We start from the raw sequence: 113062 nt of genomic DNA, 5'->3' as shown, positions 1-113062 counted from the left end.
TCCGCCCCGCCCGCTCCTTCTGGCGGCGGAACTCGGGCAGGCTGTGGATATCTCCCACCTTATAAGCCTTGCGCAGCAGCTTGCTGAGTGCAGCCATCTTGCGATTGATGGTTGCGTTGCTGTTCCCGCGCTGGCGCAAGGCACCGATAAGATTGTCCAGGGTGTTCTGGTCAAAGGTGCTGAAACGCTCTCCCAGAAGGATCTCGTCTATTTCACCGATGAAAGAGCTGACATTGTATTTATGCCGCCCATCATCCCAGAGTATGTCCCGGTACGCCGCAAAGAGTTCCCCGATCCTGTACGATTTTACTTCTCTGATCTTGTTGTAGGTGTACCTAAACTTCGAATTCTGAGAAGAAAATACCGCAAAGTGACCAGAGGCCCCCCCCTCTTGAATCGCTTCGTTCGTCATTTTTTACCCACACCCCCGAGCGGATAGGCGACACCTACCCGCTTGGACGTGTCCTTTCAAGAGTTTTTGTCCGACAAATCGATCTCATCCCGCCAGTGCGGATCCTACGAAACCGTTCGCAGACTTCAGCTACCAGTACCCCCTTCTCTTTCTTCGTTTGCCCACGCCCAATCGCGAAAAAAACGGCCCAGGCTTTTAACGCCCGGGCCGGATTTCACTTGTTGCAGTCCAGCCCTTAGAACGAGCGCTGGAAGCGGAGGAGACCGCCGACGCTGTCCTTCTTATTGGCGTTGGTCCAGTTAACGAACGCGGGGCCATCGCCGAAGTGACCGAAGTGATCCCAGTCGACTTCGGCCGTGACCGTCAGACCCGGAACGATGTCGTAAGCGATGTTCGCTGCGACGCCATAGTTCTTGTCATCGTCAACGGAGGCCTGCAGGTTGAACGAGGTCTTCTCGTTGAACTTGTAGGTGCCACCGCCCCAGACAGCCCAGTTGCCGCCCCACTGCTTGTAGAAGTTACGCGGGACATTGTCGTCCGAACCGTAGCCGGCCATGATGAACAACGAGATCGCGTCGGTAGCGTTCACATCCAAGCGAACCTTGCCGCTCCACTCTTCCCAAGTGCTGTCGTAAGCGACGACGCCGGTGATCGCGCCCCAGCCCTGCGTGTACTTCACGCCACCGACCACGAACGGCACGTAGCTGTCGATCGAATCGTTGCCAAGTCCGTTCGTGTAAGTATTGCCCGAGCCTTCTTCCAGCGAGGCCACTGCCGAGAAGCCGTTGCCGGCGTCGAAGTAGTACTGGACGACGTTGGTATCGAAACCGCCATAGGGCACGATGGTGTCCTGGATGACGTTGCCGGCGTAGCCGATGAAGGTGTTGAAGGCAGATTCGTCCTTACCGACGCGGAGGCCACCGAGCTGGATCCAGGCGAAGTTCAGGGAGGTGCCCTTGTTGAAAGCGTCGTTACCGAAATCGGCAGCGGTGCTGACGCCGTAACCGTTCCTGTTGCCGAAGTTCCAGCGAGTCTCGGTGTAGGTCTTCAACGTGCCGAGCTCGGTTTCCTGGTTGGTCCAGGTCTTCAGCGTGAAGCGGGCGTTCTTGTAGAAGGTACCCTGAGCTTTGCCAGTCTGCTGATCGAAGGTGCGCGCGCCATCGAACGAGCCGACGTCGCCGACGCCGATGTCGTAGCGAACATAGCCGCCGATGCGCAGGCAGGTCTCGGTGCCGGGGATATAGAAGTAGCCCGAGCCGTACACGTCGCAGATCTTGACGTATTCAGCCGGTTCCGGCTCGGCGACGGTCACCGCGTCGGCGGCGCGGGCGCCCGAAACTGCGATCAGGGCCGCAGCTGAGCCGAGAAGAAGGCTCTTGATGTTCATTTTCTGACCTCCAGTCAGAATCGAGAGTGGAGGTCGCTGAAAAATTAGCTCACGCCGCTGTTTTTCTTTTCATTTCAATTGGATAGGTCTTAGAATTGTCATTCAGGCCGTGCCGGCCAAAAAACGCTTGTTCGCGAAAGCCTTGCCCGATCCGCTCTTGAAATATCGCTCGAGTTGCCGTGCGTTGGCCTCGGTTTCACCCGCGATGTAGGCCTTTAAGGTTACGGGCAGATGCGCCTTGGTCGAAGTCACATAACCTGATCGATGCGATTCGAAACGTCGTCGGAGGTCATTGGTCGATCCGACATAGACGTCGCCGTTATGCAGCTGCAGGAAATAGACGTACCACATGGTCCTCCTACGCTACTTCGTAGCTTCGGGCGACACCCTACGCCCTGATGGCCTCGGGTGGCCTGCCACCCGAAGCCCGCAGGGCGTAGGGTGGCGGAGAGGATGGGATTCGAACCCACGAGAAGCTTTTGACCTCTACTCCCTTAGCAGGGGAGCGCCTTCGACCACTCGGCCACCTCTCCGTCGCGCCGCTGGATAAAGAAAAGCGCCGGCACAATCAACAAGCCGGCGTCAGAATCGCTGAAAAAACAGCAGACCAGCCCCACCTGGCTCCGCATGAGGCGATTCTGCGGCGACAACTGGGGGGACGACTCGCCTCTGCGCCGCATTTGAGTCCAGCCATCGCCGGATTCGGCCGGATTTCACGGCCACGCTGCCCCTAATGGTTAACAAGAGCTTTCGGAGTGAGGCCAAATCGTGTCATTTGTGCAACAACGTCCGGCGATAGCGTCCGGACAGGGCTTCTGCCGATACGATCGTGGTTGAACGCTGCCGCCGCCTGGGTAAAGGTCACGTTCGAAGGAGCGGCGCGGTGCGCATCTTTTTCGGTAAGTGGGGATGGGGCAGGGAACGCTGTCCTTCAGCAAAAAATACCCAGACCCGTTTTTTAACTTTTGACTGGAGGTCAGAAAATGAACATCAAGAGCCTTCTTCTCGGCTCAGCTGCGGCCCTGATCGCAGTTTCCGGCGCCCGCGCCGCCGACGCGGTGACCGTCGCCGAGCCGGAACCGGCTGAATACGTCAAGATCTGCGACGTGTACGGCTCGGGCTACTTCTATATCCCCGGCACCGAAACCTGCCTGCGCATCGGCGGCTATGTCCGCTACGACATCGGCGTTGGCGACGTCGGCTCGTTCGACGGCGCACGGTCCTTCGACCATCAGGACGGCGACGACCAGGCCACCTGGTACAAGAACGCCCGCTTCACGCTGAAGACCTGGACCGGCCAGGAAACCGAGCTCGGCACGTTGAAGACCTATACCGAGACCCGCTTCAACTTCGGCAACCGCAACAACTACGGCCAGGTCAGCACCACCACGGATACTGCCGGCGTTGCGACCACGCACCTGCTCGGCAACCCCGCCGGCAACAAGGGCGTCTCGCTGAACTTCGCCTGGATCCAGCTCGGTGGCCTGCGCGTCGGTAAGGATGAATCGGCCTTCGATACGTTCATCGGCTACGCCGGCAACGTCATCCAGGATACGATCGTTCCCTACGGTGATTTCGACACCAACGTCGTCCAGTACTACTTCGACGCCGGCAACGGCTTCTCCGCGGTCGTCTCGCTCGAAGAAGGTTCGGGCGTTGTCGGCACGATCGACAGCTACGTTCCGCATGTCGTCGGCGGCGTGAAGTGGACGCAGGGCTGGGGCGCCATCACCGGCGTCGTTGCTTACGACAGCAACTACGAGCAAGTCACTGGCAAGGTCCGGTTGGACGTCACCGTCAATGACGCGATCTCGCTGTTCGGCATGTTCGGCTACGGCAACGATGGCGATCTGAACGACGACGCCGCCAATGCTATCGACGCTCATGGTCGCGGCTTCTACAAGCAGTGGGGCGGCAACTGGGCCTGGTGGGCCGGCGGCACCTACAAGTTCAACGAGAAGACCTCGTTCAACCTCCAGGTGTCGGGTGACGACGACAAGAACTATGGCCTTGCGGCGAACGTTGCCTATGACATCGTCCCCGGCTTCACGGTCACGGCCGAAGTTGACTGGGATCACTACGGCAACTTCGACACCCCGACCCTCTACGGCAACTGGACCAACGCCAACAAGAAGAACAGCGTCGGCGGTCTCCTCCGCTTCCAGCGCTCGTTCTAACAGGCGCAGCCTGATTGAAATCGAACCCGGCGGGCAACCGCCGGGTTTTTTGCTGGCCTCACAGCTCCTTGCTCCGCCCCCCAAGCATGACGAACTGACAGGCGCTTCGTCCAATCTTCACGCGAGCGATTTTGCCGACGGAAGCAGCCGGCAGCCGGTGTCTCAGCGAAAGGCGCGAGTATGGAAATTGGCTAGATAGGCCCGGGGAAGCCGGCTAGCCAGGAAAACTACTGGTCAAACGTCAGCGAGATCGCCCAATGACTCGATCAGTGGTTGGATTTCGCTTTCGTAATTCTTCCAACGCTTGACAGACGACTTGTAAATCGGCTGGCGAACCTGCCAACGGCTGAAAGTATTTACCGACCCATCCCGGTCAAAAAAGCGCAGGCAGGCGTCGTCCCAAGGCAGCCCGAGATAATCTATCAAGCGGCGCGATTGCTCTTCTTGATTTTCAATCAATGTCTCATACCGGTTTTCGAAAATGCGGCCCGGGAGGACCTTGCTCCAGTGCCGCATCAGGCGATCGTATTCCCTGTAGTAGAGCCCAAGAGTCTGAAGATCGCCGCTGTAGCTGTGCGCTTCACTGAATTGCAGGACGAAACAGGAGATGCAATTGTCTATGGCATCGCGGCGACAATGAATGATGCGCGCGTTGGGAAAGAGAATGCCGACAAGGCCGACCAGCTCGAAATTATGGGGCATCTTGTCGACGATTCGGAGCGCGCGCGGAGCACGCTCGCGCAGATAGGCAAGATGCTCCGCTGCCAGCGTCTTGGTCAGTTCGGGAGTAATCGTCGCGACCGATTTGCCGAGGTTTGCGTCGAGGCTGTCCTTGAGGCCTATCGCATTTGCCATTCGTCTAAGCTTGCTGAGTTCGCCGGCGCCATGAACATCAGGATGGCTGGCGCAGATCTGCTCTGTCAGCGTCGTGCCTGAGCGAGGCATGCCGACGACGAACACAGGCACCTCAGACGGATCGCCATAAGCGGCCATCGACGCCACCAGTTCGGGCGTGAAGGTCTCGATCATGGCATCGACCCAGCGACGGTAGCTTCCCAGATCGAATTTTTGGTCCCTGGCTTGATTGCCTTTCTTGAAGTGGTCCATCGCCTCCTTGTAGCGACGGAGGTCGTTGAGTACCTTGCCGGCGGCGGAATGGAGCTCTGCCGCCCCCTCCGATCCATGGTCCGTTTCTCGAAGCTCGGTTAGGATTGCCGCAAGTTCCGGCGGCTCTTCCGTGAATTTGCGCGTGTGCACAAGCGCATTGTAGGCAGCCGGCAGCGCGATGCGCCGATCTATCGCCTCTTTCAGATGAACCGCGGCTGCATCCATACGACCGAGGCTTGCAAGCGCGCGAGGCAACCCCAACCGGGCCACAGGATGATCTCGGTCGATCTTGAGCGCCTTCTCAAAGAGCGGCAGCGCCATTTCTCCCTTGTCAAATGCTCTGTAGGCATTGCCCAAGGCGCAAAGCGCCTCCACCAGATCCGGCTTCAAGGCCAAGGCCTGCTGAAAGTGCCTGATTGCCGGCGTAAACTCGCTGAGCTTCAGGTAGGTCTCACCGAGGCTAAGGTGGTAGTAAGGATTTTGCGGCTCCTCTGCGACCGCACGGGCAAAGTACCGCAAGGCCTTCTCGTTATCGTATCCGATGCCGAGGGTTCCCAGGATGTAAAAAGCCAGCGGATGGTTTGGCGTTCTTGCCAGAACCTTGAGACAAAGTTCCTCGGCCTCCGGCAATTGCTCGGCTTTCTGAAGCTCGAGCGCCTGCCTCAGCAGTAGGTCGTCGGCCTGATTACGGGGCGGGCTCGCCTTCGGCTGGGCTTTGGGTGCTACAACTTTCGGCGATACCGCCCTCGCCGAGGGCTGCGTCTTGAGGTGCTTTGCCCAGGCGGGCGGCAATCGGTTGCTCATCCTGCCTCGCTAGCAAAAGCGGCAGGCAGAATCCAGCGATACCTCGTCCGCATCGAACTCCGACGTCGACAACAGGCGTCCGCCGCTGCGTTCACCAGACCCATGCAAGCAGCAAACCGCCAGAACCCAAAGGCTGGGGTGCCGATCAAGCTAGGCCATCTCACCCTGTCAACCAACTTGCACCCACACCTCGCCCACGCTAGCAAGAAGACCCTTTCTCAACCGAGCCCTTTGCCATGCGCCAGCGCCCTCCCCTTATGCCGATCGTCGGCGCGCTTCCCACCACGGTGCCGTTCGTCGGGCCGGAGGCGCAGGAGCGCGAGCGCGGGCGGCCGTTCCGCGCCCGCATCGGCGCCAATGAAAGCAGCTTCGGGCCCTCGCCGCGCGTCATCGCCCGCATGGAGAGCGTCGCCCGCGACCAGTGGATGTATTGCGACCCCGACAATTTCGACCTGAAGGCCGCGGCGGCCGCTCACCATGGAGTGAGCATCGAGAACGTAGTGGTGGGCGAAGGCATTGACGGGCTGCTCGGTCTCGTTGCGCGCATGTATGTCGCGCCGGGCGATGCGGTGGTGACCTCGCTCGGCGCCTATCCCACCTTCAACTTCCATATCGCAGGCGTCGGCGGCCGCCTGGTGACGGTTCCCTACGCCAACGACAAGGAAGACCTCGAGGGGCTTCTCGCAGCAGTGGTCAGGGAAAAGGCGCCGCTCGTCTATCTCTCCAATCCGGACAATCCGATGGGAAGCTGGTGGGAGGCATCCGAGGTCATTCGCTTTATCGAAGCGCTGCCGGAAACCACAATGCTGGTGCTGGACGAGGCCTATGGCGAGTTAGGGCCGGCCTCGGCGCTGCCGCCGATCGATATCGCGCGGCCGAACGTCGTGCGCATGCGCACCTTTTCCAAGGCTTATGGACTGGCCGGCATTCGCTGCGGCTATGCGGTGGCGGAACAGGAAGTGATCCGCGATTTCGAGAAGATCCGCAACCACTACGGCGTCAGCCGCATGGCGCAGATCGCCGGCCTCGAAGCGCTCGCCGACCAGGACTATCTGAAATCGGTGGTGGCGCGCGTGGCGGCCGGGCGCCGCCGCATTGCGGCCATCGCCGAGGAAAACGGCCTGAAGCCACTGCTCTCTGCCACGAATTTCGTCACCATCGATTGCGGCCGCGACGGCGCCTTCGCGCTGAAGGTGATGCAGGCGCTGCTCTCGCGCGATGTCTTCATCCGCAAGCCGATGGCGCCACGGCTCGACCGCTGCATTCGGGTCAGCGTCGGCCTCGACCATGAGCTCGACATCTTCGCCGAGGAATTGCCGGGCGCGCTGGCGGCGGCGCGTAATTAGAGGCGCGTCGAAGCCGCCAATCTCCCCCCTTGGGGCAAGGCAATCGCCTATGGCAGTGCCAGCCCCCCACTCCGGCCGCTGCGCGGCCACCTCTCCCCCATGTTCATGGGGGAGAGGAAACCCAAGCTTTTCAAGGCCGCGACCTTGGCGGTTGGCGTTTCCTCTCCCCCCACGAATGTGGGGAGAGAGGTGGCTCGGCGAAGCCGAGACGCAGTGGGGGAGCGCCATATGCGATTGCCTTGCCCCTTGGGGGGAGTTTGGCTGTCACCTTTGCTTTCGCCAATATGCAACGTTGCATTTGCCAGGTCCTGCACCAGATTCGCTTGAGGGACGGAGAACGCCATGGCCGAGCGGAAAAGAGTCGTGCGGGCGCGCATAAGCGGCATGGTGCAAGGCGTCAGCTACCGGGTGTGGACGCACCGCGAAGCCATGCGTCTTGGCGTGACGGGCTGGGTGCGCAACGAGGCCGACGGCTCGGTCACGGCGCTCATCGCCGGCGCCGATGCCGCGGTCGACGCCATGATCGACCGCCTTTGGCAGGGCCCGCGGGGCGCGCTGGTCTCAGCCGTGGAGGTCGAGGAGGCAGCTGACGACGCGCCTGCAGATTTCAGGATTGTCGACTAGGCCAGCGTAAGCCGCTTCCGAGATATCGCGGCGCTCTTGAATTAATTGAACGTTCGTTTTATTAATGCCTTCCTAGAGGCGAACATGGCACGCACCACAGGTTCCGACGGCGAAAAAACCGAGGCGGCAGTCCGCGAGGCGGCGGTCAGCCTGATCGCGCGTCTCGGCTACGAGGCGATGTCGATGCGCCAGCTGGCGGCCAAAGTCGGTGTCCAGGCCGCGGCGCTCTACCGTTATTTCCCGACCAAGGAAGACCTGCTGTTCACGCTGATGCGCGAGCATATGGAAGGCCTGCTCAAGGCCTGGGACAGGACGCGGCCGGCGAGTGACGATCCGGCCGCCCGGCTCGCCGCCTATGTCGAGAACCACATCGCCTTTCATATCGCGCGGCGCCACGCCACCCATGTCTCCAACATGGAATTGCGCAGCCTGTCGCCTGAGCGGCTGACGCGGATCCTCAAGCTGCGCACGGCCTATGAGAAGGAACTGCGCGCGATCCTGCGCGACGGCGCGGAGGCAGGCATCTTCGAGATCGACGATGTCGGGCTCACCGCCATGGCGCTGATCCAGATGATGACCGGCGTCATCGTCTGGTTCCGGCCGGGCGAGCGGCTCTCGATCGCCGAAGTCACCACCACATATCTTTCCATGACAATGCGGCTCGTCGGCGCGAAGATCGACACCTTCAGCGTCGCGCGTCCAGTCCGGCGCGCAAGGGACGCTGTGGCACTTTGATTTCGCGCATGATCCTTTCCGAAATCGAAGTCGATTTTCGGGGTCATGCGCAGGGAGGAAGGCATGTACACCAATACGCTGAACTTCGGGCTTGACGCCGATATCGAGGCGCTGCGCGATACGGTGAGGCGCTTCGCCCAGGACAGGATCGCGCCGATCGCGGCCGACATCGACCGTTCCAACGAGTTCCCGGCGCATCTATGGGCCGAGCTCGGCGCGCTCGGCCTGCTCGGCATCACCGCCGATCCGGATTTCGGCGGCAGCGGCATGGGCTATCTCGCGCATGTCGTGGCGATGGAAGAGATTTCGCGCGCTTCCGCCTCGGTCGGCCTTTCCTACGGCGCGCATTCCAATCTCTGCGTCAACCAGATCAACCGCTGGGCGACCCCGGCGCAGAAGGAAAAGTACCTGCCCCCGCTCTGCAGCGGCGAAAGCGTTGGCGCGCTGGCGATGTCGGAACCAGGCGCCGGCTCCGACGTGGTGTCGTTGCGCCTGCGCGCCGAAAAGCGCAACGACCGCTACGTGCTCAACGGCTCGAAAATGTGGATCACCAACGGGCCGGACGCCGAGACGCTGGTGGTCTATGCCAAGACCGATCCGGAGCGCCAGTCGCGCGGCATCACCGCCTTCATCATCGAAAAATCCTTTGCCGGTTTTTCGGTGGCGCAGAAACTCGACAAGCTCGGCATGCGCGGGTCCAATACCGGCGAGCTCGTGTTCGAGAATGTCGAGGTGCCGTTCGAGAACGTGTTGCACGAGGAAGGACGCGGCGTCGAGGTGCTGATGTCGGGCCTCGATTATGAACGCGCGGTGCTTTCCGGCGGGCCGATCGGGCTGATGGCGGCTTGTCTCGACGTTGCAGTGCCTTACGTGCACGAGCGCAAGCAGTTCGGCCAACCGATCGGCAGTTTTCAGCTGGTGCAGGGCAAGCTTGCCGACATGTATGCCACGATGAACGCCGCGCGCGCCTATGTCTATGCGGTGGCCGCGGCCTGCGATCGCGGCGAGACGACGCGCAAGGACGCCGCCGGCTGCGTGCTGTTCGCTGCAGAGAAGGCAACGCAGATGGCGCTCGACGCCATCCAGCTGCTTGGCGGCAATGGCTATATCAACGACTATCCGACGGGGCGGCTTTTGCGCGACGCCAAGCTCTACGAGATCGGCGCCGGCACCAGCGAGATCCGCCGCTGGCTGATCGGCCGCGAGATCATGGCGGAGGGGGTTAGCTCCTTGGCGCAGAAGCTTTGACAGGTGCATCATGGTGATGCTGCCAGATCGAATATCGATGAGATTTGCCGAGGCCTTCGGAAGGCCTCGGCAAATCTCAGACCCTGTAAAGGCTCGTTCAAACGGTGGTGCGCAGCGCAAGCTTGTCCAAGTAGGGTTTCTGCGGATCAACACCACGTTCCTTGCAAACGGCAAGATAGTCGTCGACGCTGTCGTGGAACGCCTTCACCAGTTCCTCGGCAGTCTCGGCCTCGAACGTAATAATGTCTCGAATGCCAAGGATGCGGCCATGGAACACCATGTCTTCTTCGTCGAACTCGATCGAGCCGGGGTATCCCTTGTAAAGCTTCATTCCCGTATCGCCCGATGAAGATTTGATAGCAGAATACGATATCGTTCCGGATTTATCGATGGCTACGCTAACCTCCCAAATCTCCCCCGCCTCCGACACCTTCCGCGCCAATGCCGAGCGCATGCGCTCGCTGGTCGCCGATATCGCCGAGAAGGCGGCAAGCGTCGAGCGCGGCGGCTCGGATGAGGCGCGCGAGCGCCACCAGAGCCGCGGCAAGCTGTTGCCGCGCGAGCGGCTGGCGCAACTGCTGGACACCGGCTCGCCCTTCCTCGAGGTCGGCCAGTTCGCGGCATGGTCGATGTATGGCGAGGACATTCCGTCGGCGGGCATCATCACCGGCATCGGCCGCGTCGAAGGCAGGGAGGTGATGGTCGTCGTCAACGACGCCACGGTGAAGGGCGGCACCTATTATCCCGTGACGGTCAAGAAGCATCTGCGCGCGCAGGAGATCGCGCTGCAGAACAATCTTCCTTGCGTCTACCTCGTCGACAGCGGCGGTGCCAACCTGCCCAACCAGGACGAGGTCTTTCCGGACCGCGAGCATTTCGGCCGCATCTTCTACAACCAGGCCAACATGTCGGCGGCAGGCATCCCGCAGATCGCCTGCGTCATGGGTTCCTGCACGGCGGGCGGCGCCTATGTGCCTGCAATGTCGGACGAGACGATCATGGTGCGCAGCCAGGCGACCATCTTCCTCGGCGGCCCGCCGCTGGTGAAGGCCGCCACCGGCGAGGATGTCAGCGCCGAGGAGCTCGGCGGCGCCGATGTCCACACCAGGCTTTCCGGCGTCGCCGACCATTACGCCATGGACGACGAACATGCTTTAGCCATTTGCCGGCGCATCATCAGGAACCTCAATCGGAAAAAGGCTGTAAGCCTGAACCTGCAGAAACCTGTAGCGCCGCTTCACGACCCGCATGAACTCTACGGCATCGTGCCGACGGACCTGCGCCAGCCCTATGATGTGCGCGAGGTGATCGCCCGTCTCGTCGACGGTTCCGAGTTCGACGAGTTCAAGCAGAATTACGGCACCACTTTGGTCACCGGCTTTGCCCACCTGCACGGCATGCCGGTCGGCATCCTCGGCAACAATGGCGTGCTCTTCTCGGAAAGCGCGTTGAAGGGTGCGCATTTCATCGAGCTCTGCTGCCAGCGCGGCATTCCACTGATTTTCCTGCAGAACATCACCGGCTTCATGGTCGGGCGGAAGTACGAGGCCGGCGGTATCGCCAAGGACGGCGCCAAGCTGGTCACGGCGGTCGCCACGGCACGCGTGCCCAAGCTTACCGTCATCATCGGCGGCTCGTTCGGCGCCGGCAACTACGGCATGTGCGGCCGCGCCTATTCACCCCGCTTCCTGTGGATGTGGCCGAACGCGCGCATCTCGGTGATGGGCGGCGAGCAGGCGGCGACCGTGCTCGCCATGGTCAAGCGCGAGGGCATCGAGCGCAAGGGCGGGCAATGGAGCGCCGAGGAGGAAGCGAAGTTCCGCAAGCCGATCCTGATGAAATACGAGCATGAGGGCCACCCGCTCTATTCCTCGGCAAGGCTCTGGGACGACGGCATCATCGATCCGGCAAAGACGCGCGAGGTGCTGGCGCTGAGCCTCTCGGCGGCGCTCAATGCGGGGATCGAAGAGACGAAGTTCGGCGTGTTCAGGATGTGACGATGGGCGATCTCGGCGACAGGATCCGCATTCACACCGGCGACATTACCAAGCTCGCGGTCGATGCCATCGTCAATGCCGCCAACTCCTCGCTGCTCGGCGGCGGTGGTGTCGACGGCGCCATCCACCGCGCCGCCGGGCCAGAACTGGTCGCCGAATGCCGGACGCTGAACGGCTGCAGCACCGGCGACGCCAAGCTGACCAAGGGCTATCGCCTGCCGGCGCGCTACGTCATCCACACCGTCGGGCCGGTCTGGCAAGGGGGCGACAAGGGCGAGGCCAAGCTGCTCGCCTCCTGCTACCGGCGGTCGCTCGAAATCGCCCGCGACCATGACTGCAAGACAGTTGCTTTTCCGGCGATCTCGACCGGCGTCTATCGCTTTCCGAAGGACGAGGCGACGGAGATCGCTGTTGCAAACGTAAGCGACTTCCTGCGGCAGAATACAGTGCCTGATGCGGTTACTTTCTGCTGCTTCGACGAGCCGACGGCGGAGCTATATCGTGAGGTCGTTGCTGCCATTGGCGGAGCCTAAGCTGTATGAGCGATTCGAATAATTTGTCTGCCCTGACAGGCTGGCGAGACAGCGCCCCCCTCTGTCCTGCCGGACATCTCCCCCACTTGGGGGGAGATTGGCAGCTTCGCCGCTGCCGCTCATTTTCCAACGTTCGCGATTGGTGGAATCGACCGCGGCGCTCGATCTCCCCCCTGGTGGGGGAGATGTCCGGCAGGACAGAGGGGGGCGCGAAGGAACGCCGACCTCGCTCAAAGCATACTCTGGCTGCGGAGGCCCCATGTTCGCCAAGATCCTGATCGCCAATCGCGGCGAGATCGCCTGTCGCGTCATCCGCACCGCGCGCAAGCTCGGCGTGCGCACCGTCGCCGTCTATTCGGACGCCGATGCCCGCGCCCTGCATGTCGAGATGGCCGACGAGGCAGTGCATATCGGCCCCTCGCCCGTCGGCGAGAGCTATCTGCGCGGCGACAGGATCATAGCCGCGGCGCTCGCTACCGGCGCCGAAGCGGTTCATCCCGGCTATGGCTTCCTGTCGGAAAACCCTGATTTCGTCGATCAGGTGACAGCGGCCGGGCTGGTCTTCATCGGGCCGTCCGCCACCTCGATCCGCGCCATGGGGCTGAAGGACGCCGCCAAGCGGCTGATGGAAAAGGCCGGCGTTCCGGTGGTGCCTGGCTATCACGGCGAAGCGCAGGAGATCGTGCTGCTCGCGTCCAAGGCGCGCGAGATCGGCTACCCCGTGCTGATCAAGGCGCGCGCCGGCGGCGGCGGCAAGGGCATGCGGCGCGTCGACCACCCGGACGATTTCTCCGAGGCGCTATCGGGCGCGCGGCGCGAGGCCAAGGCCGCCTTCGGCGACGACCGCGTGCTGGTGGAAAAATATGTCGACAAGCCGCGCCATATCGAAGTCCAGGTGTTCGGCGACAATTTCGGCAATGCCGTGCATCTTTTCGAGCGCGACTGCTCGGCGCAGCGCCGCCACCAGAAGGTGATAGAGGAGGCGCCTGCGCCCGGCATGACACCGGCGCTGCGTAAGGCGATGACAGAGGCCGCGGTCAAGGCCGCCAAGGCGATCAGCTACTCCGGCGCCGGCACGATCGAGTTCATCGTCGACGCCTCCGAGGGGCTCAAGGCCGACCGCTTCTGGTTCATGGAGATGAACACCCGGCTGCAGGTCGAGCATCCCGTCACCGAGATGGTCACCGGCGTCGATCTGGTCGAGTGGCAGCTCCGTGTCGCCTCCGGCGAAAAACTGCCGAAGACGCAGGGCGAGATCGCGCTTGCCGGACACGCCTTCGAGGCACGCATCTACGCCGAGGACGCGGCCAAGGGTTTCCTGCCGGCGACAGGCACGCTGCATCATCTGAAGTTCCCCGACGCATCGCCCGAGGATGCCGCCATACGGATCGAAACCGGCGTGCGGGCCGGCGATGCCATCTCGCCGTTCTACGATCCGATGATCGCCAAGCTGGTGGTGCACGCCAAGGATAGAACCACTGGGCTCGGCGCGCTGCGCAAGGCGCTGGCCCGGACGGAAGTTGCGGGCTCGACCGTCAACACCGCCTTCCTCGCGGCGCTTGCGACCGATGCCGATTTCGCGGCGGGCGATGTCGACACCGGCCTGATCGGCCGGCATCAGGAGGCGCTGATCGCCCTGCCCGCGCCGAGCGATGAAGCCACCGCCGCGGCGGCGCTGGCGGCAACCGACGCGGGCGCGCCGGGCCCGGCCGCCGATCCATGGTCCTCGCTCGCGGGCTATGCGCATTTCCATACGCTCGCGCGCCGCACCCGGCTGCGTTTCGGCGAGGAGAACATACTCGCGCGGGTCTCGGCGCGGCCGGACGGCCGCTACCAGGTGGCGCTGGAGGCGCCGCATGATGCGATCAATTCGCATGATCTCAGGAATTTGCCGCGCACCGCGCGCTGGCCGGGCCATGTCACAGTGTTCGAAGGCGCGGTCGGCCATACTTTCGCGGTTCCCGACCCGCTCGCCAAGGCGGACGAAGCCGCTGCCGCCTCGGGGAGCCTGCGGGCGCCGATGCCGGGGCTGGTCAAGCTGGTGCGCGCGGCGGCGGGCGATGCCGTGATCAAGGGCCAGCCGCTCCTGATCCTCGAGGCGATGAAGATGGAGCACACCATCGCAGCACCTCATGACGGGGTGATCGCCGAGATCGCGGCTGAGGGCGCGCAGGTGAGCGACGGCACGGTATTGGTGCGCTTTGTCGAGGACGGCCAGGCATAAGTGCGTCGCGCTGAAACCGGTTCAGGCGACGCGCTTTTGGGCGACATGCATTAAAGAGAAAAATGGCCGGGACGAGCCCGGCCATTTCCGCTTGTCTGACAGAACCGATTACGGCTTGATCGGCGCGTATTTGCCGTCGTGCCACTGGTTGATGTCGTAGCTGGCGTTCTTCAGGTCGCCCTTCTCGTCGAAGATGACATCGCCGACGACGGTGCTGATCGGCTTGCCGTCTTTCAGCGCCTCGGCAACCTTGCCCGGATCGTCGGTGCCGGCGCGCTTGACGCCCTCGGCGACGGCCTGGATCACGGCATAGGAGAACAGCGTGAAGCCTTCCGGCGTGAAGCCGCCGGCCTTGATCTTGGCGACCGCGTCCTTCGCTTCCGGCTTCGCCTGCGGATCCGACGGGAAGACGAACATGGTGCCTTCACCGGCCGGGCCGGCGACCTGCCAGAATTCCGGCGTGGCGATCGAGTCCGGCATGATCAGCTGGAACTTGACGTTCTGCTCGGCAGCCTGGCGCAGGATGAGGCCGGCCTCGGGGTGATAGCCGCCGAAATAGACGACATCGGCCTTGAGCGACTTGAGCTTGGTGACCAGAGCCGAATAATCCTTCTCGCCGGCGTTGATGCCTTCATAGTCGACCTCCTTGAGGCCCCCGGCGTTCATCGTCGCCTTGACCACATCGGCAACGCCCTGACCGTAGGCGCTCTTGTCGTGCAGGACGACGACGTTCTTGCCGGCATATTTCTTGGCGATCCACGGGCCGATGAAGGCGCCCTGGGCGTCGTCACGCGTGTAGAGGCGCATGATCGTCGGCCAGCCGGACTTCGCCGCGGCGTCGGTCAGCACCGGGTTGGACGAGGCCGGGCTCATCATCAGCGTGCCGGATTCGGCATAGACGGCGGAAGCCGGAATGCTCGAACCCGAGCAGGCATGGCCATCGACGAATTTGACGCCGTTGGCGACGACGCGATTGGCGACCGACACCGCCTGCTTCGGATCGCACTGGTCATCCTCGATGTCGAGCTTGATCTTTGCGCCATTGACGCCACCGGACGCGTTGATGGCGTCGGCGGCGGCCTGCGCGCCCTGCTTAAACTGATCGCCGATCGTGGCGAGTTGACCGGTCATCGGGCCGACCACCGAAATGGTGATGTCGTCGGCGAAGGCAACCGATGCGCTCATCATCAGGCCCAATGCGGCCGCGCTCAAAATACCCAATCTTTTCATGACAATAGAACTCCTCCACTTGCGCGCGACCGCGCCGGCCACGCTTGTTCCTGAGAGCCGGGACAATTCCACCCTTCGCCGGAACTGTCGAGAGGACAATACATACCGCTTTGGTTCATTTCGGCGAGCATTTCTTGGGCCAAGCACGCAGTACCTCGGGGGAGATAAGCAAATGCAAAAGCCGCGCCGGCCTTGTCCCGGCCGGTCGCGGCTTTTGCAGTCGAGCTTCCCCAGCGCCCCGCGCGCCTGAACTCGCTCGCTTCCCTGTTTCTTGATGGACCATGATCTTATCCGAAAACCGGATTCCACTTTTCACTGCGTGGACCTTCGGTTCGGGATCATGGTCTGGCGCACGGCTTGGGTTCGTTGACCTGCCGCGTTCTTGGTCTTGTTGACCGGCCGTCTTGTCGCGACCTTGTCCCCTGAAGACTCTTACCCTTAGGCTCGCAAAATCAGTGCATCGTCATCCATTCGCGCGCTTCGCGCAGCGCCCTGGCGATATCGGCCTTCGACATCGTCGCCGACAGTTCCGAGCGCAGTTCGGCGGCGCGGGCCGAGCCCTTGATCGCGGCGATGTTGAACCATTTGTGGGCAGCGACGACGTCCGTCTCGCAATCGCGGCCGGTCGCATACATCATGCCCAGTTCGAAGAGAATGTCGGCCTGGGCAGTTGCCCCCATGGCGCCGAAGCCGGCTTCAAGCATTTCAAAACGTGCCATTTCAATCCCCTGTCTGCTCCCGAGAGCTGCCTCCTTCTGCCCCTTGAAGTCCCTTGGGCGGGCCGCTCTTTCGATGCTTTCGAGGATGACGGCTGGCTTTGAATCCGTCGTTAAATGGCTTGCTTAATTTGAAGAAAACAAAGCTAAAACAAGAGGTAAACGCGAAAAACTGTTAAGCATAGGAGCCCAGCAATTCAGCCGATTTGCGCAAAATTCGACGAAAATTTCAAACGACGGAATCAAGACTTCGCTAACCACGGAAACCGAAGTCTTTTTCGCCACCTGTTCATTTTCAGCGATCCGCGCGGCCAAAATCCTTGCAACCTTCCGTGGCGGCACCGCTTTCGTTTTGGCGGCGGCTGGATTAGCTTTACGTTTGCGTAAGGGACAGACAGGCGGAACGAGGCCCGCCGGAACCCTAAAGGGAGGACAAGCATGTTTCGAAAAGCGAGCCTGGCCCTGGCGGCCACCTTGGTCATGGCGGGCGCCGCATGGGCCGACCCGATCGAGGGCAATTGGAAGACGCAGGCCGGATCGACGGCGGCGATCGCGGGCAGCGACGCGTTTTCCATCACGCTCAAGTCCGGCAAATATGCCGGCAAGACGATCGGCTCCTTCAAGGCGGCCGGCGACAACAAGTACACCGGCACAATAACGGACCCGGAAACCGACAAGACCTATTCCGGCAAGGCGACGCTTTCCGGCACCTCGCTCAAGATGAGCGGCTGCGTGCTGGGCGGACTGATCTGCAAGAGCCAGACCTGGCACAAGCTCTGATCGCTGCGCAGATGACGACGTGAAACGGGGCCCGGCGGCCCCGTTTTCTTTGAGCGCTGCTTCGAAGCGCATTGCCGAGCACGGCAGTCCCCGGCACCCGGCCGGATCAAAAACCACATCAACCAATTTGAACGGTAGATGAATAGCGGTCTCAGAACCGGTTCAGAGGCATTCGGGCATTCTCCTCGCCATTGAAGGAGAGACCAATGCTTGTCCGCCGCTTCACCATCGTCTGCCTGCTGATGAGCCTGTTCGGCATGTTCTTCGCCATCCTGGTGGCCGAAGCCGGCCGTCCGGCCCGCTCATCGGGAATGGCCGACACCTGCCGGCTGGACTGCATGAACCATTTCGACCGCTGAAACGACCAATACTCGAAACCGGAACGACCACCATGAATCGCATCGCCACCTCCACCCTCAAGGCTCTTCGCCTCCTGCCGCGGGCGATGCTTATCCTGATGCTGCTTGCCGCCCCTGTGCTGGCGGTGCCGATGATGCGCGCCGACGCCGGTTCGGTCATCGAGGCGCCGACGCCGAAGAAGGCAGGCATCGGCTTTGTGCTGCTGGTCAGTCTGCAGCGCGGGTAAGGTGTGCTGATATTCAGGTGAGGCCGGTCTGCAAATGGCGGCTCCCTGCGCTTCCGGTGCTCACGTACTTCAAGTACGCTCCGCTCCGGCCTACGCCGGCCGAAGCCCTCATCAGGGTCTCCGCTCTATGAAGGCGCCGGCCGGCGTAGGCCGGTTCTCGGAAACCACCATTCTCGACTCGGCCTAACCTGAATCTCAGCACACCTTGAGAACACGGTCGAAGAAAAATACGCCGCAGGGCAAGCTTCGCGCTCGCTTCCCCCTCCCAAGCGCGCTTCCAAATCCCTATATTGGGCCATGGAAAAGCGAATCTACCCTCAAGCCATCGAATCGGTCGTCATGCCGGAGCCTTTCGGCAGGCAGAGGTTCGACGACGCCAAGAAGGCGGTCGCGGCGTTGGAGGCGCTCTACGACCGCAACACCAAATTCCTGCGCGATTCCTTCGCCAAGCTCGCCGCCGGCGGCGACGAGAGCAAGCGCTACCGGGCCTTCTATCCACAGATCGGCGTCACCACCACCTCGTTCACCCAGATCGACTCGCGCCAGGCCTACGGCCATATGCCGACGCCCGGGCATTTCGCCACCACCATCACCCAGCCGAAGCTGTTCGAGAACTATCTCGTCGAGCAGCTTCGGCTCATCATGCGCAATCACGGCGTGCAGGTGACGGTGTCGGAATCGACCACGCCGATCCCGCTGCATTTCGCCTTCCTGGAAGGCACCTATGTCGACGGCACGGCGGCCGAGCGCATCAAGCGGCCGATCCGCGACCTGTTCGACGTGCCTGACCTCGACGGCACCGACGACCAGATCGCCAACGGCACCTTCGAGGTGGCGTTCGGCGAGCCGCGGCCGCTGGCGCCGTTCACGGCGCAGCGCATCGACTATTCGCTGCACCGCATGACGCACTACACGGCGACCAGCCCGCAGCATTTCCAGAACTTCGTGCTGTTCACCAACTACCAGTTCTACATCGACGAGTTCGTGGCGCGGGCCCGCGACCTGATGGAGAGCGGCGGAGGCGGTTACAGCGAATTCGTCGAGCCGGGCAATGTGGTGACGAAGGCCGGAGCCGGCGCGCCGAGCGAAGGCACGCCGCCTCAACGCCTGCCCCAGATGCCGGCCTATCATCTGAAGAAGCCTGGCCATGGCGGCATCAGCATGGTCAATATCGGCGTCGGCCCGTCCAACGCCAAGACCATCACCGACCACATCGCGGTGCTTCGGCCGCATGCCTGGGTGATGCTCGGCCATTGCGCCGGCCTGCGCAACACGCAGGCGCTGGGCGACTATGTGCTGGCGCATGCCTATGTGCGCGAGGACCATGTGCTCGACGACGACCTGCCGGTCTGGGTGCCGATCCCGCCGCTGGCCGAGATCCAGGTGGCGCTGCAGGAAGCGGTGGCGGAAGTGACCGGCCTTTCCGGCTATGACCTAAAGCGCATCATGCGCACCGGCACCGTCGCCACCATCGACAACCGCAACTGGGAGCTGCGCGACCAGCGCGGGCCCGTGCAGCGCCTGTCGCAGTCCCGGGCGATCGCGCTCGACATGGAATCGGCGACGATCGCGGCCAACGGCTTCCGCTTCCGCGTGCCATACGGGACGCTGCTTTGCGTCTCCGACAAGCCGCTGCATGGCGAGCTGAAGCTGCCCGGCATGGCGACCGAGTTCTACAAGCGGCAGGTGGCGCAGCATCTCACCATCGGCATCAGGGCGATGGAGAAGCTGGCCGAAATGCCGATGGAGCGGCTGCATTCGCGCAAGCTGAGAAGCTTCTCCGAGACTGCTTTCCAGTAGCCGAGGCAACTCGTCGTCTTGCCCAGGCCGCAATTTGGCCGATAAGCAGGCCGATCTGATTGCCAGCGGCATCCGGCAGACCACGACTGACATGACAACAGGCGGCGCGCGCTCGAACATGACGGCTGGGGTGGCATTCCTGGCGATGATGGCACTCTCGGCCGCGCTGCTGGCCGGGTTCTTCGGCGCGCTGCATCCGGCTTTCGATTCCTTCGCGCATTTTCGCATTCATCTGAGCGTCTTGACGGCGCTGCTGGCGCTGCCGCTGCTGGCCAGTTCCTACCGGCTGCAGGCCGTCGCGGTGCTGCTCTTTGCCATTGCCAGCCTCGCCACGACGGCGAGCGCGTTGCCCCGGCTGTGGCCGCAGCAGGCAGTCGCCAAGCCTGCTGACCGGATCGTCTACACGCTGCTGCAGATGAATTTGCGCTTCGACAATCCGACGCCCAAGAAGGTGCTGTCGCTGATCGGCCGGACCAATCCCGATGTGATCACTCTCGACGAGGTGTCGGGGATGTGGACAAGAGAGCTTGGCTACATCACCAGCGCCTATCCCTACCGCATCCTTTGCCCCTATCCCAACGGCATATTCGGCGTTGCGCTGCTTTCACGGCGGCCGTTTGCCGCCGGCACCGCGCCGCATTGCGAGCAGCGCGGCGCGATGGCGACCGCAACGATCGATTTCGGCGGCACAGGCGTCGACGTCGCCGCGATCCATCTGAGCTGGCCCTGGCCGCGCGAGCAGTATTGGCAGATCGGCGAGCTGTCGGAGCCGCTTGCCGCGCTCGGCGAAACCGCCATCATGGCCGGCGACTGCAACGCCGTGCCGTGGAGCGCGGCGGTGCGGCGCGTCGCCTCGCTCGGCGGACTGACCGTCATGCCGTCGGCCGGGCCGACCTGGATCCACCGCAAGCTGCCGGATTTCATCCGGCGCTTCGCCGGCCTGCCGATCGACCAGGTGTTCAGCAAGGGCGGGGTGACGATCCTGTCCTCAACGCGGCTGGAAGGCGACGGCTCGGACCATCTGCCGGTACTGGTCGAGTTCTCGTTGCGGCCCGACGGCAGAGCACCCGGGGACGAGCATGAATCGGCGCTGGCGGCGAATGCGTTGCCCAGCGGCCCACGCGGCTGACACAATCGCTTCGTCATCCTAGGGCGCAGCGACGCGAAGCGGAGCGCAGACCCTAGGATCCATGCCGTGAATTCAACGCGCCTCGACGGTCTAGAATCGTCGATACCGCGACAAGGCTGGCAGCAACGTTCTGAATCGCTGCATTCTTGGGCCCAGGTCACGGCATGGATCCTAGGGTCTACGCGCGTCGCTTCGCTCCTTGCTACGCCCTAGGATGACGAACGGATCGGGCCTCTAAGGCTTGATCAAAGCCGCGACCAGGTGCTCGACGTGGCCGCCATCGCGGTGCTCGCGGGCATCGAAGGCATTCTGCCTGGCCTCGTATTCGGCATAGGCGGCCTGGATGCGCTGACGCGCCTCACGGCGCGTCTTGTAGCAATAGGGATCGTCCGCGACCTTGAGACCGGTGATCGACCGCTCGGTGGCGCGCATCATTTGCCTGGCGATACGGCCATGGGTCTCCTCATGGGCGCGCACGCCGACGAAGAACCGGTCCCAGCGGTTCTTCAGTGCCGGTGTCGCCGGCGAAGCGACGCGCGGAAAGGTGTAGAAGAGATTGAGCGTGCCGTTTGCCTGCTTGAGCCGGCACGAGCCCTTGTCCTGGATCACGCCGAGTTCCCAATCTACCGTGTAGGCGGTCTGGGCGATGGCATGTGTCATGAAGCCGTGCTTGGGGCCTTTGCTATCCATGGCCTCGACCAGTGCCGCGCCGGAATTGCCGGCAATGTCATAGGTGCGCGTCTGGACCAGCACCCTGGTGCCGGCCGAAGCCTGGGGCGCGCATAGCGCGCCGAGGGCGACAAGGCATGTCAGAACCGCCAAGCGCATGGTCGTTGCTCCCTATCCTTAGGAAAAGGAAACACAAGCAGGCGGCGGTTTCAACGGCCTTGAGGTTGCGCTGTCGCAACCTGTACCGGACGCAGGCGCCGGCCCTCATCTGGCTGCCGCCATCTTCTCCCCGTGGAAGCAGAAGAGACAAGCTCTGGCGCTGGCGACCCACCTCTCCCGTTCTTCCCGGGAGAGAGGTTGAGGGGCAGCGCAAAGCCCTCGGCAATTGCCCTCACATCCCTTGGTAGACCGGGCCTTCGCCGGCATTTTCCTTTGGCGGCGGTCGAGACGGCCCGGTCGGGCGTAGGCTCACATCCCTTGGTAGACCGGGCCTTCGCCGCCTTGCGGCGGCACCCAGTTGATGTTCTGGTTCGGGTCCTTGATGTCGCAGGTTTTGCAGTGGACGCAGTTCTGCGCGTTGATGACGAAGCGTACATCTTTGGCGGACGGATCGGCGGCGGCATTGCCGTCCTTGTCCACCCATTCATAGACGCCTGCCGGGCAGTAGCGGGTCGAAGGACCGGCAAAGACATCGTGCTCGGAGCGCTGCTGCAGCGCGGCGTCGCCGACGATGAGATGCACCGGCTCGTTCTCCTCGTGATTGGTGTTGGACAAGAACACCGAGGAGAGCCGGTCGAAGGTCAAGACGCCATCCGGCTTCGGATAGGCGATCTTCTGATGCTTGGAGGCAGGCTCCAACGTCGCATAGTCGGCCTTGCGGTGCTTCAGCGTGCCGAAGGGCGAGAAGCCGAACAGCGTGTTCAGCCACATGTCGAGACCGCCGATGCCGACGCCCACGATGGTGCCGAAGCGCGACCACAACGGCTTGACGTTGCGAACCTTCTTCAGGTCCTTGCCGATGTCGCTGCCGCGCCAGGCAGCTTCATAGGAGGCGAGCTCGTCATTGGCGCGGCCGGCGGCAATGGCGTCCGCGACATGTTCGGCCGCCAGCATGCCGGACAGCACCGCATTGTGCGAGCCCTTGATGCGCGGCACGTTGACGAAGCCGGCCGCGCAGCCCATCAGCACGCCGCCCGGGAAGGAAAGCTTCGGCACCGACTGCCAGCCGCCTTCGGTGATGGCGCGCGCGCCGTAGCCGATCCGCTTGGCACCTTCGAAGGTGCCTTTGATCGCCGGATGCGTCTTGAAGCGCTGGAACTCCTCGAAGGGCGAGAGCCAGGGGTTCTTGTAGTTCAGGTGAACGACGAAGCCGACCGCCACCTGGTTGTCTTCCAGATGATAGAGGAAGGAGCCGCCGCCGGTCTTCATGTCGAGCGGCCAGCCGAAGGAATGCTGCACCAGCCCCGGCTTGTGGTTCTCCGGCTTGACCTGCCAGAGTTCCTTGAGGCCGATGCCGTATTTGCCGGGTTCGCGGCCTTCGGAAAGTTTGTACTTGGCGATCAGCTGCTTGGCCAAAGAGCCGCGCGCGCCTTCGCCGATCAGCACATATTTTCCCATCAGCGCCATACCAGGCGCATAAGCCGGGCCATGCGTGCCGTCCTTCTCGACGCCCATGTCGCCGGTGATGACCCCGGTGACGGCGCCGGCATCGTTGTAGACGAGGCTCGCCGCGGCAAAGCCCGGATAGATCTCGACGCCGAGCGCCTCGGCCTTGGTCGCCAGCCAGCGGCAGACATTGCCGAGCGAGACGATGAAGTTGCCGTGGTTGTTCATCAGCGGCGGCATCAGGAAATTGGGCAGGCGGAAGGAACCGGCGGGGCCGAGGACCAGGAAATGATCGTCGGTGACAGGCGTCTTGAACGGGTGGCCCTCTTCTTCGCGCCAGCCGGGCAAAAGGCGATCGATGCCGATCGGGTCGACGACGGCGCCGGACAGGATGTGGGCGCCGACCTCGCCGCCCTTTTCCAAGACGACGACGGAAAGGTCGGGGTTGAGCTGCTTCAGACGGATCGCCGCGGCAAGGCCGGCCGGACCGGCGCCGACGATCACCACGTCGAATTCCATGCTCTCGCGTTCGATTTCGCTCATCGGCCCCTCACTGGCTCGCCATATTCTAGCATTCTGCTGGCTCACGCGCTGCATAGCGCATCAATTCGCGACGCGAAACGGGTGCTGTCGTGACAAAGCCGATTTCGACAAAAAGTCGCGGTTTTCTGGCGATGCAAGCCCATTCGATCAGGCCAGGCAAAGCATCCGACAGAGCCAACCGATTGGAAGGGGAACCGGCGGACGCACGTTTTTAATTGTTCGACGGCTTGCTTATTGGCAATACTTGGCGCCATGCGCACTCCCGAGCCAACCGGCTTTCCATCGAAGCGCTTACTCTTCACGCCCGGCGTGCTCTGCCGCGCGGTTCTTCCCCTCCTCTTCCTGATTGCCCCGGCGCAAGCCGATCCGGTGAAGGTCTGGGCGAGCGGCGCCTACTCCTTTTCCGACGAGCTTGGGGGCTTCCGCATCACCGGCGCTTCCGGGGTCGGCACCAAGGATGACCCGCTGGTCATCACCGAGGAACTGAACTCGGCGACGCCGGTGACGCTGACCATCCGCGCCACCAGACCGATCGAGGCCTTCGGCAGGGCCGGCGACGTCGCCAATGGCGTCATGTATATGCGCATCGACGTGCTCAACAACAGCGCGCTGCCCTGGGTGGAATTCCAGTTCGAGCTGCAGGAAATCCTCGACCAGCCAAGCGTGTTCGGCGACGGCCTGTCCTTCGACCAGCGCAACAAGACGCCAGACAACATCGTTTCCAGCAACTTCGCCGATTTCGACCGCCAGTTCGAACCCTATGACCGGCTGCTGTTCAAGAACGGCAAGGTCGACCCACTGAAGACGGCGACCTTCGAGTTCCTGATCACCGACTACACGCCGCGCTGGACGTTTTATCTGGTGCAGGACCCGCGCATTCCGACGGGGTAGTCTCCACCGTCGAGGGGGAGATTGCTGTCACGGCGGTTGCAAATCATCGCCATGCGGACGATGGTGCCGCCATGACTGCCACCTCTCCCAACAATCCGATCGACATTGCCGAGCTGCTGGCGTTCTATGCCAGCGCAGGCGTCGACGAGGCGCTGGAAGACACGCCCATCAACCGGTTCGCCGAGGTCAAGCCAAAGCAGGCCGAGCGCGCGCCGGCGACGGCCGCGCCCGCTCGCGAAAGCAGGCACGAGGAGCGGCCGGCAGCGGAGCCCGGCTTCGACGCAAGCCGGGCTGCGGAATGGCCGACATCAACCGGGCTGGACGCAAGCCAAGTGCCCGATGCGCCGCGGCGCCCGACCCTCACCACCGCGACGGTCCCCGACGAGGGGCAGATCATGCTCGCGCGGCAGCTGGCGGCGAGCGCCTCGACGCTTGACGAGCTGCGCCAGCACATGGCGGCCTTCGACGGCTGCAACCTCAAATTCACCGCCAAGAACCTGGTCTTCGCCGACGGCAGCCCGAATGCCGAGCTGATGCTCGTCGGCGAGGCGCCGGGCCGCGACGAGGACCTCGAAGGCCTGCCCTTCGTTGGCCGCTCGGGACGGCTGCTCGACCGCATGCTCGCCGCGATCGGCCTCGACCGAACATCGGCCTATATCGCCAATGTCATCCCATGGCGCCCGCCGGGCAACCGCACGCCGACGCCGCACGAGACGGAAATCTGCCGCCCGTTCATCGAAAGGCAGATCGAGCTGGTCAATCCCAAGGTGCTGGTCAATCTCGGCGGACCTTCGGCCAAGACGCTGCTCAACACCACGGAAGGGATACTCAGGCTGCGCGGCAACTGGCGTGTGCATACGACCGCGTCGGGCACCGCCATTCCGGCGATGCCGACGCTGCATCCGGCCTATCTACTCAGGACGCCGGCGCATAAGAAGCTGGCCTGGAGGGATTTTCTTGAGGTGAAGGCAAAGTTGCGGGTGTTGGCTACTAGCTGATCTCCCCCCTTGTGGGGGAGATGTCCGGCAGGACAGAGGGGAGCGCGAAGGATCGCAAGCTTCCACCATTTTTTCTCACGTCGCAGCTCTGAGAGCTGATAGGCCGGCGGGACAGCGCCCCCCTCTGCCTTGCCAGGCATCTCCCCCACAAGGGGGGAGATTGGCCGACACCGCCGCCTTCGCCAAACGCCTGCGAAGGTGCCTGACCTATGACCTGGCAGGTAATTGAAATGAGATGGCAGCCGCCCTACTCATCCCACATGACCACATCCGACATCTCCGCCGGCAGCCTCATCCGCGAATGGCGCACGCGCCGGCGCATGAGCCAACTCGACCTAGCCATGGAAGCCGACATCTCGCAGCGGCATCTCTCCTTTGTCGAAAGCGGCCGGGCCCAGCCGTCGCGCGAGATGGTGCTGCATCTGGCCGAGCAGCTTGCGATCCCGCTGCGCCAGCGCAACCAACTGCTGCTCGCGGCGGGCTTCGCGCCAAGCTTCAGCGAAAGGCCGCTGACCGATGCGACGCTGGCGCCGGCGATGGCCGCGGTCGAGACGGTGCTTCGAGGGCACGAGCCCTTCCCGGCGCTCGCGGTCGACCGGCACTGGAACCTCGTTTCCGCCAATGCGGCGATCGGCCCGTTCCTGGCCGATGTCTCGGAGCCGTCACTGCTCGAGCCGCCGGTCAATGTGCTCAGACTCAGCCTGCATCCGGGCGGCGTCGCGCCGCGCATCGTCAACCTCGCGGAGTGGCGCGCGCATCTGCTCGAGCGGCTCAAGCACCAGAACGACGCCACCGGCGATCCGGTGCTGATCGAGTTGGAGAAGGAGTTGCGGGCCTATCCGTCCGGGCTGAAGAGCAGCCGGCCGGCGCCGGTCGAGCCGAGCGGCATCGTCCATCCGCTCAGGCTTGCGCATGGCGACACTGTGCTTTCCTTCATCAGCACGATCACCGTCTTCGGTACGCCGCTCGACGTCACGCTGTCGGAACTGGCGATCGAGTCCTTCTTTCCGGCAGACGAGCAGACAAGGACAGTGCTGGTGCGGCTGGCGAAGGAACGGGGCGCCAACCAGTAGCGTCGGCGGGACAGCCCCCTCTGTCCTGCCGGACATCTCCCCCGCAAGGGGGAGATTGGAAGCTCCCGCGCCTCGCACATCCTGCACCGTTGGTGGTTGGCGAAAGCAGCGGCGACAGCTGATCTCCCCCCTTGCGGGGGAGATGTCCGGCAGGACAGAGGGGGGTGTGAAGGAACTCGGCCCTTGAGGTTTTCCTTTTGAAACAGATCACCCCTGCGGCGGCGTCGCCCTGCGGGTGCGCGTGCGTTCCAGGCCCAGTTGCCGCTCGCGCCAGATGATGAAGATGCCGGCGGCCACCACGATCACGCCGCCGATCAATGTGTTCAGCGACGTGACGTCACCGAAGACGAAAAAGCCGACGACGACGCCGAGGATCATCGAAGTGTATTCGAACGGCGCTACCACCGACGCCTCAGCGTGGCGGTAGGCGGCCGTCATCAGGATCTGGCCGAGCCCGCCGCAGAAGCCGGCCATGACAAGCAGCGCGGCTTGCATCGGAGTCAGCGCCTGCCAGCCGAAAGGCAGAGTGAACAGCGCCAGTACGCTCGCCGTCGAGGAGAACCAGAGCACGATCGTCGCCGTCTTCTCGGTCTGGACGAGATTGCGCACCAGAAGCATGGCGACGGCCGAGATCGCAGCGGCGATCAAGGCCGCCATGACGCCCAGCACCTCCTGGTCGTCGAGCGCCTCGTCGGAATTCAACAGCGTCAGTTCCGGCCAGGAGATGATGAGCACGCCGACAAGACCGACGGCAACCGCGCTCCAGCGATAAACGCGGATCGTCTCGCCTAAGAAGACCGAAGAGAACACCACGACCAGCAGCGGCTGGGCATAGTTCAGCGTGATCGCTTCGGGCAACGGCAGCCTGGTCAGCGCGAAGAAACCGAGCCCCATGGCGCCGACGCCGACAACGCCGCGCGCGATGTGGTTGAACGGCCGTTTCGTGGTGAAGGCCGTGGCTAACTGTCCCTTGAAGGCCAGGAAGCCGATGATCGGGAAAATGGCGAAGAAAGAGCGGAAGAAGACGATCTGCCCGGCGGGCACGTCGCCGGCCGCCTTGATGCAGGTCTGCATGCCGACGAAGACCGCCACGGAGACGATCTTCAGCGCAATGCCGCGCAGCGTGTTGTGGCCGACGGCATGATCGACGGTCATCTTGCCTCGTGAGGATGGTCGGAAACGAAGCCCAGAAATAGACCCTGGCGCGGTTTTGTCGAGTGGCCGTTTCGTGTAAAGAGCGCGGACTTTCAAATTCCCGGCCGGCAACCTCCGCTGTCCGCCCGAAAATCGACAGGAAACTCACGGAATGCGCACCGATACCGGCCATGTCTTCAAGCTCGAAGACTACCGCCCCAGCGACTATCTCATTCCGCGGACCAGTCTCGATTTCCGCCTGTCGCCGGATGCCACGCGCGTCACCGCCGTGCTCACCGTCGAGCGGCGCGAGGGCGTTGCCGCTTCCGCGCCGCTTGTGCTTGACGGCGACGGGCCGACGTTGCTCGGCGTTGCCATCGACGGGCAGCTTCTCTCGGAGGCCGACTATCAGGCGACGCCGGACCAGTTGACCATTCCGACGCCGCCCGCGGCGCAGCGTTTCGAGCTTCGCCTCGAGACCGAAATCGCGCCGTCCAGCAACGAAGCACTGATGGGCCTCTATCGCTCCAACAATGTCTATTGCACGCAATGCGAGGCCGAGGGCTTCCGCCGCATCACCTATTTCCTCGACCGGCCGGACATCCTGTCGGTCTACACCGTGCGCATCGAGGCGCCGCACAACGAGGCGCCGTTGCTGCTTTCCAACGGCAACCCGGTTGAAAGCGGCACGCTCGCAGACGGCAAGCACTATGCCATCTGGCACGATCCCTTCCCGAAACCCTCCTATCTCTTCGCGCTGGTGGCGGGCGCGCTCGGCAAGGTGGCCGGCAGCTTCACCACCTTATCCGGCCGCGAGGTCGAGCTCGGCATCTATGTCGAGCCCGGCAAGGAGCGGCTCGCCGGCTACGCGATGGACGCCCTGAAGCGCTCGATGAAATGGGACGAGGAAGCCTTCGGCCGCGAGTACGACCTCGACGTCTTCAACATCGTCGCCGTGTCCGACTTCAACATGGGCGCGATGGAGAACAAGGGCCTCAACATCTTCAACGACAAATATGTGCTGGCCGACGAGGAGACGGCGACGGACGCCGACTTCGCCAATATCGAGGCGATCATCGCGCATGAATATTTCCACAATTGGACCGGCAACAGAATCACTTGCCGCGACTGGTTCCAGCTTTGCCTGAAGGAAGGGCTGACCGTTTACCGCGATCACGAATTCTCCGCCGACCAGCGCTCGCGCGCGGTGAAGCGCATCGCCGAGGTGCGCACGCTGCGCGCGCACCAGTTCCCCGAAGACCAGGGGCCGCTGGCGCACCCGGTCAGGCCGCGCCGCTACCGCGAGATCAACAACTTCTACACCGCGACCGTCTACGAGAAGGGTTCGGAAGTGGTGCGCATGATCCGCACCATCCTCGGCGCCGAACTCTTCCGCGCCGGCATGGACCTTTATTTCGAGCGGCATGACGGCGAGGCGGCGACGATCGAGGACTTCGTCAAGGTGTTCGAGGACGTCTCGGGTCGTGACCTCGCGCAGTTCGCGCTCTGGTACCATCAGGCCGGCACGCCGAACCTGGCGGTGAGTTCCTCCTACAATGCGGCGGCCAAGGCCTTCACGCTGGAGATCGAACAGTCGGTGCCGCCGACGCCGTCGGAAAGCCGCAAGCGGCTGATGCACATTCCACTGGCCTTCGGCCTGGTCGGCGACGGCGGCAAGCCTGTCGCCTGGCAAAGCGTCGACGGCGCCATCGTCGAGGACGGCGTCATCCATGTCCGCAAGCGGCGGCACACAGTGCGCTTCTCGGGCGTCTCGGAGCGGCCCTCGGTGTCGCTCAACCGCGGCTTCTCGGCGCCGATCACGCTCTCGGTGCAGCAGAAGGCCGACGACCAGATCTTCCTCGCCAGCCATGACAGCGACTCTTTCTCGCGCTGGCAGGCATTCAACACGCTGCTTACCGACGCGCTGATCGCGGCCTTCCGCCAGGTGCTGGGCGGCAAGGAGCCGGCCTTCGCAGCAAGGCTCGCCGAGCTTGCCGGCAGGATCGCCGGCGACGAGGCGCTGGAGCCGGCCTACCGGGCGCTGGCGCTGTCGCTGCCCGGCGAGGCGGACATTGCCCGCGACATCGGCAAGGGCATCGACACCGACGCCGTCTTTGCCGCCCGCGAGGCGCTGGCGCGGACGATCGCCGAGGCGAACCGCGAGGTCTTTTCGGCGCTTTACGACAGCCTCGCCGACAAGGGGCCGTTCACGCCCGACGCAGCAAGCGCCGGACGGCGGGCGCTGCGCAACATCCTGCTCGATTACCTTTCGCTGCTGCCCGAGGGCGCGGCCCTTGCGGCGCAGCACTTCAACGCCGCCACCAACATGACCGACCGCGCCGCCGCGCTCACCGTGCTTGCGCACCGCCATGCGGGCTCTCGTGAAGCGGAGGAGGCGCTGGCGGCCTTCGAAGCAAGATATCGCGGCGATGCGCTGGTGCTCGACAAATGGTTCCAGATCCAGGCCGGCGTGCCCGGGCGGCAGACCGTCGAAAAGGTGCGCGCACTGATGCAGCACCCCGCCTTCTCGATCGCCAACCCGAACCGGGTGCGCTCGCTGATCGGCACCTTCTCCAGCGCCAACCAGACCGGCTTCCACCGCGCCGACGGCCAAGGCTACCGCTTCTTCGCCGAGATCGTGCTGGAGGTCGAGAAGCGCAATCCTCAGGTGGCGGCAAGGCTGGCCACGGCGATGCGGTCCTGGCGCTCGCTGGAGCCGATCCGGCAGGACAAGGCAAGGCAGGCGCTGCTGCAGATTGCGAATGCCGAGAACCTGTCGGCCGATCTGCGCGATATCGTGGAACGGACGCTGGCGTAGCGATGGAGCGCCAATCTCCCCCCTTGTGGGGGAGATGCCCGGCAGGGCAGAGGGGGGCGCTGTCCCGCCGACTTATCAGCCCGATCTCACGATGCGCACGGCGTTGATCCTGCGGGAAGGGCCAGTCGCTAGATGGCCGAGGCTGCAATCCTTCGCGCCCCCCTCTGGCCTGCCGGCCATCTCCCCCACAAGGGGGGAGATCGGCAGTTGCGACGAATTTCAATCAACTTTTAATCTTTTTTGGCCGCGCCTCTGGACAAGGCGAATCACCTTTGATTCCTTACTGACGATTCGGGCGTGCGGCGTAGCCGGGTCGTCAAGTATGCGGCAAATCGGGGAGTGCCATTTATGGCCAAGACGGACGCGTGGGGCGCGCCCGGAGAGAAGGCTTTTGCGCGTCGCGAGGCAAGGGGCGACGGGCTTGCCGGCAATGCGCGCCTGATCGCCGAGCCCGCCTATCAGCGGCTGGTGGCGGCGGAGCCGCTGCTGCGCCGCTCGATCCCCGCACTGATCATCATCTTCCTGATCGTCATCGCGGCGCTTCGCTTCCTGTCGCTAGTGAACGATCGCGACGCGGTCGAACGCGACGCCAAGGCGGTGCTGGCTTTGGCCGCCGGCCAGATGGCGCAGGCGATCACCGCCGACCCGAATGCGGCAGGCGCCAATGCCGTGGATCTTCTGGAAAGCACCAGCCGTCAAGGCGCCATGGGCCGCAGCCATGTGCTGGCGATCACCGACGGCGCCTTCAAGATCATCGCGGTGTCGCCATTGTCGACCGGCTGGCAGGGGCGCTCGCTTGACAGTCTTGTGCTGGGCGGCCAGCCGCTGTTCATGTTCGGCGACCGCGCCGGCGTGATGGATGTCAGCATCGGCGGAAAGGACTGGCTTGCCGCCGTCAGCCTCACAGGCGACCGCAAGAACGCCGCGGCAGTGCTGGTGCCCAAGGACGCGGTGTTCGACGGCTGGCGCAAGACGGTGTCGCTCAACGTAACGCTGTTCGTGCTGACGGCGGGCGTGCTGATCGTCATCCTCTATGCCTATTTCGGCCAGGCGGCGCGCGCCCAGGCGGCCGATCGCATCTATCTCGAAGCGCATCAGCGCATCGACATGGCGCTGGTGCGCGGCCGCTGCGGGCTGTGGGATTGGGACATGGTGCGCGGCAAGATGTACTGGTCGCGTTCGATGTACGACATGCTGGGCTATGAGCCATGCGATACGATGCTGTCGTTCGGCGAGGTCGACGAGATCATCCATCCCGACGACGGCGATCTCTTCGAGCTCGCCAACCGCATCGTCGAGCGCGAGATCGACCATATCGACCAGGTGTTCCGCATGCGCCATGCCGACGGACAGTGGGTGTGGATGCGCGCCCGCGCCCAGGTGATCGACCCGGAGGCGCCCGAGATCCAGCTGATCGGCATCGCCGTCGACGTCACCGAGCAACGCCACCTGGCGCTGCGTTCGGAAGCGGCGGACATGCGATTAAGAACCGCGATCGAGAACATCAACGAATCCTTCGTGCTGTGGGATGCCGCCGAGCGGCTGATCATGTGCAATTCCAAATTCCAGAAGGACAATGGACTCTCGGATCGTGACGTTGTGCCGGGCGCGACCCGCGACATGCTGGAGGAGCGCATGCTCGCCTTCGCCTCGGAGCGCAGGCTGGCCAATGCCAACGGTCCGCACGGGGGTGTGACGCTGGAGCGCCAGCTCGCCGACGGCCGCTGGCTGCAGGTCAACGAGCTCAGGACCCGGGATGGCGGCATCGTCTCGGTCGGCTCCGACATCACCCAGATCAAGCTGCATCAGGAAAAGCTGGTCGACAGCGAGCGGCGCCTGATGGCGACCATTCACGATCTCAGCCTCGCCCGCCGCGCCGAGGAGGAACGCGCCAAGGAGCTGGTCGAGCTCAATCGCAAATACATGAAGGAAACCGAGCGCGCCGAGGCGGCGAACCGCGCGAAGTCCGAATTCCTCGCCAACATGTCGCATGAATTGCGCACGCCGCTCAACGCCATCATCGGCTTTTCCGAGCTGATGGAACAGCGCCTGTTCGGGCCGCTGGGCTCGGAGCGCTACGAGGAATATGCCAGCGACATCAACGGCAGCGGCAAATACCTGCTCGGCGTCATCAATGACATCCTCGACATGTCGAAGATCGAAGCTGGTCAGTTCTCGCTCGACCGCGAGGAGATCGACCTCTGCCCGCTGATCAAGGAAACGGTTCGAGTCATCTCGCTGCAGGCAGCGGAAAAGTCGATCACGGTGGAAACGCGGATCGCCGACTCGATGCGGCTCTACGCCGACCGTCGCGCAATCAAGCAGATCGCCATCAACCTACTCTCCAATGCGGTGAAATTCACTGGACAGGGCGGCAAGATCACGGTCCGGGCGCGCAGCGCGTCGGGCGCGCTGGTGCTCACCATCGAGGACAATGGCTGCGGCATCCCGAAACAGGCGCTGAGCAAGCTCGGGCGGCCGTTCGAGCAGGTGCAGAACCAGTTCTCCAAGAACCACACCGGCTCGGGACTCGGGCTGGCCATCTCGCGCTCGCTCGCCGAACTGCAGGGCGGCGCTCTGAAGATCCGCTCCACCGAAGGCGTCGGCACCATCGTGTCGGTGCGCATCCCGCTGAAAAAGTCACCGCCGGCGGTGAAGGTGGCGGCCTGAACAATCGAGGCCGTTCCATTCGGCCTCATTCTTGAAAAGTTATCTATTTTATCTATTTTGGATAGAGAGGTGACTTAATCATGCGTGTAACATCGACGGAATTCCAACAGAATGTCGGCCGCTTTCAGGATGCCGCTCAACGAGCGCCGGTCGCCATAACGAAGAACGGCCGAACTCATACCGTGCTCCTGTCGGCGGCAATGTTTGAAGTGCTGGTCAAGGGACGGGTTGCCAGGCCCGTCGAGGACCTTGACGACGAGACGCTCAGGGCCATCGCCGAAAGTGCAGTCCCATCCCAGTTTGATGAGCTGGATGAAATGCTCAAAGACTGGACGCCGTAGCCTGCCCAAGCGTCGGCGGGACAGCACCCCCTCTGTCTTGCCGGACATCTCCCCCGCAAGGGGGGAGATCGGCAGCTTCGTTCGCGACGCTCATCCTCCGGGAATCACTGAAGCTTCGACAACCTCAGCTTTCTCGGTCGGGGCCGAATGGACAACCTCCTGAAAGCTCACAACTAGCTCAGCGACTCAAGCCGGGTCTTCTCCTGTAGCATCACCACCCCCGATGCGACCGGGTGCGCGTTGCGACGCTCCCGAACGAAGCAAAAGGTCGAAATCTTTCCTGACCTTCCGCGACGTCTCCTTGAGATGTGCTTCGAGCACACCGAAATCCGGCAGGTCGGTGGCCGCCAGAAGCAGATCCGAAAGTCCCGGCGGGACATCGTCGCGCTGGAACTCGCCGGTGAGGCAGAGCCTGATCATCTGGGTCAGCGCCAGATAGAGCCGCCAGGCCTCACAAAGCTCCTGCCGGACATCGGGGACCGCGAAACCGGGCGCCAGTCGTGCCAGCACGTCCGCCGTCGCCGTCACCCGGCGGCCAGGCTCGACAGCGCCGGTGATGACCGCAACCTGGGCGATGAATTCGAGATCGATGAGACCGCCGGGGATGAGCTTGATGTCCCAGAGATCGCGCGGCGGCTTTTCCTTCTCGATCAGCGCGCGCATCTCGGAGGCTTCCGCCTTCACCTTGGTGCCGTCGCGCGGCTGAGCCAGCACCGCCGCCACCTCGTCCTCCACCTCGGCGCAAAGCGCTGCGTCACCGCCGATGGCGCGGGCTCTCGCCAGCGCCATATGCTCCCAGGTCCAGGCATCCTGGCGCTGATATTTCTTGAAGGCGTCGACATGGGTGGCGACCGGGCCTTTGTTGCCTGAAGGGCGGAGGCGCAGGTCAAGTTCGTAGAGTACGCCTTCGGCCGTCGGCGCGGAGACGGCGGCGATCAGCCGCTGCGTCATGCGCGTATAGTAGTGCGAAGGCGCCAGCGGCTTCTCGCCGTCGGATTCCTCCGCATCCGCGTCGTGGTCGTAGAGCAGGATGATGTCGACATCCGAGCCCGCGGTGAGCTCGCGGCTGCCGAGCTTGCCCATGCCGAGCAAAGCCACCCTCCCCCCTGCGATCAACCCGTGACGCTGTGCGAACTCGGCAGTTACGGCGTTGAGCGCGGCCTCGATGGTGAGGTCGGCCAAGTCGGAGAAGGCGCGCCCCGCCCGCGCCGTATCGATCGAGCCGGCAAGCAGGCGCACGCCGATCAGGAATTTCTGCTCGGAGGCGAAGATGCGCAGGCGGTCGAGCACGTCCTCATAGGCGCGGTCGCCCTCGATGAAGGCCGCAAGACGCGCCGAAAGATAGGCGCGGTCCGGCAGTTCGGTGAGCAGGGCCGGGTCGAGCAGGCCGTCGAAGACATGCGGCCTGCGCGTGATGATGGCGGCGAGCCTTGGGGCGGCGCCCATGATCGTCGCCATCAGCTTGAGCAGCGCCGGGTTCGATTGCAGCAGCGAGAAAAGCTGGATGCCGGCGGGCAGGCCGGCGAGGAATTCGTCGAAGCGGACCAGCGCCTCGTCGGCGCGGCGCGTCTGGCCGAAGGCCTGCAGCAGCGCCGGGGTCAGCTCGGTCAGCCGCTCGCGCGCTTCTGCCGATTGCGTCACGCGGTAGCGGCCGAAATGCCAGCCGCGGATGACGCGGCAGATGTCGCTCGGCCGCTGGAAGCCGAGCCGGTGCAAGGTCTGCAGCGTGTCGGGGTCGTCGACATCGCCGGTGAAGACCAGGTTGCCGACGTCGGCTGACAGTTCGGGCGCCGTCTCGAACAGCGCCGCATAGTGCCGTTCGACCTGCTGCAGCGAAGCGCGGAAGGTTTTCGCGAATTCCGCCTCGTCCGCAAAGCCCAGCATCAGCGCGATGCGCCTCAGTTCCTCGTCCTCTTCCGGCAGGATATGCGTCTGCTCGTCGGCCACCATCTGGATGGCGTGCTCGACACGGCGCAGGAACCAGTATTGCCGGGTCAGCGCGTCGCGCGCATCGGCGGTGATCCAGCCGCGCGCAGCGAGCGCGCCCAACATCGGCACGGTTTCGCGACCGCGCAGTTCCGGAAAGCGGCCGCCGGCGATCAGCTGCTGCGTCTGGACGAAGAACTCGATCTCGCGGATGCCGCCGCGGCCGAGCTTGACGTTGTGGCCCTTCACCGCGATTTCGCCATGGCCCTTATGGGCGTGGATCTGGCGCTTGATCGAATGGACGTCGGCGATCGCGGCATAGTCCATGTATTTGCGCCAGACATAAGGCTGCAATTCCTTGAGGAAGGCGGCACCCGCGGCAAGGTCGCCGGCCACCGGCCGCGCCTTGATCATGGCGGCGCGCTCCCAGTTCTGGCCGCGCGCCTCGTAGTAACGCAGCGCCGCCTCGACCGGGATCGCCAGCGGCGTCGAGCCGGGATCGGGCCGCAGCCTCAGATCGGTGCGAAACACATAGCCGTGTTCGGTGCGGTCCTGCAGGATGCGCACGAGACGGCGAGTAAGGCGCGAGAACAGCTCCGTCGCGTCAAGCGGATCGACGACGGCCGGCGCCTCCGGATCGAAAAAGACGACGAGATCAATGTCGGAAGAGAAATTCAGCTCATGCGCGCCAAGCTTGCCCATGCCGAGCAGGATCCAGCCCGAGCCGCGCGCCGGGTCTTTTGGATGGGGCAGCTTGAGCTTGCCCTGCCCGTGCGCGTCGAGCAGGAGGAAATCGACCGCGGCGCGCGTGCAGGCGTCGGCAAGATCGCTGAGGCGACGCACGGTGAGCGCGGTCTCGGCCTCGCCCGCGAGGTCGGCGAGCGCGATCAGGAAATGAGCCTCGGTCTTCCATTGCCTGAGCGCCATCATCAGGCTCGATTCCGAGACATTCTCGGCCCGCGCCGCGCGATCGATCGCCTCGCCGATCTCGTTGAGCCGCGCTTCGATCGTCTGGTCGAACAGCGTGTCGAGAACGGCCGGCCGGCGACGCGCCGTGTCACGCAGGAATGGCGACAGGTCGAAAATAGCGGCGAGCAGATCCTGCGACGGCCCCTCGCCTGCCAGGAACACGGCGAGACGTGGCAGCCCGTCTTCCCCGGCGGCGTCCGCGATCTCGGACAATTCCCGTCGGGCATGGCCGCCATCCAACGGGCGAAGCGCCAGCGTCGGGCGGAGTTGCCATTCGGTCTCGGTCTTTTTCTTTGCCATTCTCGCCGCCATCAATGCGTCTCCCGTGCCGGGAAACTCATGACAACGGACAATCCGGGATTGGCGGGCAAAAGATCAAGCCTGCCGTTGTGGAAAGTCATGATCGCCTTGGCGAGGCTGAGGCCCAGGCCCGAACCCGGCTGCGACCGGCTCTTTTCCAGCCGCACGAAGCGCTCGGTGGCCCTGGCGCGGTCGGCATCGTCGGGAATGCCATGGCCATTGTCGGCGACGGCCAGCTTGACCTCGCCGCCGGTGCGCTCCAGCGTGACGCGCACTTTCGGGCTCTCGGTGGCGCCGGTCGAGTATTTGATCGCGTTGTCGACGATGTTCGACAGCGCCTGGCCGATCAGCTCGCGATTGCCGTTGATGGTGACGGCTTCCGGCACCGTCGCTTCCAACGCAACGCCAGCCTCTTCCGCCACCGGCTCGTAGAGCTCGACGACATCACTCACGGTGGCGGCGAGGTCAACCGGGCTGGTCATCTCGGAGGAATAGCCGGTCTCCAGCCGGGAGATCATCAGGATGGCGTTGAAGGTCTTGATGAGTTGGTCGGACTCGGCGATCGTTCCTTCCAGCGCCTGGCGGTAGTCGGCCGTCCTGTGCTTGCCGGCAAGGGTCGCCTCGGCGCGGTTGCGCAGCCTGGTCAGCGGCGTCTTCAGGTCGTGGGCGATGTTGTCGGAGACCTGCTTCAGTCCCTCGTTCAGCGTGGCGATGCGGGCAAGCATCGTGTTGAGGTTTTCCGACAGGCGGTCGAATTCGTCGCCGGCGCCGGTCACTGGCAGCCGTCCGGTAAGGTCGCCGCCCATGATGCGGCGGCTTGCATCGGAGACGCTGTCGATGCGCTTCAGCGCAGAGCGCCCGACGAAGAACCAGATCAAGAGCCCGCCGACCCCCATCATGCCCAGCGCCAGCATCAGCGAGCGTTTGATGACGGCGCGGAAGCGCTCGGGCTCGCCGAGGTCGCGGCCGACCAGCATGATCATCTGGTTGGGCAGCCTCAGCACCAGCGCGATGGCGTTGTGGCCTTTCTCGCCCTCCGACTGCGCACCGCCGGCACCGGGCGGCGGCGCGGTCTGGTCTCCGCCGCGCAACCGGTCTAGCTCGCCCTCGCCGAAGCGCTGGTAGGAAAACGGCTCGGTCGTCCAGCCCTCGGTCTCGATGACCCCCGGCTCCAGGCTCTGCACATTGCCGGTCAGGATCTGGCCGTTGGCGTCGGCGATCAAATAGAGGTTGGCGCCGGGCTGGCGGGAGCGAGCCTCCACGACGCGCACCAGCACCGGCAGGCCGCCGCGTTGATAGGCCTGGGCCAGGCCCAGCACCTCGTCGTTGATCGTTTCCTGCGTCTGCGCGGTCAGCATGCGCGCCGACAGCGACGTCATGTAGAAGACCAGAAGCACCGCGCAGAGCGCGAAAAGCAGAAGATAAAGCGCCGAGAGCCGGGCCGCCGTCGTCCTCATGATGGCCGGCAGGGAAAGAGCCATGATCGGCTTTACCCGCCCTTCAACATGTAGCCGGCGCCGCGGATGGTGTGCAGGATCGGCTTGTCGAAGCCCTTCTCGATCTTGCCGCGCAGGCGCGAGACGTGGACGTCGATGACGTTGGTCTGCGGATCGAAATGATAGTCCCAGACATTTTCCAGCAGCATGGTGCGCGTCACCACCTGGCCGGCGTGGCGCATCAGATATTCGAGCAGGCGGAACTCACGCGGCTGCAGCGTGATCTCGCGGCCGGCGCGCTTGACCGAATGGGAAAGACGGTCGAGCTCGAGATCGCCGACACGGTAGACGGTCTCGGATTCCCTGGTGCCGGCGCGGCGGTTGAGCACCTCGACGCGGGCGAGCAATTCGGAGAAGGCGTAAGGCTTGGTCAGATAATCGTCGCCGCCGGCGCGCAGGCCGGTAACGCGGTCATCGACCTCGCCCAGCGCCGACAGGATCAGCACCGGCGTGGTGTTGCCGCGCGAGCGCAGCGCTGCGATCACCGACAGGCCGTCGCGGCGCGGCATCATGCGGTCGACCACCATCACGTCATAGTCGCCGGCATCGGCGAGCGCGAAGCCGGTCTCGCCGTCGCCGGCGACATGGGCGGTATGGCCCGCCTCGGCGAAGGCCTTCTTGAGGTAATCCGCTGCCTCGCGATCGTCTTCCATGACGAGAATCTTCATGGAGCCGTTATACGCGATTTCGGCGGAAGATTGAGGGGCAGCCATTCCACTTAGCCCTTGTGGTGAAGCGGCAGCGGGTGATGGGAAACCCGCTGCCGCCAGGAGCGAAACACGGTGACTGACTGACGTGCTCGGCCCCATGTTTTCCCGGCGGCGGCTCGGGGGTATTGAAACCACCGCGCGGGAAAAGCTGAAAGCCGAGATGTCAGCCCTTGCCGACCGGCAGCGCGACGAAGCGGTTCGTGTCGTCACGGGTGATCTGCATCAGCACGGCCTTGCGGCCCGACTTGGCAGCGTCCGTCATGGCCTTGGAAACGTCGTCGGTGGTGTTCACCTCATTCGAATTGATCGAGGTGATGACGTCGCCGGGCTGGATGCCGCGATCGGCGGCATCGCTGTCCGGATCGACATCGGTGACGACCAGGCCCTTGCCGTTTTCCGACTTGGTGACGGTGAGGCCGAGATCGGCAAGTGTGTCGGCCTTGGCGGGAGCCGCCTGTTTGTTGCTGTCCTCGTTCGAGGCCTGCTTGTCGCTCGAAGGCAGCGTGCCGAGATCGACCTTGACCGTCTCGTTCTTGCCGTTGCGCCAGACGGTGACGTCGACCGACTTGCCCGGCGCATAAGCGCCGATCATGCGGGCGAGTTCCTTCGGCGAGGCGACATCCTTGCCGTCGACCTGGGTGATGACATCGCCGGCCGAGATGCCCGCCTTCTTGCCGGGACCGGCGTCCTGCGCGCTCGAAACCAGCGCGCCCTTGTCCGACTTCAGGCCGAGCGACTCGGCGATGTCGGAGGTGACTGGCTGGATCTCGACGCCGAGCCAGCCGCGCTGGACGGAGCCGTTCTTCATCAGGTCTTCGACGACCTGCTTGGCGGTCGAGGCCGGAATGTCGAAGGCGATGCCGACGCTGCCGCCCGACGGCGAGAAGATGGCGGTGTTGATGCCGATCACCTGGCCGTTGAGGTTGAAGGTCGGACCACCCGAATTGCCGCGGTTGACCGAGGCGTCGATCTGGATGAAGTCGTCATAGGGACCGGCGCCGATATCGCGGCCGCGGGCCGAGACGATGCCCGCGGTCACGGTGCCGCCGAGGCCGAACGGATTGCCGACGGCCACGACCCAGTCACCGATGCGGATTTTTGAGTCGTCGGCGAAGTCGACATAGGTGAACTTGTTGTTGCCATCGACCTTCAGCACGGCGAGGTCGGTGCGCGGATCGGTGCCGATCAGCTTGGCGTCGAGCTCCTTGCCGTCATTGGTGACGACGGTGAAGTCGGAGCCTTCCGAAACGACGTGGTTGTTGGTGACAAGGTAGCCGTCCTCGGAAATGAAGAAGCCCGAGCCTTGAGCGACCGGACGCGGCTCGCCATTGCCATGGTTACGGTGGTTGAAGGGGCGCATGCCGAACTGGCCGCCCTGGTCGCCGAAGCCGCGGAACTCCTTGAAGAAGCGGCGCAGCTGCGGATTGTCGGGCAGGTTGTCGAAGCCGTTTTGATCGTCGGAGCCGTCGTCGGCCGTCGGCTGGATCTTGGCCTTGACCTTCACGCTGACGACCGCCGGCGAGACGTGCTCGACGACATCGGCGAAGCTCGGCACCTGCGGAGCCTCGACGCGCACGGCATCGGCCAGCACGGGGGCAGTGCCGGTTGCGAGCATGCCGGCGCCGACCGTGCCGACGAGGGCCAAGGAAGCAACAGCCGCCATCAGGCGCTTGCGGGTGCGGGAGTATGGATTGGGGGCAATATTCATGGGGTTTCGTTTCCTCTTTCGAAGGGATGCGCTCAGGCGAAGCATCCTCGGACAGGAGGATTAGAGGCACACACATTACGGCGCCATTTCCGGTACATGAAAATTTTGTAATGTTGGGCGATCGGCAGGGATGCGTTGGGATCACGAGGTTCAAAATGACCACAGGCCATACCAACCGAATTCGAGTCTCAGTCGATTGGGAGACCAAGATGATCGAAGGCATCAAGCGCGGGATGGCCGATGCAAAGGCGGGCCGTGTGGTGCCTCATGAAGCTGCGATGGCGGAAATCGATGCTGTGATCGAGGCCGTGGAAGCCGAGCGCACAGGCAGGGTGTGAGACATGCCGCGCTCGGAGCCTTGGCGGAAGCACTCGCGACGTCGTCATCCCAGGGCGAAGGAGGAGCGAAGCTCCGTCGCGTAGACCCTGGGTTCCATTCCGTGACCTCGATCGTAGAGTGCAGCGGAGCAGAATTCTGGACGGCCGCGACGCCTCGAAGTCACGGAATGGATCCTCGGGTCTGCGCCGCGTCGCTTCGCTCCTTGCTTCGCCCGTGGATGACGACGGCACAGGGGTCTCGGCCAACCTCCTAGGTCCGCAATTCGTGCGCTAATCGCGCAGCATCTTGTCCAGCGCCGCCTGTTCTTCGGCGCTGAGAGTGCTGGCCGATGCCGGGCGGCGCGAACGGGCGCTGAACACGATGAAGATACCGCCGGCCAGGAGCAGAAGCGCCGGGGTGCCCCATAAAAGCGCGTTGCGCAGGCTGAAGCGCGGCTTCAAGAGCACGAACTCACCATAGCGCGAGACGATATAGTCCATCACCTGCTGGTCGGTGTCGCCGGCGACGAGGCGCTGGCGCACGAGGATGCGCAGGTCGCGGGCAAGGTCGGCATCGGATTCGTCGATCGACTGGTTCTGACAGACCATGCAGCGCAGGCCTTCGGAAAGCGCGCGTGCGCGCGCCTCCAGTGCCGGATCCGGCAGCACTTCGTTAGGCTTCACAGCCTGCGCCGCGCCCGCGAAGAGCAGAGCAAGCAGGAAGATCAGCGAGGCGAGCTTTGCTTTCATGTCGGGCTCGCGGATGCTGCGGCGGCAGCCAGCTTGCGGCGACGCGACGGCGCGCCGACGCGCAGTCGGCGATCGAGCAGCGACATGGCCGCACCCGCCATCATCACCAGGCCGCCGCCCCAGATGAGGGTCACCAGTGGCTTCCACCACAGGCGCACGACGACGGAGCCGTCATTGCCCTCGTCGCCGAGCGACAGATAGAGCTGGCTCAAGCCCAGCGTCCTGATGCCGGACTCGGTCGTCACCGTCTGCCGCACTGGATAGAAACGTTTTGCCGAGGTGATCTCGCCATCGGCGTTCCCGTCCGGGCCGACCAGCACGAAACGGCCGCGATCCTCGGTGAAGTTCGGGCCTTTCTGCGGGAAAAGTCCTACGAGGCGCAACGTATGGCCGGACAGTTCCACCGTCTCGCCGGGACGCATGGTGAGGATCTTCTCGGTGCCGAAGGACAGCGTGGCGACGATGCCGAGCAAGGTCAGCCCGAGGCCGAGATGGGCAAGTGCTGTGCCGAAGACCGAGCGCGGCAGGCCGGCGAAGCGCCGCAGCATGATAGCGGGCGCCACCGAGCCGATACCCGACTTGACGGCAAGGTCGGTGAGCGCGCCGGCGACAAGCCAGACGGCGAGCCCGACGCCAAGCGCGGCGAAGACGGAGGCGCCATCGATGAACAGGCCGGTGACCAGCATCGCGGCAAGCGCCACCGCGAAGGCCGCCATCAGGCGCTGCGAAGCGGCGAAGATGTCGCCGCGCTTCCAGGCAAGCAGCGGGCCGAACGGCACGATGGCGAGCAGCGGCAGCATCAGCGGACCGAAAGTCAGGTCGAAGAAGGGCGCGCCTACCGAGATCTTGCCGCCGGTGATGGCTTCGAGCGCCAGCGGGTAGAGCGTACCGACCAGCACCGTCGCGGTTGCCGTGGTGAGGAACAGGTTGTTGAGGACGAGCGCGCCCTCGCGCGAGATCGGGTGGAACAGGCCGCCGGCAGTCAGTGTGGAAGCACGCTGCGCAAACAGCGCCAGCGAGCCGCCGATGAACAGCGTCAGGATGCAAAGGATGAAGACGCCGCGCGCCGGATCGGTGGCGAAGGCGTGAACCGACGTGAGCACGCCGGAGCGCACCAGGAAGGTGCCGAGCAGCGACAGCGAGAAGGTGAGGATCGCCAGCAGCAGCGTCCAGATCTTCAGCGCCGAGCGCTTTTCCATGACGATCGCCGAGTGGAGCAGCGCGGTGCCGGCGAGCCAGGGCATGAAGGAGGCGTTCTCGACAGGATCCCAGAACCAGAAGCCGCCCCAGCCAAGCTCGTAATAGGCCCAGTAGGAACCCATGGCGATGCCGCCGGTCAAAAACATCCAGGCGACCAGCGTCCAGGGCCGTACCCAGCGTGCCCAGGAGGCGTCGATGCGGCCTTCGATCAGCGCTGCGACCGAGAAGGAGAAGCAGATCGAGAAGCCGACATAGCCGAGATAGAGCAGCGGCGGATGGATGGCGAGGCCGAGGTCCTGCAGGACCGGGTTGAGGTCACGGCCTTCGATGGGCGCCGGGTTCAAGCGGATGAAGGGGTTGGACGTCGCCAGGATGAACAGGAAGAAGGCGGCGCCGATCATGCCCTGCACGGCAAGCACATTGGCCTTGAGCGTCGCCGGCAGGTTTGAGCCGAAGACGGCGACGAGCGCGCCGAAGAAGGTCAGGATCAGCACCCAGAGCAGCATCGAGCCTTCGTGGTTCCCCCAGGTGCCGGTGATCTTGTAGATCATCGGCTGCAGCGAATGCGAATTCTCCCAGACGCTCGCCACCGAGAAGTCCGAGCCGGCATAGGCGGAGGCCAGAGCCGTGAAGGAGAGCGCGGTGAGCGCAAAGCCGGTGACCGCGACCGGACCGCCGACCGCCATCAGCCGCTGATTGCCGGTGCGGGCGCCGACCAGCGGCACCAGCATCTGCACCAGCGACAGCGCGAAAGCGAGGACGAGGGCGAAATGTCCGGTCTCAACCACGGTTGCTACTCGCTCTTGCTCTCTTGCCAGACACCCTTGGCCTTCAGGCCGTCGGCGACTTCCTTCGGCATATACCGCTCGTCATGCTTGGCTAAAACACTGTCGGCGACGAAGACGCCGTCCGGGCCGAACGCACCCTCGGTGATGACGCCCTGCTCCTCGCGGAAGAGGTCGGGCAGGATGCCGGTATAGGTGACCTTCACGGACTTCTGCTTGTCGGTGACCGAGAAGGCTACCGTCGCGCCCTGCCCGCGCACGATGGTGCCCTTCTCGACCAGGCCGCCGAGACGAATGCGCTGTCCAGGCTGGACCGTCGCGGTGGCGAGGTCGGCGGGCATGTAGAAATAGGAGGCCTTCTGTCCCAGCGCGTAGAAGGTGAGCCCGGCGGCGGCGCCGAGGAAGGCCAGCCCCGCCACGATCACCGACAATCGCTTCTGCTTGCGCGTCATCTCCTACTCCGTCGCCGTCACGCCGAGCGAGGCGGCAAAGGCGGTAAATTTCTTGGCTTGCTCGCTGTCGGCCCCGAAGGCCGCAACGGCGCGGCCGAGCGCGTCGCGCGCCTGGTCGGCCTTGCCGAGCACGACGTAGGAACGAATGAGCCGCATCCATCCTTCCTCGTCGCGCGGATTTTGCTTCAGCCGATCGTCTAGTCCGGCGACCATGGTCTCGATCATCGCCTGCCGGTCCTGCGGCGACATCTGCTGCGCCGCCTCGACCTGATCGGCATCCGGGCCGTTTGCCGGCTTGCCGGCCGCAACCGGTGGCTCGGCCATTTCGGCGAGCGCCTGTTGGACGGCGCTGCGCCAGGGCGAATCCGGTGCAAGCTGGCCGAGCATCTTCTGCCAGGCAGCCGCGGCTTCCGTCTTCCTGCCTTCCTGGGCAAGGCCCATCGCCAGATAGAAGCCTGCTTTGGCGTTGGCGGGGTCGAGCTTCAAGGCCGCGTCGAAGGCGCCTTGAGCTTCGGCCGTGACGATGCCACCGGCGGCGTTCGTGATCGCTTCGCCGAGGCCGGCCTGGCGAACGGCGCTGTCACCGTCTAGCCGGATCGCGTTGCGATAGGCGGTCACCGCGTCGGCATAGCGCTGCAGGCGCAGATAGACCGGTGCCAGCACGTCCCAGCCCTTACCGTCCGATGGGTTGGCGGCGAGGTGCGCCTCGGCGCGAGCGACCAGCTCGTCGACCGAGGAATCGGCCGGGTTCTTGGCGAGCCGCTCGGCCAGCGGCTGCGAGGGCAGGTCGGGCGTGCCGAGCGCGCCGTAAAGCCCCCAGCTCACCAGCGGCACTGCCAGCACGGCGGCGGTGGCGACCAGTTTTGCGGATCGCGAGGGGCGCGGCGCGTCCGTGCCGACCTGGCTGCCGGAGCCGAGACGCAGGATGCGGCGGCCGATCTCGGCACGCGCTTCCTCCGCCTCGCCCGGCTGGATCAGGCCGCGCGCCATGTCGCGGTCAAGCTCGGAAAGCTGATCGCGATAGACTTCGAGGTCGTGATCGCCGGCGGCCGACGCGCCTTTCGTGCCGCCGGCCAGCGGCAAAAGCACCGCCAGGCTGGCGCCCAGCGTGAGGATTGCGGCTATGACCCAGAACAGCATGGCTATTCCAATAAAGGCAGAGACTTGCCCTGCCAACACGGACGTCCTGCGACGCTTTGACGGCAGACGCGCCGCTCCGCCTTGATCGATGTCAAACCGCGCCGACGACCCGTTGTCTGACTTAGGTCAGCGGCGTCCAGCTGCCATCGGCATTGCGGCAGGCGGTGCCGCGCGCCGTGACCCCCGCACCACTCGTATAAACGGTATGGGTGTACTGGCGGCAGTCCTGCGAGCCGACCCGATAGGGCTGGGCCGCGACCACCTCGCCATAATGAGTCGAGCTGTCGCCCTTCCACGTCACCTTCTGGCCGCTGGCGTTGTATTCCAGCGCCTTGTATTCCGCCTCGAGGCCCTTGCGCTTTTCGGCATCGCTCAGACCCGAACCGATCGTGCCGCCAATAAGACCGCCATTCATGGCCGCGACGATGCTGGTTCCAACCTTGCCGGCGGCCGGCGGCGTGGCGACGGGCGTGACCGGAGAGGTCGGGCCACCCCTGCTCAGCGTGGTGCAGCCCGAAACGGCCATCAGGGCGGAAACGAGCGCGACGCGAATCTTCATGCCAGCAACCGGTTCTCTTGAGCGGGATGGATTGGGGGCCACGCCATCGGGGAGATTTTCGTGGCCATAGTGTTGATATTTGTCGGAAATTTGGCCGCAGCCAGCCGCACGCAAATCGATAAAAAACATTATTGAAGGCTCCGCAATCTTACCACCGCCCTCAAGCCGCCCATGCCGGACCGTTCCAGCGCCAGGGCGCCTCCATACTCGTTGACGAGGTCGGCGACAATGGCCAATCCGAGCCCCGTTCCCGGCTTCGTCTCGTCGAGCCGCTTGCCACGCTTCAACACTTCCCGCGCGCTGTCCTCGGGAATGCCGGGGCCGTCATCCTCTATAACGATTTCAAACAGGTTGGCGCTTCCCGCGACAGCGGCGACCGAGACGGCCACGGCGCTCTTTGCCCATTTCATGGCATTGTCGAGCAGATTGCCGAGCAATTCCTCCAGATCCTCGCGCTCGCCGGCAAAGACGACCTCTGCCGGCGGCGGCGACAGCGTAAGCTTCGTGCGCGGGTTGAGCTTTTGCAGCACGCGCACCATACGCTCGACCAGCGGCGTCACCGGCGTGCGGAAGACCACGCTGTCGCGCTGGGCGGCGAAGCGGGCGCGCTGCAGATAGTGATCGACCTGCTTCTGCATCGAGGCGGCCTGCTCGGCGATGAGCTGGCCCTTGGCGCCGCCGAGCGCGCGGCCTTCGTTGATCAAGACGGCAAGCGGCGTCTTCAGCGAATGCGCGAGATTGCCGACCTGGGTTCGGGAGCGCTCGACGATGCGCTTGTTGTTCTCGATCAGCGCATTGGTTTCGTTGGCCAAGGGCTCGATCTCGGCCGGAAAACGCCCGTCGAGCCGCTGCGCCGTGCCCTCGCGCACCATGGCGAGCGCATTGCGCACGCGACGCAGGGGCTGCAGGCCCAAAAGGATGGCGATGGCGTTGATGGCGATCATGCCGACGCCGAAGAGCGACAGATAGGTGAGCAGCCGGCGCTGGAAGCTCGCGATCTCCTGCTCGAGCTCGCTATGGTTGCCCATGACGCGGAAGCGCGCGGCGCGGTTCTTGGCATCGAGCACGAACTCGCTCTCGAACACTTCCAGCTCCTCGCCCTTGATGCCTTCGGTCGAGTAGCTGCGTTGGAAATTCGCGTTGAAGGGAACCTCGGCAACGCTCGGCGACAGGATCGAGGTGGTCATCGAGGAGGAATGGATTTCGCCGTGGACGCCTTCGGAGGCCGGCTCCACCGACCAGTACCAGCCGGAATTCGGCTCGGAGAAGCGCAGGTCTCCCAGGTCGGGCGAGCCGGTGAGCGCGCCGCTGTCCGAAATGCCGACGGAGCCGATCAGGTTGAACAGATGCGCCGAAAGCAGGCTGTCGAAGCCGCGCTCGCTGGCCTGGCGGTAGAGCGTGGTGATGAGCGTGAAGATGACGACCAGCGTCAGAATCGCCCAGACCGTCGAAAAAGCGATGACGCGGAAGGTCAGCGAGCGCGGCCAGAGCCGCAGCCTGGAAAGCCACGTTCTCATCGTCGGCTTCAGCGGTTCCGCGTCACGCCTCCGGTTCTCGCATGCGATAGCCCATGCCACGCACGGTTTCGATCATGTCGATGCCCATCTTCTTGCGAAGCCGCCCGACAAAAACCTCGATGGTGTTGGAATCGCGATCGAAATCCTGGTCGTAGAGATGCTCGACCAGCTCGGTGCGCGACACCACCTCGCCCATATGGTGCATCAGATAGGCTAGCAGCCTGAACTCATGCGAGGTGAGCTTCAGCGGCACGCCGTTGACGTCTGCCTTGGAGGCCTTGGTGTCGAGCCTGAGCGGCCCGCAGGTGAGTTCGGACGAGGCATGACCGGCGGCGCGGCGGATCAGCGCCCTCACCCTGGCCAGCACCTCCTCGATATGGAACGGCTTAGTGACATAGTCGTCGGCGCCGGCATCGATGCCGGCCACCTTGTCGCTCCAGCGGTCGCGCGCGGTGAGGATCAGCACGGGCATCTTGCGCCCGCCGCGGCGCCAGCGCTCGACCACGCTGATGCCGTCCATCTGCGGCAGGCCGATGTCGAGCACGACGGCATCGTAAGGCTCGGTGTCGCCGAGGAAATGCCCCTCTTCGCCGTCATAGGCGCGGTCGACGACATAGCCGGCATCGACCAACGCATCCGCCAGTTGGCGGTTCAGATCCTTGTCATCCTCGACGACGAGCACGCGCATGGGTTGAAGCCTGTTGTTGCATAGACGTATAGGCCGATTCCGCCGGCCAAGGAAACTTTAAGCCTGCTAAGAGAAAGGGGCTCAGTTCAGCGGCACCACGATCTCGGAACGACGCGGACGCTGGCCGTCCTTGCCCGGCACCAGCACGACGATGACGCACACCTGCTGTCCGCCGCGCGTCGCCTGCGAGGCCTTGGCGAGCGTGCCGCCATTTTGCGCCGCGACCTGCTGGCCGATCGCGTAGCAATCGCTGGCGGCAAGCACCATCGGCTCATCGGCCGACGGCTCGACGGCCGGCACGGCGATCGCCTGCGACGCAAAAAGGCCCGCTGCGGCAAGCGTCAGTGTCGCGGCGCGGATATGGGAGCGGAACGTTTTCATGATCACGGTTCTAACGCATCTGTGCTGAACGTGAAATGAACGGTGAACGGCCGAAAATCCATGCCCGCCATGCCCCCATAATATTTGTTCTTGCTGCCGTGGCCCCCTCAGGCCAAGCCCCGGATTCATAGCCGGAAAAGCACCGGCGCGGCTACGGTTTTCGCGCGCGCGATTGTGCTCTAATTAGCGTCCGTAAAGAGAGCGACAACGGAGTATGCCATGACGCGTGAGGACCTTGCCGACCGCTACAAAGGCTACATCGCCTGCCTCAACGAACAGGACTGGGACAATCTCGGCCGCTTCGTCGGCGAGGCGGTGCAGCATAACGGCGAGACGATCGGGCTTTCGGGCTACCGCCGCATGCTGGAAGGCGATTTCGAGTCCATTCCCGATCTGCGTTTCAACATCGAGCTTCTGGTATCGGAACCGCCACGCGTGGCGGCGCGCCTGCATTTCGACTGCAGGCCCAAGAGCGTTCTGTTCGGCCTGCAGGTGAACGGCAAGCGCGTCTCCTTCGCCGAGAACGTCTTTTATGAATTCCAGGATGGGCGGATATGCGAGGTCTGGTCGGTCATCGACAAGGCCGCGATCCAGGCTCAGCTTTAGCAGGCTGTTGAAAAACTGTTTTGTTCAGGGAACGTATCGGAATCAAACCCGGCACAGATCAGAGTCAAAACGGGTATCTCCGAGACTTTTTCATCAACCTGCTAGAGCAGGTTCGGTCTCAACCACTCTCTTGCGTCAGCGCGCGAAAACGCAGCAGCCCGTGATGGACCTCCAGGTCATCATCATAGCGCGCCTCGGCGAATTCCAGCGACAGGCGCGTCTGGCCGCGCGGGCCGATCGAGAGTGCCGCACCGTCGAGGCGTGCCTTGATGCTGTCCATGATGAGCCGTGTTTCGGCCTCGCCCTGCGCCTTCGACCAGACATGCAGCGTGATGAGCTGGTCGTCGTTGTTGTCAGTGCCGGTGTCCAGGTCGAAGGCGCTGGTGCGCCCGTAGGTGACGTGCGGAAAGGCCGCCTTGGCGCTCGCCTGCTCGAGCAAGCCGGCGCCACCCAGCAGCGCCGACAGTGACGCATCGGTCTTCAGTCGCAGGAACAAGGCCTGCATCAAATCGCCAGGCGCCGTCATCTACCGTCCATCGTCAAAAGCCCTATCGCCAGTCTGACCGGCAACCTAACACGCTCGCGATCCGATGCCAGATCGCGAATCGTTTTGGCAATAGCGTGAACGGGGGACTACGACACCGGCGCGGCACCGCCCTCTTCGGTGCGCCTGGCGATAAACTCGTCGAGCGCACCGGCGGTGGCTGCAGCGGATCGCGGCGGCTGGAAGTCGGAAAGGATCCGCTTCCAGATGCCGGTGGCGCGCTCGGTTGCAGTCTTGCCGCCGGACTGCGTCCAATTGCCGAAATTCGACCAGTCGGCCACCAGCGGCTCGTAGAAGGCGGTGCGGTAGCGCGTCATGGTGTGGGCGGCCGAGAAGAAGTGCCCGCCGGGCTGCACCTCGGCGATGGCGTCGAAGCCAATGGCGTCGGCGTCGCCAGGCGTTTTCGCGCAAAGCTCGGCGACCGTCTGTAGCGCCTCGATGTCGGTGATCAGCTTCTCGAAGGAGACGCTCAAGCCCCCTTCCAGCCAGCCGGCGGCATGGATGCAGACGGTGGCGCCGGCAAGCACCGAGCCCCACAGCGCGAACTGCGTCTCATGCGCGGCCTGCGCGTCGGAAATATTGGCGGCGCTGCCGCCGCCGGAGCGCCACGGCAGGCCGGTGAAGCGCGCCAATTGGCCGGCGCCAAGCGTGGCCTTGACGTGCTCCGGCGTGCCGAAGGCCGGCGCGCCCGACTTCATGTCGACGTTGGAGGAAAAGGAACCGTAGACCACCGGCGCGCCGGGGCGCACGATCTGGGCAAGCGTCAGCCCGGCCAGCGCCTCCGCGTGCTGCAGGGTCAGCGCGCCGGCGACAGTGATCGGCGCCATGGCGCCCGCCAGGCAGAAGGGCGTGATGATCGATATCTGGCCGGCACGGGCAAAGTCGATGATGCCTTGCGCCATAGGAATATCGAGCTGGCGCGGCGAGTTGGTGTTGATGACCGTGTAGCAATAGGCGCCGTTATGGAATTCGTCTTCCGAGAGGCCGCGCGCCAGCCGGACCATCTCGAAGCTGTCCTCGACCTGCGGCGTGCCGCGCGCGAAGACGAAAGGCACCTTTTCGGACAGCGTCAGTTGCGCCCGGCCGGTGGCATAGTGGCGAAAGCGGGTGTCGACATCCTGCGGCTCGATGCAGGGGCCGAGCATATGCAGCACGTCGAAATGCTGCACCAGCCGGATGAAATCCTCGAAGGCCTGGAGCGTGCCCGGCCGCCGGCCGCGCTCGAGATCGGTGACGTTGGGAGCGCCGCAGCCGGCGAGGAAAGTCATGGTGCCGAGTTCGAGATCCAGATCGCGGGAGCGATCGCCGGCCCGCGCCGGGATCGAGCGCGGCGCGGCGGCAAGCGCCGTCGTCACGATGTCGCGGCCGATCTTCACCATCTGGCTGTCCTCGTCGACCAGTGCGCCGGACCGGGCAAAGATAGCGCGCGCTTCAGGCAGCAGCACCTTGATGCCGAGTTCCTCCAGCACGCGCAGCGCTGTGTCGTGGATCGCGGCAACCTGGTCGTCGGAAAAGACGGGCTGCGGCAGGAATGGGTTCTTCAGCGCGCGGTAGTTCGGGCGGCGGCTGGATTCGCTGCCGGCCTCGCCGGTGCGGCCGCGCCGCCGTTCGCGCCTCAGGTCGCGTGCGACGTCTTCAACCATGGCAGCTCCTCCTCATTGCCGCATCGCCTTGCCGTCCGGATCGTATGGCGAGGCCGCGATGACGCGTGCCGGCCGTTCGACACCGACAATGTGGACGGAAAGCTCCGTCCCCTCCCCGGCGAATTCGTCATCCAGCAACGCCAGGGCGACGCTCTTGCGAACCGTGTAGCCATAGCCGCCCGAGGTGACGAAGCCGACGCGCCGGCCCTTGTGCCAGACCGGCTCGAAGCCACTGGCGTCGGCGTCGACCGCGTCGACTTCCAGCGTCACGATCCGTCGCCCGACGCCCGCGGCGCTTTCCTTGAGCGCCGCTTCGCGGCCGATGAAATCGCCCTTGTCGAAGGCGATGAAGCGGTCGAGCCCGGTCTGGCCGGGCGTGTAGCCTTGCGTGAATTCGCGCGACCAGATGCCGAAGCTCTTTTCCAGCCGCAGCGCGTTGAGCGCGTAGTAGCCGATCTCGGCGAGGCCGAGATCCTCGCCGGCGGCAAGCAGCGTCTCACGCAGGGTCGAATGCAGAGTGGCCGGGCAGTTGATCTCGAAGCCGAGTTCGCCGGCGATCGACAGCCGGGCCACCCGGGCGCGCACCATGCCGACGTCGAACGCGCCGCAGGCCATGAAGGGCAAGGTTTTGGCGGAGATGTCCTGATGGGTGGTGCGCTCGACGATCTTCCTTGCGTTGGGTCCGGTGACAAGGAAGCCGGACATCGCGTCCGAGATATCCGTGACGGAAACGCCGTCCGCCATATGCGACTCGAACCAGCGCATATGGAATTCGCGCAGGTAATAGGAGCCCATGACCCAGTAGTCGCCGCCGCCCCAGTTGAGCACGGTGAGATCGCCCTTCAGGCGCCCGTCGCGGCCGAGCATCGGTGCGAGCTTCGCTCGGCCGGGCTTCGGCAGCTTGCAGGCGAGCAGCCGGTCGAGCCAGGCCTCGGCGCCAGGTCCGGACACGGCGTAGCGCGAGAAGGCCGTGGTATCGACGAGGCCGGCGGCGCGGCGCACCTGCAATACCTCGTCGCCGACGATGTCGAAGGCGTTGGAGCGCTTCAGCGTCGTCTCCTCGCGGAACCCCATAGGCGCAAAATAGGCCGGGATCTCCAGGCCCCATGACGCCGTCCATTCGGCGCCTGCGGCGCTCATGCCGTCATAGGCGCCAGGACGCTTCAGCGGCCGGCCGGCCAGCAGCCGCTCGTTGGGGAAGGTCATGACGAAACGGCGGGCATAGAACTGACCCGTCGTTTGCCGCAGATACTCGCGGTTGGCGGCGAAGGCGCCGTAGCGGGCGATGTCCATGCCGAAGATGTCGGCCTGCGGCTCGCCGTAGATCATCCATTCGGCCAGCGACTTGCCGACGCCGCCGCCCTGGCTGAAGCCTGCCATGACGCCGCAGGCGACCCAGTAGTTCTTCAAACCTCGCACCGGACCGACCAGCGGATTGCCGTCCGGCGTGAAGGTGAAGGCGCCGTTCACCCATTTGCGGATGCCGGCCTTCGCCAGGCAGGGGAAGCGCTGATAGGCCTTGGAAAGCTCGGGGCTGATGCGGTCGATGTCCTCGGGGATCAGCTCGATGCCGTAATCCCAGGGCGCGCCGTCCATGTTCCAATGTTTCGGGTTCTGCTCGTAGACGCCGAGCAGCACGCCTTTGCGCTCCTGTCGCAGATAGGAGAAGCCGTCGAGATCGACAGCGAGGCCGAGTTCCTTGTCGAGGGCAGCGACCTCCGGAATGTCCTCGGTGACGAAATAGTGGTGCTCCATCGGCGTCACCGGCAGGTCGACGCCGGCCATGAGCCCGACCTGCTTGGCCCACAGGCCGCCGGCGTTGACGACATGCTCGGCGACGATGGTGCCTTTCTCGGTGACGACGTCCCAGCCGCCTTCGGCGCGCGGCATCAACTCGACGACGCGGTTGCGCAGGATCACGTCGGCGCCGCGCTTCTTCGCGGCGCCCGCATAGGCCTGCGTCGTGCCGTAAGGGTCGAGATGGCCTTCGTTGGAGTCGTAAAGGCCGCCCAGCACATCGCTGACATCGACGATCGGGCACATCTGCTTGATCTCTTCAGGCGTCACCAGGCGGGCCGTCTCGATGCCGACCGACTGGAACACCGCCCAGGCCGATTTCAGCCATTCCCAGCGCTGCGGGTCGCTCGCCATGTTGACGCCGCCGGTCATGTGCAGCCCGGCATTCTGGCCGGATTCCGCCTCGATCTCGCGATAGAGCTTGATCGTGTAATCCTGCAGCGCCGCGACGTTCGGATCGGCATTGAGAGCGTGGAAGCCGGCGGCCGCGTGCCAGGTCGAGCCGGCCGTCAGCTCGGCGCGCTCGATGAGCGCCACATCGCTCCAGCCGAAGCGCGTGAGATGGTAGAGCACAGAGGCGCCGACCACGCCTCCCCCGATGACGACTGCCCGGTAATGCGATTTCACGAGCCTCTCCCTCTCGTTGGAAGCCCTCACGATATACCTGCTGGACATATGTGTCTAGACACTTCTGTCCAGCGCTTGCGCAGAGTTTCGTACCGTGCCTATTGTGCGGCCATGATCATGACCGCTCCGCAGTCCGAGCCGGCGCCCGCCAACATCAAGGTCACGCGCCTGGACTGGATCAATCTGGCGCTAGAGACGCTGATTTCAGACGGCATCGAGAGCGTGCGCGTGCTCACGCTCGGGCAAAAGCTCGGCGTGTCGCGATCGAGCTTCTACTGGTATTTCGAAAGCCGGCAGGACCTGCTCGACCAATTGCTCAAGCATTGGCACGACACCAACACCACGGCGATCGTCGAGCGCGCCCGGCGCCCGTCCGAGACCATCATCATGGGTGTGATGAACGTCTTCGAATGCTGGGCCGACGAGCGCATGTTCGACCCGAGGCTCGATTTCGCCGTCCGCGAATGGGCCAGGCGCTCGGCCGACGTGCGGCGGATGATCGACCAGGCCGATGACGAGCGCCTCACCGCCATCCGCGACATGTACCGCCGGCACGGCTATGACGACGAGGACGCCTTCATTCGCGCCCGCGTGCTCTACTACATGCAGATCGGCTACTACGTGCTCGACCTGAAGGAGCCGGTCGAGGCCCGCGTCAGCCATCTCGCCGCCTATCTGCGCTCCTTCACCGGCCAGGAGCCGACCGAAGCGGATGTGGCGCATTTCATGCGCTTCATCGCGGCGCGGTGATCAAGGGTCCGCAAAGTCAGCGTCGCTGCTATGCCCCGTAAAAGAAGTCCACCAGCACGGGCACGTGCGCGTTGGGCTTCAGCATATGGTTCTGTCCAGCCAGTGTCAGATAACGGGCATTCGGAAGGGCATCGGCCAGGGCCTTGTTGCCGTGGCGCATCCAGGGCGGGCTCCTGCCGCCATCCGTCACCAGCGTCGTCGCCATCATAGAGGCCCACCGGCCGGGGACCAGCGGCTTGCCGAGCTGATCATCGGCCACGATGGCGCCATCGTAAGGCAGCGTATGCGCCACTGCCTTGAGCTTCGACCAGATCGGCGTCAGGCGCATGAGAAAGACGAGCGGGCGCGGCATGCCGACCGACTTGAGGAAGATGCGCACCGCATCGCCGCGACGCCCGGCGGCCACAGCCGTCCGGATGCCGGCCCAGTCGGCCTCGGTGGTTGGGCGGCTGTCATCGATGATCAGAGGCGCCTCGTAGAGCGCAAGCTTCCTGACACCTGGTAGACGTTCCGCGGCCATCAGCGCCAGCATGGCGCCCGACGAGGTGCCCCAGAGGAAGGCCTCTCCGCCTGCCGCATCGAGCACGGCCTCGATGTCGTCCACTTCGCGCTCGACAGCATAAGGCACAGCATCTCCGCTCTCGCCCCGGCCGCGGCGGTCGTAGCCGAACACCGTGAAATGCGCTGCCAGTGCCGCGGCAAGCGGGCGGCTCGGACCCATGCCGCGGGAGCAGAGCGCGCCATCGACGAGGATGAGCGGGTGGCCTTTCCCCTGGCGTTCGTAGGCGATCGGCGTGCCGTCGGCCGAAATGGTCTTTTGGGCCCTTGGCGCGTCGGCTGCGCGGCCTGCCATGGGCGCGTCACGCTCCCTCGGTGTTTGCACGGCCTGCTGCATGGGGCACTCCACAATTGTTTCGGTTGGTCAGTCTGTCATTCGGGCGGCACAGCCGCGTGCTGCGGCGTCGCGAGCCGGCCGAGCTCGCGCTCCAGCCTGTCGAAGCTTTGCATCCAGCCGCCGCGCATACCCAGCGCCAGCAGCCGCTCCCGGTCGGCGGCGCTTGCCAGCATCGCCTCGAAGCGGACGTGGGTTCTCGCGCCGTCGGCTTCGAACGTGACCGTGTGCAGGCTTTGTCCCGGCGGGTTGCCGGCCCATTCCCGCAATTCAGGGTCCGGTTCGTCGGTGTAGCTGAGCCGCCGGTTCGCGACCACGTCGACATATTCGCCCTCATTGCGATAGAGCGCGCCGCTGGCGGTGCGCATATCGATGCGCCATCTGCCGCCGACCCGCACATCGAGCGCGCAATACGGGATGGTGCAGTCCTTGATGCCCCACCATTGCGCGACAGACAGCGGATCGGTCCACAGACTGAACACGCGCTCGACCGGCGCGGCGAATGTCCGCTCGATCGTGAAGCTGCGTTCGGCTTGCGACGCAACTGTCTGTCGCGCGCTCATTCCCCCATCCCTTCCGCCTGTTCGCGCCTCAGAAGATCCTCCATGCGATCGAACCGCTCTTCCCAGAGCCTCCGGTAGTCAGCGAGCCAGCGGTCAATGTCGCGCAACGGCTTGATCTCTATCCGGCTCAGCCGTTTCTGCGCCGCCCGGCTGCGGGTTACCAAACCGGCCTGCTCCAGCACACCGACGTGCTTGGAAACTGCCCGCACGGTGAGCGCAAAGGGCTGCGCCAGCTCGGCGACGGACGCTTCCCCGTCGAGCAGGCGAGCCAGGATCGCCCGGCGCGTCGGATCGGCAAGAGCGGCAAATGTATGATCGAGGGAAACGGTCATATGGAACCATTTAGTTCTGGAACTATGTAGTTCTATAATGGATCGCTCGCTGACGTCAACCGCCAACGTCCCGCATCGCGGCGCGATATCCCAGAAGCCCACGCAAGCGGCCCGCGAAGGCGGGCCGCCCGGCCTTAGCGTTCAACAAAGCTTGGGTGTGGCTTCGCTGTCCTTGTGAGCAGTGCTAAAATGGTCGATTAGTCGCGCAGGGGTGGCGCCCGAACCGTCCACGCGGGTTCGGTCGAAAGCGCATTGGGGCGGAAGTCTGGAATGGCAAGTCCTTCGAAACCACGCGAGAGAAGAGGCCGGATCGCCTCGGCGGCTCTTGCCGTCGACGCGTGGCTCGATTCCTCGCTCTATGAAATCGGCTTCAAGGCGCGCCAATTCTGGGAAGCGGCAACCATCTTTTCCCGCCGGTTCCGCCTGCATGGCTGGCGGCGCGCCATCATCGAGGTGCTGAGCGAAGGCTTCACCATGGGCGCAGGCGGCTTCGTGGTGCTGTTGGCGCTGGCGATGCCGGCCTTCGAGATCACCGCCGGCGACTGGCGCAACCAGGGCGACTTCGCCGTCACTTTCCTCGACCGCTACGGCAACGAGATCGGCCAGCGCGGCATCATCCAGCGCGATTCCGTGCCGGTCGACGAGATGCCGGACATCGTCATCAAGGCGGTGCTGGCGACCGAGGACCGGCGCTTCTTCGACCATTACGGCATCGACGTGCTCGGCCTGTCGCGGGCGATCTTCGAGAATGTGCGCGCCAATTCGGTGGTCCAGGGCGGCTCCAGCATCACGCAGCAGCTCGCCAAGAACCTGTTCCTTTCCAACGAGCGCACCCTCGAGCGCAAGATCAAGGAAGCTTTCCTCTCGCTATGGCTGGAGGCCAACCTCTCCAAGAAGGAGATCCTGCAGCTCTATCTCGATCGCGCCTATATGGGCGGCGGCACGTTCGGCATCGAGGCGGCGGCGGATTTCTATTTCGGCAAGAGCGTCAAGGACCTGAACCTCGCCGAGGCGGCAATGCTTGCCGGCCTGTTCAAGGCGCCGACCAAATATGCCCCGCACATCAACCTGCCGGCGGCCCGCGCACGCGCCAATGTGGTGCTCTCCAACCTCGTCGATTCCGGCTTCATGACCGAGGGCCAGGTGCTGCAGGCACGCCTCCATCCGGCAGATGTCGTCGACCGCGGCGAGAAGCAGAGTCCGGACTATTTCCTCGACTGGGCCTTCGACGAGGTCAAGAAGATCGCCAAGCCCGGCCAGCACTCGCTGGTCGCCCATACAACCTTCGACGCCAATATCCAGAAGGCGGCGGAGGAGTCGGTCGAGTTCCATCTGAGGCAGTTCGGCAAGGAATACAACGTCACCGAAGGCGCGGTGGTGGTGATCGAGACCAATGGTGCGGTGCGCGCCATCGTCGGCGGCCGCGACTATGGCGCCAGCCAGTTCAACCGCGCCACCAAGGCGCTGCGCCAGACCGGCTCGTCCTTCAAGCCCTATGTCTACGCCACCGCGATGGAGCACGGCTTTACGCCGGACTCGGTGGTCTCCGGCGGCGCCGTCAGCTGGGGTAACTGGTCGCCGCATAACTACAGCGGCGGATCGGCCGGCAATGTCACGTTGCTGACCGCAATCGCCAAGTCGATCAACACCGTGCCGGTGCGGCTCGCCAAGGATCATCTCGGCATCGCACCGATCAAGGCGATGGCCGAATCGATGGGCGTGGAATCGCCGCTGGAATCGCACAAGACCATGGTGCTCGGCACGTCCCTGATGACGGTGATGGACCAGGCGACGGGCTACAGCGTCTTTGCCCAGAACGGCTTCGTCGGCTCCAGGCACGGTATCACCCAGCTCGTCACCCGCACCGGCGAGGTGGTCTATGACTGGACCAAGGACGCGCCGGCGCCGCACCGTGTGCTGTCGGAAAAAGCGCTGAAATACATGAACACCATGCTGGCTGCGGTACCGGTGATTGGCACGGCACGACGCGCCCAGCTTCCCAACATCGTCGTCGCCGGCAAGACCGGCACGACGCAGTCCTATCGCGACGCCTGGTTCGTCGGCTTCACCGGCAACTACACGGCCGCCGTCTGGCTCGGCAATGACGACTTCACGCCGACCAACAAGATGACCGGCGGTTCGCTGCCGGCGATGGTCTGGCAGCGCCTTATGGTCTATGCGCACCAGAATATCGACCTGAAGCCGATCCCCGGGATCGATCATCCCTGGGTCGACCCGGAGGTCGCGGCCAAGGCCGAGGAAGCGGCGAAGAAGGCGGCAACCGATGCTGAGGCGCAGGCGGAAGCCGAGCGCCCGCCGGTTCTCTCCAGCCGCACCACGCAGACGCTGAGGGATATGACCAAGGTGTTCCAGTCGGCACCTGTGCTCGACGCACCCACCCTGCCGGAGACCCTGTCGGCGCTTTAGGTTTTGGTCCTGCGCATGTCCAAGCCGGCTTGCCACGAGGCCCCACGCCGCGATATCCCGAGCTACCTTCTCTGTTCCGGCCCCTCATGCTCAGAAACGCATTCCTCACGCTGCTTTCGCTTGCCATAGCCATCGGCCTTGGCGGCGGCAGCGTCTGGTATGCACTCAATGCACAGGACGGCGTCGGCGCGATCCGCATCGGCCGATGGACCGCCTTTCCGGAAATCGGCACCCAGACCGCCGACCCCTATTCGAAGGCCCGCGTGGCGCGCGAGGGCGTGCTGGCGCTCGGACGGGCGGAGGGGCTTGCCTTCGTCGCCGAGCGCGACGAGGCCGGCGCGCCGCTGAAGCGGCAATGCGCCTATACGATCGAAGGCGGCTATCCGACCGCCCGGTTCTGGACGCTCTATGCCGCCGACCAGTCGCTAGGCGTCATCGATACCGGCAAGGCAAGGCAGGCGGCGCTGCAATCCTACGAGGTGCTGCGCCAGCCCGACAATTCGGTCGTCATCTCGGTCGGCGACCGCCCTGCCCCCGGCAACTGGCTGCTGACGGCCGGCTTCGGCAAGATGTATTTCGTGCTGACCTTCTACGATACGCCGATCGCGAGCAGCACCGGGCTTTCCGACGTGACGCTGCCGCGCATCCTGAAGGCGGGCTGCCATGCGTAGCCTGCTGCACGCCCTGATCCTTGGCCTGCTCGGCGCCGGCATCGTGCATATCGCGGTGCTGTTCCTGGTGCCGGAATTTTCCGAGCGCGATGCCTGGTCGCGGCTGGCAATGGCCTCCGACCTCTACAAGATGACGCGGCTGGACGCGGAGGCCGGCGGCGCACCGGTGGTGAAGTCGGTCGACCCGATGTTCTACGCGGCTGCATGCCGCTTCGATCTCGCCGACGGGTTGGTGCGGATCCGGGCGCCGGGCGACGTGCCGTTCTGGTCGGCCTCGGTCTATGACCGCAGCGGCCACAACATCTATTCCTTCAACGACCACAACGCCAACAGCGAGAAGCTCGATGCTGTGGTGCTGACACCGGCGCAGATGATCGACGTGCGGCGCGATCTTCCGGAGGAGCTTCAGGGCGCGATCTTCGTCGAGGCGCCCATCGAGGAAGGCATCGTTGTCGTCCGCGCCTTCGTTCCGGACGACAGCTGGAAGCCGATCGTGTCACGCTTCCTCGAGCAGAGCGCCTGCGAGCTGCAGGACTACTGAGGAGTGACGTCAGTGATGCGGCACTGGAGGCCGGGGCGCTCCCGGCTTGTCCGGGCCATCCTGGCGCGCCACGCCGACCTGCGGCTGCGGCTCGTAGCGGACGCCGGGGAAGATGATGACCGCCGCCGCTGTGTCGGCAGCGTGAGTTACTCGATTAACCGGTGCCGTTCTCGGCACAAAAGACAGGACCATGCCCATGGTTCGCGCATTCCTCTCGGTTTGACCGGAGCACAACGCAACGCCTCCAAAGTTGATTAAGGCGGGCAGAGGGTTAACGGAGCGCTAACGGATCGCGGCTAATTTGATCTTTGTTCCCTGGAGACGCGAAACCGGCCCGGCCGAATTGCGCGGGGCCAGGGCTGTGTCGAGTATCGGGCGTATCCTCCGTGTCATCTTCGGATTTCAGGCAAATCGCTATCCGGACCGAAGCGGGAAAAGCCGAAAGGCTGTTCCGCGCCGCCGTCTCGGCCTTCTGCTCGCTCACGCGCCCCTCGCGGCGCGAGATCGCCCAGCTCGAGGATCTGACGCTGCCGCTGTTCGACGATGTCTCGGTCGAATCGCGCCGCTACGTCGCCGCCGCGCTTTCCGAATGCGAGTATGCGCCGGCCGCGCTGGTGCGGCGGCTGGCCGAAGAACCGGTCGAGATCGCCGCGCCGCTGCTCACCCGCTCGAATGCGCTGAGCGATATCGACCTCATCGCGCTGATCGGCCGCCACGGCCTGCCGCATGCGCGCGCGATCGCGCGACGCAAGGAACTCAACGCGACCATCGCCCACCTGATCCGCGCGCTGGAGAAGCCGACGCTGGTCAAGACGCGGCCGCCGGAGACGGTGACGAAGCTCGCGCCGATTAAACCGGAGCCCGCTTCCACGAAGGAAGACAGCCGCCCGGATCCCGGGGTGTCCGAGGAGAACGCGCGGCGCCGCCTGCGCTCGATGATGCGGCCTGCCGGCGAAGGCGTCGCCGTCAACCTGTTCCTTGGCCAGCCGACCTATGTGAGGCTGCGTGAGACGGCGCTGACAGGCAACGCCGCCTTCTTCCAGACAGCGCTTGCCGATGCGCTCGACATCGATTTCGCCACGGCGCGCTCGATCACCGAGCACTCGGGCTACGCGGCGCTGCTGTCGGCGCTCAGGGCGCTCGACCTCAGCGAGGACAGGGCCTTCCTGATCGCGGTGGCGGTCTATCCGGGCGAGTTCCCGCATCCGCAGGCGATCCGGCTGTTCCTCGACCGCTACCGGCTGCTGCATCGCGAGGCGGCGCTCGACAAGGTGCGGGCCTGGAAAGCCGAGACGATATCGCGGGCGATCCGCGGCAACGCCATCGAAACGACTAGCGCCGGGCGTCAGGCGTCGAACGCCGATGAAAAGGCCGCCGACCGCAAGGCGTCCTGAACCTCGGGGTCTACTCGGTCTTCACGGAAACAAGCTCCTCGACCGGAACGGAGCCTGCCTCGATCTCGACCACCCAGATGTCCGGATCGAATCGCTTTTCCTTCTCCAGCCGCGCATCGAATGCCAAAGCATCGTCGCCGGAATCGAGCAAGGTGAAGAAGCGCTCATCAGGCTTGGCCGAATCGTAGCTCGTCTGCGGCGCCGGTCCGTAGAGGGCGACCTCCCCCAGCCGCCCGCGCGACAGCACGAAGACGGTGCCTGCTTCCGTCGCGCCGCGCTTGACCACGGCGGCAAAGCCGCCGGCGGTGAAGACACGGCGCAGCAAAGCCGATACCCAAAGATCGGTGGTCACGCGCATGGCAAGGTTCCGGACGGCATGCGCGGTTCCTTACAGCATCGGCAAAGGAACCGAAACGGCCGACGCCCTCAGTTCGTCAGACCGATCTCGCGCATCTTGGCGTAGACCGCTTCGTCCGGCTCGCCGGTTTCGGGCAGGCCGAACAGCGCCTGGAACTCCTTGATCGCGGCCTTGGTGCGGGCGCCCACGACGCCGTCGAGTTGCATGTCGTCATTGCCGAAGGCCTTCAGGCCAGCCTGGATCTTGACGATGCGGGCATCCGGCGTCTGTGTAGTGCCGTCGGCTGGCGCGGAGATCGGGATCGGGACCGGCTTGGCGGCCGGAGCGGCGTTGGCGGCCGGACGCGGCGCCGGATGCGGAATGGCTGACGTCGTTTGCCTGGCGCCGAGTTGATCGAGCAGCGCGCCGTCGATGTCGCCGGATGCCGGCAAACCGACCTTGAGCTGATAGGCCTGGATGGCCTTGCGCGTGGCAGGCCCCGTGAGGCCGTCGACCGTGCCGTCGTAGAAATTGAGGTCCTTCAATATGCTCTGCACCTGCTGGACGACCGGATCGGGCTTCGGAGCCGGCTGCGCCGGCGCCTGCCGCACGATGTTGATGGTGGTCTCGGGCTCGTCGGACACCGTGCGCGGGAAATTCTCGATGCTCCTGGTGGCGAAGAAGGTGCCCGTGTGCGGAAAAGGCTGGTACCAGAGCGCGTTGGCCGAAACGTAGAAGAGCGTCACCAGGAAGGCGGTCGAGCCGCCGACCAGAACCGGATTGCGCGAGATCATCTGGCCAACCGCCACAGCGCCCTCGGCAAGGACGCCGCGCTCGGGTTCGACCACCTTAGGCCGTCTTGCGGAGCGAGCCATTGCTGTCCCCATTTGCATCCCCCTTCGGCTTTGCAACCGGCATCGGCAGCACACCGGATGGCGCGCCCGAGCGCCGCTTCGGTCCGTTCACCGGCAGGCTGATCGTCACCGTCGTGCCCTCGCCGGGGGCGCTCTCGATCGACATCGTGCCCTCATGCAGCGTCACCAGGCCCTTGACCAGCGACAGGCCGAGCCCGGTTCCCTCGAAACGGCGCGTATAGTCGTTCTGGATCTGCATGAACGGCTTGCCGAGATTGGCCATATCGTCCTCGGCGATGCCGATGCCGGTGTCACTCACCCAGAAATGCAGCCGCGAGCCGACGCGCTTGGCGCCGATCACCACGCTGCCGCCATCGGGCGTGAACTTCACCGCGTTCGAAACGAGATTGATCAGGATCTGCTGGATGGCGCGGCGGTCGGCATTGATCTCGCCGGCGTCCGGCGCGATCTGCGCCCCGAGCGCGATGCTCTTGGCGTCGGCCAGCGGCCGCATCATCGAGCGGCACATATCGACGGCGTCGCCGAAGCGGAACGGTTCCAGCTCGGTCGCATAGGCGCCGGCCTCGATGCGCGAGACATCGAGGATCGAGGTGACGACGGACAGAAGATGCTGGCCGGACTCCCTGACCAGCCCGACATATTCCTTCTGGCGCGGATCGCGGAAGGCGCCGAACATCTCGTGCAGCAACATGTCGGAGAAGCCGATGATGGCGTTGAGCGGCGTGCGCAGCTCATGGCTGACCACCGCCAGGAAACGGCCCTTGGCCACTTCGGCGGCAGCCGCGGTTTCCCTTGCCGAAGCAAGCTCTTCGCGCAGCGCCGCGACGTCGTCGTTCTCTCGAAGCAGGAGGGTGAAGATGTCCTGCTCAAGCGCGCCGCGCATCAATTCCAGGCGGAACGGGCGGAAATTGTCGGCCGAGCCGCCACCGTCGCGCGGCAGCCGGATGCGCAAATCGAGCCGGCGCTTCAGCGCGCCCTCGCGCATGTCGGCGAGCGCGGTGAGATAGGCGACGCGGTCGGAAAGATGGATGCGCTCGAACAGGCCCGTGCCGAGCAAGAGCTCCGGCGCCAGCTTCAGAACGGAACGCGCCTTGGCCGAGGCGTCGAGCACTTCGCCCTGGCGGCCGGCGCGCAGCACGACGGCGTCGATGATCTCTTCGAGACGGTCGGCCACAGGTTCCGCCTGACGCGCGCTGGCCGGACTGGCGAAGGCCGCCGCGCGCGGCAAGAGCGTAAGCGCCCAGGCAAGCGGCAGCAGCCAGTGCCAGGGGGCGGTCCCGGTCGTGCCGAGCGGCAACTGGGCCACGAAAGGCTGCAGCAGGATGGCGGCGAGAGCAGCCAGCGCGCCCGCAAATGCTGCGCGACGCGATCCGGCGACCCACCAGGTCTCGACCGGCAAGGCGACGGCAAGCAACGCGACCGGCGAGGCAAGGCCACCTGCCGCGGCAATCGCGCCGGCAAGGGCGAAGCCACCCATCGCAATCGCCGCACGGCCGGCGAACGCCATGTGGCCGGTGGCGGCGACGAGGAGCGCTGCGAACCAGCATAAACCGAAAGCGCCGAAGATCGCGGCCACGGTAACAGCGGCACCCAGGCTCGAGGTGACCAGCGTCACCGCCGCGCCCGCGGCGAGAAAGGGAGCGGCGAGCATGACGCCGATGAAGCGGCGCTGGCGCAGGCGATCGGCCTCACCCGTGACGGTCGGATGAACCATGCGTTCGCAACCGCCGGCAATCGCCCCAGGCAGATGAACGTATCTGGCCGTAATCGAACTCAACGCACTCGTACCCGGTCGTGAAACTGCCCTGCTTTGCAGGCGACTCTTGATTGGCTTGAAACTCGCACCCAGCGTTTAAGGAATGGATAAGGCAGACGAGGCGAGCGCCTCGCCCGCGGCAAATATTGGGACGCCGGCACCGCAAAGCCCGTCGATCTGCCGCCATGGTAAATGGAGCGTTAGCCGCAACACGCGCGCCGGGCTTCCCGAAAATCCCTTCCTGGCGATGCTTATTTTCTAAATTTTCATTTTGAAACAACCACTTATATGGTTATCATAAAGTTAATGCAATCGATGAGATTTGAATGAAATCAAACTCGAAAACCAATCCTTTCGAATTTATCTAAAATTTGAAGAAAATTCGCGGCTTCGGCGCAAACCGTCCTTTGCGTGGCCGTGCCACTATCCCGCCCATAAAAGAGGTCATGCCGATGGATGCATGATCCGGTCACGGACGAGAGGGCATTGAGATGGGCTTTCTGATCAGGATGGCTTTCTGGTTTTCGCTGGTGCTCTTGGCGCTGCCGCTCAGCGTCGGCCCAGACGAAGATGGCCGCGAGGCGGTCGGACCGATCCAGGCGCTGTTTGCGGCGCGCGAGGCGGTCGGCGACATTGCCGGCATCTGCGAGCGCAAGCCGGACGTCTGCGAGACCGGCAAATCGGCCATGCACACCATCACCGTCCGCGCCCAGGAAACCGCCAGGATCGCCGCGGGCATGCTCGACGACCAGCACTCCGAGAAGCCGGCCGCGCCAGAGGCGAAAGTGGCGGAAACCTCTGCCGAGACTACTGGCAGCGTTGCCGAGAACATTGTGCTGCCCGCCAAGGTCAACATCCCGGTGATGAAGAACTGAGCTTCCTTTCAGCCGTTCACTCGGCTTCTTTGGTTTTGGCGCAATTCCGGACGGAGGCTACGGCGAAGTCGCCGAACCTAACCGTTTCACACTTTTCCTGGAATTGCGCTTCTTTAGTTTTGGCGCAATTCCGGACGGAAAACCGTTTCACACTTTTCCTGGAATTGCTCTAACGCCGCGGGCCCGTCCGACCTCTCGACGCCCGCGGCGTCTTCTTTTTCCGTGACGCGGCGGCGCCGGGTCACTATATGCGGGCAATGACGACTTCGATCGAAACGATCCGCGACGACTTTTCCCTGCTCGACGAGTGGGAGGATCGCTACCGCTATGTGATCGAGCTCGGCGAGGCGCTGCCGCCGTTTCCCGAGGCTGAGCGCACGCCGGCCAACAAGGTGCCGGGCTGCGTGAGCCAGGTGTGGCTGATTACCGAGCAGGGACAAGGCATCGATCCGGTGATCAGCTTCCAGGGCGATTCCGACGCCCACATCGTGCGCGGCCTCGTCGCCATCATGCTGGCGCTGTTCTCGGGCCGGCCGGCCAGCGAAATCCGGAACACCGACGCGGAAGTGACGCTGAAAGAGCTCGGCCTCGACGAGCATTTGTCGCCACAGCGCGCCAACGGCCTTCGCTCGATGGTCAAGCGCATAAAGCGCGACGCCGAAGCGGCTTTGAAGCAAACCGCCTGACTCAACCCAAATCGCGCGGTTCACGGAAAACCCGCCGCGCGCTTTCCTGGAATTCAAAAGCAAACGGCGCCCGTGGGCGCCGTCGCTTTGCCGGAGGTACAAGCCGCTACCGGCGACCCTTGGGCTTGCGGCCGAGGCCCATTTTCTTGGCCAGCTGCGAACGGGCCGCGGCGTAATTGGGAGCGACCATCGGATAGTTGGCGTCCAGGCCCCACTTCTCGCGATATTCTTCCGGGGTGAGGTTGTAGTGCGTCATCAGGTGGCGCTTCAGCGATTTGAACTTCTTGCCGTCTTCGAGACAGACGATGTAGTCGTCATGCACGGAGCGCTTCGGGTTGACGGCCGGCTTCTGCTTCTCGGCCGACGGCTGCTCCGTCGTGCCGCCGACGCGGCCGAGCGCGGCATGTACATCGGCGATCAGATTCGGCAGTTCGCCGACCGGCACCGGGTTGTTGCTGACATAGGCCGCGACAACATCGGCGGTCAGCTCGATTAGCGCGTCACCATTCCTTGAAGGTGTTTCGACGATATCCATTGTGCTCAGGCCCCAACGAGAGTTTGTTTGTTTCTAGACTGCGCCCTTTTTCTGGATCGGGCATCGCGCGAATTTCATGCAGGCAAGCCCTGCGATTCGCGTCGCCTCATCCTAATGACGCTGTGCTGCAAGTAAGTCAATTCACCTATTGAGTTATATTCGGCGATATTCATCAAATATTGCCGATTCAGCTTCAAAAATTCGTTCGTGGTGTAACTTAGCGAGATTTTTCTGGTCAGACCAGTGCAGCCTGACGTAGCGTCAAGCATGTTTTTACACCTCAGGTGGCGCCAGACAAGGTTCTCAATGCTTGACTAATGCTTGGCTAGCTTGGGCGGCGAGGATAAAGAATCCTGTGGACCGCAGGCTGCGGACATTCGTCCTCGCGTCAAACAACCAAGTGGCCTCGACGAACATCTCAATAGGGTGTGATGTACTTGCCGTAGACCCAGCCGGTGACGAAATGACCGTTCTGCGCCGGATCGTGCCAGACCTCGCACCAGCGATAGCGGATCGCCTGCCGCTGCTTCCAGTACGGCTGGCCGGCAATGTCGAGCAGGTCTATCCCACCGGTGCAGCGACCGGTCATCTGCAGGACGGTACCATTTGGATAAGCCGCCTGTTTTTGCAATGTGTTTGACGGATACTTGCGCGCGTTGAGCGTGTCGCCGAACGGCACGCCAGCCACTTGCCAGGCGGCGAACACGGTTGCATGAGACTGGCCGGAAAGGGCCAGGACTGTCGAAGCGACAGCAAAAGCCATCGCAGCGCAAACACAGGATTTCATCTTTTCCCCCTTCGACTTACTTTCTGCAGACCACCTTGAACCCCGCCCCTTGAACCGCTGCTGAGCGGCGTGTTCATTCGCCATTCAAGCAAATTTCGGGCAAATCCACAGCGAGACGTAATGACCAGACCTTCCACCTTCCTGGCCGCCTTCCCGACAGCCAACCCACCGCGCCTCGAGAAACGCCCCGTCTTCGATGTGCACCACGGCATCACCCGCACCGACGACTATGCCTGGATGCGCGCCGATAACTGGCTGGCGATGTTCAGGAATCCATCGCTCCTCGACGGAGCGATCCGCGCCCATCTCGAGGCCGAGAATGCCTACCAGGCGACGCTGATGGCCGACACGGCCGAGCTGCGAAGCAAGCTGTTCGCCGAGATGAAAGGGCGCATCAAGGAGGACGACTCCACCGTGCCGATGAAGGACGGTCCCTATGCCTATGGCTCGTCCTTCAAGCTCGGCGGCGAGCAGCCGCGCTACTTCCGCACGGCGCGCGACGGCGGCGCCGAGGAGATCCTGCTCGACGGCGACGCGGAAGCCGAGGGCAAGCCCTATTTCCGTCTCGGCGGCGTCGACCATTCGGCCGACCATCGCAAGCTGCTCTGGGCCTTCGACGACAAGGGCTCGGAATTCTTCGCGCTGCGCGTGCGCGACATCGCCAGCGGCAAGGAACTGTCCGACCGCATCCCGGATACGGGTGGCGGCGGCGTGTGGAACGCTGGAGACGACGGCTTCTTCTACACCCGCCTCGACGACAACCATCGCCCGTCAAAAGTGTTCTTCCACGCACTTGGCGACGGCCCGGAGAACGACCGGCTGATCTACGAAGAGACAGATCCGGGCTTCTTCATGGACGTCAGCGGCACACGTTCCAACGACTGGATCATGATCGGCATCAACGACCATGAAACCTCCGAATACCGGCTTCTGCGCGCCGACGAGCCGTCCGGCGAGCCGAAGCTGGTGGCCGCGCGCGAGACCGGCCTGCAATATGATCTGGAAGAAGGCGGTGACGTCTTCTTCATCCTCACCAATGCCGACGGCGCCAAGGACTTCAAGATCATGACCGCGCAGGTGGAGAACCCGGTGCGCGCCAACTGGCAGGAACTGGTGCCGCACGAGCCCGGCCGGCTGATCCTGTCGGTGCTCGGCTTCAAGCACCATATGGTCAGGCTGGAGCGCAAGGAGGGCCTGCCGCGCATCGTCGTGCGCGATCGGGCAACCGGCGAGGAGCATCTCATTTCCTTCGACGAGGAGGCTTTCTCGCTAGGCCTTTCCGGCTCCTACGAATACGACACCGAGGTGATGCGCTTCACCTATTCGTCGATGACGACGCCGGCGCAGCTGTTCGACTACAACATGCGCACCCGCGAGCGCGTTTTGCTGAAGACGCAGGAAGTGCCTTCAGGCCATGACCCGGAGCATTATGTCACGCGCCGGCTGATGGCGCCCGCCGCCGACGGCGAACTGGTGCCGATCTCGCTGATCCATCATCGCGACACACCTCTTGATGGCTCGGCGCCCAGCCTGCTCTACGGCTATGGCTCCTATGGCATCACGGTTCCCGCCGCCTTCAACACCAACTGCCTGTCGCTGGTCGATCGCGGCTTCGTCTACGCCATCGCCCATGTGCGCGGCGGCAAGGACAAGGGCTATGGCTGGTACGAGGACGGCAAGCGTCGGCACAAGATGAACACCTTCACCGATTTCATCGCCTCAGCGCGCCATCTGGTAGCCGAGCGCTACACGTCGCACGATCGCATCGTCGCGCAGGGCGGCTCGGCCGGCGGCATGCTGATGGGGGCGATCGCCAACATGGCGCCCGAAAGCTTCGGCGGCATCGTCGCCGAGGTGCCGTTCGTCGACGTGCTCACCACAATGCTCGACGCCAACCTGCCGCTGACGCCACCGGAATGGCCGGAATGGGGCAACCCGATCGCGTCAGCCGACGACTACGGCACGATCGCGGCCTATTCGCCCTACGACAATGTCGCGGCGCTCGATTACCCGCCGATCCTGGCGCTGGCAGGCCTGACCGACCCCCGCGTCACCTATTGGGAGCCGGCCAAATGGGTGGCGCGGCTGCGCGACCGCAAGGCCGGCGACAATCCGGTGCTGTTCAAGATCAACATGGACTCCGGCCATGCCGGCGCCTCGGGCAGGTTCTCCCGGCTGGAGGAGATCGCGTATATCTACGCCTATGCCTTGAAAGTGACCGGCAAGGCCTGATTTTTCCCTCGCAATCGCAAGGGCCACGCGCTACGCAATGCGCCGTCGTTTTTTGGTTGCGGCCTTTTCAGGCCGCGCCATCTGTCATTCGCAGGGTTCGTCATGCTGCTCGTCGACGTCTATCTCGACAAATCGCCCATCCAGGGCATCGGCGTCTTCGCCAAACATCGCATTTCAAAAGGCACGCTGATCTGGAAGCTCGATCCAAGGTTCGACCGACGCATTCCCGTCGACACCTATGAGGGCGAAAGCGGCCCGGTGAAGTCCTATCTCGACCGCTACTCCTACCCGGACCGGCTCGACCCCAACTACATCGTCTTCGAGGCGGACGACGCGCGCTACATGAACCATGCGGACGAGCCGAACTGCGATGTCTCCTCGCCCGAAGAGACCTACGCGCTGCGCGACATCGGGCCCGGCGAGGAGCTGACCTGCGACTACAACCACTTTTTCGAGAACGGCTTCGACTTCCTGGGCGACCGCCACCCGTAGCAGCGCGGGTGTAGAAGAGGTGGTTCAGGCGGAGCGCAATTCCGGCTGGCCACCCATGGCAAATCTGCCGCGCAGGAACCGCATGCCTGCCAAGGCCTTTCCGGCGAGGAGCCCCGTGCCGATGCCGCCGGCAATCGCCAGCAGTTGGAAAACAGGAGTCGGCAGCGCGCCTGCGACAGGCGCCATCAACAGTTCCGGAACGAAGCGATGGAATAGGTAGATCGGAAACGCCGCGACAGCGATCTGCGCAACCACCCGCCCTACCCCGGCTGGCAGGCGAACACGCGGCAGGTAAAGAAGAACCAAAAGCGCCGCGAAGATCATCAGATACTTGACCGTAGTCCCCAGCCAGACCGACTCCCAGAAGGCCAAATAACCCAGCACAGCGGTGGCAAGCGCAGTCAGAGTCAGCTTTCTCGCAGGAGTATCGGCAAAACCGGCACACCAACCAAACACAGCCAGATGGAAGACCCAATAGATCGTGAATATCTGGCGGTTGCCCAGATCGACGAACAAAGGGACTGAAAAGCGCGCGGCAGCGGCAAACACCAAAAGGCCAAGCGAGAAAACGAAGGGGTGAGCTCGGGTAAGCTTGCGCGCTCCAGGAATGGCGAAGATGAGGGCGAAGAGCAGGAGCGTCTGCGCATAGGCCTCGACGAACCAGTACAGATACGGGATCATCTCGTGACGTTCCGGCTCGGCATAGCCGAAGTTGCCGGTAAGCGTCAGCGAGGCCCAGGGGGCCACCTGCCAGGCGACGGCGTAAGCGGCGACAATGAGAAAATACGGGATCAGGACGCCGATCGCAGGTTTCAGCGCGCGCCCGATTCGACCAGCGAGGAAATGGGCCGACTGGAAACGCGCAAGACTATAGCCGACAAGCAGCATCATGACGCCGGAGCCGCCGGGGATAGGCCACAGCGTCTCGTGATGCACGACCACCAGCAGGATCGCGATAACCCTCAGCACCAAATCAGTCGGCATCTCGCTTGCGTGCCGTTGTTCGGCAAGCCGCGCATCCGCCTGGCAGTTCGCGAGTTCGGCAATGCTCAAGCGTTCCCAGCCGTCCGACAAGTCCATGCCTAGGCGTTCGAGTTCCAGAGCCAATTGCAGGAACCGAAGAGAGTCTCCGCCGAGGGAGACAAAGCTGTCATTGCGGCCGACGGCGAGCGGATAGAACACGCGGGCGTAGGCGCCGAGCAGGCCGCCGCTCTCGCAGCGGATTTCCGTCCGCCCTTCCAACATCTCCCGCTGGAGGCAGGCATAGTCGATCTTGCCGGAGGCAAGCCTGGGAAAGTCTTCGCGCGTCGCAACCCGAACCAGATTGGCCGGCAAGTGGCTGACCTCTGCAAGGATGCGCTGTGCTCTCCCCGCCAAGCCGGCGCCGATTACATAGGCCTGCAACCCCCGATCGTCGCCAACCACTGCAGAGGCAATGCCCGCCCGCTCCAGCGCCTGCTCCATGATATCGAAGCCGATCCTGAGGCCTGCAATCTTGGCGAAACGGCTTCTGCGCCCGACGATGCGGAAGAAACCGTGCTGGTCCTCTACGGCAATGTCGCCAGTCTTCAGGGTCTCGACCTCGGCGCCGCGCGCAAGATCGCGGCGCTGCGCGCCGTAACCCATCATCACGTTCGGACCGCGATAGACGAGCTCTCCGGGAATGCCCGATCGGCTGATCGGCTCGCCTTCAGCATCGACAATACCAAGGCTGCCGCCCGGGATGGCCACGCCGATCCGATCCTCCTTGTCGGCAAGGCTCTCCGGCGGCACAAAAGCGATGCGCGCCGTCGCCTCGGTCTGGCCATACATGACGAAGAAGCGGCCGCCTCTGGCGCGCATGTGGTCCCGGTAAGTGCGGATGAGGTCGGGGCGGAGCTGTCCGCCCGCCGTCGTCATCATGCGCAATGACTTGAGCCCGGCGTCGCGAAAACGCGCCCGTTCCAGAAGTTCGTAAGAATACGGGACACCAGACAGATTCGTGCAGCCGCCATCGTCGATCGTCCTGAGGAAATCGCTGTCCATGACCGACATGCCGGGGAAGAGGATGCTACCACCCGCAATCAGATGCGAATTGAGGACCGACAGCCCGTAGGAATAGTGGAGTGGCAGCACGAGAGCGGCCCGGTCGGAGGAAGAGAGCTCGAGATAGGCCGCGATCGAACGCGCATTGGATTCGAGGTTGCCGTAGGAAAGCCTGACCGCCTTGGCGGCGCCCGAGCTGCCGGACGTCATCAGCAGCAGTGCGAGATCGGGATGCAGCGGCTCTGCATCTCCAGCGGGCCGGGCTTCCTCAACAAGACGCCAGCGGCCGTCGCGTGGCCGATAGGTGAAATCCGGCTGGAAGGCTGTCAGGAAATCTTCCCAGAGCCGCCTGTCGCAAGGCGGCAGCATGGCCACCGCATGGCCTGCCTGCAGAGCTCCAACATAGGCGGCGACCGCATGCTCGGAAGCTTCCGCGGCGATAGCCACGAGCCGCTTTTGTCCTTGCCCCAACCGCGAGGCGAAGCGTAGCGCAAGGCGACCGAGTTCCCTGTAGGAGAGCGTGCGTCCGCCGGCGAAGATGAGCGCCGCACGCTGCTCGTCATGGGTGAATTCGGACACAAGGTCGATGGAGGGCATGGGCAAGCTTCGGTCCGCGGGGAATTGGCTCGAAGCGCCTATAATACATGAGTATTAAAGTCAACTAATGTGCCGCTGGTTGAGATGCCAAACCGCTTTGCACAACGTCATCACTCATCTGGTCGCGGGTCTGACGCCGCGTGCATCAAGTCAACTCGCCGGCTTGCGCGCCGGATAGCCGTTGGGATGCGGTGGGACGGCCTTGAGATAGGCGGCGATCGCGGCGCGGTCGTCGGCTGTCAGTTGCGCCATGTTGCGCTGAACGTCGACCATGGCGCCGCCGACCGAATCGAAATCCGGCGTGAAGCCGGTTTCGAGATAGTTGGCGATGTCGGCTTCGGACCAGTCCTTGGGGCCGCCCTGCGGGGTGATGTTGGGCACGACGCCGGAGCCTTCGGCGGCCACGGCTCCCGCCAGCCACTCGGCCTTCTTGACGCCGCCGGCAAAGTCGCGCGGCGTGTGGCATTCGCCGCAATGGCCGGGCCCCTCGACCAGATAGCGGCCGGCCAGCACCTTGTCCGGCGCGCCGTCGGGCAAGGCAATGACCGGTTCGGGGCTGAGATAGAGCCGCTTCCAGAGGCCAATGCCGCGACGGATGTTGAAGGGGAAGGAGAGCCTGTGGCCGGGCGCCTTGCCGGCGACCGCCGGCAGCGTTTTCATGAAGGCATAGAGGTCGGCGACATCGGCCGGCTTCATGCGAGCATAGGAGGCATAGGGAAAGGCCGGATAAAAATGCTCGCCGGAGGGGGAAACGCCCTTCAGCATCGCATTGGCGAAGTCCTCCTCGCTCCAGGCGCCGATGCCGTCCTTTTGATCCTGTGAGATGTTGGGCGGCACGAAGGTGCCGAACGGCGTCTTCAGCTCCAGCCCGCCGGCAAGCTCCAGGCGAGCATTACCCTTGGACCCCGGTTTGGCGTGGCAGGAGGTGCAGCCGCCGGCAAAGAAGATGCGCTTGCCCTTGGCCGCGTCGCCGGGGCCAAGCTGCCCAACGGCTGCGGCATCAAGCCGGACGGGCGCTGACAGCGCCCAGCCGGCGACCGCGCCGGCGCCGCCCAGAACGACGACGGCGCCGATGAGTTTCCTCAGCCAGCCCATGGCCGACTGTCAGCCCTTCTTGATCCTGTAGGTCTGATGGCAGGTGCCGCAGTCGCCGCCGATCGTGTTGAGCTGCGCCTTCAGCGCATCGGCGTCGGCCGGCGGCGAAGCAACCGCGGCCTTGACGTCGGTCAGCAGCTTGTCTGCTGCCGCATTGAAGCCGGCCTTGTCTTCCCAGATCTTCGGCGCAGCCGTGGTGTCACCCTTGTCGCTGCCGGCCGGGAACAGCTTTTCAGCATCGAATTTTTCGGCATTGGCCTGCAAGGCCTTCAACGTCGTCAGCACCGCGGCGGCATCGAAATCCTCCTCGCCCTTGACCACTTTCGACAGCTGGCCGGCGAGCTTGCCGCGCTCCTTCATCAGGGCCTGGCGATCCTTGATCGGATCGGCATAAGCGGCCGAGCCGGCAAAGGCGAGCAAGGAGATGGCGATGACAAGCTTTCTCATTCAATTGGCTCCATGGTGAAGAGAGTTCGCGACCAGACGTTAACGGGCGTCGCAGTGGAAATATTCCCTTCGACCCCAAGTGATTTTCGCTGTTGGGATGAAGTGTTGCGCCGCTGAAAAAAGAAAAGCCCCGGAGTGCCGGGGCTTTTCGTCGAATGGTCAACCTTTCGCCTTTTCATAAAGCTCCAGGACATAGTCCCAGTTGATCAGGCTATCGACGAAGGCTTCGAGATATTTCGGCCGCGCGTTGCGGTAGTCGATGTAATAGGAGTGTTCCCACACGTCGACGCCGAGGATCGGCGAAGCGCCATGGACCAGCGGGTTCTCGCCATTGGGGGTCTTCGAGATCGCAAGCTTGCCGTCCTTGACCGAGAGCCATGCCCAGCCGGAGCCGAACTGGGTGGTGCCGGCAGCGATGAAGTCCGCCTTGAACTTGTCGTAGCCGCCGAGATCGGTATCCACGGCCTTCTGAAGCGCGCCCGGCAGCTTGTTGCCACCGCCGCCCTTCTTCATCCATTTCCAGAAGTGGATGTGGTTGTAGTGCTGGGCGGCATTGTTGAAGAGCCCGGCATTCTTGCCGAAGGACTGCTTCACGACCTCTTCGACCGACAGGTCGCCCATTCCAGCCTCGGCAGCCAGCTTGTTGCCGTTGTCGACATAGGCCTTGTGGTGCTTGTCGTGGTGATACTCCAGCGTCTCCTTCGACATGTAAGGCTGCAAGGCCTCATAGTCATAGGGCAAAGCGGGCAACTCAAAAGCCATGGATGGTACTCCCTCAGAAAAAAGTCCGGTGCAACTACCGGACTAAGATAGGTCTGGAATGGATTGGGGCAACTCCGGAATGAAGCGCCGATCGCCTTTTTATCCGCTCAGGCGGCGGAAGTCGAATGCGCCCAATCCCAGTAGAGCTCGCGCGCCTTCTTGGCGACCGGTCCAGGCTGAAGGTTACGGTCCTCGATGCGGGTGATCGGCACCACCTTGGAGTGGTTGCCGGTCGAGAAGATCTCGTCCGCTTCGAGAAATTCGCGGATCGACAGCGCCTTCTCGGTGGTCCTGAAGCCATAGTCGCCGAGCAGGTTGATCGTGCGCGATCGGGTGATGCCGGAGAGGAAGGTGCCGTTCGCGGCGGGCGTCATCACATGGCCGTCCTTGACCAGGAAGATGTTGGACGTGCCCGTCTCGGCGACATTGCCCAGCATATCCAGCACCAGCGCGTTGTCGAAGCCGCGCATCTTGGCCTCGAGGATGGCGCGGCCGTTGTTGGGATAGAGGCAGCCGGCCTTGGCGTTGGTCGGCATGGTCTCGATGGTCGGCCGCCGGAACGGCGAGACGGTAACCGAAAAACCGGAAGGCGGAATCATCGGCGATTCGTAGAGGCAGAGACAGAAGCGGGTCGAGGACGGGTCCGCCGGCACGCCCATATAGCCGCCATGCTCGGCCCAGTACATCGGCCTGATATAGACGGCGGTGTTGCCGTCGAATTTCTTCAGGCCATCCCAGGTCAGCCCGACGATCTCTTCCGTCGTCATGGAAGGCTTCAGACCGAGCGCGATCGCCGAGGCGTTGACGCGCGCGGCGTGGCGATCGAGATCGGGCGCCACGCCCTCGAACCAGCGGGCGCCGTCGAACACGCTGGTGCCCAGCCACATGGCATGGCTGCGCGGTCCGAGAATGGCGACGTTGCCCTCGTACCAGTCGCCGTCCACATAGGTCCATGTCGCGGACTGCGCCGCCGCCGCCAGAGTCATCGTTTGTCGTCCATTTGGATGATTTCAGGCCACCATAGGACGATGCTTTGACGGCCGGCGTCAACCGACATCGGGAAAAATCGTTGAGGCCAGAGGCACTTGACCGCAATCAGTACTTGCGCCGCACCCCGTCGCGCCGCAAAACTTCTCTCCATGCACCATGCGGCCTATGTCTTCGACGCCTATGGCACGTTGTTCGACGTGCACGCGGCCGTGCGCCGCCATGCCGGCGAGATCGGACCGGACGGCCAGCTTCTCTCCGAAATCTGGCGTGCCAAGCAGCTCGAATATTCCTGGGTGCGGACGCTGATGGGCGCCTACGCCGATTTCTGGCAGCTGACCGAGCAGGCGCTGGATTTCGCGCTGAAGAAGGTGCCCTCGGCCGATCCGGCGCTAAGAGCAAGGCTGCTGGAAGCCTATTGGCGGCTCGACTGCTATCCGGAAGTGCCCGCGGTGCTGAAAGCGCTGAAGGCATCGGGCGCGAAGCTGGCGATCCTGTCCAACGGGTCGCCCGAAATGTTGCAGGCGGCGGTGAAATCCGCCGCCCTCGACCAGATACTCGACGACGTCTTCTCGGTCGACGAGATCAAGCGCTTCAAGACCGACCCGTCGGTCTACGACATGGTGGTCACCGGCTGGCGGCTCTATCCGGAGGCGGTATCGTTCCAGTCCTCCAACCGCTGGGACGTCGCCGGCGCCACCAGGTTCGGCTTCCGCACCGTCTGGATCAACCGCACCAACCAGCCGGACGAATATCACGACTTTCCGCCAGGCCTGATCCTGCCGTCGCTCGAGGGGCTGCTTACAGACGTCTGACCTTCCTGTTGCTGCAGCGCAACAGATGTGTCGCGGTCACAGCTTCGCCTTTGTTTGTCCACCCTGAGGCCAGATTTGGAACCGCCTATCACCGCCGACTGTTATTGGAGCTGCCGGCGGCCAGCCTGCGGATTCATGCTTTCTTGCGAATTAAGACCTAGAAAAGGCAACCATGTCAGACGCTTCCTTCCGCATCAGCCGCCGTGGCTTCCTCAATCTTACAGCCCTTGGCGCTGCTTCGGCCGCGGTTTCCGCCTGCTCCACCACCGGTCCGGGCCCCGAACCGGTCCAGCCGCCACCGCCGGCCTATGTCGAGCCGCCACTCGGCGACTATGAAACGATGTATGGGGCGGCGTCCGACAACGGCTTCGACCTGCCGGCCATCCCGGTGAACAAGATCGATCACAGGTTCCTGCGCCAGATCGTCCCCGATCCGACCGGACAGCGGCCCGGCACCATCGTCGTCGATACCACCAACCACTTCCTCTATCTGGTGCGCGAGGGCGGCCAGGCGATCCGCTACGGCGTCGGCCTCGGCCGCGCCGGTTTCGAATGGTCGGGTGACGCCGTGGTGCAGTGGAAGCAGAAGTGGCCGAAATGGACGCCGCCGGACGAGATGGTGGGCCGCCAGCCGGAGCTGACGCAATTCAGCGCCAAGAATGGCGGCATGCCGGGCGGACTGAAGAACCCGCTCGGGGCGCGTGCGCTCTACCTCTTTCAGGGCAACCAGGACACGCTCTATCGCCTGCACGGCTCGCCGGAATGGTGGTCGATCGGCAAGTCGGTGTCGTCCGGCTGCGTGCGCCTGATCAACCAGGACATCATCGACCTCTACGACCGCGTGCCGAACAAGACTCCGGTCGTCGTGACGGCTGACATCGGCGAGCCGGTGGCCGACATGCCGGAGCGCCGTGCCATCCCGATCGACAACGGCGTGCCGACAGGCTCGATCCTGCTGGGGCCGGTAAGGCGGATCACAAACGAGATTTTCTAGCCGGCCAGCGCCTTCCCCGGGCGATGACTGTCTCACATCGCTGATTGCGTCAGGTCCGCAACGCCGCGCCGATGGCATCGTCGAGGCGTTCGACGATCGCGTCGATTGCCGGCGCGTCGCAGATGAACGGCGGGGCAAGCAGCACGTGGTCGCCGTTCACCCCGTCGATGGTGCCGCCCATCGGGTAGACGAGGAGGCCGTGCGCCATAGCCGCCTTCTTGATCCGCGCATGAAGTTTCTGCTTCGGATCGAAAGGTTGTTTGGTCGAACGGTCCTCGACCAGTTCGACCCCCATGAACAGGCCGCGACCGCGAATGTCGCCCACATTGGGATGGTTCCCGAAGCGCTCGCCGAGCCGGCGTACCAGGTGCGCGCCCATGGCTTTCACGTTCTCGAGCAGCCTGTCGCGGGCAATGACCTCCTGTACGGCAAGTGCCGCCGCACAGGCCATTGGATGGCAAATATAGGTGTGCCCGTGCTGGAAGAGCCCGGAGCCGTTGGCGAAGGCATCGAATATCTTCCGGCTGAGCAGGACCGCGCCGATCGGCTGATAGCCGCCGCCCAATCCCTTGGCGATCGTCATCAGGTCGGGAGCGACGCCGTCCTGCTCGCAGGCGTGAAGCGTTCCGGTGCGGCCCATGCCGCACATCACCTCGTCAAGGATCAGGAGAACGCCATACCTGTCGCAGATCTCGCGGATGCGGCGCAAATAGTCCGCCACCGGAGGCACCGCGCCTGCCGTCGCGCCGACGACTGTCTCGGCAACGAAGGCCATGACCGTCTCCGGCCCAAGTTCGAGGATCTTGTCCTCGAGCGCCTGCGCCGCGCGAGCCGCATAGTCCTCGTCCGTCTCGCCGGCCTCCTGGAAGCGATAAGCGAAGCACGGGTCGATGTGGTGCGTTTCGATGAGCAGCGGCCTGAACTGCGCGCGCCGCCATTCATTGCCGCCGGTCGCGAGCGCGCCGAGCGTGTTGCCGTGGTAGCTTTGCCTGCGCGCGATGATGTTGCGGCGCTGCGATTGGCCGAGCTCGACGAAATATTGACGCGCCATCTTGAGCGCCGCCTCGACCGCTTCCGAGCCGCCCGAGACGAAGTAACAATGGCTGATGCCGGCCGGCGCGTCGGCGACAAGCCGGTCGGCGAGAGCTTCGGCCACTTCGCTGGTGAAGAAGCTGGTGTGGGCATAGGCAAGTCGGTCTGCCTGCCTGTGCATGGCGGCGAGGATATCGGGATGGCCGTGGCCGAGGCACGAAACGGCGGCCCCGCCGGACGCGTCGATATAGGCGCGCCCGTCGGCATCGAAGAGCTCGATGCCCTTGCCGCCGCTGGCTACCGGGAGCGAGGCGTGGATCTGACGATGCAGGATATGGGTCATGCTTTCCTCCGGCCGCGCGGCGGCAAGATGTGGATGTCGAACTGGGACAGCTGGTCTTCGGTGCGGCGGATGGCGGCAAGCGCCTTTTCCCCGCCCTTGCCTGCAATCAGCGCCGCCAGGATCTCGCCGACGACGAAGGCGGGCGACATGGCGTGGAAGAAGGACGGGCTTTCCGTCGGAACCAGCACCGACAGCCCAGCCAGACCGGCGAGCGGCGAGACGGCGCTGTCGGTCAGCGCGATCACAGGCACGCCATTGGCAGCGGCGCGGCGGGCAAGATCGACGGTCAGCCTGGTGTAGGGAGCGACGCTCACCGCAAACAGCACGTCCTCCGCGGTCGCCAGCCGGATGGCGTCGGTGCCGGTTCCCGACGCGCCGTCCAGCATCACCGCCTTCTCGCCAAGGAAGGACATGACATAGGCGAAATGCGCGACGACCGGATGGCTGGAACGCAATCCAAGACAGAATATCCGACGCGCCGCGTGAAGCCGCTCGGCCGCGGCGGTCAGGGCATCGAGCAGTTCGGGCTCGCCAAGCTGGGCGACCTGTTCCGACAGCGACCTGACCATCTCGGCGGCCAATGCCCGATCGCCGACCTCTTTTTGTCGTGCGAGCTGCGTGCCCGCCTTCCCGGCGAAGCCAAGCTCTCCCTGCCGCATGGCGTTGGCGTAGAGCGAGCGCAGCGGCTCGTAACCGTCAAAGCCCAAACGCTTTGCCAGACGCACCATCGTCCATGGCTGCAGCCCGGCGCGGCGCGCCTGCTCGCGCATCGACAGCAGCGCGACGTCCTCGGGATTGTCGAGAAGATAGCGGGCAGCGTCCTGGAGCTGCGACGGCAGCGTGTCGAAGACTTCGACGATGGCATCGGTGAGCGGCGCGCGGATCATTCTGCAAGCATAGACGCGATTGCGAGATCGTGCAATAGATGTTGCACTATTGAGTTTTCTGCAACAAATGGAGCCAGCCGTGCAAGATGGGACATATCAGGGGCGTTCCGATCCCGTTGCGATCGCCGTCGCGCCAAATGGCGGCAGACGGACAAAGGCGGACCATCCGGCCCTGCCGGTTACGCCCGATGAGCTGGCGCATGTGGCCGCGGCCTCGCTGGATGCCGGTGCCGCGATGATCCATGTCCATGTTCGCGACCGTGACGGACGCCACCTGCTCGACGCCGAAGCCTATCGGGCCGCGACCGCGGCGATCAAAGCTCGCGTCGGCGAAAGGCTCGTCATCCAGATCACCAGCGAGGCGCTGGGCGCCTATCGACCCGAACAGCAGATGCGAGTGACGTTGGAGACCCGCCCCGAAGCGGTCTCGCTCGCCTTGCGCGAATTCGTGCCCGACGAAACGCATGAGGCGCCTTTCGCCTCTTTTCTTGGAACGTTGCGCGCGGAGAAGATCGCGCCGCAGATCATCCTCTACTCGCCGGAGGAAGCGTCCTACCTTGCGACGCTTGCAGGGCGAGGCGTGATCCCCTTCGACAATCTGCCGGTTCTTTATGTGCTCGGGCGCTACACCGTCGACCAGCGATCCCGGCCTGCCGACCTGCTGCCGTTTCTGGCACCCAGCGATTCGACATTCGGGCATTGGATGGTCTGCGCCTTCGGCGCCCAGGAAACGGCATGCGTCACCGCCGCCGCGCTCCTCGGCGGGCACGCGCGCGTCGGCTTCGAGAACAATCTTTTCCTGCCCGATGGAACAGTAGCCCGCGGAAATCAGGATCTCGTCGCTGCGACCCGGCAAGCCATCGAAGCCTGCGGGCTGGCCGTCGTCGATGCGGATACGTTGCGTAGCCAGTGGATGGGTGTCTAGCGCCTCAGAATCTTTGCAGAGCCGCATCCGCAGGTTGAGTTGAACAATCGCGGCACTATGCAAATATCGAGTGCATTTCATTTCTATATGCATTTTGAATTTGCGAATCCGTGTCGATGGTGCTAGGGTCCAGCGCAATTCCAAAGAACAGGGGAACCCGAAAATGAAATTCGCACTCGCAAACCTCACCGCCGCCGCGGCCGTCGCGGCAACGCTTCTCCTTGGCCAGCCAGCCTTTGCCGATGACCTGATCGTGGCAACGGACACCGCCTTCGTTCCGTTCGAGTTCAAGGAGGGCGACAAATATGTCGGCTTCGACATCGACCTGTGGGCCGCCATCGCCAAGGATATCGGCGTGACCTACACACTGCAGCCGATGGACTTCAACGGCATCATCCCGGCGCTGCAAACCAAGCAGGTCGACGTCGGCCTGGCCGGCATCACCATCAAAGACGAGCGCAAGAAGGTCATCGACTTTTCGGACGGCTACTACGACAGCGGCTTCCTGCTGATGGTGCCGGTCAACAGTGCGATCAAGGGTCCGGAAGACCTCGTCGGCAAGACACTTGCCGTGAAGACCGGCACCTCGGCGACCGATTACGCCAAGGAGCACTTCAAGGGCACTGAGCTGCGGCTCTTCCCGAACAGCGACAACGCCTATCTCGAAGTCGCGACCGGACGCGCGGATGCCGCCATGCACGACACTCCGAATGTGCTCTACTACATCAAGACCAACGGTCAGGGCAAAGTGAAGACCGTCGGCCCGCAGATGATGGCCCAGCAATATGGCATCGCCTTCCCGAAGGGCAGCGAGCTCGTCGCCAAGGTCAACGCTTCGATCGCCAAGCTGAAGAGCGACGGCACCTATAGCACCATCTACAAAAAGTGGTTCGGCACCGAGCCGCCGAAGAGCTGATCACCGGGGATTCCTCGCGCGCGCCGGCATGGCCGACGCGCCTTCCTTGAAGGAAAGCTCTCATGGATTTCGATTGGTCCGTCATCTGGCAGTCCCTGCCCGAGCTGCTGAAAGGCGCCCGCCTCACCGTGTTGATCGCCTTGGCCGGGCTCGCCGGCGGGCTGGTTATCGGCGCCGCCGCTGGTCTGGCGCGTGCCTATGGCAATGTCGTCCTCAATGCCATCGCCTTCATCTATGTCGAGCTCATTCGCGGCACGCCGATCATCGTGCAGGTGATGTTCATCTATTTCGCGCTGCCGATCCTGGCCAATGTCCGCATCAACCCGCTTGCTGCCGCCATCATGGCGATCATCATCAATGCCGGCGCCTACATTGCCGAGATCGTGCGCGGCTCGTTTCTGTCTGTCCACCGCGGGTTGCGCGAAGCCGGCCTGGCGCTCGGCCTGCCCTTCTGGAAGGTGCTTCTCTACATCGTCGGTCCGCTCGCCTTCCGCCGCATGATTCCGGCGCTCGGCAACCAGTTCATCGTCAGCCTGAAGGATACGTCTCTGTTCATCGTCATCGGCGTCGGCGAACTCACCCGGCAAGGCCAGGAAATCATGGCGGCAAACTTCCGCGCTGTCGAAATCTGGTCAGCCGTGGCGATGTTCTACCTGATCATGACCGGCGCGCTCACGCTGATCCTTAGACTGACCGAAAAGAGGATGCGCATCCTGTGAGCATCGTGGAGTTCAGACAAGTCACGAAGCGCTTCGGTCAGGTCACGATCCTCGACCAGGTCGACCTGTCGATCGAGCCCGGCGAGAAGGTGGTCCTGATCGGTCCCTCCGGCTCCGGCAAGTCGACGCTGCTTCGCTGCATCAACGCGCTGGAGGAGATCAACGGCGGAGACCTCGTCGTCGACGGCATCAGTGTCAAGTCCGGCGGCCGCATGGTCCGCCTGATCCGCCAGGAAGCCGGCATGGTCTTCCAGCAGTTCAACCTCTTTCCGCAGATGACAGCGCTGGAAAACGTCGCCTTCGGCCCGCGTCGCGTGCGCCACGAACCGCGGCAGGAGGCGCGAAAGCAGGCGCTGGAAATGCTCGCCAAGGTCGGCCTCGCCGATCGGGCCCATCACTATCCGAGCGAGCTTTCCGGCGGCCAGCAGCAACGGGTCGCGATCGCCCGCGCGCTTGCCGTCAAGCCGAAGCTGATGCTGTTCGACGAGCCGACCTCGGCGCTCGATCCGGAACTGAGGCATGAAGTGCTGCGCGTGATGCAGGCGCTGGCCGAGGAAGGCATGACGATGATCGTCGTCACCCACGAGATGGCCTTTGCCCGCAAGGTCGGGACCAGGCTGATCTTCATGGAAGGCGGCAAGATCGCCGTTGACGGCGAGCCGCGGGACCTGCTTGCAAACCCGCAAAACCCTCGCTTGAAAGAGTTTCTGCAGCATGTCGCATGACGCCGGCCGTCGGCTTTCCTTCATCGATGTCGCGGGTTCGCCGCATGAGGTCGGAGCCGCACTCGGGCGCTTCGGCAAAGCGGCGCTCAATGACCATTTCCGCACATCCGCCGCGTGGCGAGAGCTGACCGCGCGGCGCGCCGATCCCCGCATCGGCGTGATGGCGACGATGGTGCGGGAACATTTTCCGCGGTACTGGGCGGAGTTGCACGGTCTTGCCGAAGGGCTTGAATTGCCTTTCGAGGACGTTTTCCTTTGGAATTGCCGCGGCGACATCTGGGCGATGGCGCCGGATGGCTGCACGACCGTTCAATTGCCCGGTTCGCCGCATGTCATCGGCCACAATGAGGACGGCGATCCGGACTTTGCTGGCCACTGCGCGCTCGCCCATGTGGCTTCCGACGGCGGCAATCCGTTCACCGCCTTCGTCTATCCCGGCTCGATGCCCGGACACACATTTGCCGCGACGTCGAAAGGGCTGGTGCAGACCGTCAACAACATCAGGCCGCTGGCCGGCGGCGCCGGCACGCCACGCATGGTGCTCGCCCGCGCTATACTCGACGCACCCAGCCTCGACTCGGCGCTGACCTTGCTCAAATCGGTGCCGCGCGCCGGCGCCTTTCACCTGACTTTGGCGCAAGCCGGAGACGAGCGGCTTCTCAGCGTCGAATTCACGGCCCAGGCCCTGTCGATCGATCGGGTCGAAGCGGCGCGTGTCCATTCGAATCATCTCATCCATGCCGATACCGGGCGCATGTCTCAGATCGTCACCGGTTCGTCCGGGGTGCGCCAGCGGCGCGGCGAATTTCTGCTCGCTCAAGCGCCCGAACCGGAACCGCAAGGCCGCGCGCTCGCCATATTATGGGACGCTGCCGATGTTGAACTGCCGATCTACCGCACAGACCCGGCCGACAGCGACGTCGAGAACACCCTGGCAAGCGCCGTCTTCCGGGTCGGGGCTGACAAGGTCGAGTGGTCTGTCTACGATGGATCGCATGAAGCAGCTCGCTTCAATATGCGGGATGGGCTGGTTCCCGTCGCGGCGTGAACAGGATCGGGGCGATGCCAGAGGAAGCTGTCGCGGAGCCGCCGCGCACCATCGAGGATCTCAGGGCGCTCGCGCTCTCGGTCGGCCGTGACGAGGCGGGCTTTTCGCTCGGTTCAAAGGCGCATGATGTATTCGCAAAACTGGTGGAAGCGCCGGAGCAGTCGGCGGTACGCTCGATATCGGAGCTTGCCAATCAGTTCGGCATCAATCCGTCGACGCTGACCAGACTGGCGAAACGTCTCGGCTTCGAAGGATTCAGCGATTTCCAGGCGGTTTTCCGCAAGGCCATCGCCGACGACCAGCAGTATTTCTACAGCCGCCAGGCCGGCCGGCTTATGGCGGCGCCGTCCGTCGGCAATGCCGAAGTCGAGGCCTTTGAGCAACTGGCACGGGAAACGTCGGCGAACGTCGACGGATTCCTCGGCCAGCTGGACGGAGCCTCGCTGCAAGGAGCCACCAGGCTCCTGGCAAGCGCCCGCCGCGTTCGTGTCCATGGTGTCCGCCAATTCCATTCGCTGGCGAGCTTTCTCACCTATTGCCTGGGAATGGTGCGCTCGGACGTCGCGCTTTTGGACGCGCCACGCCTCGGCGTCGCCGAAGCATTGTCGCAGCTCGACCCGGGCGACGTCGTCATCGTCGCCAGCTGCGCGCCCTATACCCGCAGCGTGGCCGAGGTTGGCCGGATCGCGGCCGCGAATGGCCAGACGGTCATAGCAATCACCGATTCCCGATCCTCGCCGCTCGTTCCCCCCGCCGAGCATGCCTTCTTCATTCCGCACGCCAGCAGTTTCTATTCGAACAGCATGGGCGCCTATGTCGTCTTTTGCGAAGCGCTGCTCAACCTCGTCGCCAGGGAACTGGGCGACAAGGCGCTGAACTCGCTCGCCGGGCGCGAGCGTTTGATCGCCGAAATGAAGGTGGAGGTCGGCTGACTGCCTTCGTTCCGAACGGCAACCGTCGGCAACAGGTCTCGCCGGTGCGTGTGCTTTGTCAGCAGGACGTCATCGACTTCCACGCCCGCGTGCCGGACCAAACCGCCGCTCGGCCAAGATAGTAGCCAACACCGCAACGCCCCGCCGCAGCGCCTCCGTGTCGAGCCCGGCATAACCCAGGATGAAGCCGGCCGTTTCCGGTCGCGGCCCGCTCGGGTCGTAGAGCGGCGACACGGGATAAAGGCCGATCCCGGCGGTGCGTGCCGCCGCGATGATCGCCGGCTCGCGCTCGGCGGCGATGCCGTCCATCCAGGCAACGACATGCAGTCCGGTGTCGGCTCCGGCGACAGTGACCCTTGGCCCCAGACGATCGGCCAGCGCCTGCAGCAGGACTTCCCTGCGCTCGGCGTTCTTCCTGCGGATGCTGCGGACATGACGCTCGTAGGCGCCGCTCGCCAGCAGCTCGGCCATGGCGTCCTGCTCCAGCATCGGAGCATGCCGGTCGGTCAGGCGCTTTGCCTCGCTGAACACCCGGCGCAGGCCGGTGGGGACGACGAGATAGCCGAGCCGCAAGGTGGGCGAGAGCGTCTTCGACAGTGTGCCGACATAGATCACCGAATCCGGATCGAGCGTCTGCAGAGGCGGGATGGGGGCGATGTCGTGGCGGTATTCGCCATCATAATCGTCTTCGACAATATAGGCGCCTGACGCCGTGGCCCAACCCAGGAGCGCTCGCCGCCGCCTCGCCGAAAGCACGCCGCCGAGCGGGAACTGATGCGACGGCGTCACGTAAGCCAGACGGGCCGGCGGCAGCGCGTCTGTCCTCAGCCCGTCCGCGTCGACCGCAACGGGCACGGCGATACCGCCCGCCGCCGCGAAGGCATGTCGTGCCAGCAGATAGCCGGGATTCTCGATCACGAACCGATCGCCGGGGTCGAGCAGCAGTCGCGCGCAGAGATCGAGCCCTTGCTGCGAGCCATTGACGACGACGATCTGGTCGGGCGTGCAACTGATGCCGCGGGCGCGCCAGAGATAGGCCTGAAGCGCGGTGCGCAGAACGGAAGACCCTTGAGGATCACCATAGCGCAGCCGCGCGGCGCGCTGGAGAATGGCCTTGTTCGACGCCCGCCGCCAGGCCAGCACCGGGAAGTCCGCGCCGGACAGGTCGCCGTAGCGGAAATCCGCGACCTTGGCCGGTTGCTGTTCCGCCAGCGGAGGCAGAGCCAGCAGGCGTTGCGCGAACGCCGAGAGGTTGCGTGGCGAAGCAGCCGCGATAGGGGCCTCCCCTGAAACCCTCTCCAGCCCCGGAGCAACGATCGCACGCGCGCCCTGCCGGGTGATCAGATAACCTTCGGCGTCGAGCTGGCTGTAGGCGGCCATCACGGTCGTTCGCGACGCGCCCCATTCGGCCGCGAAGGCCCGCGTCGACGGCAGACGGTCGCCGGGCCGGTAGGCGCCGCTGTGGATCTGCGCCTTGATCGCCACGATGATCCGGCGCGCGACACCTGCTTGTTCCAACTGGACCACCGAAAACCTGCAAAACTGGATGTTCCAAGCAAGCCAGCTTTCCGGCATCTTTCCAAGCAACGCAAGGAGTTTTCGCCATGTACATCCCGCCCGCCTTCCGCGACGACGACAAGGAGAGCCTCAGGGCAACGATCCGCGCGGCGCGACTGGCGACGCTGGTGACCGCCACGGCGGACGGGCCGTTGGCGACGCCGTTGCCGCTTTTGCTCGACGAGAGCGAGGGCGAGCATGGCGCGATCTACGGCCATGTCGCGAAGGCAAATCCGCAGTGGCGCGCGCCTGTGCTGGGCGACGGCCTGGCGATCTTCATGGGGCCGGACGCCTATGTGACGCCGGCGTGGTACCAGGCCAAGCAGGAGACCGGAAAGGTGGTGCCGACCTGGAACTACATCGCCGTCCATGCCCATGGGCCGGTCGAATTCTTCGAGGATGCCGACAGGCTGCTCGAAATCGTCACGCGTCTGACCAATCTCCATGAAGGCGGGCGCGCCTCGCCCTGGGCCGTCTCGGACGCGCCGGCGGATTTCATCCAGGCGCAACTCAAGGGGATTGTCGGCTTGCGCATGCCGATCGCGAAGCTCGAAGGCAAGCGCAAGATGAGCCAGAACCGCAACGCGGCCGATCGCGCCAGCGTCGTGTCCGGCCTTGCGGCGAGCGACCGGCCTTCCGACCGCGAGGTCGCGCCGCTCATCCCGTCGTGAGGTCCAGCTCTATCCGCTTTCAAGCGAGTCCATCATGCCGGATCTGACACAGTTCGCCTTGTACTTCGCCGCGGCCTTGCTGCTCGCCATCACGCCCGGACCGGGCATCTTCTACGTCGCCGCGCGCACGCTCGCCGGCGGACGCGCGGAAGGCATCGCCTCCAGTTTCGGGACGGGCCTGGGCGGGACGGTTCACGTACTTGCCGGCAGTCTGGGCGTTTCGGCGATCGTGCTTGCAAGTGCTGAACTGTTCACGGCGCTGAAACTGATCGGCGCGGCCTACCTCGTCTGGCTCGGCTTCCGCACCTTCCAGTCCGCTCGCCGCGAGGCAAAGACAATGCTGGAAGGCGGCGCCCCGGCGCCCGCGGTCGGCGCGGGCCGAGCATTCCGCGAAGGCGTGCTGGTCGAGGCGCTGAACCCGAAGACGGCCGCATTCTTCCTCGCCTTCATTCCGCAGTTCGTGAACCTCGGCGCCGGCTATGTCGCCCTGCAGTTCATGGTTCTCGGCTTCATATCGGTGACACTCAACACCCTTGCCGATGTCGTGGTCGCCTTTGCGGCGAGCCGCATCCGGGAAGGCGCGGCCGGACGCTCGGGCGTGGTACGCCGCCTGCAGGAGGCGTCCGGCGGCGCGATGATCGCGCTCGGCATCGGCCTTGCCATAGCCAAGCGCCCTGCCCTCTGATTTACGCCCTGAAAGCGGAAAGCTCCTCGTCGGCCGGGCAAACGCAGATCCTCATCGGCAACCACCACTACCGCTGCCAGGAGATGAACGAGGTTTCCGTTCCTATTTCCGCGAGCACGCGCCGGACTTCACCTGCTCGAGCCGGTGTTGACCGTCGAATACCGGGCCGTTCCCCACGCCCCTACGGCACCCTCACCGCCCCCTGGCCAGGCTGCCCAGTATCCCGCGCACGATGGCGCGGCCGACAGACGAGCCGACCGAGCGCACCACCGACTTGATCGCGGCTTCGGCCACCGTCTGGCGGTTGGAAGACCGCCGCCCGCTCGTTCCCAGGACGTCGTCGAAGCCTGGAATGGTCCAACGCGAGCCGCCGCTGCCTGCCTGTTGCGCCTGCGCCTCGGCGTCCTGCGCCTCCTTGGTCTTCTTCTGCAGGATCTCGAAGGCCGATTCGCGATCGACCACCTGGTCGTATTGGCCTGCGACCGGGCTCTCGGCGATGATCTTGCGGCGCTCGTCCGGCGTGATCGGCCCGAGCCGCGACGCCGGCGGCCGGATCAGCGTGCGCTGGACCATGGCCGGCACGCCTTTGTCCTCCAGCATCGAGACCAGCGCCTCGCCGGTGGCGAGCTGGGTGATCGCGGTGGCGCAGTCGAAATCGGGATTGGGCCGGAAAGTCTCGGCCGCCGTCCGCACCGCCTGCTGCTCGCGCGGCGTATAGGCGCGCAACGCGTGCTGCACGCGGTTGCCGAGCTGGGCCAGAATCTTTTCCGGAATGTCGAGCGGGTTCTGGGTGACGAAATAGACGCCGACGCCCTTGGAGCGGATCAGCCGCACCACCTGCTCGACGCGGTCGATCAGCACCTTCGGCGCGTCCTCGAACAACAGATGCGCCTCGTCAAAGAAGAAGACCAGCTTCGGCCGCTCGAGGTCGCCGACTTCCGGCAGTTCCTCGAACAGTTCGGACATCAGCCAGAGCAGGAAGGTGGCGTAGAGCCTGGGATTCATCATCAGCTTGTCGGCTGCGAGCACGCTGACCGCGCCGCGGCCGTCACGCGTGGTGCGCATGAGATCGGCGATGCGCAGCGCCGGCTCGCCGAAGAAGTTTGCGGCGCCCTGCTGTTCGAGCACCAGGAGCGTGCGCTGGATGGCGCCGACAGAAGGCTTGGTGACATTGCCGTAGCGGGCACTGAGCTCGTCGGCGCGCTCGGCGATGTTGGCAAGCAGTGCCTGCAAATCCTTGAGATCGAGCAGCAGCAGGCCCTCCTCGTCGGCGATGCGGAAGGCGATGTTCATGACGCCTTCCTGCGCTTCGGTGAGGTTCATCAGCCGCGACATGAGCAGCGGCCCCATTTCCGAGATGGTGGCGCGGATCGGGTGCCCCTGCTCGCCGAACAGGTCCCAGAAGATAACCGGGAATTCCTGGAACTGGTAAGGATCGAGCTTCACCTGCTCGGCGCGCTTCACGAGAAAATCCTTCGCCTCGCCCATCATCGCGATGCCGGAAAGGTCGCCCTTGATGTCGGCGCAGAAGACCGGCACGCCTGCATTGGAAAAACCCTCGGCCAGGACCTGCAGGCTGACAGTCTTGCCGGTGCCGGTGGCGCCGGTGATCAGGCCATGGCGGTTGCCGTAGCGCAGCAGCAATTCTTCCGCGCGCTGATAGGAATCGTCAGGCTTGCGGCTGGCGCCGATGAAGATGCTGGTGTCGTCAGCCATATGTGCGGTCTCCGCAATCTGTTCGGTCAAACGCCCGAGCCTCATGCGAGGTATAGTAACGCTGGCGCCGGGCGACAATGCCCATCATTGAAATGGGCCGTCAGCGAAATCGATCTTTTGGAGCTTGCGGATTTTGGGCATGTTTGGCAATCGGTTAGCGGCTGCCGGAGCGACCGCGACGGATGTTGCATTGTGATATCCGGCCGGGGACCTTAGACTGGTGGCTGATGCGGCCTAGAGACGAGGAGTGCGATGGGCGCCGGCGCCTTGACCAGGGATATCGACCATCCGAAACCGGATACCAAGCGCTGGTTGGCGCTAGCGGAAAAGGCGCTTGCCGGCGGCTCGTTCGAGGAAAAGCTGGTTTCGCACACCGATGACGGTATCCGCATCGCGCCGCTCAGCGAACGCTCGGCCAGCGCCGAGCCGCTGGTGCGCACCAACCCGACATTGCCCTGGATCGTCAGCCAGCGCGTCGACGATCCGGACATCGTCCGCGCCAGCGCACAGGCGCTGGAGGACATCGCGCAGGGGGCGACCGGCCTTTCGCTGGTTTTCGGGGGCGCGCCGAATGCCTTCGGCTACGGCCTGCCGAGAACGGCGGAAGCGCTGGAAAAGGTGCTCGACGGCGTGCCGCTCAACCGCATGCAGGTGCGCATCGACGCGCATCCGTGGAGCCGCGCCGTGGCCGACTGGCTGCTCGCCTTCCTGACCCGGCGCCGGTCCGATCCGACGAAGCTCAACCTCTCCTTCGGCATCGACCCGGCGGCGATCTTCGCCGGCACCGGGCGGCTGCGCACCTCGATCGAGGCGCTGCAGGAATCGATGCCGCAGTCGCTGGCGCATTTCTTCTCGATGGGCGTGCCGGGCGCACTGCTCGAAGCCGACGGCCGGATCTTCCACAATGCCGGCGCCACCGAGGCGCAGGAACTCGGCACGATGATGGCTTCCGCCGTGTCCTATCTCAGGATGTTCGAGAAGGCGCGCCAGCCGCTGGTCTATGCCGCGCCCTATATCGGCTTTGCCCTCGGCGTCGACCAGGACCAGTTCCTGTCGATTGCCAAGGTGCGGGCGTTGCGCAAACTCTGGGCGCGCATCCAGGAAGCCTGCTCGATCCCGGCCTCGACGGCAAACGTCCACGCCGAGACCTCCTACCGCATGATGACGGTTGCCGACCCGGAAACCAACATCCTGCGCACCGCGATTGCCGCCTTCGCCGCGGCGACCGGCGGCGCCGATTCCATCTCCATCCTGCCGCACACCATCGCGCATGGGCTGCCGGCCGGCTTCGCGAGGCGGGTCGCCCGCAATGCGCAGCTGATCATGGCGCATGAAAGCCATCTCCATCATGTCGCCGATCCGGCCAGCGGCTCCGGCGCGGTCGAGGCGCTGACCGACGAGCTTTGCGCGGCGGCCTGGCAGGAATTCCAGCGCATCGAGGCCGAGGGCGGCGTGCTCAACAGTCTGCAGCAGGGCTATATCCAGAACCGCGTGCAGACGGCCGCCGCCAAGCGCAATGCCGCCTATCGGGCCGGTGAACGCGGCATCGTCGGGACGACGCTTTTCCGCGCCGGCAGCGAGCGCCCGGTCGAGACATTGACGGCCGAACGCCGGCCGGCGCTGACGGAAGGCGTCGCCGTATGCGAGCCGCTGTTTCCAGTGCGCATCGACCAGTCGATCGGAGCCGGATCATGATCCCGGATTTCAGTCAGATCGGCTGGTCGGCGCCGCGCCGCGCGCCTGTCGAGCTCAAGGGCCAGCGGATGACGCCGGAAGGCATCGCCGTAAAACATCTCTACGGCCAGGGCGACCTCAAGGGGCTCGCCAATCTCGATACCTATCCCGGCCTGCCGCCCTTCGTGCGCGGCCCCTACCCGACCATGTATGTCCAGCAGCCCTGGACGATCCGCCAATATGCCGGCTTCTCGACGGCCGAGGAATCCAACGCCTTCTATCGGCGCAACCTCGCCGCCGGACAGAAGGGCCTTTCGGTCGCCTTCGACCTCGCCACCCATCGCGGCTATGACAGCGACCATCCGCGTGTCGCCGGCGATGTCGGCATGGCGGGCGTGGCGATCGATTCCATCCTCGACATGCGCCAGCTGTTCGACGGCATCCCGCTCAACGAGATGACGGTGTCGATGACGATGAACGGCGCGGTGCTGCCGATCATGGCTTTATACATCGTGGCGGCAGAGGAACAGGGCGTCGCGCAGAAGGATCTGGCGGGGACCATTCAGAACGACATTCTGAAGGAGTTCATGGTCCGCAACACCTACATCTATCCGCCAAAACCATCGATGCGGATCGTGTCGGACATCTTCGCTTACACCTCGCGGCACATGCCGAAGTTCAACTCGATCTCGATCTCCGGCTACCACATGCAGGAAGCGGGAGCGACGGCCGACCTCGAGCTCGCCTACACCATTGCCGACGGCATCGAATATGCGCGCGCCGGCGTCGCCGCCGACCTCGACATCGACCGCTTCGCGCCTCGCCTTTCCTTCTTCTGGGCGATCGGCATGAACTTCTTCATGGAGGTCGCCAAGCTCCGGGCCGCGCGTCTGCTCTGGTCGAGCCTGATGAAGAAGAATTTTTCGCCGAAAGACGAGCGCTCGCTGTCGCTGCGTACCCATTGCCAGACCTCAGGCTGGTCGCTGACGGCGCAGGACCCCTACAACAACATCACCCGGACCATGATCGAGGCGATGGCGGCGACGCAGGGACACACACAGTCGCTGCACACCAATTCCTTCGACGAGGCGATGGCGCTGCCGACCGACCATTCGGCGCGGATCGCCCGCAACACGCAGCTCATCCTGCAAAAGGAATCCGGCACCACGCGCATGATCGATCCGTGGGGCGGCTCGACCTATGTCGAGCGGCTGACGCATGACCTGGCGGCCCGCGCGCTCGCCCATATCGAGGAGGTCGAAAACCTCGGCGGCATGGCGGCGGCGATCGAAAAAGGCATTCCCAAGCTGCGCATCGAGGAAGCGGCCGCGCGCACGCAGGCGCGCATCGATTCCGGCGAACAGGTGCTGGTCGGCGTCAATGCGCATCGGCCGGAAGCCGATATCGAAGTCGATGTGCTCAAGATCGACAATGCCGAGGTGAAAGCCCGGCAATTGGCGAAGCTGCAGCGGTTGAAAGGCACGCGCGACGTCGCGGCTCTGGAGGACGCGCTGGCCGCCCTCACCCGCGCCGCCGAGAGCGACGAGAACCTGCTGGAATTCGCGATCTGTGCCGCGCGCGCCAATGCCACCGTCGGCGAGATCTCGCTGGCGCTGGAGAAGGTGTTCGGACGCCATGCGGCCACCGTCCAGACCATCTCCGGCGTCTATCGCGACGCGCTTGGCGACAATCCGGCCGTCGACCGGCTCAAGGAGAAGATCGAGGCCTTCGAGCAGAAGACCGGCGGCAAGCCGCGCATCCTGGTCGCCAAGATGGGACAGGACGGCCACGACCGCGGCCAGAAGGTGATCGCCTCCGCCTTTGCCGATCTCGGCTTCGACGTCACCGTCGGGCCGATGTTCCAGACGCCGGACGAGATCGCAAAGCTGGCGGTCCAGCACGATGTCGACATCATCGGCGCCTCTTCGCTTGCCGCCGGGCATCTGACGCTGATCCCCGAGCTCAAGGAAACGCTGAAGAAGCTCGGCCATGGCGACATGCTGATCGTCGCCGGCGGCGTCATCCCGCCGCAGGATTATGATGCGGTGCTAAAGGCGGGCGCGGCGGAAATCTTCCCGCCGGGAACGGTGATACCGGAGGCGGCGAACCGGCTGATGGATCGGCTGCTGGCCGATCCATGAAGGCTTGCAAAATTGGCTCAGAGGTTGTTCTATAACCATAGACACAACCAGGACGCGATGGTGTTTAAGACGATCATCCATACGCTTGATGACGGATCAGGAGCCTTACTGCTGCCACGCGAAATGCTTGACAGCTTGAACCTTCAAGTTGGCGATCAGCTCCAGATCATCGAAGCGGAGGACGGCTTCATTCTAAGGCCAGTGTGCGGCAGCTTCGAGCGGGAGATGAGCGCCGCTCGCGATGTCATGGACAAGTATGATGTCGCGCTAGGGAAGCTGGCAAAGTAGACATCGCCGTCTAGTTCTCGACCAATGTATCTTGGAAAGGTTGCAGGCCTCCCGGCGGCAAGATCTTCACCGTCCGTTTCTGTAAACTGGTGCAAGCGTTTGGGATTAGCTCAAGCCTCTCAACTTCGTCATCCCAGGGCGAAGCAGGAGCGCAGCTCCGTCGCGGAGACCCTGGGATCCATGCCGTGACCTTGATCGAAGGATGCAGCGGCGCAGAATTCTGCATCGCAGTGGCACGCTGAAGTCACGGCATGGATCCTTGGGTCTACGCGGCTCGCTCCGCTTCCCGCTCCGCCCAAGGATGACGACGGAACGGGCGTTTTGGCCAATCGCCTAGGCATACGACCTGCCAACGCAAGCATAGCTGACCGGTCAAAATCTCTGCGCTCGAAGACTAGTTCTCGGCCTTGTCCGAGAGCTTGACGATCTCCCATTCCTTGCCGTTGACGGCGGCGATCTCGCCGACCTTCTTGCCGAACAGCGCAACGGCCATCGGCGAGACATGGGAAATGCTGCCCTTTGACGGGTTTGCCTCGTCCTCGCCGACGATGCGCCAATGCACCTTCTTGCCGTCATCACCTTCCAGCGTGACGCCCATGCCGAAGCGGACGACGTCGCTGCCCGGCTCCGGCACGGAGAGCTCGGCGCTTTCGCGCCGGGCGGTCCAGTAGCGCAGGTCGCGCGACACCACCGCAAGGCGCTCGCGGTCGCCCCGTCTTTCGGCCTTTGCCATAAGGTCGCGCAGATCGGCGAGGTTCTCCTCGATCATCGCCAGGCCTCGCTCCGTCACCAGATTGCGGTGCGGGCTTATCGGCCGTTCGCCAACGCCGGCGATGGCATTTTCGCTATCTTCTTCGCGCGTGAAAGCTCTGCTCATTCAATGACCTTAGGCCCGGCGCGACGACTGCACAAGCGGCTTGCCACGAAGTCAACCTTGGCATGAATCCTGCGACAGGCCAGGCAAACGCCAGGACCTGTGCCGATGTTGAACAGACGAACGCTGCTTGCCCAGACCGCCGGCCTCGCCGTTGCAGGGCTCTTTGCCGGCAAGGCATCGGCGAAGGTGCTGCCCGGCATCGAGAAGGCCGCGATGCGCGGCTCGATCAATGCCATCGAGATCGGCGTGCAGCCGGGCGCACTGGACGACCAGAGCAAGACCTTCGGCAAGATGCTCGCCGAGGCAAGCGACCGCGACGCGCCGGTGTTCCTGCCGCCCGGCACCTATCTTGTCTCCAACTTGAGGCTGCCCGCACGCGTGCGCCTGTCGGGCGTGCCGGGCGCGACCCGCATCGTCTATGGCGGCAACGGCCATCTGATGATGGCCGAACAGGCCGAGCATATCGAGCTCAGTGGGCTGGTGCTCGACGGCAGCAATCGCTGGCTGGCCGACTATACGCAAGGGCTCTTGGATCTGCGTGGCGTCGCGCATCTCGTCATCGACAATTGCCAGGTGACGGGCAGCGGTAAGAACGGGCTGGCGCTGGAGCATGTTTCCGGCCGCATCGGCCGCTGCGATATTTCGGGCGCTGCGGACGCCGGCATCTATTCGGTCGAGGCAGGCGGGCTGGAGATCTCTGGCAACACCGTGTCCGATTGCGCCAATGGCGGCATCCTCGTCCATCGCTGGCAGCAGGCGGAGGACGGCACCATCATCAGCGGCAACCGCGTGCAGCGCATCGGCGCGCGAAGCGGCGGCACCGGCCAGAACGGCAACGGCATCAATGCCTTCCGCGCCGGCAACGTCATCATCTCGGGCAACGTCGTCTCGGACTGCGCCTTTTCGGCGATCCGCGCCAACAGCTCGAGCAATCTGCAGATCACCGGCAACACCTGCTCGCGCTCCGGCGAGACGGGGATCTATTCGGAGTTCTCCTTCGAAGGCGCGATCCTCAGCAACAATCTGGTCGACGGCGCCGCCAATGGCATCTCGATCGTCAACTTCAACGAGGGCGGCCGCATGGCCGTGTGCTCGAACAACATCGTGCGCAATCTCTCGACGGTCGGCCCCTACACCGCCGATCCACCGGGCTTCGGCGTCGGCATCAGCGCCGAGGCCGATACGACCGTCTCCGGCAATGTGGTCGAGAACGCGCCACTCTACGGCATGCAGCTCGGCTGGGGGCCCTATCTGCGCAATGTCGTGGCGACAGGCAACATCATCCGCAAGGCGGGAACGGGCATCGTCGTATCGGTCGTCGAGGGCTCCGGCACCGCCGTCATCTCGGACAACGTCATCGACGGCGCCGCCAACGGCGCCATCATCGGTCAGCGCTGGGCCGACCCGGTGACCGGCGATCTCGCCCGGTCAAGCGATACGGGCTATGCGCATCTGACCGTCGAGCGCAATAAGGTCAGCTAGGGCCACAGCACGATAATGTGTGCCTGGATCTTGAACGGCAACCTCGTCTGTCAGCAATCACGGATTCGGCGTAGTCGCGGATGCCAATCCTTCCTGCCTCATGGCGGTAAATTGGCAGCCTTCGATTTAGATACACATTGTGTATGCAAACATGCTATATCGATAACGGAAGGATTCATTGCCATGGCCGCGAAAAACCAGGACACCCATGCCAAGCCCGTCAATCTGCGCATCCGTGAGGATGTCCGCATCCTGATCGACCGCGCCGCGAAGATACGCGGGAAAACCCGCTCCGACTTCATGATCGACGCTGCTTACCGTGCAGCCGAAGACACGCTGCTCGACCAGACGCTCGTCAAGGTCGATGCCGAAAGCTATCAGCACTATCTCGATATCCTCGATCGGCCACCAAGCGGCGAGGGATTTGCCCGCCTGATGAATGCGCCCAAGCCTTGGCGGGATTGATGCTATCGGCACCAGCCCTTCTTGCCGATAGTCACGAACTCGACCTTCTTCAAAGCGGAACCGACAGCCTGGATCAATGGCTTCGGCGGCGGGCGCGCGCCAATCAAGTCAGCGGGGCGTCCAGAACCTATGTGATTGCAGAAAGCGCGCGCGTTGTCGGTTACTATTGCCTTTCCTCAGGCGGACTTGACTTGGCGGATGCGCCCGGTTCGATCCGACGCAATATGCCCGATCCCGTGCCCATGGCTGTCCTTGGCCGTTTGGCTGTCGATGTGAACTGGCAGGGAAAGGGTCTGGGCGTCGCTCTTTTGCAGGACGCGGTGCTGCGGACCGGTCAAGCGGCAACCATTCTCGGCATTCGCGGTCTCTTGGTTCATGCCATATCGGACAAAGCCAAGGCCTTTTATGAGCACTATGGCTTCCAGGCTTCCCCCAATAACCCTATGACTTTGGTGCTGTCGCTGAAGATGGCCCAGAAGGGGTAACTGTCCCGGCTTGCCCGAGAGTCCGCCACCGCATATGCGTGTCGCATTGTCCGCGCTAGTTCAGAACCGCTGTCGGCCGCAGCGAACCGACCTTGGCGCCGATGCGGCTTTCGACCGGCGGACGGGCGAGTTCGTTGAGCTTTGCCGCGGGCGCTTCGTCGCTGCGCAGCAGTTTTGCCAGCACCGCCGCGATCATCACCTCGGAGGCGCGGCCGGCGCCGTCATCGCATTTCAGCGCAATGCCGAGGCCGAGTTCGGGCAATGCCGCGCAATAGACGCCCTCGGCGCCGGTCTTGACGAAGATGCGGCCGGGCGCGGCCTGCATCAGCGCGAGGTCCGCCTTGCCGGTGCCGGCCACCAAGAACGGCTCGGCCATGCAGGCCGAAAGAAGCCGCTTCGCCGCCTTGGCCCGTTCGGGCGCAAAGCCCCTGCCCGTCGCCATGCGCGCAAAGCCCAGCGCAAAACTCTTCAGCGGCACGGCATAGGTGGGGATCGAGCAGCCGTCGGTGCCGCAATGGTCGACGTCATGCGCGGCGCCGGTCACGGACTGCATGGCGTCGCGCACCATTTCCTGCAAAGCGTGGCCGGCCTTGACGTAGCCGCGATGCGCTATGCCCGCATGCACGCAGGTGCAGAGGAAGCCTGAATGCTTGCCGGAGCAATTATTGTGCAGGGCATTCGGCAAGTTGCCGGTACGCGCCAGCGTGATCGTCGCATCGTGGCTCGATGGCCAGTGCGCGCCGCATTCGAGCGCGCTCTTGGCGAGGCCCGCCTTGGCGAGCATCGCCGTGGCCAGTTCGACATGGGCCGGCTCGCCGGAATGCGAGGCGCAGGCGAGCGCCAGTTCGCGGTCGCCGAAGCCAAAGGCATCCGCCGCGCCGCTTTCGACCAGCGGCAGCGCCTGGATCGCCTTCACGGCCGAGCGGGGGAACACCGGGCGTTCCGTGTCGCCGATCTCCCAGACGGGTTTGCCGTCGGCATCGAAAACGGAGACGGCGCCGCGATGGGCGCTTTCGACCACCGCGCCACGTGTGACTTCGACCAGAACCGGATTTGCCATGTTGCCTCCCGCACGCGCGCGCCCAGGGGACGCCGCCTTAATGCGGGCCGCTTCTACCTGATCCGATCGAGGATGGAAACGTAGTTGGCGACGGCCGCACCTCCCATGTTGAAGATGCCACCAAGCTTGGCGCCAGGCACCTGGATGCCGCCTGCCTCGCCGGTGAGTTGCATGGCTGTCAGCACATGCATCGAAACGCCTGTCGCGCCAATCGGGTGGCCCTTTGCCTTGAGGCCGCCGGATGGATTGACCGGCAGGCGGCCGTCCTTGGCCGTCACGCCTTCCATCGCGAGCTTGGCACCCTCGCCGGGCTTGGCCAGACCCATCGCCTCATATTCGATTAGCTCGGCGATGGTGAAGCAGTCATGCGTCTCGACGAAGGAAAGGTCATCAAGCGTGACGCCGGCCTTCTTCAGCGCCTGCTCCCAGGCACGCTCGCAGCCCTCGAAGGCAAGGATGTCGCGCTTCGACATCGGTAGGAAATCCTGGACGTGCTCGTTGGCACGGAAGGTGACGGCGCGGCGCATCTTGAGCGCCGTCGCGGTGTCGGTGAGCACGAGCGCCGCCGCGCCGTCCGAGACCAGCGAGCAGTCGGTGCGCTTCAGCGGACCGGCGACGAAGGGGTTCTTCTCGCTTTCCTGACGGCAGAATTCGTAGCCGAAATCCTTGCGCATCTGGGCATAGGGATTGTCGACACCGTTTTTGTGATTCTTGGCGGCGATCATGGCGAGCGCATCCGACTGGTCGCCATAGCGCTGGAAATAGGCCTGGGCGATCTTGCCGAAGACGCCGGCGAAGCCGGCCGGGGTGTCGCCATCCTCCGGCAGATAGGAGGCCTTGAGCAGGTTCTTGCCGATCTCCGGGCCGGGTGTCGTCGTCATCTGCTCAGCGCCGACCACCAGCACGATGCGGGCGGCGTTGGAATCGATGGCGCGGATGCCTTGTCTCACCGCGGCCGAACCGGTGGCGCAGGCATTCTCGACGCGCGTCGCCGGCTTGAAGCGCAGCCGGTCGTCGGCCTGCAGCACGAGGCTCGCGGTGAAATCCTGCGGCGAGAAGCCGGCGTTGAAATGGCCGAGCACGATCTCGTCGACATCGTCCGGACCGATGCCGGCATGGTCGAGCGCGTCCACGGCGACCTTGGTGATCAGGCCCTCTAGCGTCTCGCCTTCGAGCTTGCCGAAGCGCGAATGCGCCCAGCCGACGATGCATGCGGTCATGGCAGCCTCCATTTGCCGCCCAGCCTAACACGTCCTGTCGCGGCACGTTACTCAATATTGTTCAATAGTGAACCGTTTTCCAGTCGAAGGTATGGACCACAGCCACACGATCGGTTGATCTGAGGTCGATTTTTTATTGATTGATCCGTCAATAAAAAATAATCTCGCCGAGAACCGGATCCCTCAAATGCCGAAAATCGGAATGGAACCGCTGCGCCGCAAGGCGCTCATCGACGCGACGATCTCGGCGATCGGCGCGCGCGGTTCGCTGGACGTGACCATGTCGGAGATCGCCGGCCGCGCCGGCGTGTCCTCGGCTCTCGCGCATCACTATTTCGGCGCCAAGGACGAGCTGCTGTTCGCCACGATGCGGCACATCCTTGCCGAACTCAACGCCGACACGCGGCGCGCGTTTCGCCTCGCTGCCACGCCGCGCCAGCGCGTTTCGGCCGTGGTCGCCGTCAGTTTCTCCGACGACCAGTTCCAGCCGGAAATCATCGCCGCCTGGCTTGCCTTCTACGTCGAGGCGCAGAAATCGACCGAACTGCGCCGCCTGCTGCGCATCTACGCCCGGCGGCTCAATTCCAACCTGATGAGCGGGCTGACCGGCATCCTGCCGAGGGCCGAAGCAGACCGCGTCGCGGAAGCGACCGCGGCGCTGATCGACGGGCTCTACATCCGGCGCGCGCTGAAAGACGGCGTGCCCGGTGCGCAGACGGCGATCGCGCTCGTAGAAGACTATCTCGAAACCAAGCTCAGCGGACGGAGCCTGCCTTGACGACCGGACGGCCCAATTTCCTGATCGTCATGGTCGATCAGCTCAACGGCACACTCTTTCCCGACGGCCCGGCGGATTTCCTGCACGTGCCGCATCTCAAGGCGCTCGCCGCCCGCTCGGCGCGTTTCGCCAACAACTACACCGCCTCCCCGCTCTGCGCGCCGGGCCGAGCCTCGTTCATGAGCGGCCAATTGCCCTCGCGCACCGGGGTCTATGACAACGCGGCCGAATTCGCTTCCTCGATCCCGACCTTCGCCCACCATCTGCGCGCAGCCGGCTATTACACCTGCCTGTCGGGAAAAATGCATTTCGTCGGACCGGACCAGCTGCACGGCTTCGAGGAGCGGCTGACCACCGACATCTATCCTGCCGATTTCGGCTGGACGCCTGACTATCGCAAGCCCGGCGAGCGCATCGACTGGTGGTATCACAATCTTGGTTCGGTCACCGGCGCCGGCGTCGCCGAGACCACCAACCAGATGGAGTATGACGACGAAGTCGTCTTTTTGGCCGAGCAGAAGCTCTACCAGCTATCGCGCGAGCAGGACGATCCGGGCCGTCGGCCGTGGTGCCTCACCGTTTCTTTGTCCCACCCGCACGATCCCTATGTAGCGCGCAAGCAGTATTGGGATCTCTACGAGAACTGCCAGGCGCTCGACCCTGAAATGCCGTTCATTCCGCATGACGAGCAGGACACGCATTCGCAGCGCCTTTATCGGGCGAGCGACTATCAGTCCTTCGAGATCACGCGCGAGCAGGTGCGGCGCTCGCGACGCGGCTATTTCGCCAACATTTCCTATGTCGACGACAAGCTCGGCGAGCTTCTGGACGTGCTCAAGCGCACCCGCATGCTCGACAACACCACGATCCTCTTCTGCTCGGATCACGGCGACATGCTTGGCGAGCGCGGCCTGTGGTTCAAGATGAGCTTCTTCGAGGGTTCCGCGCGCGTGCCGCTGATGATCGCCGGCAAGGGCGTGCCGGCCGGCCTCATCGGGGCGCCGGTCTCCAATCTCGACGTGACGCCGACGCTCTGCGATCTCGCCGGCATCGACATCGCACAAATAGCGCCGTGGACGGACGGCCAGTCGCTGCTGCCGCTGCTCGACGGCAAGCCGCGCGCCGCGCCCGTTCTCATGGAATATGCGGCCGAAGGCTCTTACGCTCCGCTGGTCGCGATCCGCGACGGGAAATACAAGTTCGTCCATTGCGAGCTCGACGCGCCCCAACTGTTCGATATCGAAGCCGATCCGCTCGAGCGCGACAACCTCGCCGACGATCCGGCGCATGCTGCCCTGGTGGCCGCTTTCATGGACAAGGTCCGGGCGCGCTGGGACATGGCCGGCTTCGACGCCGCAGTCCGTGAAAGCCAAGCGCGCCGCTGGATGGTCTACCCGGCGCTGCGCAACGGCGCCTATTACCCCTGGGATTTCCAGCCGCTGCAGAGGGCGTCGGAGCGCTACATGCGCAATCACATGAACCTCGACAATCTCGAGGAGAGCAAACGGTATCCGCGAGGCGAATGATGGCCGACATTCTCGTTCCCACCCTCGACCACCTTAAGCAGGCCTATGCCGTGACTTCGACGGCGACGCAGGTGACACCGCTGCTGGAGTCGGCGGCTCTTGCCAAGGAGACGGGCGCGGCGCGCGTCTTCGTCAAGCCGGAATCGCTGCAATGGGCGGGCTCCTTCAAGGTGCGCGGCGCCTACTGGCGGCTGAAGCGGCTCTCGCCGGAGGAAGCGAGAGCGGGCGTCGTCGCCTATTCCTCCGGCAATTTCGCGCAAGGGCTGGCCGCCGCCGGCCAGGCGCTCGGCATTCCGGTCACCATCGTCATGCCGATCGACGCGCCGGCCGCCAAGCGCGACGCGACGGCCGGCTATGGCGCGCGCGTGGTGCTGACTGACCATGGCGATCGCGCCCGCGAGGAAGTCGCGGCCGCCAAGGCGCGCGAGATCGCCGAGACCGAGCACCTTACCTTGCTGCATCCTTTCGACGATCCGGAGATCGTCGCCGGCCAGGCCGGTGCCGGGCTGGAAGCGCTCGAGCAGTTGGCGGCGAAGAAGGCCCACGCCGATCTGGTGTTCTGCTCGGTCGGCGGCGGCGGGCTCATCGGCGGCGTCTCGCTCGCCTTCCACTATCTGTCGCCGAAGACCGAGATCATCGCCGTCGAGCCCGAGGGCTTCAACGGTATGGGCTCGTCGCTGGCGCATGGCGCGATCGAGACCATGCCGATCGGGCCGAGATCGATCTGTGACGGATTGATGGCGCGCAAGCCCGGCGAGGCGCCCTTCGCCGCGGTGAGTGCCGCCGGCGTTCGCGGCGTCACCGTCGACGACGCCTCGGTGCGGCGGGCAATGAAAATCGCCTTCGAGCGGATGAAGCTGGTGCTGGAGCCTTCGGGCGCGGCGTCGCTCGCCGCGCTGCTAGGCGGCAAAGTGAATGTGGCGGGCAAAACCGTCCTCGTTGTGGCTACCGGCGGCAATGTCTCGCTCGCCGACTTTATGGCGCATATGAACAATGCTTGAAGCGGATTTCGTCATCATCGGCTCCGGCTCCGCCGGCTCGGCCATGGCCTACCGGCTGTCGGAGGACGGCAAGCACTCGGTGATCGTCATCGAGTTCGGCGGCAGCGATATCGGGCCGCTGATCCAGATGCCGTCGGCGCTGTCGATCCCGCTCAACATGAGCCTGTACGATTGGGGCTTCGCCAGCGAGCCGGAATCGCATCTCGGCGGCCGCGTGCTCGCGACCCCGCGCGGCAAGGTGATCGGCGGCTCATCGTCGATCAACGGCATGGTCTATGTGCGCGGCCATGCGCGCGACTTCGACCATTGGGCCGAACAGGGCGCGACCGGCTGGGGCTTCGCCGATGTGCTTCCCTATTTCAAGCGCATGGAGGATTCCAATGGCGGCGGCGAGAACGGCTGGCGGGGCCATGGCGGCCCGCTGCATGTGCAGCGCGGCACGCGCAAGAACCCGCTCTACGGCGCCTTCATCGAGGCCGGCCGCCAGGCCGGCTTCGAGCTCACCGACGACTACAACGGAGCGAAGCAGGAAGGCTTCGGTCCGATGGAGCAGACGATTTGGGGGGGCCGCCGCTGGTCGGCCGCCAACGCCTATCTGAAGCCGGCGCTGAAGCGCAAAAACGTGAGTCTGCTCAAGGGCTTCGCCCGCCGCGTGGTGATCGAGAATCAACGCGCCATCGGCGTCGAGATCGAAGCTAACAAACAGATTCAGCTCGTTAAGGCGCGACGTGAGGTGATCGTCGCGGCTTCGTCGATCAACTCGCCGAAGATCCTGATGCTGTCCGGCATCGGCCCCGGCGCGCATCTGCAGGAAAACGGCATAAAGGTGATTGCCGACCGGCCCGGCGTCGGCGGCAATCTGCAAGACCATCTTGAACTCTACATCCAGCAGGAAGCGACCAGGCCGATCACGCTGAATTCGGTGCTCAATCCCTTCTCCAAGGCGATGATCGGCGCGCAGTGGCTGTTCTTCAAGTCTGGCCTCGGCGCCACCAACCACTTCGAGGCGGCGGCTTTCGTGCGCTCGCAGGCCGGCGTCGACTACCCCGATATCCAGTACCACTTCATCCCGGCGGCGGTGCGCTATGACGGCAAGGCGGCGGCGAAGTCGCACGGCTTCCAGGCGCATGTCGGGCCGATGCGCTCGAAGTCGCGCGGCTCGGTGAGCCTGCGCTCGCCCGACCCGAAAGCGAAGCCGGTGATCCGCTTCAACTACATGTCGCATCCGGACGACTGGAGCGAGTTCCGCCACTGCATTCGGCTGACGCGTGAGATATTCGGCCAGAAGGCTTTCGACGGTTTCCGCGGCAAGGAGATTTCGCCGGGCAGCCACGTGCAGTCCGACGACGAGCTCGACGCCTTCATCCGCGACCATGCCGAGAGCGCCTACCATCCCTGCGGCACCTGCAGGATGGGCCACGCCGACGACCTCACAAGCGTCGTCGATCCGGAATGCCGGGTCATCGGCGTCGAGGGCCTGCGCGTCGCCGACTCGTCGATCTTCCCGCGGGTGACCAACGGCAACCTCAATGCGCCCTCGATCATGACCGGCGAGAAGGCGTCCGATCACATCCTCGGGCGGGCGCCGCTCGAGCCGTCCAACCAGGAGCCGTGGATCAATCCGCGCTGGCAGGTGGCAGACAGATAGCGCATGATCCGGCGGGCGCCCTCCCCGCCCAGCGATTACGAACGGAGAAGACCATGCGCGCCCAACCAACGGCATCGCATTATGTCAACGGCCGCTATATCGAGGACGAAGGCGGTGCGCCGTTGCCGGTGATCTATCCGGCGACGGGCGAGACCATCGCGACGCTGCATTCGGCGACGCCGAACGTGCTTGAGCTGGCGATCGAGGCGGCGCGCGCCGCGCAGCCGGCCTGGGCGCGGATGAAGCCGGTCGAGCGCGGACGCATCCTGCGTCGCGCAGCCGACATTCTGCGGGCGCGCAATGCCGATCTCGCCCGGATCGAGACGCTCGACACCGGCAAGGCGATCCAGGAGACGCTGGTGGCGGACGCTCCTTCGGCCGCCGACTGCCTCGAATATTTCGCCGGCGCTATCGCGGCCTTCAACGGCGAGATGATCGATCTCGGCGGGCCGTTTGCCTATACACGGCGCGAGCCGCTTGGCGTCTGCGTCGGCATCGGCGCCTGGAACTACCCGATCCAGATCGCCGGCTGGAAGTCGGCGCCGGCTCTGGCCATGGGCAACGCCATGGTGTTCAAGCCATCGGAGAACACGCCCCTGTCGGCGCTGGCGCTGGCCGAGATCTACAGCGAAGCGGGCCTGCCCGACGGACTGTTCAACGTGGTGCAAGGCTATGGCGATGTCGGCGCCGGCCTCGTCGGCCATGATGTCGTGGCAAAAGTTTCGGTGACCGGTTCGGTGTCGACCGGCCGCAAGGTGCTGTCGCTTGCCGGCTCGAAGATGAAGCACGCGACGATGGAGCTCGGCGGCAAGTCGCCGCTGATCGTCTTCGACGATGCCGACCTCGAAAACGCCATCGGCGGCGCCATGCTCGGCAATTTCTATTCGACCGGCCAGATCTGCTCCAACGGCACGCGCGTCTTCGTGCAGAAGGGCCTGCATGACCGCTTCGTCGACCGATTGGTCGAGCGCACCAAGAAGATCCGCATCGGCGATCCGCTCGATCCGGAAACCCAGATGGGGCCGCTGGTCAACAAGGCGCAGCAGGACAAGGTCGTCTCCTACATCGGCGCCGGCCGAGCGGAGGGCGCCGCGCTCGCCTGCGGCGGCAACGTGCCCTCACTGCAAGGTTTCGAGGGCGGCTTCTTCATCGAGCCGACGGTGTTCACCAATGTCACCGATGGCATGCGGATCGCGCGCGAGGAGATCTTCGGGCCGGTGATGAGCGTGCTGAAATTCGACAGCGAGGACGAGGTGATCGAGCGCGCCAACGGCACCGAATTCGGCCTGGCGGCGGGCGTGTTCACGCGCGACCTGCCGCGCGCCCACCGGGTGATCGCCGAGCTTCAGGCAGGCACCTGCTGGATCAACGCCTACAATCTGACGCCGGTGGAAATGCCCTTCGGCGGCGTCAAGCAATCCGGCATCGGGCGGGAGAATTCGCTGGCGGCGTTGGCGCACTATTCGCAGCTGAAGGCGGTTTATGTCGAGTCGGGGGACGTGGCGGCCCCTTACTGAAGGATTGACAGATTACAGACGTCGGCGGGACAGCGCCCCCTTCTGTCCTGCGGGACATCTCCCCCACTTGGGGGGAGATCAGATGTCGTCGCCGCTTTCGCCAATCGCCCGCTGTAGAAAAATGCACCAGGCGCGAAGCAGCCCATCTCCCCCCTTGTTGGGGAGATGTCCGGCAGGACAGAGGGGGGCGCGAAGGAATGAGACGCCTCTTCTGCTACCCCTCACTCCTTCTCCGCCGTCCCATCCAGATACTGCGTCAGCGCATAGACCAGGTGGTAGAAGATGCTGGCGGGAACATCGCTCGCCAGTGAGCGGCCGCGCTCGTCGATGCGATCGATCCAGAGGCCGAGCGGCGCCGGGTCGATGTGCCAGCGGAACAGGCGGCCGACGCGCGCCTCGATCTCGGGCTTGAGGTCGGGGCCGCCTGAGCCGTCGAGCGCGATCGCGGCCTTGACCGCTTCCGCCTGCGGCCAGCTGCGCGAGACCCTGTCGAGCGGCAGGCCCTGGCGCGAGACGGCGCCATAGGCGAGGCCGGTGGCGCGGTTGAGGCCGTTGGCGACGGCCGAGGCATAGAGCTTGCGAGCGAAGCCGGTAAGCTCGGCCTGGCCGCTGCGGGCGGCGAAATCGACGAGCAGCGAGGCCCATTCGAAGTGGTGGCCGGGCTCGGTCCAGGCGCCCTTCTCGCCCGCCACCGGCTTCCAGCTGTCGTCGAAATATTCGCCCAGCGTCCAGCTTTCGGCATCGAAGAAATGACTGCGGAAGAGATCGATGACGCGCGCCGCGCGGCGCAGATAGGCGCGCTCGCCGGTGGCCTTGTGCCAGGCGAGAAAGGCTTCGAGCAGATGCATGTGCGGGTTGGAGCGGCGCTTGCCCGCGCCGTGGGAGGTTTCGAGGAAGCCGGTCATGCGGCTGTCCTCGAGATGGGCGTCGAGAAAAGCGAATGTCTCTTCGCCGAGCCGCAAAGCGTCGGGATGACCGGCCATATGGGCGTGCGCCAGCGCGAGCAGCACGCAGGAATGGTCGTAGGCGTCCTCGACCGGATCGGCGACGGAGCCGTCGATGTTGAGCGTGCGCACCCAGCCGCCTTTGCCGGTGCGGCCCCGACCAGCCATGAAGTCGATGCCATGCGCGATCAGCCGGTCCGCCGGGCCATCCCAGCCGCGCTCCTTGGCGACCGCGAAGGCATAGACCTGGCGCGCCTGCGTGCGCATGCGCTTGGGCTTCATCAGCGGCGCGGCGTCGAAGCCCAGCGCCTCGTGGAAGCCGCCATGGCGCTCGTCGACGCCGATCGTCGACCACAGCGGCAGCGTCTCCTCGAACAGCCAGTGGCGCACGCGCCGCCGCCAAGCGCCGCTCTCGATGACGCGGTCATGCGCCGGCGTGAACCTCGTCTCCAGCCGGCCTGATTTCTCGAGCTGCTCAACGATCTTCTTGACGTGCTGGCTGTGGCTGACCGGCGCGACAAAAGTGGCGTCGGCCGTCGAGACGATGGCGACGTCCTTCATGCCGATGGCCGAAAGCAGGCGACCGTCGCCACGGATATAGGAGTTCTCGCAGTCGATGGCGACGACATCGCCGAGGATGACATTGCCGTCCTTGTCGGACGGGCCGACATCGAGCAGCGACTGCCAGGAACCGAGATCGTTCCAGCGGAAGCCGGCCGGCACCATGGCGATGTCCTTGGCCCGCTCCATGATGGCGTAGTCGATCGAGGTCGAAGGGATTTCCGAGTAAAGCTCCAGCGGCATGTAGAGGCCGGAAAGATCGCTGGTCGCCGCGTGATAGGCGGCTTGCGTCGCCTGCCAGATGTTCGGCTCGAAGGCGGCGAAGGCATCGCGCATGGCGCCGGCGCGAAACAGGAAGATGCCGGTGTTCCAGTAGAAACTGCCGGCGTCGAGATAAGCCTGCGCCGTGGCGAGGTCGGGCTTCTCGACGAAGCGCGAGACGTCGAACACCCCATCCCCATCGGCCGCGACCTCGATATAGCCGTAGCCGGTTTCGGGCTGCGTCGGCTTGATACCGAACACCACCAGGCGCCCGGCACTTGCCGCCTCAGCACCAGCCTCGATGCTCTGCCAGAATTGGCGCGCGGTGGAGATTTCGTGGTCGGAAGGCACCACCAGCACCAGCTCGTCGCCAAACTCGGAAAGCGTGCGCAGGCTGGCCAGCGCCACGGCTGCCGCCGTGTTGCGCCCCGTGGGCTCGAAGAGCGGACCGCCGCCGGCGAGATCGAGGCCGGCAAGGTCGACGTGGACGCGCTCGGCGTGGCGCTCCGAAGCGATCAGAAAGATCGGCGTCTCGCCCTCGGGTCGCGCCGCCAGCCGGCGCAAGGTCTTGGCCAGCATCGAGCCATCGCCGGAGAGGTCATGGAACTGCTTGGGATTGTCCTCGCGCGACAGCGGCCATAGCCGCGAGCCGACGCCGCCGCTCATGACGAAACTGACGATGCGCTGGCTCATTCGGGTCTCACGCTCAAAAGTTGGCCGATCCGGTAGCACAGATGCTTTAAGCGGTGTTTACCCGCTTGGAAATGCGCTCAGCCGCCAGTTCGATGAAGGCCTTGACCAAAGGCGAAAGATGCCGGCTGCTCGGGTAAAGGACATAAAGCCCGCCAGCAGGCGTGGCATGGTTGCCGAGAACCCGGCACAGCCGCCCCTCGCCTATCAGCACTTCGGCTATTGCATTGGGGATTTGAGCGATGCCGTAACCGGCAAGGGCGGCCGTGACGACCGCCTGCATTTCGTTGGCGGCAAAGCGCCCGGCCACCGTGATCGTCTCCTGGCCATCCGGCCCATCCAGCACCCAATGGGCGCCGACGGCCGAAGGACCGGCAATCACGCAATCATGGCGAGCCAGGTCCGCCGGCGTGCCCGGCGCTCCATTGCGAGCCAGATAGTCCGGACTGGCGCATAGCAGCCTGGGCGCCGTGCCGAGCTTGCGGGCGATCAGGGTCGAATCCTCCAGAACGCCGGTGCGAAAGGCGAGATCGATTCCGTCGTCAACAAGGTTGAGTTTATCGTCCGTAAGGCGAAGCTCGACCTTGGTCTTCGGATACATACCGAGAAAGTCGAGCACGGCTCGGTTGAGGAAATAGGGGCCGAAACCGACGGGCGCGGAAATGCGGATGGTGCCTGTCGGTTCCGCCCTTGCTTCGGCAAGGCGCAGATTTGCTTCCTCGATTGTGCGCAGCGCCTGGCTGCTCTGCTCGTAATAGAGGCGGCCGGCGTCCGTCATGCTGAGGCTGCGCGTCGTGCGCTGCAGCAGCCGGACGCCAACCTCGCGCTCGAGCGCGGCAACGCGGCGGCTGACCGTCGTCTTTGGCATGGCAAGCAATCGCGCGGCCGCGGTGAAGCTGCCCGCCTCCACGACACGAGCGAACACGACAACATCGTTGAGGTCGAACATTGTATCCATCAGTGGGACAAAGTTTCTCAATTATAGGCAATTATGCGCCAATTTGACAGTGCCTAACTTTGCTCCGCGCAACCGAAGGAGCAGATAGATGACCACCAAACGGACCGTTCTCGTGACCGGCGCCACGGGCCAACAGGGCGGCGCCGTCGCGCGTGCCCTTCTTTCGAGAGGCCACAGCGTGAAGGCATTGACGCGCAGGCCGGACAGTGATGCCGCTCGGCGGCTGGCATCGGCAGGCGCGAACATTGTTGCCGGCGATCTCGCCGACACGGCTTCGGTTGTCGACGCCGCAAAGGGCATCGACACGATGTTCCTGATGGGCAACAGCTACGAGGCAGGGATGGAAGAGGAAACCCGCCAGGGAATCATCGCCGCCGACGCGGCGAAAGCTGCCGGCATCGGGCATCTGATCTATTCGTCCGTCGCCGACGCCGACAAGAAGACCGGCATCCCGCATTTCGAAAGCAAGTATCTGGTCGAGCGGCACATCATCGGGCTCGGCATTCCCTTTACGATCAGTGCGCCGGTCGCCTTCATGGAAAATGCCGTCGCGCCATGGTCGGCCGGCGCGCTCAGCCAGGGCACCTATGCCTTTGCCTTGCCCGCCGAACGGCCCCTGCAACTGGTTGCGCTCGCTGATATCGGCGCCTTCGTCACAGCGTTGGCCGAACGGCGTGAAAGCGTTTTCGGCAAGCGCTTCGATTTCGCAGGCGACGAGCTGTCAGGCCAAGAGCAGGCGAGGATCCTGTCACAGGCTATCGGCCGGCCGATCACCTACCAGGAAATCCCGATCGCCGTCGCCCGCCAGCAAAGCGAAGATGCGGCGGCGATGTTCGAATGGTTCGACCGCGTCGGCTACGACGTCGACATCGCCGCTCTGCGCAAGGATTTCCCGGAGGTGCGCTGGCACAGTTTTGCCGATTGGGCGAAGGCGTTCGACTGGAGCGTCCTCGATCGCGCCCCATCAGCCGGCTGATTGTCCGGTCGCTAAAAAGTCTGGTTGTAGGCGCCGACTTCCGGATTGCGGCGCAGCACGGCGTCGACGGCTTCGAACATCTGCCGGCGCCGGTCGGACGATACCGGGCTCTCCACCACGACGACAAGCTCCGGCTTGTTCGAGGAGGCGCGCACCAGGCCCCAGGTGCCATCCTCGGCGACGACGCGCACGCCGTTGACGGTGATCAGCGCCGCGATCTTCCGGCCGGCGAACTCAGCACTTTTGCGCTGCATCGCCTCGAAATCGGCCGCGACGCGCTCGACCACGCCGTATTTCACCTCGTCGGCGCAGTGCGCCGACATGGTCGGCGTGCCGTAAGTCAGCGGCAGGGCCCGGTAGAGATCGGCCATCGATCGTTGCTGATTGCGGTCGAGCATCCGGCAGACGGCGATCGCGGTGATCAGCCCGTCGTCATAGCCGCGGCCGATCGGCGGGTTGAAGAAGAAATGGCCAGACTTCTCGAAGCCCGCCACGGCGCCGAGTTCGGCAACGCGGCGCTTGATGTAGGAATGGCCGGTTTTCCAGTAGTCGGTCACGGCGGCGTTCGCCTTGAGCACATGATCGGTGGCGAAGAGCCCCGTCGATTTGACGTCGACGACGAAAGTCGAGCCTGGATGGAGCGATGAAATATCCCGCGCGAGCATGACGCCGACCTTGTCGGCGAAGATCTCGTTGCCCTCATTGTCGACGACGCCGCAGCGATCACCGTCACCGTCGAAGCCCAATCCGACATCGGCACCGATCTCCAGCACCCTTTCACCGATGGCATGCAGCATCTGCATGTCCTCGGGATTCGGGTTGTAGCGCGGAAATGTATGGTCGAGGTCGACATCGAGCGGGATCACCTCGCAGCCGATGCGCTCAAGCGCTTCCGGCGCGAAGGCGCCGGCCGTGCCGTTGCCGCAGGCGCAGACGACCTTGAGCTTTCTCGATATGCGCTTGTCCCTGGCCAGATCGTCGAGATAGGTCTCGCGGAAGCCGGCGACGAATTCGTAGGCGCCGCCGCCGGCAAGATCGAAGTCCGCTTCGAGCACAATCTTCTTCAGCGCGCTCATCTCCTCCGGACCGAACGTCAGCGGCCGCGCCGCGCCCATCTTGACGCCGGTCCAGCCATTCTCGTTGTGCGAGGCGGTGACCATTGCGACCGACGGCGTATCCAGCGCGAACTGGGCGAAGTAGGCCATGGGCGACAAGGCCAGGCCGATATCCTTCACGCGTGCACCCGCCGCCATCAGGCCGGCAACGAGCGCCAGCTTGATCGACAGCGAATAAGAGCGGAAATCGTGGCCGGTGACGATGTCCGGCCCGGCACCCAGGCGGCGGATCAGCGTGCCCAGACCCATGCCGAGCGCCTGGACGCCGACCAAATTGAGCTCCGGCGCCTTCGTCGAGCCGGGATGGCCGAACCACCAGCGCGCGTCATATTCGCGAAAGCCCGACGCCTTGATCAGCGCCGAGGTCTCGAATTTGAAGCTGTTGGGCCGGGCTTCGCCAACAATCGTCAGGGCCAATGGTGGAAACTCCAAGGGGACCGGAACGCCGGTCCATGGGCCTGCGGCTTACCACAAAGCCTTTAAGCCGGTCTTTACCCGACGGCTAAATCCCATGCCTTCCAGGCAGCCTTGAAGAAAGCCGACGAAATGCGACACAAGTGCAACCATTGGCGCTTGCAGGATCGGAAAGCGGCGGCTATAAGCCCGCCGTCTGGTCACGGAGTGTAGCGCAGTCTGGTAGCGCACATCGTTCGGGACGATGGGGTCGCAGGTTCAAATCCTGCCACTCCGACCAGTCCGAAGCTTCCCGAAATCTCGCTGACAGTTCAACGGCTTGGTCGGTTTCCGCACAAAGAGCAATGGCGGAATATGGCGTGTCTCACGCCCCAGTTGGGCCTTGCTGTTTTTCCGGGCGAAGCCGCGCGGCGGCCCGGCGCGACCGGGCAGACGCACAAACGCTTTCGAGAGTTTTCAAACCGGACACGACCGCCGCACTGCCATGGCGACCTATGGCGCCAGGAAGGACGGGCTTGTCGTCGCGCGCATCGGCTCTGGACGAGCGTGGCCGTCGCGCCTGATGCCGCCATGATCGATCAGGCGGGCGATCACGGCGCGCCGTGCGTGATACGGCGTCAGCGTGTGGTCGGCATTCGGCAGCGAGACCCTGGTCACGCCGCGAATGCTGTCGAGCCGCTCCTCCTCCGAGCCAAAATGGCGGGCGATCTCCTTCAGGCTCAGGTCCCCTTCCGAGGTCACCATGAGAACCCGCACGCCCCGGCCGCATAGGTCGCGCATCCAGCGTTCCACCCGCCGCTGTCCCAATAGAGCGGCCGGATGCAGCATCGACGCCGTGGACTTGATCGCCTCGAGCCCGCGCCGGACAACCAGCCTGGTGTGGCGCGAAGCGATCCCGCGCCATGTCGGGCCTGCCGGCTCGCGGCCCTCCTGCATGCCGGCGGCGTTCTGGCCGAGCACGGCCCTGGACGTCTCGTAAGTCTTCCAGACCGCCATCTCCAGCGCGTAGGAACTGTTCCAGGCGAAGCAGAGCGGGTTGATCATGGTCAGCGCCCGCACCCGCCGATCGGCCCGTGCGGCATGAAAAGCCTGGAATGCGCCGGCGCAGGTGCCGACCAGGCCGACGGCAGGGTAGCCGGCTCGTTCCATCCAGCCGATCGCCCGGCTGACATCATGGCGCGTACGCCCGTCATAAAGGAACAGGCGCCCTTCCTCGGTCTGATCGCTGAGGCCAAGTCCGGGCAGGTCGACACGCAGCGAAGCGAC

General features: G+C 64.3%; 101 protein-coding genes and 2 tRNA genes (2 of these 103 running past the window's edge). 53 read left to right on the top strand and 50 right to left on the bottom strand.

The window, feature by feature from the left end; translation table 11 throughout:
• The 4 genes from RFN30_RS02555 to RFN30_RS02540 all read right to left on the bottom strand — a co-directional run.
• Window positions 1–412: the 5' end (the start) of a tyrosine-type recombinase/integrase gene (locus tag RFN30_RS02555; protein WP_320260559.1), read on the bottom strand. 662 nt of this gene lie to the left of the window's left edge; the window shows 412 of its 1074 coding nt (coding positions 1–412); the start codon lies at window positions 410–412; its stop codon lies off the left edge, out of view.
• Between the two features lie 235 nt (window positions 413–647).
• On the bottom strand, window positions 648–1799 hold the full coding sequence (locus RFN30_RS02550; RefSeq protein ID WP_320260558.1) for a porin: 1152 nt from the start codon (window positions 1797–1799) through the stop codon (window positions 648–650).
• Between the two features lie 102 nt (window positions 1800–1901).
• Window positions 1902–2150 carry a GIY-YIG nuclease family protein gene (locus RFN30_RS02545; protein WP_320260557.1) on the bottom strand — a complete coding sequence of 83 codons (249 nt, stop codon included), beginning with the start codon at window positions 2148–2150 and terminating at the stop codon, window positions 1902–1904.
• A gap of 91 nt (window positions 2151–2241) precedes the next feature.
• Window positions 2242–2332: transfer RNA gene (locus RFN30_RS02540), tRNA-Ser, on the bottom strand.
• A gap of 450 nt (window positions 2333–2782) precedes the next feature.
• Between RFN30_RS02540 and RFN30_RS02535 the strand changes: the two genes are divergently transcribed.
• The gene (locus tag RFN30_RS02535; protein ID WP_320260556.1) at window positions 2783–3976 is read left to right on the top strand and encodes a porin; all 1194 of its coding nucleotides are present in this window, start codon (window positions 2783–2785) and stop codon (window positions 3974–3976) included.
• 234 nt (window positions 3977–4210) lie between these two features.
• Here the strand turns inward: RFN30_RS02535 and RFN30_RS02530 are convergent, their stop codons facing one another.
• Window positions 4211–5887, bottom strand: coding sequence for a tetratricopeptide repeat-containing sulfotransferase family protein (locus RFN30_RS02530; RefSeq protein ID WP_320260555.1), 1677 nt, complete (start codon window positions 5885–5887; stop codon window positions 4211–4213).
• A 236-nt stretch (window positions 5888–6123) separates the two neighbouring features.
• On the opposite strand from RFN30_RS02530, the gene RFN30_RS02525 reads away from it, so the two are divergent.
• From RFN30_RS02525 to RFN30_RS02510, 4 genes are all read left to right on the top strand, one after another.
• Window positions 6124–7233 carry a pyridoxal phosphate-dependent aminotransferase gene (locus RFN30_RS02525; protein WP_320260554.1) on the top strand — a complete coding sequence of 370 codons (1110 nt, stop codon included), beginning with the start codon at window positions 6124–6126 and terminating at the stop codon, window positions 7231–7233.
• Between the two features lie 342 nt (window positions 7234–7575).
• Window positions 7576–7857 (top strand): acylphosphatase, encoded by a 282-nt coding sequence (locus RFN30_RS02520; protein WP_320260553.1) that lies wholly within the window; start codon window positions 7576–7578, stop codon window positions 7855–7857.
• An 84-nt stretch (window positions 7858–7941) separates the two neighbouring features.
• The gene (locus RFN30_RS02515; RefSeq protein ID WP_320260552.1) at window positions 7942–8592 is read left to right on the top strand and encodes a TetR/AcrR family transcriptional regulator; all 651 of its coding nucleotides are present in this window, start codon (window positions 7942–7944) and stop codon (window positions 8590–8592) included.
• Window positions 8593–8655: 63 nt separating this feature from the next.
• Window positions 8656–9840: an isovaleryl-CoA dehydrogenase gene (locus tag RFN30_RS02510; protein WP_320260551.1), complete on the top strand. Its 1185-nt coding sequence runs from the start codon at window positions 8656–8658 to the stop codon at window positions 9838–9840.
• 97 nt (window positions 9841–9937) lie between these two features.
• On the opposite strand, the gene RFN30_RS02505 is transcribed toward RFN30_RS02510, so the two are convergent.
• A complete protein-coding gene (locus tag RFN30_RS02505; RefSeq protein ID WP_320260550.1) occupies window positions 9938–10171 on the bottom strand; it encodes a type II toxin-antitoxin system HicB family antitoxin in 234 nt (77 codons plus the stop codon).
• A 58-nt stretch (window positions 10172–10229) separates the two neighbouring features.
• On the opposite strand from RFN30_RS02505, the gene RFN30_RS02500 reads away from it, so the two are divergent.
• From RFN30_RS02500 to RFN30_RS02490, 3 genes are all read left to right on the top strand, one after another.
• Window positions 10230–11837: a carboxyl transferase domain-containing protein gene (locus tag RFN30_RS02500; protein WP_320260549.1), complete on the top strand. Its 1608-nt coding sequence runs from the start codon at window positions 10230–10232 to the stop codon at window positions 11835–11837.
• 2 nt (window positions 11838–11839) lie between these two features.
• Window positions 11840–12370 carry an O-acetyl-ADP-ribose deacetylase gene (locus RFN30_RS02495; protein WP_320260548.1) on the top strand — a complete coding sequence of 177 codons (531 nt, stop codon included), beginning with the start codon at window positions 11840–11842 and terminating at the stop codon, window positions 12368–12370.
• A gap of 259 nt (window positions 12371–12629) precedes the next feature.
• On the top strand, window positions 12630–14594 hold the full coding sequence (locus RFN30_RS02490; protein WP_320260547.1) for an acetyl/propionyl/methylcrotonyl-CoA carboxylase subunit alpha: 1965 nt from the start codon (window positions 12630–12632) through the stop codon (window positions 14592–14594).
• A gap of 108 nt (window positions 14595–14702) precedes the next feature.
• On the opposite strand, the gene RFN30_RS02485 is transcribed toward RFN30_RS02490, so the two are convergent.
• Window positions 14703–15824, bottom strand: a complete 1122-nt coding sequence (locus RFN30_RS02485; protein ID WP_320260546.1) for an ABC transporter substrate-binding protein — start codon at window positions 15822–15824, stop codon at window positions 14703–14705.
• Between the two features lie 452 nt (window positions 15825–16276).
• Window positions 16277–16543, bottom strand: a complete 267-nt coding sequence (locus RFN30_RS02480; RefSeq protein ID WP_192249109.1) for an SEL1-like repeat protein — start codon at window positions 16541–16543, stop codon at window positions 16277–16279.
• A gap of 435 nt (window positions 16544–16978) precedes the next feature.
• On the opposite strand from RFN30_RS02480, the gene RFN30_RS02475 reads away from it, so the two are divergent.
• The 5 genes from RFN30_RS02475 (at window position 16979) to RFN30_RS02455 (ending at window position 20835) form a co-directional block, all read left to right on the top strand.
• On the top strand, window positions 16979–17320 hold the full coding sequence (locus RFN30_RS02475; protein ID WP_320260545.1) for a DUF2147 domain-containing protein: 342 nt from the start codon (window positions 16979–16981) through the stop codon (window positions 17318–17320).
• A gap of 206 nt (window positions 17321–17526) precedes the next feature.
• Complete coding sequence (locus tag RFN30_RS02470; RefSeq protein ID WP_167483919.1) at window positions 17527–17679, top strand: hypothetical protein; 153 nt, start codon at window positions 17527–17529, stop codon at window positions 17677–17679.
• Window positions 17680–17711: 32 nt separating this feature from the next.
• Window positions 17712–17906 (top strand): hypothetical protein, encoded by a 195-nt coding sequence (locus RFN30_RS02465; RefSeq protein ID WP_320260544.1) that lies wholly within the window; start codon window positions 17712–17714, stop codon window positions 17904–17906.
• Between the two features lie 339 nt (window positions 17907–18245).
• Window positions 18246–19706 carry an AMP nucleosidase gene (locus RFN30_RS02460; protein ID WP_320260543.1) on the top strand — a complete coding sequence of 487 codons (1461 nt, stop codon included), beginning with the start codon at window positions 18246–18248 and terminating at the stop codon, window positions 19704–19706.
• Between the two features lie 118 nt (window positions 19707–19824).
• Complete coding sequence (locus RFN30_RS02455) at window positions 19825–20835, top strand: endonuclease/exonuclease/phosphatase family protein (RefSeq protein ID WP_320260957.1); 1011 nt, start codon at window positions 19825–19827, stop codon at window positions 20833–20835.
• Between the two features lie 234 nt (window positions 20836–21069).
• Here RFN30_RS02455 and RFN30_RS02450 read toward each other — a convergent pair whose 3' ends face one another.
• Both RFN30_RS02450 and RFN30_RS02445 read right to left on the bottom strand, forming a co-directional pair.
• Window positions 21070–21663, bottom strand: coding sequence for a DUF922 domain-containing Zn-dependent protease (locus RFN30_RS02450; RefSeq protein ID WP_320260542.1), 594 nt, complete (start codon window positions 21661–21663; stop codon window positions 21070–21072).
• A gap of 309 nt (window positions 21664–21972) precedes the next feature.
• On the bottom strand, window positions 21973–23652 hold the full coding sequence (locus RFN30_RS02445; protein WP_320260541.1) for an electron transfer flavoprotein-ubiquinone oxidoreductase: 1680 nt from the start codon (window positions 23650–23652) through the stop codon (window positions 21973–21975).
• Window positions 23653–23904: 252 nt separating this feature from the next.
• Here RFN30_RS02445 and RFN30_RS02440 point away from each other — a divergent pair, with 252 nt between their 5' ends.
• From RFN30_RS02440 to RFN30_RS02430, 3 genes are all read left to right on the top strand, one after another.
• The gene (locus RFN30_RS02440; RefSeq protein WP_320260540.1) at window positions 23905–24543 is read left to right on the top strand and encodes a hypothetical protein; all 639 of its coding nucleotides are present in this window, start codon (window positions 23905–23907) and stop codon (window positions 24541–24543) included.
• Between the two features lie 71 nt (window positions 24544–24614).
• A complete protein-coding gene (locus tag RFN30_RS02435) occupies window positions 24615–25541 on the top strand; it encodes a uracil-DNA glycosylase (protein ID WP_320260539.1) in 927 nt (308 codons plus the stop codon).
• Window positions 25542–25801: 260 nt separating this feature from the next.
• Complete coding sequence (locus RFN30_RS02430; RefSeq protein WP_320260956.1) at window positions 25802–26614, top strand: helix-turn-helix domain-containing protein; 813 nt, start codon at window positions 25802–25804, stop codon at window positions 26612–26614.
• A 207-nt stretch (window positions 26615–26821) separates the two neighbouring features.
• Here RFN30_RS02430 and RFN30_RS02425 read toward each other — a convergent pair whose 3' ends face one another.
• Entirely contained in the window at window positions 26822–27769 is a 948-nt protein-coding gene (locus RFN30_RS02425; protein WP_320260538.1) for a DMT family transporter, read from the bottom strand.
• Between the two features lie 151 nt (window positions 27770–27920).
• On the opposite strand from RFN30_RS02425, the gene pepN reads away from it, so the two are divergent.
• From pepN to RFN30_RS02410, 3 genes are all read left to right on the top strand, one after another.
• Entirely contained in the window at window positions 27921–30566 is a 2646-nt protein-coding gene (gene pepN, locus RFN30_RS02420) for an aminopeptidase N (protein ID WP_320260537.1), read from the top strand.
• Between the two features lie 348 nt (window positions 30567–30914).
• A complete protein-coding gene (locus RFN30_RS02415; RefSeq protein WP_320260536.1) occupies window positions 30915–33236 on the top strand; it encodes a PAS domain-containing sensor histidine kinase in 2322 nt (773 codons plus the stop codon).
• An 80-nt stretch (window positions 33237–33316) separates the two neighbouring features.
• Window positions 33317–33577: a type II toxin-antitoxin system prevent-host-death family antitoxin gene (locus RFN30_RS02410; protein WP_320260535.1), complete on the top strand. Its 261-nt coding sequence runs from the start codon at window positions 33317–33319 to the stop codon at window positions 33575–33577.
• A gap of 186 nt (window positions 33578–33763) precedes the next feature.
• Here the strand turns inward: RFN30_RS02410 and RFN30_RS02405 are convergent, their stop codons facing one another.
• The 4 genes from RFN30_RS02405 to RFN30_RS02390 all read right to left on the bottom strand — a co-directional run bounded on the left by RFN30_RS02405 (window position 33764) and on the right by RFN30_RS02390 (window position 40686).
• A complete protein-coding gene (locus tag RFN30_RS02405) occupies window positions 33764–36772 on the bottom strand; it encodes a bifunctional [glutamine synthetase] adenylyltransferase/[glutamine synthetase]-adenylyl-L-tyrosine phosphorylase (RefSeq protein WP_430698518.1) in 3009 nt (1002 codons plus the stop codon).
• An 11-nt stretch (window positions 36773–36783) separates the two neighbouring features.
• On the bottom strand, window positions 36784–38253 hold the full coding sequence (locus RFN30_RS02400; protein WP_320260533.1) for a sensor histidine kinase: 1470 nt from the start codon (window positions 38251–38253) through the stop codon (window positions 36784–36786).
• A gap of 8 nt (window positions 38254–38261) precedes the next feature.
• Window positions 38262–38936 carry a response regulator transcription factor gene (locus tag RFN30_RS02395; RefSeq protein WP_320260532.1) on the bottom strand — a complete coding sequence of 225 codons (675 nt, stop codon included), beginning with the start codon at window positions 38934–38936 and terminating at the stop codon, window positions 38262–38264.
• Window positions 38937–39141: 205 nt separating this feature from the next.
• Complete coding sequence (locus RFN30_RS02390; RefSeq protein WP_320260531.1) at window positions 39142–40686, bottom strand: Do family serine endopeptidase; 1545 nt, start codon at window positions 40684–40686, stop codon at window positions 39142–39144.
• Between the two features lie 209 nt (window positions 40687–40895).
• On the opposite strand from RFN30_RS02390, the gene RFN30_RS02385 reads away from it, so the two are divergent.
• Window positions 40896–41024 (top strand): hypothetical protein, encoded by a 129-nt coding sequence (locus RFN30_RS02385; RefSeq protein ID WP_430694746.1) that lies wholly within the window; start codon window positions 40896–40898, stop codon window positions 41022–41024.
• A gap of 270 nt (window positions 41025–41294) precedes the next feature.
• Here the strand turns inward: RFN30_RS02385 and RFN30_RS02380 are convergent, their stop codons facing one another.
• The 8 genes from RFN30_RS02380 to RFN30_RS02345 form a co-directional block, all read right to left on the bottom strand.
• On the bottom strand, window positions 41295–41753 hold the full coding sequence (locus RFN30_RS02380) for a cytochrome c-type biogenesis protein (protein WP_320260530.1): 459 nt from the start codon (window positions 41751–41753) through the stop codon (window positions 41295–41297).
• The gene (locus tag RFN30_RS02375) at window positions 41750–43741 is read right to left on the bottom strand and encodes a heme lyase CcmF/NrfE family subunit (RefSeq protein WP_320260529.1); all 1992 of its coding nucleotides are present in this window, start codon (window positions 43739–43741) and stop codon (window positions 41750–41752) included. The genes RFN30_RS02380 and RFN30_RS02375 overlap by 4 nt, the downstream gene beginning before the upstream one ends.
• Window positions 43742–43746: 5 nt before the next feature.
• Entirely contained in the window at window positions 43747–44190 is a 444-nt protein-coding gene (ccmE, locus tag RFN30_RS02370; RefSeq protein WP_320260528.1) for a cytochrome c maturation protein CcmE, read from the bottom strand.
• 3 nt (window positions 44191–44193) lie between these two features.
• Window positions 44194–45330 carry a c-type cytochrome biogenesis protein CcmI gene (gene ccmI / locus RFN30_RS02365; RefSeq protein ID WP_320260527.1) on the bottom strand — a complete coding sequence of 379 codons (1137 nt, stop codon included), beginning with the start codon at window positions 45328–45330 and terminating at the stop codon, window positions 44194–44196.
• Between the two features lie 121 nt (window positions 45331–45451).
• Entirely contained in the window at window positions 45452–46018 is a 567-nt protein-coding gene (locus RFN30_RS02360) for an RT0821/Lpp0805 family surface protein (RefSeq protein ID WP_320260526.1), read from the bottom strand.
• Entirely contained in the window at window positions 46018–47406 is a 1389-nt protein-coding gene (locus RFN30_RS02355) for an ATP-binding protein (protein WP_320260525.1), read from the bottom strand. Before RFN30_RS02355 ends, RFN30_RS02360 begins: the two co-directional genes overlap by 1 nt.
• A 22-nt stretch (window positions 47407–47428) precedes the next feature.
• Window positions 47429–48094 carry a response regulator transcription factor gene (locus tag RFN30_RS02350; RefSeq protein ID WP_041002188.1) on the bottom strand — a complete coding sequence of 222 codons (666 nt, stop codon included), beginning with the start codon at window positions 48092–48094 and terminating at the stop codon, window positions 47429–47431.
• Window positions 48095–48175: 81 nt separating this feature from the next.
• Complete coding sequence (locus tag RFN30_RS02345; protein ID WP_320260524.1) at window positions 48176–48475, bottom strand: hypothetical protein; 300 nt, start codon at window positions 48473–48475, stop codon at window positions 48176–48178.
• A gap of 219 nt (window positions 48476–48694) precedes the next feature.
• On the opposite strand from RFN30_RS02345, the gene RFN30_RS02340 reads away from it, so the two are divergent.
• Entirely contained in the window at window positions 48695–49081 is a 387-nt protein-coding gene (locus tag RFN30_RS02340) for an ester cyclase (RefSeq protein WP_320260523.1), read from the top strand.
• Window positions 49082–49199: 118 nt separating this feature from the next.
• Here RFN30_RS02340 and RFN30_RS02335 read toward each other — a convergent pair whose 3' ends face one another.
• From RFN30_RS02335 to RFN30_RS02325, 3 genes are all read right to left on the bottom strand, one after another.
• Complete coding sequence (locus tag RFN30_RS02335) at window positions 49200–49607, bottom strand: DUF3168 domain-containing protein (RefSeq protein WP_320260522.1); 408 nt, start codon at window positions 49605–49607, stop codon at window positions 49200–49202.
• 107 nt (window positions 49608–49714) lie between these two features.
• A complete protein-coding gene (locus RFN30_RS02330; RefSeq protein WP_320260521.1) occupies window positions 49715–51268 on the bottom strand; it encodes a trimethylamine methyltransferase family protein in 1554 nt (517 codons plus the stop codon).
• 12 nt (window positions 51269–51280) lie between these two features.
• On the bottom strand, window positions 51281–53692 hold the full coding sequence (locus RFN30_RS02325; protein ID WP_320260520.1) for a GcvT family protein: 2412 nt from the start codon (window positions 53690–53692) through the stop codon (window positions 51281–51283).
• A gap of 111 nt (window positions 53693–53803) precedes the next feature.
• Between RFN30_RS02325 and RFN30_RS02320 the strand changes: the two genes are divergently transcribed.
• Window positions 53804–54442: a TetR/AcrR family transcriptional regulator gene (locus tag RFN30_RS02320; RefSeq protein WP_320260519.1), complete on the top strand. Its 639-nt coding sequence runs from the start codon at window positions 53804–53806 to the stop codon at window positions 54440–54442.
• 28 nt (window positions 54443–54470) lie between these two features.
• Here RFN30_RS02320 and RFN30_RS02315 read toward each other — a convergent pair whose 3' ends face one another.
• The 3 genes from RFN30_RS02315 to RFN30_RS02305 all read right to left on the bottom strand — a co-directional run bounded on the left by RFN30_RS02315 (window position 54471) and on the right by RFN30_RS02305 (window position 56229).
• Window positions 54471–55295 carry an alpha/beta fold hydrolase gene (locus RFN30_RS02315; RefSeq protein WP_320260518.1) on the bottom strand — a complete coding sequence of 275 codons (825 nt, stop codon included), beginning with the start codon at window positions 55293–55295 and terminating at the stop codon, window positions 54471–54473.
• 77 nt (window positions 55296–55372) lie between these two features.
• Window positions 55373–55897 carry an SRPBCC family protein gene (locus RFN30_RS02310; protein ID WP_320260517.1) on the bottom strand — a complete coding sequence of 175 codons (525 nt, stop codon included), beginning with the start codon at window positions 55895–55897 and terminating at the stop codon, window positions 55373–55375.
• Complete coding sequence (locus RFN30_RS02305) at window positions 55894–56229, bottom strand: ArsR/SmtB family transcription factor (RefSeq protein ID WP_320260515.1); 336 nt, start codon at window positions 56227–56229, stop codon at window positions 55894–55896. The genes RFN30_RS02310 and RFN30_RS02305 overlap by 4 nt, the downstream gene beginning before the upstream one ends.
• Before the next feature lie 270 nt (window positions 56230–56499).
• Between RFN30_RS02305 and RFN30_RS02300 the strand changes: the two genes are divergently transcribed.
• From RFN30_RS02300 to RFN30_RS02285, 4 genes are all read left to right on the top strand, one after another.
• On the top strand, window positions 56500–58656 hold the full coding sequence (locus RFN30_RS02300) for a transglycosylase domain-containing protein (RefSeq protein ID WP_320260514.1): 2157 nt from the start codon (window positions 56500–56502) through the stop codon (window positions 58654–58656).
• Window positions 58657–58742: 86 nt separating this feature from the next.
• Window positions 58743–59327, top strand: a complete 585-nt coding sequence (locus RFN30_RS02295; protein WP_320260513.1) for a DUF1214 domain-containing protein — start codon at window positions 58743–58745, stop codon at window positions 59325–59327.
• The gene (locus tag RFN30_RS02290) at window positions 59320–59868 is read left to right on the top strand and encodes a DUF1254 domain-containing protein (RefSeq protein WP_192248995.1); all 549 of its coding nucleotides are present in this window, start codon (window positions 59320–59322) and stop codon (window positions 59866–59868) included. The genes RFN30_RS02295 and RFN30_RS02290 overlap by 8 nt, the downstream gene beginning before the upstream one ends.
• 386 nt (window positions 59869–60254) lie before the next feature.
• On the top strand, window positions 60255–61262 hold the full coding sequence (locus RFN30_RS02285) for a DUF2336 domain-containing protein (protein ID WP_320260512.1): 1008 nt from the start codon (window positions 60255–60257) through the stop codon (window positions 61260–61262).
• A gap of 10 nt (window positions 61263–61272) precedes the next feature.
• Here RFN30_RS02285 and RFN30_RS02280 read toward each other — a convergent pair whose 3' ends face one another.
• From RFN30_RS02280 to RFN30_RS02270, 3 genes are all read right to left on the bottom strand, one after another.
• Window positions 61273–61620 carry a DUF1491 family protein gene (locus tag RFN30_RS02280; RefSeq protein WP_320260511.1) on the bottom strand — a complete coding sequence of 116 codons (348 nt, stop codon included), beginning with the start codon at window positions 61618–61620 and terminating at the stop codon, window positions 61273–61275.
• Window positions 61621–61688: 68 nt separating this feature from the next.
• Window positions 61689–62474: a peptidoglycan-binding domain-containing protein gene (locus RFN30_RS02275; RefSeq protein ID WP_320260510.1), complete on the bottom strand. Its 786-nt coding sequence runs from the start codon at window positions 62472–62474 to the stop codon at window positions 61689–61691.
• Window positions 62449–64188 carry a PAS domain-containing sensor histidine kinase gene (locus RFN30_RS02270; protein ID WP_320260509.1) on the bottom strand — a complete coding sequence of 580 codons (1740 nt, stop codon included), beginning with the start codon at window positions 64186–64188 and terminating at the stop codon, window positions 62449–62451. The genes RFN30_RS02275 and RFN30_RS02270 overlap by 26 nt, the downstream gene beginning before the upstream one ends.
• 533 nt (window positions 64189–64721) lie before the next feature.
• On the opposite strand from RFN30_RS02270, the gene RFN30_RS02265 reads away from it, so the two are divergent.
• Both RFN30_RS02265 and RFN30_RS02260 read left to right on the top strand, forming a co-directional pair.
• The gene (locus RFN30_RS02265; RefSeq protein ID WP_320260508.1) at window positions 64722–65105 is read left to right on the top strand and encodes a DUF5330 domain-containing protein; all 384 of its coding nucleotides are present in this window, start codon (window positions 64722–64724) and stop codon (window positions 65103–65105) included.
• A gap of 257 nt (window positions 65106–65362) precedes the next feature.
• Window positions 65363–65791 (top strand): SufE family protein, encoded by a 429-nt coding sequence (locus RFN30_RS02260; protein ID WP_320260507.1) that lies wholly within the window; start codon window positions 65363–65365, stop codon window positions 65789–65791.
• A 106-nt stretch (window positions 65792–65897) separates the two neighbouring features.
• Here RFN30_RS02260 and RFN30_RS02255 read toward each other — a convergent pair whose 3' ends face one another.
• Both RFN30_RS02255 and RFN30_RS02250 read right to left on the bottom strand, forming a co-directional pair.
• Window positions 65898–66326: a Ros/MucR family transcriptional regulator gene (locus RFN30_RS02255; protein WP_067320912.1), complete on the bottom strand. Its 429-nt coding sequence runs from the start codon at window positions 66324–66326 to the stop codon at window positions 65898–65900.
• 418 nt (window positions 66327–66744) lie between these two features.
• Complete coding sequence (locus RFN30_RS02250; RefSeq protein WP_320260955.1) at window positions 66745–67089, bottom strand: SH3 domain-containing protein; 345 nt, start codon at window positions 67087–67089, stop codon at window positions 66745–66747.
• Between the two features lie 144 nt (window positions 67090–67233).
• Here RFN30_RS02250 and RFN30_RS02245 point away from each other — a divergent pair, with 144 nt between their 5' ends.
• Together RFN30_RS02245 and RFN30_RS02240 are read left to right on the top strand one after the other, a co-directional pair.
• On the top strand, window positions 67234–69345 hold the full coding sequence (locus tag RFN30_RS02245) for a S9 family peptidase (protein WP_320260506.1): 2112 nt from the start codon (window positions 67234–67236) through the stop codon (window positions 69343–69345).
• A 102-nt stretch (window positions 69346–69447) separates the two neighbouring features.
• Window positions 69448–69837 (top strand): SET domain-containing protein, encoded by a 390-nt coding sequence (locus RFN30_RS02240; RefSeq protein ID WP_320260505.1) that lies wholly within the window; start codon window positions 69448–69450, stop codon window positions 69835–69837.
• A gap of 24 nt (window positions 69838–69861) precedes the next feature.
• On the opposite strand, the gene RFN30_RS02235 is transcribed toward RFN30_RS02240, so the two are convergent.
• From RFN30_RS02235 to RFN30_RS02215, 5 genes are all read right to left on the bottom strand, one after another.
• A complete protein-coding gene (locus RFN30_RS02235; RefSeq protein ID WP_320260504.1) occupies window positions 69862–72459 on the bottom strand; it encodes an AMP-binding protein in 2598 nt (865 codons plus the stop codon).
• 150 nt (window positions 72460–72609) lie between these two features.
• Entirely contained in the window at window positions 72610–73554 is a 945-nt protein-coding gene (locus tag RFN30_RS02230; RefSeq protein ID WP_320260503.1) for a cytochrome c, read from the bottom strand.
• Between the two features lie 9 nt (window positions 73555–73563).
• A complete protein-coding gene (locus RFN30_RS02225) occupies window positions 73564–74001 on the bottom strand; it encodes a c-type cytochrome (RefSeq protein ID WP_320260502.1) in 438 nt (145 codons plus the stop codon).
• 159 nt (window positions 74002–74160) lie between these two features.
• Window positions 74161–74763 (bottom strand): superoxide dismutase, encoded by a 603-nt coding sequence (locus RFN30_RS02220; protein WP_320260501.1) that lies wholly within the window; start codon window positions 74761–74763, stop codon window positions 74161–74163.
• Window positions 74764–74870: 107 nt separating this feature from the next.
• Window positions 74871–75749 carry a branched-chain amino acid aminotransferase gene (locus RFN30_RS02215; protein ID WP_320260500.1) on the bottom strand — a complete coding sequence of 293 codons (879 nt, stop codon included), beginning with the start codon at window positions 75747–75749 and terminating at the stop codon, window positions 74871–74873.
• 153 nt (window positions 75750–75902) lie between these two features.
• On the opposite strand from RFN30_RS02215, the gene RFN30_RS02210 reads away from it, so the two are divergent.
• Window positions 75903–76565 (top strand): haloacid dehalogenase type II, encoded by a 663-nt coding sequence (locus RFN30_RS02210; RefSeq protein ID WP_320260954.1) that lies wholly within the window; start codon window positions 75903–75905, stop codon window positions 76563–76565.
• Window positions 76566–76737: 172 nt separating this feature from the next.
• Window positions 76738–77559: a L,D-transpeptidase gene (locus RFN30_RS02205; protein ID WP_320260499.1), complete on the top strand. Its 822-nt coding sequence runs from the start codon at window positions 76738–76740 to the stop codon at window positions 77557–77559.
• A gap of 49 nt (window positions 77560–77608) precedes the next feature.
• On the opposite strand, the gene RFN30_RS02200 is transcribed toward RFN30_RS02205, so the two are convergent.
• The gene (locus tag RFN30_RS02200; RefSeq protein ID WP_320260498.1) at window positions 77609–78934 is read right to left on the bottom strand and encodes an aspartate aminotransferase family protein; all 1326 of its coding nucleotides are present in this window, start codon (window positions 78932–78934) and stop codon (window positions 77609–77611) included.
• Entirely contained in the window at window positions 78931–79821 is an 891-nt protein-coding gene (locus RFN30_RS02195; RefSeq protein ID WP_320260497.1) for a MurR/RpiR family transcriptional regulator, read from the bottom strand. The genes RFN30_RS02200 and RFN30_RS02195 overlap by 4 nt, the downstream gene beginning before the upstream one ends.
• 67 nt (window positions 79822–79888) lie before the next feature.
• Between RFN30_RS02195 and RFN30_RS02190 the strand changes: the two genes are divergently transcribed.
• The 6 genes from RFN30_RS02190 to RFN30_RS02165 all read left to right on the top strand — a co-directional run bounded on the left by RFN30_RS02190 (window position 79889) and on the right by RFN30_RS02165 (window position 85086).
• Window positions 79889–80746, top strand: a complete 858-nt coding sequence (locus RFN30_RS02190; RefSeq protein ID WP_430698509.1) for a beta-keto acid cleavage family enzyme — start codon at window positions 79889–79891, stop codon at window positions 80744–80746.
• A gap of 163 nt (window positions 80747–80909) precedes the next feature.
• The gene (gene glnH / locus RFN30_RS02185; RefSeq protein WP_320260495.1) at window positions 80910–81662 is read left to right on the top strand and encodes a glutamine ABC transporter substrate-binding protein GlnH; all 753 of its coding nucleotides are present in this window, start codon (window positions 80910–80912) and stop codon (window positions 81660–81662) included.
• A 62-nt stretch (window positions 81663–81724) separates the two neighbouring features.
• The gene (gene glnP, locus RFN30_RS02180; RefSeq protein WP_320260494.1) at window positions 81725–82381 is read left to right on the top strand and encodes a glutamine ABC transporter permease GlnP; all 657 of its coding nucleotides are present in this window, start codon (window positions 81725–81727) and stop codon (window positions 82379–82381) included.
• Entirely contained in the window at window positions 82378–83106 is a 729-nt protein-coding gene (gene glnQ / locus RFN30_RS02175; protein WP_320260493.1) for a glutamine ABC transporter ATP-binding protein GlnQ, read from the top strand. The genes glnP and glnQ overlap by 4 nt, the downstream gene beginning before the upstream one ends.
• Window positions 83096–84154 carry a C45 family autoproteolytic acyltransferase/hydrolase gene (locus RFN30_RS02170; protein WP_320260492.1) on the top strand — a complete coding sequence of 353 codons (1059 nt, stop codon included), beginning with the start codon at window positions 83096–83098 and terminating at the stop codon, window positions 84152–84154. The genes glnQ and RFN30_RS02170 overlap by 11 nt, the downstream gene beginning before the upstream one ends.
• A 14-nt stretch (window positions 84155–84168) precedes the next feature.
• Entirely contained in the window at window positions 84169–85086 is a 918-nt protein-coding gene (locus tag RFN30_RS02165; RefSeq protein ID WP_320260491.1) for a MurR/RpiR family transcriptional regulator, read from the top strand.
• Between the two features lie 69 nt (window positions 85087–85155).
• On the opposite strand, the gene pdxR is transcribed toward RFN30_RS02165, so the two are convergent.
• Window positions 85156–86661, bottom strand: coding sequence for a MocR-like pyridoxine biosynthesis transcription factor PdxR (gene pdxR, locus RFN30_RS02160; protein WP_320260490.1), 1506 nt, complete (start codon window positions 86659–86661; stop codon window positions 85156–85158).
• Window positions 86662–86690: 29 nt separating this feature from the next.
• Here pdxR and RFN30_RS02155 point away from each other — a divergent pair, with 29 nt between their 5' ends.
• Together RFN30_RS02155 and RFN30_RS02150 are read left to right on the top strand one after the other, a co-directional pair.
• A complete protein-coding gene (locus RFN30_RS02155) occupies window positions 86691–87314 on the top strand; it encodes an FMN-binding negative transcriptional regulator (RefSeq protein WP_320260489.1) in 624 nt (207 codons plus the stop codon).
• 34 nt (window positions 87315–87348) lie between these two features.
• Entirely contained in the window at window positions 87349–87999 is a 651-nt protein-coding gene (locus tag RFN30_RS02150; protein ID WP_320260488.1) for a LysE family translocator, read from the top strand.
• Window positions 88000–88191: 192 nt separating this feature from the next.
• Here RFN30_RS02150 and RFN30_RS02145 read toward each other — a convergent pair whose 3' ends face one another.
• A complete protein-coding gene (locus tag RFN30_RS02145; protein WP_320260487.1) occupies window positions 88192–89715 on the bottom strand; it encodes a helicase HerA-like C-terminal domain-containing protein in 1524 nt (507 codons plus the stop codon).
• 252 nt (window positions 89716–89967) lie between these two features.
• Here RFN30_RS02145 and RFN30_RS02140 point away from each other — a divergent pair, with 252 nt between their 5' ends.
• Genes RFN30_RS02140 through RFN30_RS02130 form a run of 3 tightly spaced genes read left to right on the top strand, consistent with a single transcriptional unit; the run spans window position 89968 to window position 93818 of the window.
• Window positions 89968–91410, top strand: coding sequence for a methylmalonyl-CoA mutase family protein (locus RFN30_RS02140; protein WP_320260486.1), 1443 nt, complete (start codon window positions 89968–89970; stop codon window positions 91408–91410).
• Window positions 91407–93530 (top strand): methylmalonyl-CoA mutase, encoded by a 2124-nt coding sequence (gene scpA, locus RFN30_RS02135; RefSeq protein ID WP_320260485.1) that lies wholly within the window; start codon window positions 91407–91409, stop codon window positions 93528–93530. The genes RFN30_RS02140 and scpA overlap by 4 nt, the downstream gene beginning before the upstream one ends.
• A 60-nt stretch (window positions 93531–93590) precedes the next feature.
• Window positions 93591–93818, top strand: a complete 228-nt coding sequence (locus RFN30_RS02130; protein WP_320260484.1) for an AbrB/MazE/SpoVT family DNA-binding domain-containing protein — start codon at window positions 93591–93593, stop codon at window positions 93816–93818.
• A 394-nt stretch (window positions 93819–94212) separates the two neighbouring features.
• On the opposite strand, the gene greA is transcribed toward RFN30_RS02130, so the two are convergent.
• Window positions 94213–94695 (bottom strand): transcription elongation factor GreA, encoded by a 483-nt coding sequence (gene greA, locus RFN30_RS02125; RefSeq protein ID WP_320260483.1) that lies wholly within the window; start codon window positions 94693–94695, stop codon window positions 94213–94215.
• Window positions 94696–94800: 105 nt separating this feature from the next.
• Here greA and RFN30_RS02120 point away from each other — a divergent pair, with 105 nt between their 5' ends.
• The 3 genes from RFN30_RS02120 to RFN30_RS02110 all read left to right on the top strand — a co-directional run bounded on the left by RFN30_RS02120 (window position 94801) and on the right by RFN30_RS02110 (window position 97127).
• The gene (locus tag RFN30_RS02120; RefSeq protein ID WP_320260482.1) at window positions 94801–96177 is read left to right on the top strand and encodes a TIGR03808 family TAT-translocated repetitive protein; all 1377 of its coding nucleotides are present in this window, start codon (window positions 94801–94803) and stop codon (window positions 96175–96177) included.
• 183 nt (window positions 96178–96360) lie between these two features.
• Window positions 96361–96642, top strand: a complete 282-nt coding sequence (locus tag RFN30_RS02115; RefSeq protein ID WP_126095036.1) for a type II toxin-antitoxin system TacA family antitoxin — start codon at window positions 96361–96363, stop codon at window positions 96640–96642.
• Window positions 96642–97127, top strand: coding sequence for a GNAT family N-acetyltransferase (locus tag RFN30_RS02110; protein WP_320260481.1), 486 nt, complete (start codon window positions 96642–96644; stop codon window positions 97125–97127). Before RFN30_RS02115 ends, RFN30_RS02110 begins: the two co-directional genes overlap by 1 nt.
• Window positions 97128–97182: 55 nt before the next feature.
• On the opposite strand, the gene RFN30_RS02105 is transcribed toward RFN30_RS02110, so the two are convergent.
• The gene (locus RFN30_RS02105) at window positions 97183–98187 is read right to left on the bottom strand and encodes an asparaginase (protein WP_320260480.1); all 1005 of its coding nucleotides are present in this window, start codon (window positions 98185–98187) and stop codon (window positions 97183–97185) included.
• Window positions 98188–98240: 53 nt separating this feature from the next.
• Window positions 98241–99407: an acetyl-CoA acetyltransferase gene (locus tag RFN30_RS02100; protein WP_320260479.1), complete on the bottom strand. Its 1167-nt coding sequence runs from the start codon at window positions 99405–99407 to the stop codon at window positions 98241–98243.
• Between the two features lie 187 nt (window positions 99408–99594).
• Here RFN30_RS02100 and betI point away from each other — a divergent pair, with 187 nt between their 5' ends.
• The 5 genes from betI to betB are packed head-to-tail and all read left to right on the top strand — an operon-like array spanning window position 99595 to window position 105877.
• Entirely contained in the window at window positions 99595–100185 is a 591-nt protein-coding gene (gene betI, locus RFN30_RS02095) for a choline-binding transcriptional repressor BetI (protein WP_320260478.1), read from the top strand.
• Complete coding sequence (betC, locus tag RFN30_RS02090; protein ID WP_320260477.1) at window positions 100182–101711, top strand: choline-sulfatase; 1530 nt, start codon at window positions 100182–100184, stop codon at window positions 101709–101711. Before betI ends, betC begins: the two co-directional genes overlap by 4 nt.
• Window positions 101708–102712 (top strand): threonine/serine dehydratase family protein, encoded by a 1005-nt coding sequence (locus tag RFN30_RS02085; protein WP_320260476.1) that lies wholly within the window; start codon window positions 101708–101710, stop codon window positions 102710–102712. The genes betC and RFN30_RS02085 overlap by 4 nt, the downstream gene beginning before the upstream one ends.
• Window positions 102705–104360, top strand: coding sequence for a choline dehydrogenase (gene betA, locus RFN30_RS02080; protein WP_320260475.1), 1656 nt, complete (start codon window positions 102705–102707; stop codon window positions 104358–104360). The genes RFN30_RS02085 and betA overlap by 8 nt, the downstream gene beginning before the upstream one ends.
• A 53-nt stretch (window positions 104361–104413) precedes the next feature.
• A complete protein-coding gene (gene betB, locus RFN30_RS02075) occupies window positions 104414–105877 on the top strand; it encodes a betaine-aldehyde dehydrogenase (protein WP_320260474.1) in 1464 nt (487 codons plus the stop codon).
• A 221-nt stretch (window positions 105878–106098) separates the two neighbouring features.
• Here betB and RFN30_RS02070 read toward each other — a convergent pair whose 3' ends face one another.
• On the bottom strand, window positions 106099–108336 hold the full coding sequence (locus RFN30_RS02070; RefSeq protein ID WP_320260473.1) for an AGE family epimerase/isomerase: 2238 nt from the start codon (window positions 108334–108336) through the stop codon (window positions 106099–106101).
• Between the two features lie 46 nt (window positions 108337–108382).
• Window positions 108383–109282 (bottom strand): LysR family transcriptional regulator, encoded by a 900-nt coding sequence (locus RFN30_RS02065; RefSeq protein WP_320260472.1) that lies wholly within the window; start codon window positions 109280–109282, stop codon window positions 108383–108385.
• A 97-nt stretch (window positions 109283–109379) separates the two neighbouring features.
• Here RFN30_RS02065 and RFN30_RS02060 point away from each other — a divergent pair, with 97 nt between their 5' ends.
• Window positions 109380–110267 carry an NmrA/HSCARG family protein gene (locus RFN30_RS02060; protein WP_320260471.1) on the top strand — a complete coding sequence of 296 codons (888 nt, stop codon included), beginning with the start codon at window positions 109380–109382 and terminating at the stop codon, window positions 110265–110267.
• Window positions 110268–110278: 11 nt separating this feature from the next.
• On the opposite strand, the gene RFN30_RS02055 is transcribed toward RFN30_RS02060, so the two are convergent.
• Window positions 110279–111799 carry a phosphomannomutase/phosphoglucomutase gene (locus tag RFN30_RS02055; RefSeq protein ID WP_320260470.1) on the bottom strand — a complete coding sequence of 507 codons (1521 nt, stop codon included), beginning with the start codon at window positions 111797–111799 and terminating at the stop codon, window positions 110279–110281.
• 200 nt (window positions 111800–111999) lie between these two features.
• On the opposite strand from RFN30_RS02055, the gene RFN30_RS02050 reads away from it, so the two are divergent.
• Window positions 112000–112076, top strand: a tRNA-Pro gene (locus tag RFN30_RS02050).
• A 212-nt stretch (window positions 112077–112288) separates the two neighbouring features.
• Here the strand turns inward: RFN30_RS02050 and RFN30_RS02045 are convergent.
• A protein-coding gene (locus RFN30_RS02045) for an alpha/beta fold hydrolase (RefSeq protein ID WP_320260469.1) crosses the window boundary here: on the bottom strand, window positions 112289–113062 show its 3' portion. 1017 nt of this gene lie beyond the right edge of the window; the window shows 774 of its 1791 coding nt (coding positions 1018–1791); the start codon falls outside the window, past its right edge; its stop codon occupies window positions 112289–112291.

The organism is Mesorhizobium dulcispinae, assembly GCF_033977345.1.
Taxonomy (GTDB): Bacteria; Pseudomonadota; Alphaproteobacteria; order Rhizobiales; family Rhizobiaceae; genus Mesorhizobium; species Mesorhizobium dulcispinae.
Note: the sequence above shows the minus strand (reverse complement) of the source record. Positions and strands in the feature narration are given on the sequence as shown.

Excerpts from the sequence above, each read along its gene's own strand:
- RFN30_RS02360 (WP_320260526.1), bottom strand. The coding sequence starts at position 46,018 with ATGTTTTTTATCGATTTGCGTGCGGCTGGCTGCGGCCAAATTTCCGAC.
- RFN30_RS02150 (WP_320260488.1), top strand. The coding sequence starts at position 87,349 with ATGCCGGATCTGACACAGTTCGCCTTGTACTTCGCCGCGGCCTTGCTG.
- RFN30_RS02165 (WP_320260491.1), top strand. The coding sequence starts at position 84,169 with ATGCCAGAGGAAGCTGTCGCGGAGCCGCCGCGCACCATCGAGGATCTC.
- RFN30_RS02205 (WP_320260499.1), top strand. The coding sequence starts at position 76,738 with ATGTCAGACGCTTCCTTCCGCATCAGCCGCCGTGGCTTCCTCAATCTT.
- RFN30_RS02485 (WP_320260546.1), bottom strand. The coding sequence starts at position 15,824 with ATGAAAAGATTGGGTATTTTGAGCGCGGCCGCATTGGGCCTGATGATG.
- RFN30_RS02500 (WP_320260549.1), top strand. The coding sequence starts at position 10,230 with ATGGCTACGCTAACCTCCCAAATCTCCCCCGCCTCCGACACCTTCCGC.
- RFN30_RS02415 (WP_320260536.1), top strand. The coding sequence starts at position 30,915 with ATGGCCAAGACGGACGCGTGGGGCGCGCCCGGAGAGAAGGCTTTTGCG.
- RFN30_RS02240 (WP_320260505.1), top strand. The coding sequence starts at position 69,448 with ATGCTGCTCGTCGACGTCTATCTCGACAAATCGCCCATCCAGGGCATC.
- RFN30_RS02265 (WP_320260508.1), top strand. The coding sequence starts at position 64,722 with ATGGGCTTTCTGATCAGGATGGCTTTCTGGTTTTCGCTGGTGCTCTTG.
- RFN30_RS02515 (WP_320260552.1), top strand. The coding sequence starts at position 7,942 with ATGGCACGCACCACAGGTTCCGACGGCGAAAAAACCGAGGCGGCAGTC.
- RFN30_RS02060 (WP_320260471.1), top strand. The coding sequence starts at position 109,380 with ATGACCACCAAACGGACCGTTCTCGTGACCGGCGCCACGGGCCAACAG.
- RFN30_RS02445 (WP_320260541.1), bottom strand. The coding sequence starts at position 23,652 with ATGAGCGAAATCGAACGCGAGAGCATGGAATTCGACGTGGTGATCGTC.
- RFN30_RS02280 (WP_320260511.1), bottom strand. The coding sequence starts at position 61,620 with ATGCGCGTGACCACCGATCTTTGGGTATCGGCTTTGCTGCGCCGTGTC.
- RFN30_RS02290 (WP_192248995.1), top strand. The coding sequence starts at position 59,320 with ATGCGTAGCCTGCTGCACGCCCTGATCCTTGGCCTGCTCGGCGCCGGC.
- RFN30_RS02495 (WP_320260548.1), top strand. The coding sequence starts at position 11,840 with ATGGGCGATCTCGGCGACAGGATCCGCATTCACACCGGCGACATTACC.
- RFN30_RS02490 (WP_320260547.1), top strand. The coding sequence starts at position 12,630 with ATGTTCGCCAAGATCCTGATCGCCAATCGCGGCGAGATCGCCTGTCGC.
- RFN30_RS02230 (WP_320260503.1), bottom strand. The coding sequence starts at position 73,554 with ATGGGCTGGCTGAGGAAACTCATCGGCGCCGTCGTCGTTCTGGGCGGC.
- RFN30_RS02310 (WP_320260517.1), bottom strand. The coding sequence starts at position 55,897 with ATGAGCGCGCGACAGACAGTTGCGTCGCAAGCCGAACGCAGCTTCACG.
- RFN30_RS02255 (WP_067320912.1), bottom strand. The coding sequence starts at position 66,326 with ATGGATATCGTCGAAACACCTTCAAGGAATGGTGACGCGCTAATCGAG.
- RFN30_RS02510 (WP_320260551.1), top strand. The coding sequence starts at position 8,656 with ATGTACACCAATACGCTGAACTTCGGGCTTGACGCCGATATCGAGGCG.
- RFN30_RS02295 (WP_320260513.1), top strand. The coding sequence starts at position 58,743 with ATGCTCAGAAACGCATTCCTCACGCTGCTTTCGCTTGCCATAGCCATC.
- RFN30_RS02530 (WP_320260555.1), bottom strand. The coding sequence starts at position 5,887 with ATGAGCAACCGATTGCCGCCCGCCTGGGCAAAGCACCTCAAGACGCAG.
- betA (WP_320260475.1), top strand. The coding sequence starts at position 102,705 with ATGCTTGAAGCGGATTTCGTCATCATCGGCTCCGGCTCCGCCGGCTCG.
- RFN30_RS02110 (WP_320260481.1), top strand. The coding sequence starts at position 96,642 with ATGCTATCGGCACCAGCCCTTCTTGCCGATAGTCACGAACTCGACCTT.
- RFN30_RS02300 (WP_320260514.1), top strand. The coding sequence starts at position 56,500 with ATGGCAAGTCCTTCGAAACCACGCGAGAGAAGAGGCCGGATCGCCTCG.
- scpA (WP_320260485.1), top strand. The coding sequence starts at position 91,407 with ATGATCCCGGATTTCAGTCAGATCGGCTGGTCGGCGCCGCGCCGCGCG.
- RFN30_RS02455 (WP_320260957.1), top strand. The coding sequence starts at position 19,825 with ATGACGGCTGGGGTGGCATTCCTGGCGATGATGGCACTCTCGGCCGCG.
- RFN30_RS02250 (WP_320260955.1), bottom strand. The coding sequence starts at position 67,089 with ATGGCTTTTGCTGTCGCTTCGACAGTCCTGGCCCTTTCCGGCCAGTCT.
- RFN30_RS02395 (WP_320260532.1), bottom strand. The coding sequence starts at position 38,936 with ATGAAGATTCTCGTCATGGAAGACGATCGCGAGGCAGCGGATTACCTC.
- RFN30_RS02390 (WP_320260531.1), bottom strand. The coding sequence starts at position 40,686 with ATGAATATTGCCCCCAATCCATACTCCCGCACCCGCAAGCGCCTGATG.
- RFN30_RS02405 (WP_430698518.1), bottom strand. The coding sequence starts at position 36,772 with ATGGCAAAGAAAAAGACCGAGACCGAATGGCAACTCCGCCCGACGCTG.
- RFN30_RS02235 (WP_320260504.1), bottom strand. The coding sequence starts at position 72,459 with ATGCCCTCCATCGACCTTGTGTCCGAATTCACCCATGACGAGCAGCGT.
- RFN30_RS02350 (WP_041002188.1), bottom strand. The coding sequence starts at position 48,094 with ATGCGCGTGCTCGTCGTCGAGGATGACAAGGATCTGAACCGCCAACTG.
- RFN30_RS02140 (WP_320260486.1), top strand. The coding sequence starts at position 89,968 with ATGGGCGCCGGCGCCTTGACCAGGGATATCGACCATCCGAAACCGGAT.
- RFN30_RS02355 (WP_320260525.1), bottom strand. The coding sequence starts at position 47,406 with ATGAGAACGTGGCTTTCCAGGCTGCGGCTCTGGCCGCGCTCGCTGACC.
- RFN30_RS02315 (WP_320260518.1), bottom strand. The coding sequence starts at position 55,295 with ATGGCAGGCCGCGCAGCCGACGCGCCAAGGGCCCAAAAGACCATTTCG.
- betB (WP_320260474.1), top strand. The coding sequence starts at position 104,414 with ATGCGCGCCCAACCAACGGCATCGCATTATGTCAACGGCCGCTATATC.
- RFN30_RS02210 (WP_320260954.1), top strand. The coding sequence starts at position 75,903 with ATGCACCATGCGGCCTATGTCTTCGACGCCTATGGCACGTTGTTCGAC.
- RFN30_RS02465 (WP_320260544.1), top strand. The coding sequence starts at position 17,712 with ATGAATCGCATCGCCACCTCCACCCTCAAGGCTCTTCGCCTCCTGCCG.
- pepN (WP_320260537.1), top strand. The coding sequence starts at position 27,921 with ATGCGCACCGATACCGGCCATGTCTTCAAGCTCGAAGACTACCGCCCC.
- RFN30_RS02100 (WP_320260479.1), bottom strand. The coding sequence starts at position 99,407 with ATGACCGCATGCATCGTCGGCTGGGCGCATTCGCGCTTCGGCAAGCTC.
- RFN30_RS02200 (WP_320260498.1), bottom strand. The coding sequence starts at position 78,934 with ATGACCCATATCCTGCATCGTCAGATCCACGCCTCGCTCCCGGTAGCC.
- RFN30_RS02475 (WP_320260545.1), top strand. The coding sequence starts at position 16,979 with ATGTTTCGAAAAGCGAGCCTGGCCCTGGCGGCCACCTTGGTCATGGCG.
- RFN30_RS02220 (WP_320260501.1), bottom strand. The coding sequence starts at position 74,763 with ATGGCTTTTGAGTTGCCCGCTTTGCCCTATGACTATGAGGCCTTGCAG.
- RFN30_RS02340 (WP_320260523.1), top strand. The coding sequence starts at position 48,695 with ATGACGCGTGAGGACCTTGCCGACCGCTACAAAGGCTACATCGCCTGC.
- RFN30_RS02545 (WP_320260557.1), bottom strand. The coding sequence starts at position 2,150 with ATGTGGTACGTCTATTTCCTGCAGCTGCATAACGGCGACGTCTATGTC.
- RFN30_RS02195 (WP_320260497.1), bottom strand. The coding sequence starts at position 79,821 with ATGATCCGCGCGCCGCTCACCGATGCCATCGTCGAAGTCTTCGACACG.
- RFN30_RS02550 (WP_320260558.1), bottom strand. The coding sequence starts at position 1,799 with ATGAACATCAAGAGCCTTCTTCTCGGCTCAGCTGCGGCCCTGATCGCA.
- pdxR (WP_320260490.1), bottom strand. The coding sequence starts at position 86,661 with ATGCCGGAAAGCTGGCTTGCTTGGAACATCCAGTTTTGCAGGTTTTCG.
- betI (WP_320260478.1), top strand. The coding sequence starts at position 99,595 with ATGCCGAAAATCGGAATGGAACCGCTGCGCCGCAAGGCGCTCATCGAC.
- RFN30_RS02320 (WP_320260519.1), top strand. The coding sequence starts at position 53,804 with ATGATCATGACCGCTCCGCAGTCCGAGCCGGCGCCCGCCAACATCAAG.
- RFN30_RS02400 (WP_320260533.1), bottom strand. The coding sequence starts at position 38,253 with ATGGCTCTTTCCCTGCCGGCCATCATGAGGACGACGGCGGCCCGGCTC.
- RFN30_RS02070 (WP_320260473.1), bottom strand. The coding sequence starts at position 108,336 with ATGAGCCAGCGCATCGTCAGTTTCGTCATGAGCGGCGGCGTCGGCTCG.
- RFN30_RS02190 (WP_430698509.1), top strand. The coding sequence starts at position 79,889 with ATGGAGCCAGCCGTGCAAGATGGGACATATCAGGGGCGTTCCGATCCC.
- RFN30_RS02435 (WP_320260539.1), top strand. The coding sequence starts at position 24,615 with ATGACTGCCACCTCTCCCAACAATCCGATCGACATTGCCGAGCTGCTG.
- RFN30_RS02085 (WP_320260476.1), top strand. The coding sequence starts at position 101,708 with ATGATGGCCGACATTCTCGTTCCCACCCTCGACCACCTTAAGCAGGCC.
- RFN30_RS02270 (WP_320260509.1), bottom strand. The coding sequence starts at position 64,188 with ATGGTTCATCCGACCGTCACGGGTGAGGCCGATCGCCTGCGCCAGCGC.
- RFN30_RS02345 (WP_320260524.1), bottom strand. The coding sequence starts at position 48,475 with ATGAAAACGTTCCGCTCCCATATCCGCGCCGCGACACTGACGCTTGCC.
- RFN30_RS02440 (WP_320260540.1), top strand. The coding sequence starts at position 23,905 with ATGCGCACTCCCGAGCCAACCGGCTTTCCATCGAAGCGCTTACTCTTC.
- RFN30_RS02115 (WP_126095036.1), top strand. The coding sequence starts at position 96,361 with ATGGCCGCGAAAAACCAGGACACCCATGCCAAGCCCGTCAATCTGCGC.
- RFN30_RS02535 (WP_320260556.1), top strand. The coding sequence starts at position 2,783 with ATGAACATCAAGAGCCTTCTTCTCGGCTCAGCTGCGGCCCTGATCGCA.
- RFN30_RS02105 (WP_320260480.1), bottom strand. The coding sequence starts at position 98,187 with ATGGCAAATCCGGTTCTGGTCGAAGTCACACGTGGCGCGGTGGTCGAA.
- glnH (WP_320260495.1), top strand. The coding sequence starts at position 80,910 with ATGAAATTCGCACTCGCAAACCTCACCGCCGCCGCGGCCGTCGCGGCA.
- RFN30_RS02245 (WP_320260506.1), top strand. The coding sequence starts at position 67,234 with ATGACCAGACCTTCCACCTTCCTGGCCGCCTTCCCGACAGCCAACCCA.
- RFN30_RS02450 (WP_320260542.1), bottom strand. The coding sequence starts at position 21,663 with ATGCGCTTGGCGGTTCTGACATGCCTTGTCGCCCTCGGCGCGCTATGC.
- glnP (WP_320260494.1), top strand. The coding sequence starts at position 81,725 with ATGGATTTCGATTGGTCCGTCATCTGGCAGTCCCTGCCCGAGCTGCTG.
- ccmE (WP_320260528.1), bottom strand. The coding sequence starts at position 44,190 with ATGACGCGCAAGCAGAAGCGATTGTCGGTGATCGTGGCGGGGCTGGCC.
- greA (WP_320260483.1), bottom strand. The coding sequence starts at position 94,695 with ATGAGCAGAGCTTTCACGCGCGAAGAAGATAGCGAAAATGCCATCGCC.
- RFN30_RS02480 (WP_192249109.1), bottom strand. The coding sequence starts at position 16,543 with ATGGCACGTTTTGAAATGCTTGAAGCCGGCTTCGGCGCCATGGGGGCA.
- RFN30_RS02505 (WP_320260550.1), bottom strand. The coding sequence starts at position 10,171 with ATGAAGCTTTACAAGGGATACCCCGGCTCGATCGAGTTCGACGAAGAA.
- RFN30_RS02275 (WP_320260510.1), bottom strand. The coding sequence starts at position 62,474 with ATGGCTCGCTCCGCAAGACGGCCTAAGGTGGTCGAACCCGAGCGCGGC.
- RFN30_RS02330 (WP_320260521.1), bottom strand. The coding sequence starts at position 51,268 with ATGGTTGAAGACGTCGCACGCGACCTGAGGCGCGAACGGCGGCGCGGC.
- RFN30_RS02145 (WP_320260487.1), bottom strand. The coding sequence starts at position 89,715 with ATGGCTGACGACACCAGCATCTTCATCGGCGCCAGCCGCAAGCCTGAC.
- RFN30_RS02155 (WP_320260489.1), top strand. The coding sequence starts at position 86,691 with ATGTACATCCCGCCCGCCTTCCGCGACGACGACAAGGAGAGCCTCAGG.
- RFN30_RS02430 (WP_320260956.1), top strand. The coding sequence starts at position 25,802 with ATGACCACATCCGACATCTCCGCCGGCAGCCTCATCCGCGAATGGCGC.
- ccmI (WP_320260527.1), bottom strand. The coding sequence starts at position 45,330 with ATGCTGTTCTGGGTCATAGCCGCAATCCTCACGCTGGGCGCCAGCCTG.
- RFN30_RS02385 (WP_430694746.1), top strand. The coding sequence starts at position 40,896 with ATGATCGAAGGCATCAAGCGCGGGATGGCCGATGCAAAGGCGGGCCGT.
- RFN30_RS02120 (WP_320260482.1), top strand. The coding sequence starts at position 94,801 with ATGTTGAACAGACGAACGCTGCTTGCCCAGACCGCCGGCCTCGCCGTT.
- RFN30_RS02520 (WP_320260553.1), top strand. The coding sequence starts at position 7,576 with ATGGCCGAGCGGAAAAGAGTCGTGCGGGCGCGCATAAGCGGCATGGTG.
- RFN30_RS02335 (WP_320260522.1), bottom strand. The coding sequence starts at position 49,607 with ATGACGGCGCCTGGCGATTTGATGCAGGCCTTGTTCCTGCGACTGAAG.
- RFN30_RS02065 (WP_320260472.1), bottom strand. The coding sequence starts at position 109,282 with ATGTTCGACCTCAACGATGTTGTCGTGTTCGCTCGTGTCGTGGAGGCG.
- RFN30_RS02410 (WP_320260535.1), top strand. The coding sequence starts at position 33,317 with ATGCGTGTAACATCGACGGAATTCCAACAGAATGTCGGCCGCTTTCAG.
- RFN30_RS02380 (WP_320260530.1), bottom strand. The coding sequence starts at position 41,753 with ATGAAAGCAAAGCTCGCCTCGCTGATCTTCCTGCTTGCTCTGCTCTTC.
- RFN30_RS02470 (WP_167483919.1), top strand. The coding sequence starts at position 17,527 with ATGCTTGTCCGCCGCTTCACCATCGTCTGCCTGCTGATGAGCCTGTTC.
- RFN30_RS02260 (WP_320260507.1), top strand. The coding sequence starts at position 65,363 with ATGACGACTTCGATCGAAACGATCCGCGACGACTTTTCCCTGCTCGAC.
- RFN30_RS02225 (WP_320260502.1), bottom strand. The coding sequence starts at position 74,001 with ATGAGAAAGCTTGTCATCGCCATCTCCTTGCTCGCCTTTGCCGGCTCG.
- RFN30_RS02460 (WP_320260543.1), top strand. The coding sequence starts at position 18,246 with ATGCCGGAGCCTTTCGGCAGGCAGAGGTTCGACGACGCCAAGAAGGCG.
- RFN30_RS02525 (WP_320260554.1), top strand. The coding sequence starts at position 6,124 with ATGCGCCAGCGCCCTCCCCTTATGCCGATCGTCGGCGCGCTTCCCACC.
- RFN30_RS02215 (WP_320260500.1), bottom strand. The coding sequence starts at position 75,749 with ATGACTCTGGCGGCGGCGGCGCAGTCCGCGACATGGACCTATGTGGAC.
- RFN30_RS02170 (WP_320260492.1), top strand. The coding sequence starts at position 83,096 with ATGTCGCATGACGCCGGCCGTCGGCTTTCCTTCATCGATGTCGCGGGT.
- RFN30_RS02425 (WP_320260538.1), bottom strand. The coding sequence starts at position 27,769 with ATGACCGTCGATCATGCCGTCGGCCACAACACGCTGCGCGGCATTGCG.
- RFN30_RS02305 (WP_320260515.1), bottom strand. The coding sequence starts at position 56,229 with ATGACCGTTTCCCTCGATCATACATTTGCCGCTCTTGCCGATCCGACG.